This is a genomic window from Leptospira interrogans (assembly GCF_900156205.1).
In the GTDB taxonomy this organism is placed as follows: Bacteria; Spirochaetota; Leptospiria; order Leptospirales; family Leptospiraceae; genus Leptospira; species Leptospira interrogans.
Window position 1 is genome coordinate 26,018 of sequence record NZ_FTNA01000008.1, and the last position, 115,343, is coordinate 141,360.

The 115,343-nt window shown below is 34.6% G+C and carries 92 protein-coding genes and 2 pseudogenes; 38 read left to right on the forward strand and 56 right to left on the reverse strand.

From position 1 onward, the window contains the following. Nucleotides 1-165: 165 nt before the first annotated feature. The 3 genes from BW942_RS08585 to BW942_RS08595 are packed head-to-tail and all read right to left on the reverse strand — an operon-like array spanning nt 166 to nt 2,308. Nucleotides 166-1,437 (reverse strand): adenylate/guanylate cyclase domain-containing protein, encoded by a 1,272-nt coding sequence (locus tag BW942_RS08585; protein WP_001974549.1) that lies wholly within the window; start codon nt 1,435-1,437, stop codon nt 166-168. Between the two features lie 2 nt (nt 1,438-1,439). Continuing rightward, nucleotides 1,440-1,844, reverse strand: a complete 405-nt coding sequence (locus tag BW942_RS08590) for a pyridoxamine 5'-phosphate oxidase family protein (RefSeq protein ID WP_001974506.1) — start codon at nt 1,842-1,844, stop codon at nt 1,440-1,442. Beyond that, on the reverse strand, nt 1,841-2,308 hold the full coding sequence (locus BW942_RS08595) for a hypothetical protein (protein WP_000060053.1): 468 nt from the start codon (nt 2,306-2,308) through the stop codon (nt 1,841-1,843). The genes BW942_RS08590 and BW942_RS08595 overlap by 4 nt, the downstream gene beginning before the upstream one ends. 803 nt (nt 2,309-3,111) lie before the next feature. Here BW942_RS08595 and BW942_RS08605 point away from each other — a divergent pair. Together BW942_RS08605 and BW942_RS08610 are read left to right on the forward strand one after the other, a co-directional pair. After that, nucleotides 3,112-4,047, forward strand: coding sequence for an ornithine carbamoyltransferase (locus tag BW942_RS08605; RefSeq protein ID WP_000004530.1), 936 nt, complete (start codon nt 3,112-3,114; stop codon nt 4,045-4,047). 139 nt (nt 4,048-4,186) lie between these two features. Continuing rightward, a complete protein-coding gene (locus BW942_RS08610) occupies nt 4,187-5,179 on the forward strand; it encodes an HpcH/HpaI aldolase/citrate lyase family protein (protein WP_000041092.1) in 993 nt (330 codons plus the stop codon). A gap of 999 nt (nt 5,180-6,178) precedes the next feature. On the opposite strand, the gene BW942_RS08615 is transcribed toward BW942_RS08610, so the two are convergent. The 3 genes from BW942_RS08615 to BW942_RS08625 all read right to left on the reverse strand — a co-directional run bounded on the left by BW942_RS08615 (nt 6,179) and on the right by BW942_RS08625 (nt 7,846). Beyond that, nucleotides 6,179-6,499 carry a type II toxin-antitoxin system PemK/MazF family toxin gene (locus tag BW942_RS08615; RefSeq protein WP_000617907.1) on the reverse strand — a complete coding sequence of 107 codons (321 nt, stop codon included), beginning with the start codon at nt 6,497-6,499 and terminating at the stop codon, nt 6,179-6,181. Then, entirely contained in the window at nt 6,486-6,734 is a 249-nt protein-coding gene (locus BW942_RS08620) for a ribbon-helix-helix domain-containing protein (protein ID WP_000844758.1), read from the reverse strand. Before BW942_RS08620 ends, BW942_RS08615 begins: the two co-directional genes overlap by 14 nt. An 815-nt stretch (nt 6,735-7,549) precedes the next feature. Then, nucleotides 7,550-7,846, reverse strand: a complete 297-nt coding sequence (locus tag BW942_RS08625; RefSeq protein ID WP_000477061.1) for a helix-turn-helix domain-containing protein — start codon at nt 7,844-7,846, stop codon at nt 7,550-7,552. Nucleotides 7,847-7,999: 153 nt separating this feature from the next. Here BW942_RS08625 and BW942_RS21440 point away from each other — a divergent pair, with 153 nt between their 5' ends. Then, nucleotides 8,000-8,458 (forward strand): hypothetical protein, encoded by a 459-nt coding sequence (locus BW942_RS21440; protein WP_000453263.1) that lies wholly within the window; start codon nt 8,000-8,002, stop codon nt 8,456-8,458. Between the two features lie 641 nt (nt 8,459-9,099). On the opposite strand, the gene BW942_RS08635 is transcribed toward BW942_RS21440, so the two are convergent. The 6 genes from BW942_RS08635 to BW942_RS08660 all read right to left on the reverse strand — a co-directional run bounded on the left by BW942_RS08635 (nt 9,100) and on the right by BW942_RS08660 (nt 17,858). Further along, complete coding sequence (locus BW942_RS08635) at nt 9,100-11,082, reverse strand: HD domain-containing phosphohydrolase (protein ID WP_000802798.1); 1,983 nt, start codon at nt 11,080-11,082, stop codon at nt 9,100-9,102. A 234-nt stretch (nt 11,083-11,316) separates the two neighbouring features. Beyond that, a complete protein-coding gene (gene flgE, locus BW942_RS08640) occupies nt 11,317-12,711 on the reverse strand; it encodes a flagellar hook protein FlgE (RefSeq protein WP_000986372.1) in 1,395 nt (464 codons plus the stop codon). Nucleotides 12,712-12,738: 27 nt separating this feature from the next. Then, nucleotides 12,739-13,533 (reverse strand): flagellar hook capping FlgD N-terminal domain-containing protein, encoded by a 795-nt coding sequence (locus tag BW942_RS08645; protein ID WP_001115367.1) that lies wholly within the window; start codon nt 13,531-13,533, stop codon nt 12,739-12,741. Nucleotides 13,534-13,547: 14 nt separating this feature from the next. Beyond that, on the reverse strand, nt 13,548-15,113 hold the full coding sequence (locus BW942_RS08650) for a flagellar hook-length control protein FliK (RefSeq protein ID WP_001026923.1): 1,566 nt from the start codon (nt 15,111-15,113) through the stop codon (nt 13,548-13,550). A 1,074-nt stretch (nt 15,114-16,187) separates the two neighbouring features. Next, nucleotides 16,188-16,898 carry a hypothetical protein gene (locus BW942_RS08655; RefSeq protein ID WP_000371201.1) on the reverse strand — a complete coding sequence of 237 codons (711 nt, stop codon included), beginning with the start codon at nt 16,896-16,898 and terminating at the stop codon, nt 16,188-16,190. Nucleotides 16,899-17,258: 360 nt separating this feature from the next. Then, entirely contained in the window at nt 17,259-17,858 is a 600-nt protein-coding gene (locus tag BW942_RS08660) for an Ig domain-containing protein (protein WP_000723318.1), read from the reverse strand. A 1,168-nt stretch (nt 17,859-19,026) separates the two neighbouring features. Between BW942_RS08660 and BW942_RS08665 the strand changes: the two genes are divergently transcribed. Beyond that, a complete protein-coding gene (locus BW942_RS08665; protein WP_000698133.1) occupies nt 19,027-20,034 on the forward strand; it encodes an alpha/beta hydrolase in 1,008 nt (335 codons plus the stop codon). A gap of 779 nt (nt 20,035-20,813) precedes the next feature. On the opposite strand, the gene BW942_RS08670 is transcribed toward BW942_RS08665, so the two are convergent. The 4 genes from BW942_RS08670 to BW942_RS08690 form a co-directional block, all read right to left on the reverse strand. Further along, complete coding sequence (locus BW942_RS08670; RefSeq protein ID WP_000051773.1) at nt 20,814-21,335, reverse strand: hypothetical protein; 522 nt, start codon at nt 21,333-21,335, stop codon at nt 20,814-20,816. A gap of 51 nt (nt 21,336-21,386) precedes the next feature. Next, on the reverse strand, nt 21,387-22,523 hold the full coding sequence (locus BW942_RS08675) for a nitrilase-related carbon-nitrogen hydrolase (RefSeq protein ID WP_000465532.1): 1,137 nt from the start codon (nt 22,521-22,523) through the stop codon (nt 21,387-21,389). Between the two features lie 892 nt (nt 22,524-23,415). After that, a complete protein-coding gene (locus BW942_RS08685) occupies nt 23,416-24,282 on the reverse strand; it encodes a leucine-rich repeat domain-containing protein (RefSeq protein ID WP_000576922.1) in 867 nt (288 codons plus the stop codon). Continuing rightward, nucleotides 24,279-24,761, reverse strand: a complete 483-nt coding sequence (locus BW942_RS08690; RefSeq protein WP_001982097.1) for a rhodanese-like domain-containing protein — start codon at nt 24,759-24,761, stop codon at nt 24,279-24,281. The genes BW942_RS08685 and BW942_RS08690 overlap by 4 nt, the downstream gene beginning before the upstream one ends. A gap of 1,532 nt (nt 24,762-26,293) precedes the next feature. Here BW942_RS08690 and BW942_RS08710 point away from each other — a divergent pair. Beyond that, nucleotides 26,294-27,196, forward strand: a complete 903-nt coding sequence (locus tag BW942_RS08710; RefSeq protein ID WP_000875156.1) for an SH3 domain-containing protein — start codon at nt 26,294-26,296, stop codon at nt 27,194-27,196. A gap of 231 nt (nt 27,197-27,427) precedes the next feature. Here BW942_RS08710 and BW942_RS08715 read toward each other — a convergent pair whose 3' ends face one another. Together BW942_RS08715 and BW942_RS08720 are read right to left on the reverse strand one after the other, a co-directional pair. Beyond that, nucleotides 27,428-27,892, reverse strand: coding sequence for an LIC11177 family protein (locus BW942_RS08715; protein ID WP_000068280.1), 465 nt, complete (start codon nt 27,890-27,892; stop codon nt 27,428-27,430). Nucleotides 27,893-28,096: 204 nt separating this feature from the next. Then, nucleotides 28,097-29,164: a rhomboid family intramembrane serine protease gene (locus BW942_RS08720; protein ID WP_002971320.1), complete on the reverse strand. Its 1,068-nt coding sequence runs from the start codon at nt 29,162-29,164 to the stop codon at nt 28,097-28,099. A gap of 56 nt (nt 29,165-29,220) precedes the next feature. Between BW942_RS08720 and mtnA the strand changes: the two genes are divergently transcribed. Continuing rightward, nucleotides 29,221-30,315: an S-methyl-5-thioribose-1-phosphate isomerase gene (gene mtnA, locus BW942_RS08725; protein ID WP_001158185.1), complete on the forward strand. Its 1,095-nt coding sequence runs from the start codon at nt 29,221-29,223 to the stop codon at nt 30,313-30,315. A gap of 940 nt (nt 30,316-31,255) precedes the next feature. After that, entirely contained in the window at nt 31,256-31,396 is a 141-nt protein-coding gene (locus BW942_RS21715; protein ID WP_002085324.1) for a hypothetical protein, read from the forward strand. Nucleotides 31,397-31,477: 81 nt separating this feature from the next. On the opposite strand, the gene BW942_RS08740 is transcribed toward BW942_RS21715, so the two are convergent. From BW942_RS08740 to BW942_RS08750, 3 genes are all read right to left on the reverse strand, one after another. Beyond that, nucleotides 31,478-32,977, reverse strand: a complete 1,500-nt coding sequence (locus tag BW942_RS08740; RefSeq protein WP_000993253.1) for a flagellar assembly protein A — start codon at nt 32,975-32,977, stop codon at nt 31,478-31,480. A 293-nt stretch (nt 32,978-33,270) separates the two neighbouring features. Then, nucleotides 33,271-34,317, reverse strand: coding sequence for an alpha/beta hydrolase family protein (locus tag BW942_RS08745; RefSeq protein WP_001132139.1), 1,047 nt, complete (start codon nt 34,315-34,317; stop codon nt 33,271-33,273). A 99-nt stretch (nt 34,318-34,416) separates the two neighbouring features. Next, nucleotides 34,417-35,685 carry a tetratricopeptide repeat protein gene (locus tag BW942_RS08750; RefSeq protein ID WP_001050103.1) on the reverse strand — a complete coding sequence of 423 codons (1,269 nt, stop codon included), beginning with the start codon at nt 35,683-35,685 and terminating at the stop codon, nt 34,417-34,419. Nucleotides 35,686-36,394: 709 nt separating this feature from the next. On the opposite strand from BW942_RS08750, the gene BW942_RS08755 reads away from it, so the two are divergent. Further along, entirely contained in the window at nt 36,395-36,661 is a 267-nt protein-coding gene (locus BW942_RS08755; RefSeq protein ID WP_000333680.1) for a hypothetical protein, read from the forward strand. Between the two features lie 30 nt (nt 36,662-36,691). After that, nucleotides 36,692-37,345, forward strand: coding sequence for a hypothetical protein (locus tag BW942_RS08760; protein ID WP_001068316.1), 654 nt, complete (start codon nt 36,692-36,694; stop codon nt 37,343-37,345). A gap of 72 nt (nt 37,346-37,417) precedes the next feature. On the opposite strand, the gene BW942_RS08765 is transcribed toward BW942_RS08760, so the two are convergent. Continuing rightward, on the reverse strand, nt 37,418-37,930 hold the full coding sequence (locus tag BW942_RS08765) for a chemotaxis protein CheX (RefSeq protein ID WP_000116541.1): 513 nt from the start codon (nt 37,928-37,930) through the stop codon (nt 37,418-37,420). After that, the gene (locus tag BW942_RS08770; RefSeq protein ID WP_000701809.1) at nt 37,921-39,075 is read right to left on the reverse strand and encodes a hypothetical protein; all 1,155 of its coding nucleotides are present in this window, start codon (nt 39,073-39,075) and stop codon (nt 37,921-37,923) included. Before BW942_RS08770 ends, BW942_RS08765 begins: the two co-directional genes overlap by 10 nt. A 59-nt stretch (nt 39,076-39,134) precedes the next feature. On the opposite strand from BW942_RS08770, the gene BW942_RS08775 reads away from it, so the two are divergent. The 3 genes from BW942_RS08775 to BW942_RS08785 all read left to right on the forward strand — a co-directional run bounded on the left by BW942_RS08775 (nt 39,135) and on the right by BW942_RS08785 (nt 40,672). Further along, nucleotides 39,135-39,878: a class I SAM-dependent DNA methyltransferase gene (locus tag BW942_RS08775; protein WP_000780983.1), complete on the forward strand. Its 744-nt coding sequence runs from the start codon at nt 39,135-39,137 to the stop codon at nt 39,876-39,878. Nucleotides 39,879-39,983: 105 nt separating this feature from the next. Beyond that, nucleotides 39,984-40,292 carry a nucleotidyltransferase domain-containing protein gene (locus BW942_RS08780; protein WP_000362472.1) on the forward strand — a complete coding sequence of 103 codons (309 nt, stop codon included), beginning with the start codon at nt 39,984-39,986 and terminating at the stop codon, nt 40,290-40,292. Between the two features lie 80 nt (nt 40,293-40,372). After that, entirely contained in the window at nt 40,373-40,672 is a 300-nt protein-coding gene (locus BW942_RS08785; protein WP_229309471.1) for a HEPN domain-containing protein, read from the forward strand. A 191-nt stretch (nt 40,673-40,863) separates the two neighbouring features. On the opposite strand, the gene BW942_RS08790 is transcribed toward BW942_RS08785, so the two are convergent. From BW942_RS08790 to BW942_RS08805, 4 genes are all read right to left on the reverse strand, one after another. After that, nucleotides 40,864-41,451 (reverse strand): DUF1963 domain-containing protein, encoded by a 588-nt coding sequence (locus BW942_RS08790; RefSeq protein WP_001084413.1) that lies wholly within the window; start codon nt 41,449-41,451, stop codon nt 40,864-40,866. A 22-nt stretch (nt 41,452-41,473) separates the two neighbouring features. Continuing rightward, nucleotides 41,474-41,980 (reverse strand): hypothetical protein, encoded by a 507-nt coding sequence (locus tag BW942_RS08795; RefSeq protein ID WP_001051299.1) that lies wholly within the window; start codon nt 41,978-41,980, stop codon nt 41,474-41,476. A 352-nt stretch (nt 41,981-42,332) separates the two neighbouring features. Then, the gene (locus tag BW942_RS08800) at nt 42,333-43,145 is read right to left on the reverse strand and encodes a PhzF family phenazine biosynthesis protein (protein ID WP_001086210.1); all 813 of its coding nucleotides are present in this window, start codon (nt 43,143-43,145) and stop codon (nt 42,333-42,335) included. 504 nt (nt 43,146-43,649) lie between these two features. After that, nucleotides 43,650-44,207 (reverse strand): hypothetical protein, encoded by a 558-nt coding sequence (locus BW942_RS08805; RefSeq protein ID WP_000267747.1) that lies wholly within the window; start codon nt 44,205-44,207, stop codon nt 43,650-43,652. A gap of 404 nt (nt 44,208-44,611) precedes the next feature. Between BW942_RS08805 and lpdA the strand changes: the two genes are divergently transcribed. Beyond that, entirely contained in the window at nt 44,612-46,030 is a 1,419-nt protein-coding gene (gene lpdA / locus BW942_RS08810; protein ID WP_001115276.1) for a dihydrolipoyl dehydrogenase, read from the forward strand. On the opposite strand, the gene perRB is transcribed toward lpdA, so the two are convergent. Beyond that, entirely contained in the window at nt 46,027-46,464 is a 438-nt protein-coding gene (gene perRB, locus BW942_RS08815; protein ID WP_000444601.1) for a peroxide-responsive transcriptional repressor PerRB, read from the reverse strand. The two genes, lpdA and perRB, sit on opposite strands and share 4 nt — an antisense overlap. An 824-nt stretch (nt 46,465-47,288) precedes the next feature. Here perRB and BW942_RS08825 point away from each other — a divergent pair. Both BW942_RS08825 and BW942_RS08830 read left to right on the forward strand, forming a co-directional pair. Then, the gene (locus BW942_RS08825) at nt 47,289-47,534 is read left to right on the forward strand and encodes a hypothetical protein (protein ID WP_001247553.1); all 246 of its coding nucleotides are present in this window, start codon (nt 47,289-47,291) and stop codon (nt 47,532-47,534) included. A gap of 282 nt (nt 47,535-47,816) precedes the next feature. Next, nucleotides 47,817-49,274, forward strand: coding sequence for a sodium:proton antiporter (locus tag BW942_RS08830; protein WP_000810537.1), 1,458 nt, complete (start codon nt 47,817-47,819; stop codon nt 49,272-49,274). A 548-nt stretch (nt 49,275-49,822) separates the two neighbouring features. Here BW942_RS08830 and BW942_RS08835 read toward each other — a convergent pair. Next, complete coding sequence (locus BW942_RS08835) at nt 49,823-50,809, reverse strand: hypothetical protein (protein WP_000919338.1); 987 nt, start codon at nt 50,807-50,809, stop codon at nt 49,823-49,825. A gap of 390 nt (nt 50,810-51,199) precedes the next feature. Beyond that, a complete protein-coding gene (locus BW942_RS08840) occupies nt 51,200-51,811 on the reverse strand; it encodes a helix-turn-helix domain-containing protein (protein ID WP_001067493.1) in 612 nt (203 codons plus the stop codon). 593 nt (nt 51,812-52,404) lie between these two features. On the opposite strand from BW942_RS08840, the gene BW942_RS08845 reads away from it, so the two are divergent. Then, a complete protein-coding gene (locus BW942_RS08845) occupies nt 52,405-53,283 on the forward strand; it encodes a pseudouridine synthase family protein (RefSeq protein WP_000716670.1) in 879 nt (292 codons plus the stop codon). A gap of 802 nt (nt 53,284-54,085) precedes the next feature. Here BW942_RS08845 and rsmI read toward each other — a convergent pair. From rsmI to BW942_RS08885, 6 genes are all read right to left on the reverse strand, one after another. After that, the gene (rsmI, locus tag BW942_RS08855; protein WP_000687486.1) at nt 54,086-54,811 is read right to left on the reverse strand and encodes a 16S rRNA (cytidine(1402)-2'-O)-methyltransferase; all 726 of its coding nucleotides are present in this window, start codon (nt 54,809-54,811) and stop codon (nt 54,086-54,088) included. A 608-nt stretch (nt 54,812-55,419) separates the two neighbouring features. Further along, the gene (locus tag BW942_RS08860; RefSeq protein WP_000176746.1) at nt 55,420-56,232 is read right to left on the reverse strand and encodes an HAD family hydrolase; all 813 of its coding nucleotides are present in this window, start codon (nt 56,230-56,232) and stop codon (nt 55,420-55,422) included. Then, nucleotides 56,233-57,021, reverse strand: a complete 789-nt coding sequence (locus BW942_RS08865; RefSeq protein ID WP_000824202.1) for a M23 family metallopeptidase — start codon at nt 57,019-57,021, stop codon at nt 56,233-56,235. A 1,351-nt stretch (nt 57,022-58,372) separates the two neighbouring features. After that, on the reverse strand, nt 58,373-59,011 hold the full coding sequence (gene ruvA / locus BW942_RS08870; RefSeq protein ID WP_000623186.1) for a Holliday junction branch migration protein RuvA: 639 nt from the start codon (nt 59,009-59,011) through the stop codon (nt 58,373-58,375). Between the two features lie 660 nt (nt 59,012-59,671). Beyond that, on the reverse strand, nt 59,672-60,151 hold the full coding sequence (locus tag BW942_RS08880; RefSeq protein WP_000704507.1) for a flavin reductase family protein: 480 nt from the start codon (nt 60,149-60,151) through the stop codon (nt 59,672-59,674). A gap of 274 nt (nt 60,152-60,425) precedes the next feature. Next, nucleotides 60,426-61,379, reverse strand: coding sequence for a helix-turn-helix transcriptional regulator (locus tag BW942_RS08885; RefSeq protein WP_001200930.1), 954 nt, complete (start codon nt 61,377-61,379; stop codon nt 60,426-60,428). Between the two features lie 344 nt (nt 61,380-61,723). Here BW942_RS08885 and BW942_RS08890 point away from each other — a divergent pair. Beyond that, nucleotides 61,724-62,604, forward strand: a pseudogene (locus BW942_RS08890) (SDR family oxidoreductase). A 385-nt stretch (nt 62,605-62,989) separates the two neighbouring features. Continuing rightward, entirely contained in the window at nt 62,990-63,379 is a 390-nt protein-coding gene (locus BW942_RS08895) for a hypothetical protein (RefSeq protein ID WP_000716433.1), read from the forward strand. A 956-nt stretch (nt 63,380-64,335) separates the two neighbouring features. Here the strand turns inward: BW942_RS08895 and yqeK are convergent. The 3 genes from yqeK to BW942_RS08910 form a co-directional block, all read right to left on the reverse strand. Then, complete coding sequence (gene yqeK / locus BW942_RS08900; RefSeq protein ID WP_000174861.1) at nt 64,336-64,926, reverse strand: bis(5'-nucleosyl)-tetraphosphatase (symmetrical) YqeK; 591 nt, start codon at nt 64,924-64,926, stop codon at nt 64,336-64,338. 372 nt (nt 64,927-65,298) lie between these two features. Beyond that, a complete protein-coding gene (gene radA / locus BW942_RS08905) occupies nt 65,299-66,678 on the reverse strand; it encodes a DNA repair protein RadA (RefSeq protein ID WP_000728132.1) in 1,380 nt (459 codons plus the stop codon). Continuing rightward, the gene (locus tag BW942_RS08910; RefSeq protein ID WP_001128627.1) at nt 66,675-67,313 is read right to left on the reverse strand and encodes a ribonuclease D; all 639 of its coding nucleotides are present in this window, start codon (nt 67,311-67,313) and stop codon (nt 66,675-66,677) included. Before BW942_RS08910 ends, radA begins: the two co-directional genes overlap by 4 nt. Nucleotides 67,314-67,429: 116 nt before the next feature. Between BW942_RS08910 and BW942_RS08915 the strand changes: the two genes are divergently transcribed. The 3 genes from BW942_RS08915 to BW942_RS08925 all read left to right on the forward strand — a co-directional run bounded on the left by BW942_RS08915 (nt 67,430) and on the right by BW942_RS08925 (nt 71,747). Then, entirely contained in the window at nt 67,430-69,370 is a 1,941-nt protein-coding gene (locus BW942_RS08915; protein WP_001201672.1) for a glycoside hydrolase family 36 protein, read from the forward strand. Between the two features lie 53 nt (nt 69,371-69,423). Beyond that, entirely contained in the window at nt 69,424-69,909 is a 486-nt protein-coding gene (locus BW942_RS08920; RefSeq protein ID WP_000822429.1) for a putative lipoprotein, read from the forward strand. A 347-nt stretch (nt 69,910-70,256) separates the two neighbouring features. Further along, nucleotides 70,257-71,747 carry a hypothetical protein gene (locus BW942_RS08925; protein WP_000913366.1) on the forward strand — a complete coding sequence of 497 codons (1,491 nt, stop codon included), beginning with the start codon at nt 70,257-70,259 and terminating at the stop codon, nt 71,745-71,747. A gap of 40 nt (nt 71,748-71,787) precedes the next feature. Here BW942_RS08925 and BW942_RS08930 read toward each other — a convergent pair whose 3' ends face one another. The 4 genes from BW942_RS08930 to BW942_RS08945 form a co-directional block, all read right to left on the reverse strand. Further along, the gene (locus BW942_RS08930) at nt 71,788-72,963 is read right to left on the reverse strand and encodes a hypothetical protein (protein WP_000846752.1); all 1,176 of its coding nucleotides are present in this window, start codon (nt 72,961-72,963) and stop codon (nt 71,788-71,790) included. Nucleotides 72,964-73,157: 194 nt separating this feature from the next. Beyond that, nucleotides 73,158-74,267 (reverse strand): SpoIIE family protein phosphatase, encoded by a 1,110-nt coding sequence (locus BW942_RS08935; protein WP_000134482.1) that lies wholly within the window; start codon nt 74,265-74,267, stop codon nt 73,158-73,160. A 1-nt stretch (nt 74,268) separates the two neighbouring features. Then, nucleotides 74,269-75,084: a hypothetical protein gene (locus BW942_RS08940; RefSeq protein WP_000510896.1), complete on the reverse strand. Its 816-nt coding sequence runs from the start codon at nt 75,082-75,084 to the stop codon at nt 74,269-74,271. Nucleotides 75,085-75,086: 2 nt separating this feature from the next. Further along, a complete protein-coding gene (locus BW942_RS08945) occupies nt 75,087-75,995 on the reverse strand; it encodes a histone deacetylase family protein (protein ID WP_000410918.1) in 909 nt (302 codons plus the stop codon). A gap of 102 nt (nt 75,996-76,097) precedes the next feature. On the opposite strand from BW942_RS08945, the gene pyk reads away from it, so the two are divergent. The 8 genes from pyk to BW942_RS08990 all read left to right on the forward strand — a co-directional run bounded on the left by pyk (nt 76,098) and on the right by BW942_RS08990 (nt 85,999). Continuing rightward, nucleotides 76,098-77,525, forward strand: coding sequence for a pyruvate kinase (gene pyk, locus BW942_RS08955; protein ID WP_000698533.1), 1,428 nt, complete (start codon nt 76,098-76,100; stop codon nt 77,523-77,525). A 1,435-nt stretch (nt 77,526-78,960) separates the two neighbouring features. Then, nucleotides 78,961-79,902 carry a sensor domain-containing diguanylate cyclase gene (locus BW942_RS08960; protein ID WP_000872973.1) on the forward strand — a complete coding sequence of 314 codons (942 nt, stop codon included), beginning with the start codon at nt 78,961-78,963 and terminating at the stop codon, nt 79,900-79,902. A gap of 120 nt (nt 79,903-80,022) precedes the next feature. After that, complete coding sequence (locus BW942_RS08965; RefSeq protein ID WP_000455908.1) at nt 80,023-80,970, forward strand: sensor domain-containing diguanylate cyclase; 948 nt, start codon at nt 80,023-80,025, stop codon at nt 80,968-80,970. Between the two features lie 19 nt (nt 80,971-80,989). Then, nucleotides 80,990-81,943, forward strand: a complete 954-nt coding sequence (locus BW942_RS08970; RefSeq protein WP_001008596.1) for a sensor domain-containing diguanylate cyclase — start codon at nt 80,990-80,992, stop codon at nt 81,941-81,943. 23 nt (nt 81,944-81,966) lie between these two features. Beyond that, nucleotides 81,967-82,893, forward strand: a complete 927-nt coding sequence (locus tag BW942_RS08975) for a sensor domain-containing diguanylate cyclase (protein WP_000180853.1) — start codon at nt 81,967-81,969, stop codon at nt 82,891-82,893. 86 nt (nt 82,894-82,979) lie between these two features. Beyond that, nucleotides 82,980-83,921 carry a sensor domain-containing diguanylate cyclase gene (locus BW942_RS08980; RefSeq protein WP_001199109.1) on the forward strand — a complete coding sequence of 314 codons (942 nt, stop codon included), beginning with the start codon at nt 82,980-82,982 and terminating at the stop codon, nt 83,919-83,921. A gap of 88 nt (nt 83,922-84,009) precedes the next feature. Then, nucleotides 84,010-84,930: a sensor domain-containing diguanylate cyclase gene (locus BW942_RS08985; protein WP_000121860.1), complete on the forward strand. Its 921-nt coding sequence runs from the start codon at nt 84,010-84,012 to the stop codon at nt 84,928-84,930. 106 nt (nt 84,931-85,036) lie between these two features. After that, entirely contained in the window at nt 85,037-85,999 is a 963-nt protein-coding gene (locus tag BW942_RS08990) for a sensor domain-containing diguanylate cyclase (RefSeq protein WP_000362658.1), read from the forward strand. A gap of 60 nt (nt 86,000-86,059) precedes the next feature. On the opposite strand, the gene BW942_RS08995 is transcribed toward BW942_RS08990, so the two are convergent. From BW942_RS08995 to BW942_RS09015, 5 genes are all read right to left on the reverse strand, one after another. Further along, nucleotides 86,060-87,310, reverse strand: coding sequence for a chloride channel protein (locus BW942_RS08995; protein WP_001080002.1), 1,251 nt, complete (start codon nt 87,308-87,310; stop codon nt 86,060-86,062). A gap of 10 nt (nt 87,311-87,320) precedes the next feature. Continuing rightward, nucleotides 87,321-88,355, reverse strand: coding sequence for a phosphoribosylformylglycinamidine cyclo-ligase (purM, locus tag BW942_RS09000; protein ID WP_155572119.1), 1,035 nt, complete (start codon nt 88,353-88,355; stop codon nt 87,321-87,323). Between the two features lie 122 nt (nt 88,356-88,477). Continuing rightward, entirely contained in the window at nt 88,478-89,086 is a 609-nt protein-coding gene (lsa19, locus tag BW942_RS09005; RefSeq protein ID WP_000539242.1) for an adhesin Lsa19, read from the reverse strand. Between the two features lie 1,425 nt (nt 89,087-90,511). Beyond that, entirely contained in the window at nt 90,512-91,552 is a 1,041-nt protein-coding gene (locus tag BW942_RS09010) for a putative porin (RefSeq protein ID WP_001217855.1), read from the reverse strand. Then, nucleotides 91,549-91,851, reverse strand: a complete 303-nt coding sequence (locus tag BW942_RS09015; protein ID WP_000779384.1) for a Bor family protein — start codon at nt 91,849-91,851, stop codon at nt 91,549-91,551. The genes BW942_RS09010 and BW942_RS09015 overlap by 4 nt, the downstream gene beginning before the upstream one ends. Nucleotides 91,852-92,473: 622 nt before the next feature. Here BW942_RS09015 and BW942_RS09020 point away from each other — a divergent pair. After that, a complete protein-coding gene (locus tag BW942_RS09020; RefSeq protein ID WP_000120541.1) occupies nt 92,474-93,676 on the forward strand; it encodes a Kelch repeat-containing protein in 1,203 nt (400 codons plus the stop codon). A gap of 499 nt (nt 93,677-94,175) precedes the next feature. Here BW942_RS09020 and BW942_RS09025 read toward each other — a convergent pair whose 3' ends face one another. The 5 genes and pseudogenes from BW942_RS09025 to BW942_RS09045 all read right to left on the reverse strand — a co-directional run bounded on the left by BW942_RS09025 (nt 94,176) and on the right by BW942_RS09045 (nt 98,704). Next, complete coding sequence (locus BW942_RS09025) at nt 94,176-94,592, reverse strand: thiol-disulfide oxidoreductase DCC family protein (protein WP_001190402.1); 417 nt, start codon at nt 94,590-94,592, stop codon at nt 94,176-94,178. A gap of 64 nt (nt 94,593-94,656) precedes the next feature. Next, nucleotides 94,657-96,816: an alpha-glucosidase gene (locus BW942_RS09030; protein WP_000466026.1), complete on the reverse strand. Its 2,160-nt coding sequence runs from the start codon at nt 96,814-96,816 to the stop codon at nt 94,657-94,659. Between the two features lie 96 nt (nt 96,817-96,912). Further along, entirely contained in the window at nt 96,913-97,407 is a 495-nt protein-coding gene (locus BW942_RS09035; RefSeq protein ID WP_002971325.1) for a hypothetical protein, read from the reverse strand. A 198-nt stretch (nt 97,408-97,605) separates the two neighbouring features. Continuing rightward, a complete protein-coding gene (locus BW942_RS09040; protein ID WP_001983600.1) occupies nt 97,606-98,454 on the reverse strand; it encodes a sulfurtransferase in 849 nt (282 codons plus the stop codon). 54 nt (nt 98,455-98,508) lie between these two features. Beyond that, a pseudogene (locus BW942_RS09045) lies at nt 98,509-98,704 on the reverse strand (hypothetical protein). Here BW942_RS09045 and BW942_RS09050 point away from each other — a divergent pair. The 4 genes from BW942_RS09050 to BW942_RS09065 are packed head-to-tail and all read left to right on the forward strand — an operon-like array spanning nt 98,678 to nt 103,273. Then, complete coding sequence (locus BW942_RS09050) at nt 98,678-99,541, forward strand: LIC11113 family protein (RefSeq protein WP_000588742.1); 864 nt, start codon at nt 98,678-98,680, stop codon at nt 99,539-99,541. The pseudogene BW942_RS09045 and the gene BW942_RS09050 overlap by 27 nt on opposite strands. Beyond that, a complete protein-coding gene (locus BW942_RS09055) occupies nt 99,534-100,988 on the forward strand; it encodes a S1C family serine protease (protein ID WP_000039575.1) in 1,455 nt (484 codons plus the stop codon). Before BW942_RS09050 ends, BW942_RS09055 begins: the two co-directional genes overlap by 8 nt. After that, entirely contained in the window at nt 100,985-102,322 is a 1,338-nt protein-coding gene (locus tag BW942_RS09060; RefSeq protein WP_000675215.1) for a PDZ domain-containing protein, read from the forward strand. Before BW942_RS09055 ends, BW942_RS09060 begins: the two co-directional genes overlap by 4 nt. A 36-nt stretch (nt 102,323-102,358) precedes the next feature. Then, nucleotides 102,359-103,273, forward strand: a complete 915-nt coding sequence (locus BW942_RS09065) for an ATP-binding response regulator (RefSeq protein WP_000188441.1) — start codon at nt 102,359-102,361, stop codon at nt 103,271-103,273. On the opposite strand, the gene BW942_RS09070 is transcribed toward BW942_RS09065, so the two are convergent. From BW942_RS09070 to BW942_RS09080, 3 genes are read right to left on the reverse strand one after another with little or no spacing between them, the layout of a single operon-like run. Further along, nucleotides 103,253-104,965, reverse strand: a complete 1,713-nt coding sequence (locus BW942_RS09070; protein WP_000777601.1) for a hypothetical protein — start codon at nt 104,963-104,965, stop codon at nt 103,253-103,255. The genes BW942_RS09065 and BW942_RS09070 overlap by 21 nt on opposite strands. Then, nucleotides 104,962-106,248 (reverse strand): oligosaccharide flippase family protein, encoded by a 1,287-nt coding sequence (locus tag BW942_RS09075; protein ID WP_000282548.1) that lies wholly within the window; start codon nt 106,246-106,248, stop codon nt 104,962-104,964. The genes BW942_RS09070 and BW942_RS09075 overlap by 4 nt, the downstream gene beginning before the upstream one ends. A 1-nt stretch (nt 106,249) precedes the next feature. After that, nucleotides 106,250-107,215 (reverse strand): phosphatase PAP2 family protein, encoded by a 966-nt coding sequence (locus BW942_RS09080; protein ID WP_000031032.1) that lies wholly within the window; start codon nt 107,213-107,215, stop codon nt 106,250-106,252. A gap of 236 nt (nt 107,216-107,451) precedes the next feature. Here BW942_RS09080 and BW942_RS09090 point away from each other — a divergent pair, with 236 nt between their 5' ends. The 4 genes from BW942_RS09090 (at nt 107,452) to BW942_RS09105 (ending at nt 114,744) form a co-directional block, all read left to right on the forward strand. Continuing rightward, on the forward strand, nt 107,452-108,249 hold the full coding sequence (locus BW942_RS09090; RefSeq protein ID WP_000431423.1) for a lysophospholipid acyltransferase family protein: 798 nt from the start codon (nt 107,452-107,454) through the stop codon (nt 108,247-108,249). Nucleotides 108,250-108,285: 36 nt separating this feature from the next. After that, nucleotides 108,286-111,663, forward strand: coding sequence for a methylmalonyl-CoA mutase family protein (locus tag BW942_RS09095; protein WP_000449876.1), 3,378 nt, complete (start codon nt 108,286-108,288; stop codon nt 111,661-111,663). 280 nt (nt 111,664-111,943) lie between these two features. Then, nucleotides 111,944-112,615 carry a M24 family metallopeptidase gene (locus BW942_RS09100; RefSeq protein ID WP_000998215.1) on the forward strand — a complete coding sequence of 224 codons (672 nt, stop codon included), beginning with the start codon at nt 111,944-111,946 and terminating at the stop codon, nt 112,613-112,615. A gap of 995 nt (nt 112,616-113,610) precedes the next feature. Further along, nucleotides 113,611-114,744, forward strand: a complete 1,134-nt coding sequence (locus tag BW942_RS09105) for an alpha/beta fold hydrolase (protein WP_000818093.1) — start codon at nt 113,611-113,613, stop codon at nt 114,742-114,744. Nucleotides 114,745-115,343: the final 599 nt, after the last annotated feature.

A 115,343-nucleotide genomic window follows, 5' to 3' on the forward strand; every position in this document is an offset into this window, starting at 1 on the left:
TTACTAAACGCCGAACCTATCTTACTTAAAAAACGAATCCATTCTAAAAAAAGGTGATTTCTATTTATAAATTTATTTTCACCCAATCATTTACTTTTAAAAATCGGACCGTCTTTTAAGTTCAAAATTCCTCTTCTAAGTTCAGCTTATAAAAGTCGTTCGAAGTTATACTGAATTTTCGATCTTATAGACTTTAATAGGTTGAGATTTTCCTTTTACGGTAACTTCATCTAAAAAAGAATGTGTAAAACGGCTTGGATCTCTCAAAGAAGCAATCGTAACCTCACTCACAATGATCGAACATTTGAATTGTTTTGTAAGACCCTCAATTCTAGATGCAAGATTCACACTATCCCCGATCACTGTACCTTCCATACGATTTTCGTGACCTATAATTCCGAGCATCAAATGACCCGTATGAATTCCTATACCAATATCAATTGGATCTTGATTTTCTTTCTGTCTAAGTTCATTGAATTGTTGAAGCGCTTTCATCATTGCTAAAGCCGCTTCTACTGCGTTTTCTGCGCGAGCGGGAAAAATAGCCATAATCGCATCCCCAATAAACTTATCAATAAAACCGTTATGTTCTTTAATTACAGGAGCAATCATTCCCAAATAGTTATTGATAAACTGAAAGTTTTCACTCGGGGTCATCTTTTCGGAAATTGTAGTAAAACCGCGGATATCCGAAAACATCACAGTCATCAAACCTTCTGTTTGATCAGCCAATTGGGTCTCTAAAATCGATTTTTTACTCAGAAGAGAAAGAAGTTCCTTAGGTACAAATCGACTGTAAGCTTCCGACAATTGTTGTTGTGTGTAATACGCTGCTGCGTTTTCAATGGCTACCGCAATCTGATTCCCGACTACGCTTAAAATTACTTCGTCTAAAAGTTTAAAAGCATTCATCTCTGCACTTTCCACTGCAAAAACTCCGAGTAACTTGTCTTTGACAAGCAGTGGAATTGCGATTTGACTTTTTGCATCTTTCAAACCGGGAAGTTCTATTTGTTTTTCTTCTCTTCCCATGGATTGACCGATCTGTCCCGCATAACGCATCTGAGTCGTAATTCCGACCATACGCATGATTTTTTTTCTTTTAGCGACCACACCGATCACACCTTGGCCGAATTCAACCTTGGCTCCCACACCACCTTGTTCGTATCCACGGCTCGCCTTTACACTCAAAGTCTCCGTGCCTTCTTCCAGCATCAGAATCATAGCGTGTTTGAAGCCAAAAACTTCATCCATCACCTCCATGATTCGTTCAAAGATTTGCTCCAAATCAAGAGTATTGAGAATCTCCGCCGAAATGGACTGAATGATCTCTACTTCTCTTGTTTTTCGATGAAGTTTCTGATTGAGTTCCTCGATTCCTTTCTGGTTCTCTACGAATTGTTTTTTAAAATCCTCAACATCTTGATTATCGGACACGATTAAGACTCCTTAGCTTCCGTAAATTTCCGAACGGAACGTATTTCGAAAATATCTGCCGCTTTGAGTTTAAATACGTCACTCATACCGGACATAGACGCAATCGCTTCTAACTGCATTTCCATTGCATCGAAAAGTTCCCCTTCGGTTTCCGTTCTCTTATAATAAATGTCAATCAGCCAAGGTTCTAGATTTTCTGGATTTAAAACTTGGATAATCGCGTATTTATTTTCCGTAACATTCTTATGCGTTTTACCAAAAAATTGATTCGATATTGCCAAATGATCCGAATCTACTTGATACACTTGACTTACGATTGTGGCATTCGGAATTCCTTCTTTGGAACAAGTTACCATGATACTTGGAACAATACCTTGTAAACAAGGTTGTAATTCTTCTGGAATCATTTCAATTTTTCTCCTGCTTTAATTCCGGGTGATTGATCGAAAAGTTCTGATAGTTCAAACTTAACGGCAACCGACGGACGAATGATATACTTATTCCAACCTTCTCCCGCTTTGGGGCCGAAAAAAAGAGCGCTATTTTCCGCTCCCGATTCCCGAACACTTTTCATCAATTCGTAATCCGCTTCCGTACAATCCTTAATTTCCTGAACAAGTCCTTTATATTGACGCGTTTTAAAGTTCGCCATATGAGCGACTGTTACTGCAATGAGCTTATTATCGTTTATATCCTTTAAACAAGGCTCGAAGATTACCTTCGGAACCATTACCGTCATAAATTTTTGATCTTCACTGATCCGAACCCCAAATGCACGTGCAAAATGAGGTTTTAATTCAGCGTCTCTTGTAGCAATACTGATCGATAAGGGTCCAACCAGATCACCCATTTCTTCTTGGGTCAAACTCATACTTTCTAAGCCTCCGATAAAAAAACAAATTTAGATTTCGTTTCAATGGTTCTAAAAAGATGGAAGTGAAATTTTTTAAAATCGTACAAACGATCAACAAAAAACCGATTCGAATTTTGAATTACAAATTTTCGATATACTCACTCGTTTTTAGGGCCAAACAAATCCATCCTGAACTTGAAAATAGATTCGTAAATTAGGATAAAATCGAATTCGCTTTTTTTTAGCAAAATTTTATTCTTAAAAAGAATCCATTGGAAATTTCTTTTTATGATATTTGAATCCAATCGACTTACCTCACTCTAATTTTACAAGAAAAACTATTTTAGAAAATCCATTTCCGTTTGAATCAGAACCTAAAAATAGAAATTCAAAGAATCCATTTTATGATCCAAGGATTGGTTATTTTCGAACGCAAATTCAATTTTCAAACCAAGATATTTATTTTTAGAAGAAACATTTCTATTTATAATTTCTAAAAAATACATTTACTTGAACTTATATTTTCACTTTCTTTTCAACACCACAATCCGCTTAGAGTAAAAACATCTGAAATGACCCAAGTTCCTATAAAGTGTCACTTACCCAAACACAAAACACCTTTATAAAATAAAAAAGTCTTAATCCTTCAAAAAATAGGATTTAAACGATTAGAATTCAAAAGAGAATTTTTAGGGAAGCCTACTCTATGAACCTTTACCCATTGTAATAACCCTAAAAATGGAGTATGTTAAGTCCTATATTTTTCATTCCTTTTTCATTTACGAAACAACTTCCATTCTGTTTTCTGTACATTAAATCCTATGTCCGAAAGTAACGTAAAACATCTGATTTCCTGGGAAGATTGGTCGGATTCAGAAATCCTAGATTTACTAGACTTTGCAATCCACGTAAAAAAAAATCGAGTGAACTACGCAGGCCATATGAGCGGACGATCCTTGGCCATGTTATTTCAAAAAACTTCTACAAGAACCAGAGTTTCTTTTGAAGTGGCTATGACAGAAATGGGAGGTCACGGAATTTATCTAGATTGGATGGCGTCTAATTTTCAGCTTTCTGATATAGATTTAGAAGCAAGATACCTTTCTAGAAACGTTTCGGTAATTATGGCTCGTCTCAAAAAACACGAGGATCTTTTAACTATGAGAAACGGTTCTCAGGTACCATTGATCAACGGCTGTGATAACATGTTTCATCCTTGCCAGTCTCTCGCAGACATTATGACGATCGCACTTGATAAACCGGAAATTCCACTGAATCAAATTCAACTGACTTATATAGGAGTTCATAACAACGTAGTCAATTCTCTCATCGGAATTACTTCGGCACTTGGAATCCGCCTTACACTAGTTACACCCATTGCAGAAAAAGAAAATATTCATTCTCAAACCGTAGAAAGAGCCAAAGCCAAAGGAACTCTTTCTTGGGAAGAAAATCTAAAAAAAGCGATTCAAAACGCAGACTACGTCTACACGGACACTTGGTTGGATATGGAATTTTTTAATGATCCTTCCTATGCAGATAAAAAGAAACAAAGAATGGAACTTATGATGCCTTACCAGATCAATTCCTCTCTATTAGAAAAAACAAACGCAAAAGTTATGCATGATATGCCGATTCACGCGGGTTACGAAATTACAAGAGAAGTTGTACTCGGCCCTAGATCCATCATTTTTCAGCAGGCAGAAAATCGTTTAGACGCTCAGAAAGCAGTCATTCTAAAACTACTCGAAGCTTGACCTACTGAAAATCGATTTACATAGTCCCGCATTTCCGAAATCTGTATTTAGTTAAATACTTTTCAACTTCACTTACAGGCTCACCGTTTTCAATCCGAGCGATGTGAGGTTGGAACAAATCAGAATTAAAGGTACTTCCATGTCTAAATTGACTCATCCAAGAGAAGCGCTCTTCGAAGGAGAAAAGCCCTTCCCGATCATTCCTGCCTGTGAACACTTTGCAGGTTCCGAAAAGTTAATTACAAAAGCGCTCGAACTTCAAAATAAATTGGGCGGTCTTTTTGATATCACAATGGACTGTGAAGACGGTGCACAAACCGGAAAAGAAAAAGAACACGCGGAATTAATCGTCCGACTCCAAAACAGTGAACTCAACAAACATAAAATGAGTGGGGTAAGAATCCACGATTATACAAACTCTTTCTGGAAACAAGACGTAGATATCATCGTTCCTGGTGCAGGAGAAAAAATCGCATATATCACAATTCCAAAACCTACCCGTGCGGCTCAGGTAGAAGAAATGATCACCTATATTCAAAAAGCAGTTCAAAAAGCAGGAATCAAAAGAGAAATTCCGATTCACGTTTTGATCGAAACCAACGGAGCACTTCAAGAAGTGGAAAAAATCGCAGCCCTTCCTTGGTTGCAAGTTCTGGATTTCGGTTTGATGGACTTTATCTCAGGACATCATGGAGCCATTCCGGCTTCTTGTATGAAAAGCCCCGGACAATTTGAACACGAACTTTTAAGAAGAGGAAAAGCTAACTTAGTAGCTGCTGCTCTTGCAAACGGGGTGATTCCTGCTCACAACGTAACTTTAGATCTTAAAAATCAATACCAAACGTATAAAGACGCAAAACGCGCTCATGACGATTTTGGTTTTTTGAGAATGTGGTCTATTTATCCGACTCAAATTCAAGCGATCTTGGATGCAATGGCTCCAGATTATAGCGAAGTTCAAACTGCTGCAGAAATTCTAATTCAGGCGCAAAACGCAGAATGGGGACCAATTCAATACGCGGGAGATCTTCACGATCGTGCGACTTATAGATACTTTTGGGAAATTTTGCAAAAAGCTAAATTGACTGGAATTTCTATTCCCGAAGAAGCAAATAAAAGATTTTTTAGCTAATTCTAATTTTAGAATTTCCTAAATTACAAAAGCCGCAATTACTTGCGGCTTTTTTTATGAAACGAGTTTTAGATAGAAAAATTGAATCCAATACATTAAATTTTTATAAAATATTTTCTTTATAGATTCATCGCTACTCATCCTATAAAATTAAGTTTCTAAATGTTTACCACAAAGTTCGTTTTACGTAAATTCGATAGAATCCAATACAAAAACGATTGAAGCATAGATGCTCTTTCAAATTCAGCGTATCACTCCCTGAATGCCGATCTTTAGAGAAGTATTTTCGCTGAGTTTTTTGTGTCATTCAAAGCAACTCAAGCGCTTCACTTCTATGGACGCTCGACAGATCGTGTTCTATAATCAATTGAAACTAAAGACGAAATACTGTATTAACTTGAATTCGGTGTAAGAAATCCGTTTTATCCTAAGTCAATTTTTTCGTAAAAAATAAATTGTGGGAACTACTAGGAAATACAAAAAGAATCATCGTCCAATCAGATTTTTGCACAAAACCGCTGTTTTGCGGCCATCATCAAAATTTAAATTCCATTTTAACGTAAGTGTGGTGTAAAAAAAAAATTCTTAAAAGTATGAGTTCCTACAATTTTAGAATTGGTTCGTAAAATCGTGATTTGTAATAGTTCCTACATCATTTTACAAACAAACCTAAGTTTTTGTGTAGTTCCCATATTTGAATACAACAGATTCAATTGTTATATAAACTTCTACTTTATAAATTGTGGGAGTTCCCACATTTAAAGAATCAGTCTGCAAAGTTCAGATTTCAATTCTTTTCAGAATCATGGACTCCTCTACGCGAACCCACATAAAACTATGCAAAAGAATTAGTACGAGGTTTGGGAGAACCTTTGCACGAGCGGTCTCAGAACTGAAATGACAAAGCAAATGTATCGGAGTGAGGATTGCATTAGTAATCCTGAATGAATCAAAAAATCGTAATTAGGTGAAATATACTCAATCTAAGCCTGTAACCAACTAAAGCCCAATTTCAACTTTACCTAATTTATTTGATTTAAGTTTACCCGCTTTGTTAAGAAATCTTTCTTTATCTAAAGTCACAATTTGAGAGACATTTATGACCGAGTCCTTTGATAAACTCGAATCTTTTTTACTAATGAAAACATTACCTGGTGCTTCAGATAGATTTAAATTCGATGTAATTGCAATCGAAACTATTGTATTAATATTACTTTGATTAAAAGAGTCATCTTGAATTATAAGAACTGGACGTTTAAATCCAGGCTCACTTCCAAATGGAATTCCCAAGTCTACCCACCAAATTTCACCACGAATCATTTTTTAAACTCTTACGAAGCGATTCTACGGATAAGTCAGTAATATTATTTCTAGTTTCTTTGGATTTATTACTGTAGATTTTATTTAATTTCTCAGTTACAGATTCTTTACTATGAGATTGGATAAATTCTTCTAATGCTTTTGCAAATAACTGGCTTCGAGGAATCCCAAGTTTTTTAGCTATTTTCTCGGCAGCCCTAAATAACTCATCAGGAATTGAAATCGCCGTCTTCATAATGTTGGTATAACCATAGTCATACCAATGTCAACTTTAAAATAAACTGATTTTTGTTTCGAGATATGCTGCCTATGAACATTTATATTAAAGTTGTTGAAAAATTAATTCTCCATCTGTTTCCGTTAAATTGAAATAGACAATTAAAGCAATTTTGCTGATCTACATTATGCGATTTTTCAACAACTCTATTAATTACATTTTCCACTAAGAACTTGAAACACCGACTTGCAGAGCAACCATAGCGATGCATTGAATTTAAGGAGGTACTTGCTGGTTACTTGGAACGGCCTTTCCTTTAGGAAGTGAGATTGAGATTCACAAAAATGTGGGATATTACTAAGAAAATTTAACGAGACTAGAACAGTTAAATAGAATTCAATTTTAATGATTCATATCAAAAAATGTGAGAACTACTACTAAACTGAGTAGGAGAGACATGATTCAAACACTCTAGAAAAAATGAAAATTGTAGGGATTCACACGTTTTTTAAAATTCTTTAAAAAGATTTTAAGAAAACATACTTTTATTGATCATTGAATGTGAGTTTAAAATAAAAACTGAATATTTCTAAAAGATGAGTTATCGCAAATAAAAGTTTTTGAACAGGTTTTCTACGACTCGAACATACTACGATTCACTTGTTTCAAAAATTAGAATGTAGGATCTACTTCGAAAAAGCGAATAACTTTAGATTGGACACAATTTTTAAAAACTCTTTCATCTTTACAAAATCAATCATCCATTTTTGGAACTATTTTCATACGTACACAAGTATACCTTAAAGTAGTTCCTACATATTGAAAAGCCAAAGTTACTTTTTCTTACGTCTGCTACTGGCCGCTTTAATCGTTTTAGATTTTTTCTCAAAACCGTCATGTTTGTCATCAAATTGAAAATAAAACTCGAGAGATTTACCTAAGATTTTGAAAATTCTCCAGAATTCAACAACATCTAATCTGCGTTCGCCCGATTCAATTTTGGAAATATAAGATTGAGGTTCACCCAAGCGATTGGCAACTTCAAGTTGAGTAAGATGGGCGTCTTTTCTGGCAGCGATTAAATTTTTACAAAAAATTTTCGCTTCGCGTGAATGAAGTGATTTAAACAAAACGAAGAAATTCTACATTCTGGAATAGAATATACCAAAATGGGATATTTTCAGGCTGAACGTATCAATAATCATAGAACTTGTGAATTCTAACTCTCTTTAAAACTTTGAATATTATAAATTGAAAAAGTTCTGTGTTTGGAATCTTATAGAATGGAGGTCAAGTCGCTAAAACGAAAAGCAGTTTGTAATTTGGTCTTTTCAGAAATGTACAAAAATAAAACCTACTTTTCAAATTACGGATCTAAATTTCTTCGAACAGAACCAGAAAAAAGAAACAATTTAACACCTAACAATAAAAATGCGATTTATCATTTACTTAAATTCAAAATAACAGAACAACTTTTTACGAATTATTACTTAAATCTTAACTATTACATAAAGCAATATTTCTCAATCGGGGTTTATTTTAAAATTTATGTTACTCTACTGATTTCTACAAAATCGAGAATCTTAAATTTTTATTACAAAACCTTGTTCCAAAACAAAATATTCGGTACTCTTTTATATAGTTCTGGGCAATATACAAGAATCCATAGAATACAAAAGGTTTTACACCTATCGAACCTTAGACGTGTAACTATTACTACAGCTCAATACTTGCAGGTTTAGATTTTTGTTCAGCAATTAGAATACAATTCGAATTTTTAAATAGATATTCACGTATACTTTTGAATCTCAAAAAAATATAAACTAGATTGTAAACGTAAAGTTTTAACATAGAACATGCGTTAGTTGACATGAAATTCAACTTACAAATTGAACTTCTATGATAGATTGACATATAAAATCAAAAACTATGGCTAGAATCAGCTCTTTAAAATCCTACATAAATGAATTTTACATCTAACGAGTTACAAATTTACTACTCTTACGCATAAAAATAATACTACGTTGAATTTATTTAAAAACTTAGAATGTAGGATCTTCTTCAAAAAACTAACCATTCCGGGTCAGACGCAATTTTTAAATATTTCTACATCTTCGGTAAAATCGACCGTTAACTTTTAGCGCTATTTTTATACATACGAGTAGTAAACCTAAGAATCTTACTTATAAAAGTGAGTTCAAAATTTATTAGAGTTGTTGAAAAATTTCATATTGAAGATTAGAAAAATTGCTTCAATCGCCCGTTTCAATACAACGAAAACCAATGGAGAACTTATATTATTAAAGTTTAAATTATCGAAAAATTTATTTGTTAGTAGAATCGTCTAAAATCGTGGATTGCAACAAAACAGAGAAAAATACACCTAACGAAGGTAACCAGAGTAATACAATTTATCGTAAACCTTTCCTTCAATAAAAATTTTGAGAAGATCTTGATCTACGTGATTTTCCCTTGCTTCCATTTGTAAAATATCTAGAGCTCTTTCTATAGGAACGGCTCTTTTATAGGGACGATCTTTATCCGTAAGTGCATCAAATATATCGGAGATCGCCATAATTTTAGATTGAATTGGAATAGAATCAGCTGTAAGTCCTCTAGGATAACCGGTCCCATCCAATTTTTCATGATGCGCATGTGCAATGGAAGGAACCATTTTTAGATCTCCAGTCCAAGGAATTTTACTTAAAAACTGAAACGTATGTTCCACATGAGATTCAATTTCTTTTCTTTCAGCAAAATCCAAAGATCCTTTTTTGATCGTCAAAAAACCAAATTCGTAAGGAGAAATCAAAGACAACTTTTCTCCACCTGTAGTAGAATAATTTACTTTTGCAATTTCTTCCAATTTTTGAAAATTAGATTCTTCTAATATAGAAGGCTCATTGGAATCGACAACGATCTGAAACATTTGATCTAACTTTTGATATTCTACCTTAAGTTCAAATTCCAGAGAAGTCTCATAATCGGCAAAACCTACCGCCCCGTGTTTTTTTAAATAATCCGTCTTTTTCTGAAGAATTCTAGATTCTATGTCTTTTTTAATATATTCAAATCTCCAACGGATCAACTCAAGTTCATAGTCTTCCAGCTTTTTGGATTTGACCAAAACCTTTTCTCGAACCCCCACTTTTCCAAAATCATGAAGCAATGAAGCATAACGTATTTCTTTGATCTGTTCTTTCGAAAACTTGGTATTTTTATATTTACCTTCTCTGATCAAATCCACCGTTTCAGCCAAACCAACCGTAAGTACGGCTACACGAAATGAATGCCCACTTGTTGTTGGATCTCTGGATTCGATCGCATTTACGGACGCAGTCACAAAACCTTCGAAAAGAGCTTCGATCTCCTGTAAAAGATGATTATTTTGAATCGCAACCGCAGCCTGTCCCGCCACACCCATCACAAGTTGAGCAGAATAATCGTCAAAAGGAAATACGTCATTCCCTCTCATTTGTTCAAGAGTCAGTTTTTGATTAAAGTTTCTCTTCTTATTAATAAGTTGAATGACACCTACAACTTCGTTTCTATGATTTTTCATAGGAACAACGAGCATGGACTTAGTATGATAATTAGAAAGAACATCGAAATTTCTGTTGAATTTATATTCCGAATCTTCCGGTAAATTGTAAACGTCTGGAATATTTAAAATTTTTCCGGTTGCTGCAACATAACCCGCAACACTGGATTTATTAATCGGAAGTAAAAATTCTTCCGTATCAATATCCATAGAAGAAATTTTAAACCTAAGATTACGAACCAAACCTAGTTCATCTTTTTCAACGAGATATAAAGAACCCGAATCGGCGATCGCAATTTCCCTAGCGCTAAAAATAATTTCTCGAAGAAGTTTATTGATGTCTTTTTCATCGGCAAGGCTAATCCCTACTCTAGTCAGTTTAGAAATTTCATACTTAGTAGTATTCACCTTGTGTTGAAGATCAAACTGATCTGTAATCATTTGAAGTTGGGTGAACGCATTCAAAAAGGTTTTGTTAAAAACCATATCTGAAGAAGATTCCGGTAAAACTGAAAAAATTAATTCCTCTTCGATTTTTAAATCTTCCGAATGAACGTAATCTAAATTTTCGTTTAAAATAAAACGACTTAAGATCAGAGGATTTCTTTGAAATTGTTGATGAATTTCTTTTTGAGTTTTTTTGAGATCGGAAACGGTTAAATAAAAAATAACATTCAAAAACCCACTAGAATTTCGAAATAGCTCAGACTGAAAAAATTCCTTAAAATCTAAAAATTCAATTTCTAAACGACTAATAATTGGACCTAACCTTTTAACGATCGAATCTAGGTCGGTGACAATGTATTTAGGGAATTTCGGTTTCATTGATCAGGAATCAATGAAACCGTACAGGAAATATATGGGAAAGATAATTTTTTTCCTAACTTTGCAAAAAGGAAACGAAATCTATAACTTGAAATGAAAAAAGTTAAAATTCCTCTCCGACTTAAAGCATATCACAAAACTTTTCTTGAATTTACTAAAACGAGTATATCGCTTAAGGAAATTCTGAATCAGTTATTATGTCAGCCAGTCGAAGAGTAAATCATTTAAAAAAGTTTAACGTTTGAGTCCCAAAACCTCTTGAATCATCTGATCGGAAGTAGTAATCGTTCTAGAGTTAGCTTGAAAACCTCTCTGAGTCACGATCATATCCGTAAACTGATCGGAAAGATCCACATTGGACATCTCTAAAAGTCCTGCGTTGATTTTACCTCTTCCTTGGACTCCCGCCTCACCGATGTTAGGTTCTCCCGAGTTCATGGAATACGAAAACATTGTATCACCCGCTTTATCTAAACCGGCGGGATTATTAAAAACCGCAGTCGCAACTCTAGCAAGAGGCTGACGCACTCCGTTCGAAAACACACCCGTAATCGTTCCAGAATTATCGATCGAAAAAGATTCTAGATAACCCATCGTATAACCGTCTTGTTTGACAGCTTTTGTAGTAAAGTCAGAGGAGAATTGAGTGATTCCGTTTACCATTCCTGCTTCTCCTAAGTTAAGATCAAAATTTTGAATCGCAGGATTTCCAGGAATCCGAAAAGAAACTTTTGCGTTCAACTTACCGCTGTTCATCGAATCCACACCGTCAGAAACGTATACTAGTTTTCCATCCGGAGTAAAACCAAATTCTAATTCAGTGTTACCTGGAAGTTGAGTGTTTTGTCCGCCGGTTCCAGAAACATCAACGGAAAGTTGAGTTGAATCCGTCATACTCAATCTAGCCTTCCAAGTGTTATCACGAACCTTGTAAAATTCCATTTTAAATTCTCTTTGAATCCCTTGATCGTCAAATGTATTAATCGTGGTAACATGTCCCCTTCTCATCTTAGGATCTGGATCGTTAATCATCGCAGTGATTTCTTCTTGGGTTGCGTCAGGCGGAACCGCCGGAGCAGAAGAATTCAAATTGGATTTAAAATCTATCTGAGAAGTAGCCCTTGCAGGTTCTTTAGAATATACTGGAATTATAATATCTTCAATCGAAGCTGCCGAATTGATGTATTTATTTCCTTTATCATCCAGTCTAGAGTTCCAACCTTGAACCTTAAGACCATTAGCAGGGTTTACGTAGTAACCGTTTTTATCGAGGTTAAAAGCACCGGCTCTCGTATAAAATTGTTTGTCACCGTCCTTGACGATAAAAAAACCTTCGCCTGAAATCGCAACGTCCGTATTTTTACCAGTGGTTTGAAGGGAACCTTGAGTCATGATTTTATCAATCGCAGCGATCAAAGAACCCAAACCAACTTGTTGAGGATTCACACCTCCAATATTCTCTTTAGGCTCGGAAGCGCCTCTGAGCTCCTGAGAAATCATATCCTGAAACGTAACCCGTTCGGTTTTAAAACCGTGAGTGTTTACGTTGGAGATGTTGTTTCCAATGACATCCATTCGGACCTGGTGGTTCTTAAGTCCGGATACACCGGAATAGAGTGACCTCATCATAAAGTTGTTACCTCGATTATACTTTGTTTATTCGTATGAATTGCTTTTATCTTTACCCGGAAACTTCCAGTCGGAAATCTTCTTTTCGGAAGTTGTTTTTTCTTGTAATTCCGGAGTTTGTTCAGTACCAGGAACTTCGACTTCCTTCTGATTCTTGATTGAGGATTCCATAGACTTTTGTTTAGTCGTCATCTCATGAGCGTTAGACGAAATATCAAAAGGTGCTTCTTGAGGATAAACGTTAGTTCCAATCTCAGAAGAATGAGCGGGAGTTCGAGCCGGAACAGATTGTTGAGACTGACTTTGATTATAGGCGGCTTCTTGTTCTTTTAAAACAACAGGATCGCTGATAAGAGAAATTTGTTCCACGTCGATGGACCTTCCATTGACTCGAACAAAAGTTTTACCTTCTCCATCAAAGAAAAGTGCTCCTGCGATTCCGGCGATGTTTTCACCGTTCACAAAATCAGGACCGGAAACAAGTTTTCCAACGAGAGAAAAACTCTGACGATTTCCCATCTTTTGAATTCCGTTAGAAATGTTATTCATTTGTTCAAGGGAAGAGAACTGCGCCATCTGAGCGATAAAGTCCTGATCTTTAACGGGGTTCGTTGGATCTTGGGAAGAAAGCTGAGTAATGAGTAACTTAAGAAAATCGTCTTTGCCGAGAGACTTAACCGTAGAACGGATTTCGATTCCTTTGAGACCGTTTTTTTCTTCCTTCTCCAAATTTTCCATGTGGTTCCGGATATTAAAACTTCTGTCTCCTTCTAGGTAACGATTTATGTTTGCTTGTTGGCTAATGCCCGTAGTTTCTGGCATGATTTCCTCCGATCCTATACTTTCAGATCGAGCAATTTCTCGGATTTCCCATCGGTTTTTTTGGGAAAATCATTAGGCTCGGAAAAATTTTCTTCGAAAGAAAGTTCATCTTCTTCATAAAAAGAATGTTTGAAATCGGAGTTCCAATCTTCTCCAAACGCAGCTTGGAAAGAATGAGAATCTTTACCGTTTTTATCCGAGTCCGCGTTAAAAGAGAAACCATCTTCTCTTTCCTTAACTTCAATCACAAGAGATTCAAGTTCAAGACCGTTCGCTTTAAGATCCTGCTTTAAATTAGCAAGTTCGGCAACTAACTGTTGTTTAACGGTATCCGATTCTACCAAAAGCTTTCCGCGAACAACGTCTTTATCCGTAGAAATCGCAAGTGACATTTGACCTAGGTCTTTTGGATTCATGCGAATGCTTGCTTCAGTTCTTCCGTTTTCAAGAATTTGCACTCGAGCAGAACGAATCAAATTTTGAAAGTTCTGTTGAATGTCTTTTTTGGAAAGTACATTGGATTCTTTAGAAGGAAGAAATTCCTTACTAAAAGTTCCACTTTCTCGTGAACCATTTGCGGCAGTAGTTCCGACCCCTTTCACAAGAGACGAATAAGAATCGGATCGAAAAGATTGTTCTTGTCCCGATTTTCCGAAAGAATTTTCTGTGAATTGATTGAGAACGACTGCTTTAATTTCTTCCTTTGCGGCAGTCTTTAAGTTCGTGTAAGAATCCGTTTTTTTATCGCGGCTGATTTTCCATTTTTCAGAATCAAGAGCCAGTTCTTTAGAAACTTCAACTTTTGCTTCCTCAAAATCTTTATCCTTAAAAGAGTTAGAAAGACCCTTAATATTTTCTTTAGATTCTTTTTTATCTACTTCATTAAAACGGAATGTATCGGAAGAATCTTTTGCTTCGAACGATTCTGATTTTTCATAAATTTCACTTTCTTGTTTTGTAGACCGAGCTTTAATTTCCTTCAAATTTTCAAAAGAAACCAAAGATCCTTTTTCTGTATCGAGTAGGTTTTCTAATTCTTCTTTTAAAGAAACTTCGCTTAACAATTTTGTAGATTCTTCCACTTCATTTGTAAAAAAGTTTTCGATCAATTCACTTGTAGAAATCGATTCTGGGGCATTAAGAGTTTCAGTTGAATTTGTCTTTATGATTTCAGATTGTAATTCGTCTAAAATTACGGATTCAATTTCAGGATCTACGGACTCGTTAGTTTTTGTTTCCGACACCAGGAACCAAGGCAAAATATTTGCATTAGGCGCTTCTTGAGTTGTTTCAAAGTTTTCTTCTTTTGAAATTTCTTCTTCTATAGAATTTATAGAACGACGCTTTTTTTCTTCTATGATTTCAGGATCTTCCTCTTCGGGTTGTGGAAGTTCCGCTTTGGAAGACGTATTTTGAATTTCGGCCAGAGTTTCCTCTAAACCTTTTTGTGCAGATCCTTGTAAAAACTTCATCAGTTCAACAAAAGAATTTTTACCTGCTACCTCTCCCATTTTTGGAAGACTCCGCATGGATTGTTGTGGTTTAAATTCTGAAACGGATAAATCACCAGAAATATTCATACTACACTCCGCAGTATTAAAATCGATCTTTCACGGAATTCCTTGACAGTTTTTTAGATAAAGATGGCTTATGATTCGATTTTTTAGTAAAATCCTTTGCTCATACAAGTTCAATGTAAGGAATTTGTTTTTTAAAAATTTGTTTTATAGTAAAAAAATAAAATAAACGACATCTACTTCACCTAACGGTCTTTAACTTTTTTGAGACATAAATTGTATTTGAAAATGACCGATTCTTAGATAAAACCTATCTAAAATCGTTTTTGAAAATCAACGCGAGTTTGGTATAAAAAAACTGGGACGAATCAAGCAAACCAGACCACCCTTTCAGATCCAGTCAATAAATTGCATGAAAGAAACATAATATGATATTTCGTTCTTAGCTTTAATTTAGAACGCGATTCATAGAGAGCGTTGTGTTGAGTTTTCCTTATTTTTGGGTGGGGGGTGGTAAGGTTCGGAAAATTTTTCTCTATCAGAAAAACATACTTTTTGCAAATAAAAAAGACTCATTCTTGTCGGAACACTTGAAAAATGTGCGTTTTTAATTCTTCTCATTCTAAAATCCTATTCACTTGTCGGTAAGGTTATGATAGAAAGCGTTCTGCTTTAGTTCAATTGCTTTCGCATTGGATTATATCCAAATTCACGTTCGTTAATACATCTTTGAATAATTTTAAAAGATGTAATTTTATTGAGTTCGGGGTAAGAAAGAATTTTTTAAAAAATATGAGTTCCTACATTTCAGAATTTGTTTATAAAATCGCGATTTGCTGTAGTTTCCACGTTTTAAAATTTTACCGCAAAATCTTAATTTGTAAGAGTTCCCACAAATTAAGTCACATTACAAATTTTTAAACATTCATTTTTTTTGATTCAAATCTGGGAGTTCCCACATTTTACTTTTTATAGAAAATTAGGTTTTTATAAAACAAATCTCTTAGGCCGAGCTTACGTGGTTTTATAAAAATAAATTTTTCCATCTAACATATGTTAACTCTTAAAAATTTTAAAAACCTATTGATAGAGAGTTTCTCTAAAAAAGTTAACGTATCATTTAGATAGAAAAAATTTTTATCTAAAATAAACCCCTAAAGGCTTCAATTCTGCGGATAAAACAGGAATCGAAGTCGCCCAAGACCCCAAACGAACAAATACGTCTCGTTTTGTAGCCATCGGAAATCCTTCTATATCTTGAAAATGAGTCGTAAAGTGTGCGCCTTTTGCCCAAGATCCCACAATATCGGCGGTGTAGTCGTTACGGATCAGAAGTCCTTCAGAATCAAAACGATAGGATTGTTTTTTACAATGAGTGTGAAGATACGACGGAAACTCTGCCTCAATTTGAAAATCACCGTTCTCGAGTTCAAACTTTCGAACCGAGTATTCTTTTAAAATAAAAGGAATACTTACATACTGAGTAGTCGCATAACCAAAAAAATACGAAACATCCAAAGGATTCCAAAGCCTATACTTTTTTAAACCGCTAAAGCTATCCTTATAATTAGAAAGTCCAAATTCAGAAAGGTTCTCTGATATATTAACAATTCCTACTTTACCATTTTTGAATATTATTTTTTTTCCTGGATTCGGATAATCTAAAAATTCGGTTATAAATTCTTTAGGAAAGATCCTGACTTTGCCGTGTTTGTTAAAAGTTTTGCCAAGTCCTTTCAGAAAAGGAAGCGGGCCGCTTAAACTTTGAAAATAAAATTCCACAAAATCCAGACGATTCCATAATTCCCATCCACCGTAACGATTGACGATTTTTTCAAAAGGATCCATATAAAAAACAAATTTTCATCCTACTCAGAATTATATCATAGATCGCACAGTATATTGTATTGAAACAAAGTTTTGCAATAAAAATTTACAGTACTCAATTTTATAGAGAATAGTAAAATCCATTCTTTACTTTAAAAATACATACTCAACTTTTTTGTTGATCTTTAAATTAAAATTCTTACACAAAATTAAAAAAAGATTTAAAATCCATCTAAGAAGCGATCCATTCCTTTAATATACATAAGATAATCTTTAAATTTTAATATACAAATATTAAATTAAAGCCTAATTTTATTGGATTAAAAGTCAAAATCAAATAACCTATACTTCCACAGGTTATTTGATAAAAAGATCTTAAATTTAGTAACCACACTCACTCGCAGCTTTACAACTGGAGTAGGTAGAATAACAAAAGTTTGAATTGGGACAAGAATATGGAAGCGCTGCATTGTTACAACCTAAAGCAGCCCCAGCAGTATTACAAGTTAGGCTACCTGCTGCAAATACGGTAACAGTTGTAGTCTTTGTAAACGTAATAGGAGTGCTGTTGTTCGCTTTTAATTTTGCAGAGAAAGTAACCGTGGTTGCAGCCGAGATCGCCGTCAGAGCTCCATTGATCGCGCCGGTTGTAGAATTCAAGGTTAAACCTGCAGGCAGATTTGTAACTGAAAGCTCGCTAAAATTACAATTTTTGTTTTTCATCAAAGTTTCATGATTAACACTACCCGCAGAAAATTGAATTGAAAACGGAGATTTAACAGAAGTACCAACTTGCGCATTTATCGTAGACGGAATGTCCATCATCGTAACTCCGCCTGGGCAAGGTGGAGTGGAAACCTCTTGCAGCAATAACAGATCCATAATCGAATTCCCGGTGATACTACCTTCATCCTTTTTTTCATCTTCACAAGAAGCGAAAACAAGGCAGAACAATAGCAAAATTAACATTATCTTTTTCATTCGTTTTATCCTACTTGGTTTTAATTTTTAAAATTTCAATTACGCAATAAAAACGTATGTTTTTAATTCGCGTTTTTCGAAATCAAATAGGACTCACTACTATTGTTTTTTGAGGTTTTATATATTAGAGTTGTTGAAAAATTAATTCGCCATCGATTTCCGTTGTATGGAAACTGTCGATTGAAGTAGTTTTGTTAAACTCCACTATAGAATTTTTCAACAATTCTATTCAATATTTTGCGATATATTACTTAAATTTAAAGTTTCATTCCAAAATCCTTCGAAATATTTTCATTCATATTTTCTTGGGATTTATTTATATCTTATTTTCAATTTGAGACTAAATTTTCTTAACCAAGTAAATTTAAAGTCGTTAGTAATAACAAAATATCTGTATGCACATATCTCAATAATATGTGATTTTTATAAATAAAATCACATTTAAGAAAAAGTTAACATTTTGTGAAAGAATATTTCGAATTCATTTCAAAATGTGTAATTTAAAAGCGAGTTTGATTTTCTTTACCAAATACCGGAAAACTCAAAAATAGAATCAACTAACACGTCTAAAATTCTCAAAATGAAAATTGGTTTTAAAATATTAAAGAGGTCTTAACAATTTGTAGAATATCTTTTTACAATTTAAAAAGATCTTACAGTTCTATTCTCAGAACCTAACTCTGGAAGAATATTAGAGTTGTTTGAAAAATTCCATAGTGAAGATTCGCAAAATTGCTTCAATTCAACAGAAACAAATCAAGAATTAATTTTTCAATAACTCTATTAATTCAATATGCTTTTCGAACAACAAGAGAAACTATAACCGTTTTCGTTCAAGATTCTACTGAACGCATAAAAATAATACTACGCCGAACTTGTTTAAAAACTTAAAATTCTAAAAAATCTAGAATTCCGGGAAGACCAATTTTCGAGAATTTCTACGTCTTTACAAAATTGTTCGTTAATTTTTGCCTCTATTTTTATGCGTTTATAGCAGTAAATATCATTTAACAAGGTCAAAACGAGTCAATAGTGATAAAAATCTCGATTCCTTAACACAGATACAGTTTTAGTCAATACTCTTTGTTTTCAAGCTGCACTTTTTTCTTGCAGCAACGAGATAGATGATTTGAGTTGTTTATCAAAGAGTTATGAGGAAAAATTAAGAATGAAAATACTTAAATGGATTTTGGGAATCATCGGAACATTCGCTCTATTTTTAGTCGTCACCTTTTATGCTGAAACTCCTAAATATGAATACAAATCTGTTCCCTTATATTCAAACTTCGACAGTTATTATCGGGAAAAACTTCAAATCAGTCGATCTAAAAAAGTAAGACCTGGCAACGAAGAAAAATTAGTGAGATATTCTGCGGATAAAACCGATTTCTCAATCCTTTATATCCACGGCTTTGGAGCATCTCGCGCAGAAGGAGAAGAAGTTACAGATCAACTCGCAAAAGATTTCAAAGCAAATCTCTACTATGTTCGTCTTCCCGGTCATGGAACTAATTTAGAAAATCATAGAGATACAACTTTTGAAGAAATTTTACAGGACTCTGAAACGGCTTTTTTAGAATGCGAAAAACTAGGTAAAAAAACGATTCTAATCGGAACTAGTATGGGAGGGTTGATTTCTACATACCTAGCAGCCAAATATCCTGAAAAAGTTCACGCTTTAGTTCTTGTTTCCCCTTTTTACGATTTTACAAATCCATTTAGTGTTATTTATCAATTTTCTTGGGGTAAAGATTTTGCTAATATAGTAATGGGAAAAATTCGTAAATCTACAGAAGAAGAAAAACGAAATCCAGCCAGCGCTTTCTGGTATAGAGATCAATATCTCGCAGCGGTTCAAAATTTATCAGACTTAAGAGAGTTCATCTTGGGAACTGATCCATTTTCCAAAATTTCCTCTCCTACTTTATTGTTCTACTATTATAAAAACGAAAAAAATCAAGATGTGTCCGCTTCCGTCTCATCTATGTTAAACGCATTCAAAAAAGTAAATGAAAACGGAAAGGCAAACCCATTGAACAAAGCGGTAAAAGTAGAATTTGGAAATCACGTATTATTTTCCAAATACATGAAAAGTGATAAAGACCTGATTTTAAAAGAAACAGAAACTTTCATCCAAAATGTATTTTCTTTAAATAAAAATTTATCCCACAATTGATACCTTATCAACTTGTGTATCTGTAAATGTTGTGATAAAGCGTAGAGGAACTCAGTAGAGCGCGTTCTATATTCAGATTTTGTCCCAAATCCTTAACACCAATCCATAGAGAGGTGTTGAGTTACTTCGAACGCCTATAGAAGCGGGACACTGAGTTTCTCGAATAACCCTTAGAAAGTGAGATTGGGTTTCACAAAAATGTGGGAACTACTACGAAAATTTAACGAGATTAGAACTACTCGAAAGTTCGTAAATTACCAAATGCGACTTAATTTGTAGGAACTACTGCATTTTATTAAAAATTTCTAAAGAATTATTGTATAAAATTCTTTGAGATTTTGGGGCAAGCTCTCAATTGAAACTAAAGGCAAAATATTGTATTATGTTTCTTTCATACAATTTATTAACTGAAGCCGAAAGTTCTGTCCGGTAACGCCGATTCGGCCCCGGTTTTCTGATTCTGAATTTACATTATTAAAGTATAAACTATTGGACTGAGTATTTCTTTATTATATAGTTCCGAAATAATAAAATGCAATAGCTCCTACATTTTAAGGTAAGTGAATAAGAGTACCATAAACTTTTAGGCACCTAAAATGTAAAAATTACTATAAAATGATTTTTTGGTAAGATGACGTTCGCCAAACAGTAATTTCATACAAAAACTGAATTTGGACGATCATTTTTTTTGGGGCTTTATAGAAAGCGAATCCCCATAAGGTATTTGTAAGATATATCTTATCTGCCCTCATTACTCAATAAGGGCAGATCGGATTGTTTTATCTTTTCCGTTTTTTAGCAGCCGTTTTTTTCCGAGCTACTTTTTTCTTAGCCTTAGCTTTTGGTTTCATTTTAGCTTTTTTAGCGGAAGATTTTTTCTTAGCCGCTTTCTTTTTTGCAGGGCTCTTTTTCTTAGCAGGGGCTTTTTTCTTGGCCGCTTTTTTAGGTGCTGCTTTTTTCTTAGCAGGAACCGCCACGGCACTCAACGATTTTTCAGCAAAGACCAAAGCGTCCTCAGCCAAGTTAAGCCAGTCTTGTTCAAATTCTGCCGGAATCTGAAGCCAATCTTTCATGGCTTTATTATTACCGGAAGGATCAAAAAGTTTTGCCCCCGGATAACGAGAAATGATCTCGGCGATCTTTTCCGCTCCGAGCTTGAGCACTAAACTTCCTTCGAAAAAAGCGGCAAAAGGTTTTCCTTCTAAGTTTAAAGAAGTTAAACCGAACCACTTTCCGGAAGTAACTTCGTTGTGTTTGGATTGAAAGTTATCAGAAAAGGTTTCAAAAAGAAATAGTGACATGCGCCAAGAAGAATCCTTTTCGGTCAGTTTTCAAGAAATAAATCTTTCTTATCAATCTAACCAGAGATTTACGATACTAGCTCCGTAAATTTTTGGAAAGGTCCGAACCATCGACCGGTGAACTAAAATGATTTCTCCATCGGATCCCAGATCCCAAAGAGATCCCCTTAAAAAAACGTTCATCCCATGAGTAGCTCCAGATTTTAAAATCCTCCCGGCAAGTGCATATTTAAGCCAGGCCTCTCCTTCCGAAATTCTATGTACGTCTTCCAGACGAATATCGGTTGGATTTTTTGAACCGTTATAACCTTTCCAAACCTCGGACATAGCCCCATCCGGAGCCACATAAGAGGGAACGACTACAAAATTCACATTCTGTTTTTTGAATATTTCGTAAACTTCAGGGTACCAAGAATCTGCACAAACTAATACTCCAATTTTACCCATTGGACTTTGGATAATTTTTAGATTTTTGAGAGTAGAAGCTGCCACAAAGGATTTTTCGTCTTCTATTGGATATATTTTTTCGGGAGAGTTTTCGGCTACTCTACCATCTGGTAAAAAAACGTAAGAAACGTTTTTTAAGGCCCCATTTCTTATTTGAATTTTACCTTCTAAAATATAGGGTTCCGGAAGAAGAATCGATCCCGCTACAATGGTTACTCCCCATTTTTTTGCCATACCCGAGAACGTATTCGAGTAAATAGATAACATCTTTTCCGCTTTCATTCTAAAAAGTGCGTCTCTGATTTTATCCTTTCCTTGTGCTTTGAAAAAATTGAAAATAAAACTTACTGGATTACTCAAAATAAGGGTTCGCATCGAATCTTCGAGTTTGTCCGACTTGACCACAGAAGTTTTTTCTCCTGCGACCACAAGCCAAGTTCCTAAATATTCCGGAAATACTACGATCGTTTTCGGATTGATATAACCGTTCTTACTTGCTTCTTCGAGATAAGATTGAATTTTTTTCGAAAAATTGATTTCATTCGAATAATCGATAGGATACATCCAGGGTTGAATGCCGAGAAGATTTCCTTTTTTTAGGTTCTTTCCAAAACTCTCTATTCTTTTCAATCTAGAATCCGGAGTCTGTTCCCAAGAGGAGCGATCCGTATAAGACCAAATTCCGTAAAGTATAAGGATCAAAAAAAGAAAATAGAATAGATAACTTCTTTTAAAAAACATCTGGCTTAACCTTATAAAATCTTAGTTCACTCCAACAATTTAACATGAGTTTGACGAATAAAAAATTTCTGTAGACGGCATTCAACTTAGAACTCCTACATTTTCAAGTTTTTACTGTAAAACCAAGACTGGTGGGAGTTCCCACATTTAAAGAATCAGTCTGTTCAGATTTCAATTCTTTCCAGAATCATTAGCTCTTTACGCCAAGCTCACTGCATATTATTTTTTTTAATACAATTTATTAACCGGAGCTGAACGCGCAATCCGCAGCACCGAATTCGCTCATCTTACGCTGAAGTTATATTATTGAAGTATAAACTAATGTAAGTTCTTCGCAAGAGATTCAATTCGTTTTATAAAAACCTGATTTTTCCATAAAAATAAATTGGAGAACTCACAAAACTTTAACAACATTAGAGCTACTCGAAAGCTCACAAATTACCAAATGCGACCTTAATGATAGAAACTACTACATTTTATTAAAAATTTCTAAAGAATCATTACATAAAATTCTTCGAGGTTTTGGGATAAGCTCTATGTAATTTTTAAGTAAGACAACGTAGATTTAACGAAAATAGAATAAGTAATATCTTCTACAAACATCAATTGTTATAACATAAGAATCCAGATTTTTAAGCGAGGATGTACCTCATTATTTGAATCAGAAAACACAATCTATCCAATATTTTTATTCGTTAAAAAAATTAAGGGTTTTATTAATTCGTATTAATGTATTAGAATTGTTGAAAAATTAATTCTCCATCTGTTTCTATTTTATGGAAACCGGCAATTGAAGCAGTTTTGTTAATCGCCACTATGGAATTTTTCAACAACTCTATTTTTTTACTCTGTAAATGTTGCTCTGCCCAATACAAAATTCGAAAAGCCAAATTTAAAAAGAAATGTTGCACTTAGGCAAAAGACGTTGGATTCTTTCTTTTTCTTCCGAAGGAAATTGATTCCCTTTTAAGCTAAGTCTTGCCAGTTGTTTTAAGGCTGCGATTTGTTTTGGTAACATCGTAAGTTGGTTTTCTTCTAAATATAATTCTTTTAGATTTTTTAAATTTCCTATTTCAGGGAGTAGCGATATAAGTTGATTTCTGCCTAAAACTAAATTACGTAAATTTTTCAAATTGCCTATCTCTTTGGGAAGTGTTGTAAACTGATTATCATATAAATAAATTTCTAATAAACTTTCCAAGTTTTTGATTTCTTGCGGGAGTTTTGTGAGTTCATTTGTACTTAAATGTATACGCTGTAGTTTTCTTAAGTTCCCGATTTCTTGCGGTAATATTTTGAGTTGATTTCTGCTTAAATATAATTCTTTTAAGTTTTTTAAATTTCCTATTTCTTTAGGAAGTGTTTGAAGTTTATTCCATTCTATCGACAGTTCTTTTAGTTTTTTTAAATTCCCTATTTCTTTAGGAATTGTTTCAAGTCTGTTTCCATTTAAAGACAATACCTGTAAGTTTTTTAAATTTCCTATTTCAGGAGGCAGAGTTGTAATTTCGTTCGCGCTTAAATATAATTCTTTTAAATTTTGTAAGTTTCCAATTTCCTTTGGAAGTGTTTTCAGTGGATTTTCTTCGTTATCTCTGTAATTTAAAACCAACACATCTTTAGGATTTTTGAATGCTTCTTCTAGATCGGTATATTCTCCCTGCTTCAATGGACGTTTACAAAAAAAACTCAATAAAACAAAAACGATATATACAATCTTTTGCAAATTTCTACCATTTTTCGAATCATTAAAAATCATTGAACTTCTGTTCCCTCAAAAGTAAACTTTGTAGAATCAACACTCAACAAAGGACCTAATTCATAAATGTTTTTATATCCATAAGCTTTCAAAGAAATGAATGTGGACAAGTTAAGAGAAGCTGCGGGTGCTTTAGAAGCAAACGCTTCCGGACTTCCCGTAAAATTATTATTACAGTATATTAGGATTTTAGAATTTATCTTTGGAATTACTTTTGCGAGAGATCCCTTTGTAAATTCTGTAAATGGAAGACTGACTGCACCTTTAATATGTCTTAGCTTGTAACGAGACTCGCTGCGAGCATCTAAAAGAACTACTTCCTTATCTTGAATCATATTTAAAAATTCTTCTTCCGTGAGGCGTTTTGCCTCTCTTTCTTCTGCAGAAGAATTAACTATATTTTGAAATTTTTTGTAATCGATTAACCGGTTCGGAATCGGGTTTCGTTTTGTCTTTACAAAGTCACTTTCCTTCGCCATTATAGTTACACAGAAACAGAAATTCAATAATAACAAACAAAATATTTTCATGAGAACCTTTTTCTTGCAGAGTATTGGCAGTTAAAATCTATTTAAATTTTTTAATCGTCAATAGTTTTTTCATGAATACAAATAAAGACTATCATAACGTTCCTACTACTAAATTATTATCCGGACAATGGTACCAAAATAAACGGGCGATTTTTACAAAGATATAGAAGTCCTCACAAAATTGCGTCGAATCCAAAATTGTTGTTTTTTTTGAAAAAGATTTTGCATTCTAATTTTTGAAATAAACTTATTACAGTATTCTTTTCATACGTTCGAATAGTATATGTCCCAATTTGTTGGTTTTTCTGAAAAAATTCATACCCTAATTTTCCGCTTAACCAGTGTTTTATCATACTCAGTTTGATTGGATAGAAGCATTTTCAAAATATGTAATAAATACGTTTTAAATACCCTCTCTCAATTCTCAGACGTCATTTGCCATTTCCGGATTCACTCTTCGTCAAAATTTTTAGAACTTCTTTTTAATTTTTTTTATGTTCTATAATATATTTTTAATTTTTATAGAAATTACTTAAAATCAAAGTTCTTATCGTTTTTGTTTGCGAGATCACAGAGTTTCAAAATGAAAAATAAAAATAAGCTTTTGCGAATTATATCCATTTGTGTATATTAACGCGTATTAGGTGTGAGTAAGAATTTTCTAAAAGTAGTAGCTCCTACAATTTTAGAATTGGTTTGCAAAGTTGTGATTTGTAGCAGTTCTTACGTCATTTTACAGATAAACCTAAATTTTGTGGTAGTTCCCACATTTAAAGAATCGATCTGTAAAGTTCAGATTTCAACTTTTTTCAGAATCATGAGTTTCTTACACCGAACACACGTTATATTACAATGATTCAATTGATTCAAAACTAAATATTACGTCTCTTTAGATAATCAATAATAGTATATTTTTATTATATTATTGACCCTTAAAATCCGATTATTCTATAATAAAACGCTTTTGCGAACCTGTTTCTCCCGATTTTACACGGGACTTTCGCACCCAAACGTATACGCTTCGTTTGGCGATTGAATGGTTTCGCTTAGTGTTTATCTGCATGGCACATACAGGTTCGCAATTATTATATGTATAGAAAAAGCAATGAGTCTTTTTTCCCATACATTTTTGCGAGTCTTTAAAGCCGCTGTTTCTTCCTTTGTTCGCAAAGGAAACGGGAAGTAGAACTCACAACCTAAGAAATATTTTTTATGTCCGATTCGTAAAACCAGTTTGATTTTTTTAATTGTAAACTACTTATGAGATTGAATATTCTAAATTTTAAATGAAGGTATGAAATTTCTCACAAATCCACTTAACATTTCTACGGTTTACTACTTTTTCACTTCTATAATTTTTTGTATAAGTTTTACATTCCATTAAAAAAAATGAGTCTTTATAAAACGTTATTTAAATATAAATAACCACTGTTTATCGTTAGACGACACTTAAATATAAGAAAACTCTTAATATAAAACCTATGAAATATATTCTTTCATCCATTGGATTCGTATTATTTTTGATTGGAAATAATTTAATTTCTGCAGAAATAGAATCTTGTTTTACTTCTTATCCAGAAGTGGTAGTAAGAGATTCTCCTAACACATCCGGAAAAAAAGTTCGTATTATTAAACAATCCATTCCTTTAAAAATTTTAGAAAGAACTTCTACTTTAGAAGAAATTAAAATAAGAAATCGTAAAGTTCAAAGCAATTGGGTAAAAATATCCGACGGATGGATCTTCGGCGGTTTAATACAATGTATACCCAAGATATTTTTTGCTCATCCAATTTCCTATCACGAAGAAGAATTACCATTTTCTCCATCGGATTCAACCAATTGGATTGCAATTTACTTACAACAAGAAAGTTATCTTAGAAAACAAATCTCAATCGATCTAAAAAGGGAACACGACACAGTAGTAGACCAAAATGAAAATATTAAAACAGGTTATAAGGTAAATGTAATAAATAATCCAATCGTGCTTATCAAAGGAATTACTTTCAAAAAAGGTAATTTCCCAGCTATTACTAAAAAAGTTCCGTTAGAATTAGAATTTGGCAAATCCTATCATTTTAACTTTGAAAAGGACAATTACAGGATTACTTCTAAAGGTAAACCGGTCCAATCCTCCGGAATAAACGGCTATCAATTAATCCTTCACAAAAACAACGAAGAGATGATCATTGATTCACGCGTTTACAGAACCGAAAAACCTATTTTAGTTTTTGCAGGAGATATTGACGGAGACGGGGAGTTAGATTTTATTTTTGACTTAAAAGATCATTATAACGTTTCCAACGAACATTTATATATTTCATCCGAAAAAATAAACGACTTTTTTATAGTTCCGGTTGCTGCCAATTGGAATACAGGGTGTTAGATGTCAAATACATAGAAAACAAAATGGTAAAAACTAAATTTTCTAAAAATATCAATCTAAGAATATTATAATTCTCTAAAATATCGATCTATGATCGTTTTCCAAAGGAGAACAGAAACACTTGCGGTTTACCGTCTTCAACCTTTTAACATAAGAAAGTTTTTTACAGAAAATTAGACTACAAAATGATTCTCTCTTTATTTAACTAATGTGAGTTTGGTGTAAAAATTTTTATTTCGAAAATTTTTCCAGTAGTTTTGTAATTAATTCGTTTAAACTCTTTTCGACGTGATCCCAGGATTTTTTATTCATAGGCTCTAAAGGCATTTTTTTATCGAGTTGTTTGTATCGATCAAAACTATCTCTTGCATATTCTAGATATTTTTTAGGATCGATTCCTAATTTTTCCAACGGACCCTCGTTTTTAATATAAATAGAGGCCAATTTTTCAACGTATTCGTCCTGTAAAAAATAGTATCGAATGTCTAGTTTAACGTCTTCTATGGCTTTATAAATTTTAGAAGTTTGAGGTTCTTTTTTTTCTGTTGAAGATTTTTCGGGAACATTTTCAGAAACAGAAGTCTGAGGTTTTTCATTACTCTGAGATTGTCCAGAAGAAGAATTCCTCTTCAACATCTTTTCCAATTTCTCACGTTTTAAAATATCGAATAAAGCGCTTTTCTTATTTTGAGCCACAATTACACCCTAGCTTTAAATTCATCTTTCAATTTTCTTATCGGAAGGTATAAGTATACCCACGATTACTATTATTTTATAAGACGAATTTTCAGGGAAAAAACCATTTTTCATCCCAATCTAAAAAAAGATTCACATTTCTTAAGTGTACATTTATAACCAAGGATCATTGAAATAGAAAAGTTAGAACTTAGAAATGGTAAGTTAAGGGGTTTTTTCTGAACTCGTTTTCAATTTTCTTAAAGCACAATTAGGAAGCCAATCACAACGAAGACAAAAAGGATCTTCAGGTTGAAAAGTAGGAGGAGGACATAAATTTACATTCGTTTGTTGTAATGGAATCAATATATCTTCCTGATCGGAATAAGAAATTTTTTTAGAAAGTTCGTCTAACAATTTCAGATTTTTTTGAGCCTGAAAATCTAAATCTTCGTTCAAAGAACGTGTAGGTTTAGTATTCTCCGAATCTTTGTTTTTAGGAAAGATCTTTCCGAAATTATTTTTTAAAATCAAAGGAGCCACTAGAGTCGCGCCGATCGCTCCCCCTAAATGACAGGAATTACTAACTACAAAAGGAGAATGGAAATAATAAACTGCAACGAAATCAGCCACAAAACCGCCGCCCACAAAGATCCAAGCCGCATAACGCGCTTTCATTCTAAAAAAAACAAGAAATACCTCCGTTTCAGGAAATAAAATTCCGAATAAAACGAGTATCCCTGTCACTCCGCCGATAGCTCCTAACGTTGTAGTCTGAAAAAGATCCATAGGATAATGAATTCCTAATATTTCATTTAGAACTGGCGCGAGTAAAACAGTAATTCCTCCGGTTAAAATTGCAGTAAGATATACAACCGTAAACTTCCACGCCGAAACATATCTACAGATCAAACCGCCGAACATCACAAATACATACATATTAAAAAATAGATGTATAAACGGAATTCCATATGCTTCGTGTAAAAATCCGTATGAAAAAACCTGCCAATAGTGTCCGTGAAATACTCTAAAAGGAGTTAACGCAAAATAATATTCTATAATTCCGGTCCCACCGGCAAAAAGCTGAAGGATATAAACGAGAACGTTTACAATTAAAATTAAATTAATCGGATGAAAAATGGAATAACCGAAAAGAGATATTCCGTTTCGGTATTTTCTTTTTGCCATATTGGATAGAATACGAATTGTGGTCAGAGAGTCAAGCAAGGCTAATCCGGGGCAAATTTGCCCCGGGTTTCCACATTCTCCGGGAGAAGGAGAATGATTTTTCAATCACATTCTTTAAATCGAAAAATCGTGTCTCAACCTTTAGAGTCGGAAAGAAAAAAATGCAGGAATCAGGACTAAAACCAATTCTTTGGAAAAACAAAGAACTTATACTTTTAGATCAAAGAGTTCTTCCGGGGACTACTTCATACATCACGGCAAAAACCTTAGAAGATTGTATCTTTGCGATTCGAGAAATGGTCGTTAGGGGAGCCCCTGCAATTGCAATCACAGGAGCTTTTGGCATCACTCTGTATTGGAATAGTCTTGTTTCAAAACCGTCTTTTTCCGAACTCAAGTTAAAACTTTCAGAACTTTTAGAATCCAGACCTACCGCAGTCAATCTAAGACTCGCCATTGAGGAATTTTCTTCCCGTTTTCCAGAATCTAATTATTCTTCCTTTAGTTTGGAAGAGATACAAAAAGGTGCAGAAGAATTGGCGCTATTTATGCTCAGTGAAGATTTAGAAAACAATCTGACACTTTCTAAATACGCCCTTTCTCTTTTTCCAAAACAACCCTCTTCTTTGAACATAATCACCCATTGTAATACGGGAGCCCTGGCTACTGCAGGACACGGAACCGCGTTAGGTGTTATACGATCTCTTAGAGACGCGGGACACTCTCTTACCGTTTTTGCAGACGAAACCAGACCTTACTTACAAGGAGCTCGCCTAACTGCTTGGGAATTACAAGAAGAAAAAATTCAATCTTTTTTGATCACGGACAATATGGCCGGTTGGGTAATGTCTTCTAGAAAGATAGACGCCGTTATTGTAGGCGCGGATAGAATCGCTTCTAACGGAGATACTGCCAATAAAATCGGAACCTATCCTTTAGCAATTGTAGCCAAACACCATGGGGTTCCTTTTTACGTAGCTGCTACCGCCAAAAGTATGGATTTTAGAATTCCAAATGGTAGTTATATTCCGATTGAAATGAGAAAGGAAGAAGAAATCACTTCATTCGGTTTTTTAAAAGACTCTGATGGAAAACCACTTTTAAAAGAAGGTGTGATCGCACCCAAAGGAATGAAAGCTCTCAATCCATCCTTTGACGTAACCCCAGCTTCTCTCATTACTGGTATCATCACAGAAAAAGGAATTGTTTCTCCAGTTACGGAAGAAAATCTAAAGAAGATTTTTCAATCAATCTGAGTTTTGTATTTACTCTTTTATAAAAATCCAGCAAATCGAACTTATGTTCCTCTGTAAAATTTCAGAATTTTACTGCAACAAAAGACAATTTGATTTTTTATATTATAATATTTTACTTTTTTAAAACAACCAAACGTATAATCTTGTTACAAAAATAATCAACAACAATGATTTTTTTTGATCGAAAAGCTTAACTCAAATCTTCTCAGAATACATTCAAAAACTCTAAAATTCAAAAACGGTAAACCAATATTACTTTTAGAAAGTCGCCATACTTGATATTCTCTGTTCCCAATTCTTTAATCGGCTTGGATGATAATTCTTTTGATTTTAGAAAGGTTTATCCAATAAATAACGTGAACTCGATTTAAGAATATTTTATAAAAATCTGATTTTTCCATAAAAATGGATGTAGGAACTTTTACTTTTAGAATTTGTTCCTAAAATCGTAATTTGCGGGAGTTCCCACATTTCAGGAATCAAGATCACAACTTTTTTAGAAAAGTTACTTACGCTGAACTCACACTAACTAAATGTTTTAGATAGTCGTTCCTGAAAAAATGGAAAAACTCAAATTTTGAGGCTAAAAAAAGGAGATCTAAAGGATTTCAAAAAATTTGAGCTTTCTCTCAATTTAATTTTCACCGTGTTTTCTATAATTTTTTGATACTTTCCGGTGATTTTGTTTCTTACTATTTGTTCTTGGATGGCGTTTTGTTTATGTTATACGACATTTGAAGCCTTTTTACGTCCCCTTTACTATTTTGGAGAAGTTTCATTTAAAAATCTAATTCTTTCCGATATTTGTGGGGTTGGTTATGGCTCTCAAACTCAGCGTCTCACTCTCCACGGATCGTTCGACAGATCGCGTTAACTCAGCAAAACGCTTTCCTATGGGTCCGCGTTTGGAACTCAGCAGAACGCTCTCTACGGATCGCGTTTGGAACTCAGCAGAACGCTTTCCTATGGGTCGCGTTCTAGATTAAAACTTAAGGCGAAGTATCATATTACGTTTCTTTCATACAATTTATTAACTGAAGCCGAAAACGCAGCCGGATTCATCCAAGCCTTCTTACTCTGAATTTACGTTATTGAAGTGTAAACAATTTGTATTTTATAATTCTGAGTAGTTGATCTTAAGTTTTATTCAATTAGAAGAAAATTATTTCGTTTGAAGAGCGACCATAATCGCTTTTTCCTGACCTGGTTCAAATACCATCATAAAAGAAGACTGAAACTTAGTGATCTTTTCTATCTGCCGTCTATAATGAATTACGGCTCCAGGATACGCTCCTTTTTGAACCGCAAGTCTTACGGCACCCGGGTTAAAACGAGAACTTTTCAGACTGTCTTGTTTGAATTTTAGCATATTCAAAATCTTTAATTTTTTGTTATAATCTTCAAAAACAACTTTAAAAGCGATCTTTTTATCTTCGGGGAGATTTCCTCTGAAACGTTGAACCATGTGTTTGATCTGTTGGATCTTAGGGAGAATTTTTTCCATTTCTTTTTCTCCCATTTGAATCTTTCTACTGATTTCTTGAAAAGAACGGTCGTTCTTAAAATGAAATCCCAATTCCACAGTAACATCCAATTCCGCACTGGAACCTAAAGAAACGACCGAAATACCTTCGTTGGTTCTGATTTTACTCGAAACCAGGTTACCATTCTGTCCGTTCAAAATGATAGAACCTAAGGTATCAATCGTAGAATTTAAAATCGCACCTTCTACGATTATATCCCCTTCCGTTTCCAAGTAAGAGTTTTCTATAAACTTAGTCTGAATTCGTCCAGTAACCAAAATGATTTCAGTACCCGAACCCTTGATTCCTCCGTGAACAATTAGATCCTGTCCTACCTTGATCTGATTACTTTCTAAATTTCCATAAACTACAAGCGAACCAGTACATTCAACAACGGAACCAGGCTCTACATCACCCCGAACGATTACGTTTCCATCAAATTGAATGTTTCCTGTAGAAAGTCCTACATTTCCAGCGATCTGCAACTCAGGAGATACGGTGATAGACACTTCCGTAGCAAAGATAACTCCGTTACTCGAAGCAAAATACTCCTGAAGATTTTTACCTTCTTCTATAACGTTTCTTTCTTCGATATGATTCCCAACTACAAGTTTCGGTTTTTTAATCGAAGGTGCCGGAATGATATTTCCAAATACGTCAAAACCTGGAATTCCAGGGATCCCTTCAAATTTAGTAGCAAGTTTTTCACCTACTTTCACATTAATATAACGATCTATATTTCTAAAATCGGCCCTACCATCTTCCAGCAACTTGACTCGCTTAGACATTGGATGATAAAAACGAACCCAGCCGTTTTCTCCGGGAACAGGAGCCACACCCTTTGCAACCTCCATTTTAATCGGAGTAAAATCCCCCTTTTGCGCCGCTCTCTCTAATAAATTTAAAATTTTTCGAATCTCATCCGTTAAAACCCGATCCCTATGAATTCCCCAATCTTGGATAACACCCCAAAGTTTATCTTTGGATAAGATCGTCCCTTTTAGATTATAAGGTCTGACGGTAATCGTTGCGGAAAGTTGATCCGTGGATACTACAATCGTAATCGCGGATTCAATAGAAACAGGAGAAATTTGAGATTCTGGTGTAGGCGTATTCATAGGCTCTTCGTTCGCATTCATTGTATGTCAATCTTTCAGTCATAAAACTAAGTCTCTTATTTCTCGAGAAATCGGAAACCCAAATGTAATATATATTGTTCCGTTGAAATGAAACTTATTTTTTACTTATATACCTGTCCCAAAACTGAAATTTTATACTAAAAAAAGAAACCCACTTAAGAAACAACAAACTTCATTTCTGTTTTATACTTAAAATTTTATCACTTTTCCAAGAGAAAACGGACTGAAAAAAAAGAAGAATCCAAAATTGGAATTAACTAAGCTAAGACGAAAAACGATCTAAAAATCCACATTCAAAAGAGAAGATTTACTGAATTTAAATACTCTCCCCAAAACTTAGCCATAGGTAAAATTTCGTTTAGACCCGAATAAAACGGTCTGTGATCCCCATGCGTAAGTAGACTCGTTTCTAAAAAAGAAACCTTTTGATTTCCATTTTTCAAAAGTAAGTTTCTAAGATCTTTGGATTCTTGGGGAGAAATCACTGGATCATCGTCTCCGTGAAGTAAAAAACAAGGTCTGTAAAAATGATCCGTAAAAAATGCTGGAGAAGTTTCTTTTGCAAACGTTTCCGGAACAATAGATTTAATTTCAAGCGCCAATTGATTTCTAAAATCAGAACTTTCTAAAAACCTTTTTAAGAAATTCTTATCTTCTTCATTCAAATTTAAAAACACTTTAGGACCTTGAACCGAATCTTCTTTTCTAGAAAGCCCATTGTCCAAAGCAGATTCTAAAAAATATTTTTTTAAACCTTCTGGCTCAGAACGAATCAGATGAATATAGTTATACATCATCACGTTCACGGCATAACTTTCGATTTCATAATTTTTTAATACGAAAGGTAATGTTTTTACGAAATCAGAATAACTTCCGATCAAAAGCGCTGAGTTTAAAACTTTTTGGCATTCAGAATCCGCCAAAGCGACAAATCCCATTCCAGCAGAAAAACTTGCGGAAATATAAGAGACCGGACATTTTTCTAAAGCGTGAATTTTAAGAAACGAAGCTCTTATATTGGAAATCGTTTCGGAACGAATCAAAAGATTTTTTACTTCTGTAAGTTCTGGAAGATAAACCCTAAATCCTCGATTGGCTAAATTATTTCCCAAAGCTAAAATTCGAACATCGTCGATTCCTTTAAAACTCATTCCGTGTTGTAGATAAATCACTGGTTTTTTAGAGTTTCCTGGATTTTCCAAAACCTTTGTTCTCAAAGAAACGGAACCAGATAAATCCAAACTAATTTCGGTTATGTGTGCTTGTTTTGGAATTTTTAATCCGGAATAATCGATCAAAAATGGGAATCCGCGAATGGCGCTGAAAAAGTTCATCGGCATTGCAGATTTTAATCTTTGGTAAAAATCTCTACAAATTTTTTCATCCAATGTTTTTTTAATTGGAATCAATACGAATCGTTTTCAGGGATCCTCAATTTTTTAATTGTTAAGATCATTATACACTTCGACTTGTTCTCTCTTGTGTAAGATATCTTTGATTCTTAGATTCCAAAATTTTTCTCTATCCGGATTTGCAACCGCGGCCTTCCGAAACCAATCGATCGCCTCTTCTAAATAACCGTTGTTTAGATAATAGTAAGCTATGTTTGCAAACGCGCCCTCGGATCGATTTCCGGATTGGGCCAAGGCGAGTTTCCAAACCTCTAACGCTTCCGGTTTTATTAAAAAGATTTCGTGGTTCTCATCGTCTCCTCTTCCAAAATACTGGAAGCCTTCCTCCAATAATTTCTGCACATTCGGATCAGAATCGTTTCGGATCAAATTCAGTTTCGTCTTCTTCCATTGTGGAAAGATTTTTCTTGTATGAGAAAGACCTACGTTCTTCAAAGCCATTTTTCCCGCTCGGATTGGATCGGGACAGGCACGTTGCCCGAAATCATTATATCCTCTTTCGGTTTCAGAAATTTCAAACGATCTTATCTTCTGGTTTTTAAAATCAACTAAATACGTTTTAATTTCCACTTGAACTTCCATCAGCCCGGTCTCCTCTTGATCTTCCTTCTCTCTAGGATAGACGGGTCTACTTAAAAGACGTTCCTCGAACTTCATGATTTCTTTATAAGAAATTTTTTCTAATTTACATTCTCCGAATTTCAGACGCGCTTCGGAAATAAATACGAAGTCTTCATTGAATAATTTTCTAAATCGAGGTATATCATTTCGAATTTCCTCAATCGAAGTATGTTCTAAAATTTTAGAAGTAGAGATTGAATTGAGATATTGAAACGAATAAAGAAAGTCAAAATTGAAATACACGGATGAAAAAAAACTTTTAGCCAATTCTCTTTCGATCGATTCTTTCGGATGAGAAGGGATTACGATGGGTCGAATATAAAACGGAATTACGTGCGGAACATGCTGTAAAAGACCTCTCAAATCCTTACCGTCGTTTGAAAATATTGGAAAATAAAGTACAGGCTGAACTTTCAAAGGTTGTAAAAGTCCGAAAAAAATAAAAGGAAGAGCTACGATCGTAGCAGCGGCATAGGCAAGTCCGAAGGCTAATCCAAATTGAACTCCCATATAAACACTAATCGCTCCATCTCCAGCCAAACCAATGCCAACTCCGGTAATATTAGTGCTCTCGTAATAATCTTTTACCCATTTATTGACAAGTGTTCCCGTAAACGTAGCACAGTGTAATTGACAAAGAAGAAGAAAGAATATAAAAATCCTTTTTAGGTTCATTGTGTCTACTCAAATCTTGAGAGTGAAGCTCTCTCTTTTTTCATATAACTCTTGAAAACGATAGAAACTATCTCCGGAATAGCCCGTCACGTTACAAACCTTTGAGATGTTCTCCAAAGTCGCTGCTAACGTCAAGGCTCATCTTGTTTTTGACTTTGATTGCGTTTTTTCGGTAGGAGTAAAAATAAACATAGTAAAGTATGTAAGAAAAGGAATCCCGAAACTAAAAGCATATACAATCCTCTTGAGCTGATACGTAAAGCCAACCGATAACTACCATTCCCACTAGACCGATGTTTAACCAAAAACTGAGATGCGAATCTTGCGCTTCTCAAATTTTAACATATAAAAAAAGCCAAGCGAACGATACGAACGCTCCCCCAAATATGAGTATTATTACTATTACTTCCATAGTAGAACACGAAATGCGAATGAATTCTCAAAGCAATTAAATTGCTGATAACAACGAACACCTAATGTCGCAGATCCCATATGATCCCAAAAGCAACAAGAATTCGGAAATCTGATCTTTATCCTTTTTTTATATTCTAAATTGGATTCTTTCCACTTTTTTAGGGAATACTTCTTGCACTTCAAATCGGAACGATGGTTTCTGCAATCGGAATATTCGCGCATTCAATCAAAGCGTTGATCGATCCTCGGGCCACTATATTCTGGTGCGTTGGAACGTTTGCTATCACCGTTATCTTTGTGTTTTTATCTTTTATATCTTCATTGTTTTTCGAGTTTCAGATTTGAAACTAAAACGGCCAAAGACAACCGGGGAGATTCAACCTCATCCGCTCAAAGTCTTTTATCATCATTCGTATCAGACCACGTTGCAGAGAATTCAACTTGCGGAAAATTGGAAATTGCTGAACATAGAACGGAAGTAGATAAAAAGAGCCACTTAGTATTCCAAGTTTTTGTGATCGGGAAATCCGCTTGTTGCCCGCAAATCATATTGAAAAGTTAATTGTTTTTAAATTTATATAGGGGAAATTGAATGAATCCCATAAGCATCGGGCTACTTTATTTTTTTGGAAGCATTGCAATTGGCATCTTCTTAGGCTGGATAATCGGAAATTATTTCAAATTCGAAGTCGGTCTTATGTTAGGTGTGTTCACTCCGGGGTTAACATCAACGTTTGTAGCGATCCAATTATTTTTTATCGAATATCAAGCAAGATTACAACCCGGTCCCAATCGGTTCATCGGCGAAGCCGACGATTTTGTTTTTGAACTACTCAACGCCAGTCTTGTGTTTATGCTGATTGCGGTATTTTTAATTTCGTTTATGATAATTTTCCTTCACAATTCCTATACGTATTATCTCCAAAAACGAAACCAGAATTACAAAAAAAACTTAGAGCCAGAGCCAGAAAAAGTTCCTGAAAACTTTTTAGCGTTTTTAATAAACTTTATCTTTAATATTGCAACGTTCGGAGGAATACCGATTGTAACGTGCTGTGCGTATTTTTGGACAAAAGATCTATTCTTTAGTTTCCAAATCGGCTTAGGAACTACTGCGATTGGAATTTTGGGTCATGCTATCAAAGCACTCTTCCAAAGGGACTTATCATGGAGCTTCTACGCATTTTTATTATGTTTTAATTTCGCCGCTTGGATTTTCGCCCTTGAGTTCTTCGAGTTCATGTAAGATTTCATCGCAGGTAAACATTTCCAAGAAGCAAATCCGAAAATCTTTTGATCAAAACAACTTAACAAATCCCTAAAATTTCTTCATGAGTAAAATTAAATATACTCTTCCTAAGTATTGTTTTGCTTTTAAGTCTTTTAAGAAATAGATCAGTATATATTGTCTATAAGTTTCTAAATCCACCGGTATCAATTTATGATTGAGCATCTCCGGCGGCAAAAGATCAGTTTTAAATCTTCCTAGTTTTATTTCTGTAATTAATAAACCACAAATTTGATTGGCAAACTCCATCAAAATAGAAGGCGCGTCCGCTCTTACAGTAGGATCTATGTGAAAAGATTTAGCCACCATAGGAAGCAGCTTTAATTTTGTATAACCATCCATCGCGAGAAATAGTTTTCCTTCTATTTCTCCTTTAAATTCTACCATTGTACAATTTTCGTAACAGAGTCCCTCGTTTTTGGAAGGACCAAACGCTTCCCTTATCGCGGTTACGTTCAAAGTTTTATCCAGATATTCTGGAAAGATCTGAGAAATCGTAAGAATGAATTTTTCGTCGAGTAACGGATCTATACTCACAGACAAATATACCGGTTCGGACCTTCTTCTATGGAAAGTCCAAGCGCCTTTCTTGCGTTAGACGACCATTCTTCTCTACTTTCCTCTAAAATGGAAACTCCCAAATTGAGATCCACCAGATGATTTTCTTTTTGTAAGGATTCAACGAGTTCGTTTAGATTTTTACTAAAAAAATCCCATTCTTCCGGAGAAACAAAAAAAGCCAATCTATCTTTTCGAATCCTATAAAAACGTACCTGTTTATGTAATAATTTGGATGTCCATAAAGAAATCCATTTTAAAACGTAAGGATACGGTGAATCAGTTTGAATACTTGCAAGAATTAGAATATTCTCATCTACACGAACTTTATCTAATTCGAACGCGTGTAAATTTCCGAAACCAGTTTCCGGATCAGAAGACTCAAATTGTATAGAAACTTGTTCCTCGTATTCCTCCTTCCAGGATTGAAACTCTCTTGATTCTAATTGACTCCATTCGTTTTGAGATATTTGGAGATAACCAAAAGGTTGAGCGGTCCCCAATGGAATCATTATGGAACGATCCGAAAAAGAGATTCTTCCTTCCGCGATTTCTTCTATACTTTTTTTAGTTAAAATATTTTCTTCTGGAGATTCAGGAATATGAAAAACTTTTCCTTTTCTAGAAGCCAAAAGAAAAGATACTTCTCCGCTTAAAAAATAAATTTCCGCTCCGTTTAGTTTAGATCCAAGTTTTTCCAAAAATTTCTGATGAGCGCGGATCAACTCAGGATGAGTCGGCACTTCCCGTTTCCAAATTTTATCGATCCGAGTTTGGTTAGTCCTTAGAATTTCAGAATTTATATTTTTTTCTGTTTTTGTTTCGTTTTTTAAATCAGAACTTTCGGCTTTTATTTTTTCTAAACCAACTTCTAAATCTGAAATTGTATCGTGAGCATTTACTATTTCCATCGCCGAATCTGTTTTCTTTTCGTTTTGTTCGCTTAAAGAACGACCGGAAGTTTTTTGTGAACTTTCCTTAAGAACAAGACCAAACAAAAGTAAAAGAGAAATCGAAATTCCACCGAAAACCAACGTATCTCCGGTAAATAGATTTTTATTGATGTTTGTATGTACATCAAAAGTACAACTAAAAAAAATGAAAATGATTCCTAAATATTGGATTTTCATAAGCAGACTGCCGTTAATATATTTAACGGGTAAATTCCCAGACCTCTGAATTAATTTTTATGAAGTTATACAATGAACTAGCAGAATTCTACTTCGATATCGAAAAACCATCTCGTAAGATTGATTCGGAAGCCAGATTTTTAGATCGTATTTTTAGAAAACACAGGATCATGTCCATTTTAGATATGGGTTGCGGTACCGGAGAACATGTACGCTATTTTCAATCTTTAGGTTACAGACCGAAAGGCATCGATTCTTCCTCTAAAATGATCGAAGTCGCTAAAAAAAGATATTCTCATTGTAAGTTTGACGTTTCTCCCATGCAATCCTATCAATCCGGAGCCCTTCTGGATTGTGTAGTAAGTTTATTTGGCTCGTTTAACTATCTTTTGACGAACGAAGAAATAGATGCTACTCTCAAACTTATAGAACAAAATCTAAAACCAGCAGGTTTAGCAATTCTTGAAGTTTGGAATGCAGAACCTCTTAGAGCAATCAAAAGAAAACCGATTTCTCCCGTGGCTCAAATTAAATCCCAAAACGCTACGATTCAGAGAAACAGAGGCTTTCGTCTGGTTAGAGCAGATACCTCTACCATGGTGGAAGTCAATTACATCTATCAAATCAATACTAAGGAAGTAAGAGATAAACACGTTATGCGTGTTTTCTATCTTCCCGAAATCGAGAAAATGATTCTAAGACATAAATTTGAAATTATGCATGTTTATTCCGGTTTTAACGAATCTAAATTCAAAAACTCTGCGGGTAGAATGATTCTCGTTTTGAAAAAAAAGAGTTCTTAGTTTTAGATAAATTTATTTTTCTTTTATCTTTCAGCAACAGATTCTCTTAAAAACGATTTTTAACATCTACTTGATTTTTTAAATTAGTTGTGCGATTCTTGGTTCATGGATCTAGATTTAGAAAATTTAAAAGAGCAAATCGTCGCTCTTGTACACCCTCGAAAAATAATTCTTTTTGGGTCTAGAGCCAATGGTACCGCGAATGACCAGAGCGACTACGATATCTTGATCCTGATGCAGAATGGAACGAATAAGAGAGCAATTGCTCAATTCTTGTATCAAAACATAGAAAATGTTGACAAACCTTACGACTTCATTGTAGCTACAGAAGAAACAATCGAAAAATATTCTAATTTTCCTCATCTCGTCTATTTTTATGCCCTTAAAGATGGAATAGAACTCTATGCTTCATAACGATCCGAGCTCTCCAATTTGTTTGGTTAACCCACGCAAAAAGCGACCTACTATTATCTAAATTTTATGATTCTAAAGAAATACTTCTCAATCAATTGTGTTATCAAGCACAACAATCTGTAGAAAAATCGATAAAGGCGATTTTAATTCAATCTAAAGTGAACTTTAAATTTACTCATAATATCAAAAATCTTATTGCGTCATTACCACAAGAAATTGAAAAACCTAATTTTTTCAAAGACTTACCAATACTCACCGATTATGCAGTTTCAACTCGTTACCCGGGAGATTACGAAGAAATTCTTTTGAGTGAATATAAAACTGCAATTTTTCTAGCACAGCAAACTTTCGATTGGGCCGAGGCAATTCTTAAAAAATAATTCTAATCTTGACTATTACAGTTTACTCTATGCGCGAGATCTTGCAGGATCATTTTCTTGTCTTTTTGTACATTGTAATAGCCTTCCATCGAAAAAACAAGGTTTATGTACGTGATCAACATCGCAAACCCAAACATCAAGAGAATATGAGACGGGATTTTGTATGATTGCTATTTCGTGCAAGGTTGGGACTAATGCTGACTTGTTACAAAAATATTAGTAAAATTTAAAGATATTAGATCGGTTGAATCAATAAAAAAATGAATAAACTCTTCCACTTCACCTTGGAGTTCTTCGATCTCATTGCTATTAAACTGTAATAACGAAACCCTTCCATCCTTGCTATAATCGGCTCCGGCTTTCAATATGCTTCCGCCAATTCTGGATCTTCCCATTACTTCGTAATAGTTCTCATCGTCTTCAGGTAACTCCTCAAACTCTTTAAAAGAAATAGCCCTTTCGGTTAATGGGTATGTAATTCCGACATCAAGATCAAGATGTTGGCAATCTGATGGAATTAAAGATTTTGTATCTTTTGAAAAAAGAACAACACCATACTCGGTTGTATCATCAAGTTGACAAAAAAAATATAAAATTCCTTCCGATGTTATTTCATTATCAAATTCACCGAGATTCAATTGGCATAGGAAAGGAATGTCATAACCGTTTTCACTTTTAGGATAAGATAAGCTTTCAGGTAAATCGGGGTTTCCTCCAAATTTTGATTGCCCCAATTTTAGTTCGCCTATCAGGTCAAAATTCAGGCCAATTGAATTCATTTTTTTATTTTCCTAATTGAGTTTAGAATTCATTAATATTATAAGGAACTACAAATTTTATACAATTTGGACTTAAAGCTTCTATTTTTTCTTTAGCAGTTTTGTTGAAATATACCATAGTACTCCTGGCCGCTTGGAAACATATTACTTCCTTTTGTAAAGGGAATTTCAATTGTTCAGAGCATTTAAAAAGCCAAAAATTCAAATTTCTTTTGGTGGACTTATGATTTAAAATAACAGGTAACGCTTTAAAATCTTTAAACCCAAGTTCTTCAAGAACAACCATTATTGGTTCAGACATGAGAAGGCAACCGTCACTAATGGAATCCATTGCAATAGGGTCGGAGTTTTTAGGACTTTCTTTATTTGTCATTTCTATCTCAAGGATCTCGCGCTCTATTCTACCTTTTAATTCTATATTTTCACTCAATTCTCCCGCAATCCTTCGGAGAATACCTAGATCCTTTTCTTTAATATATAGATGATCAAGACCACTCAGTATAGTTACTCCAAAATATTCTTTTGCCATCGTTCCTTCCTTTGGCTCTAAGGCCACTTGTGATATAGCTTATAATTCATTTGAAAAGTCAATTTTTTAACAATAAAAGTAACGAGAAACAACAATCTTCGACAAAGATCGTAACGACTTCACCTTTGTCAATTGTGATCTCTAACGAGATTCGATTTTAGCTTTTTTCCATCTTGAATCCGTCCTCGATAGAAAAAATCTTAAAATGCATAGTATTATTTTGGCTCTACATTCTGAGATATTTCTTTTTTAATTTTCTTTAAATTAAATAGGACTCACAAAACCTAATAACAAATGAGATCTCTGTCTATTATAAATTTATGATATGAAAAACTCTCTTAAAAGTTCTAAACTATTTATCATTCTTTCTCTCTAACAAAACTTTTCCGCCTAACATAATTTTTCCATTTGCATTTAAATAGGATTCTAAATAGCATTGATCACCTTTTATCCCTTGTTTAACAGCTATGCGATTATATTTATCTCGATAATAATACATTAAGGAAATAACGGCTGAACCCGTTGCCCGATCTTCTAATTTCCCTGAAAGAGGATTAAATGACCTTGCTTCTAGCAAAAGCCCGTCTTTACCAAAAGAATCTTTTTTGTAAATATATATTCCATTAACATTAAATTCTTTTGATAAATTTATTATTTCATTTTCGTTAGGATGTAGTCTATCATATTCAATTTGTTTAGCCACTTCAGCAAATAATTTTTTATTCCCATTATCAATCACTGAAATATTTTTCCATTCCGAGATTGTATTTTTAAAAATTCTATCCAAATAATGAGAAATGTCTGGGCGAGGGTCCTTTTTGATTTCAGAATTAAATTCCATATAGTACATTAAATGATCCTTATGTACCTTGTAAGCGTGTCCCTGAATGTGTAATATTGAGGAATGATTATTATCCATTAAAAAGGCTGATGCTGCCAATACTCCATGTCCACAAAAATTCATCTTTCGTTGGCTATTGTAAAATGATACATTAAATACATCATTATCGTTTTGAATATACAATAAGACTGGAAGATTATTCATTTTAGCCATTTTAATAAGTTCGGAGTCATTCGGTATTGTAAATCCGATTAATACACCAGCAATGTTACCCTTTTCATATACATCATTAAATACTGCATATTTAGTTAATTTACTATTCATTCAAATTTAAATTCCTCGAAAAAATTTTCATTACTCATAACTACAAAAATTGCATCCTATAATCCGGGATTGTTGACCGTTTTTAAAGGAGGTTGTATATTCTAACTTTTGAAACAAGTTCATAGTAATATTCTTTTCATGCGTTTGAATAGTAACAATAAAAGTCTAAATATATCTTATACAAGATATGAAATTTTTGGCTACTTATTAAGAACTTTTTCAATTTTATGAATAGAACTTACGAGCTACTTGAATTTTTTAAATTCATTCCTTTTTCAAATTGGATTGCCGATCGTTTTATAACTTTTGTTTAGAGTTTTTAATGACCTACGTTAAATAATTGAAACTGATCGCCCATCGTTTTGGCGGAGTGATTTAATCATTTTTTTATCAGGTCTCATGTTTTTTAAGTCGGGTTGGAGCGAGAATTGGAAAAAGTAAGTTAGACGACATTTCATAGAAAATATCGTAATGAAATAAGAAAAACAGCCCGCGTTTATTATCTCATTGCAACAATATATCCAACACGTATCGCAGAAAAAGCCCACCGACGTTGAAGTCTCCGAGCGACTTTAAACCGTCCGAGTGCGAAAAAGAGTAGATCGCGGGTTCGCCGCAGCTATTTTTTTCTGTAGGATGATACAACCACCAATACGTCGCCGTCATTGCCGGGCTGAAAATATCGTTTTTTTTGTCGACCAGCCAACTTTTAAGTGGGCTTTCGTCCATGTTGCGATCCGGATCGTTCAGATATTCGCCGTGAAAGCCTGGATTAACACCTAGTAGCAACTCCATACTTCCATCCGTGGCGACAAAACTAAGATCACAATGTTTGACGACGGCGTTCTTGAAACTCTGCGGCCAAATTTCGTCGCAGAGCTGGGTTGGATATTCTTCTCGCGCGAGTAATTTCGTTCCGTACGGGAATTGGAGGACAAGTTCGCCGAAGTCCTCATCTATTAAAACTTTCTGCGTTTGCCGAAACAAATCTTCGAGAAGAACTTCGGCACCAGGCGTATCCGCAATGATCCATAAGTGCAACCCGATGGTCTTTTGCCACAACGAGCGGTTTTAAAGATTCAATATAGTTGCCCATAAACCAGTATTGAAAGTATGACAGAATCTCTTAAGGATAGCTCGAAATGTAGCAGGTTTAAGAATCGTCTTCTAAACTTGTAAACGCTTTCCATTGGATTGAATTCAGTTCCCTTTATTATATTTTCGTTTGAACTCTGCAAATTCCCAGATCGAAGATTTCACACGTATTTCCATTTTTTCTGGATCTGTCGGAACGAATGAAAGAGAAATACAATCATTTGGTATCAATATACTTTTCCAAACCAAATTTTATAGATCGATTCCGAAAATGTGGAATCTTCTATCATTGTTAAAAAGTTATTCTTAAAAAATTCTTGCGTAAGTTCGATAAAACCCTATTTCATGAGTTCCGGAGAATTTATAAATTTATGCCAGAATCTTACGATCTCACTGTTATTGGTGCGGGACCAGGCGGTTATGTAGCCGCAATTCGAGCCGCTCAATTGGGAATGAATGTTTGTATAATCGAAAAAGACAAACCAGGTGGAATTTGTTTGAACTGGGGTTGTATTCCTACCAAAGCTCTTTTAGAATCGGCCCACCTTTTAGAAAAACTTCATTCCGCCAAAGAATATGGAATTAATCTTTCGGATCCAAAGCCTGATTTCGCAGCGATTATACGACGTTCTAGAAACGTAGCAGAAGGTATGGCTTCCGGTGTGGAATTTCTTTTAAACAAAAATAAAATCACCCGCAAAAAAGGAACTGCAGTATTCAAAGATCCGAATACGATTTGGCTTCCAGATTCTTCCAAAGAAGAAATTACATCTAAATATTTTATTCTCGCAACTGGAGCGAGGGCAAGAGAACTTCCTGATTTACCCTTTGACAGCCACACGGTTCTTTCCTCAAAAACTGCTATGATTCAGGACAAAATTCCAGAATCTCTTTTGATCGTTGGGGCGGGTGCCATCGGAGTAGAGTTCGCTGACTTTTATTCTACGATGGGTACCAAAGTAACGTTAGTCGAAATGATGGATCAAATTCTTCCTGTTGAAGATAAGGAAATTTCAACGTTCCTTGAAAAGTCCTTTGTCAAAAGAGGAATTAGAGTTCTTACCGGAGTTGGAGTTTCCGATCCCAAAATTGTAAACGGCAAAGTAAAAGTTCTTCTCAAAGGTAAAAATCTTCCCGAAGCAGTAGAATCTTTCGAAGCAGAAAAGATTTTGGTTTCCATTGGCCTTGTTCCTAACACGGATTCCATGCACTTGGAGGAAATAGGAATTTTTCTTCAAAAAGGTTTTGTAAAAACGGACACTAAATATAAAACTAGCGTTCCTCATATCTACGCAATTGGAGATTGTAACGGCGCTCCTCTTCTTGCACACGTTGCTTCTATGGAAGGAATAAAAGCCGTGGAGGCAATTTCAATCCACGCGGGAAACCCACATCATCTCAGTTATATTCCGATTGACTACAACGCAATTCCTGGTTGTACATATTGTCATCCGGAAGTCGCCTCCATAGGATTTACCGAAAAAAAAGCAACTGACATGGGTTATACGATCAGCGTGGGTAAATTTCCATTTGTTGCCAGCGGGAGAGCCAAAGCCATGGGAGATACCGGAGGTTTTACAAAAGTAATCGTAGATAAAACTTCGGGTGAAATTTTAGGAGCCCATCTCATTGGACCTGGTGTTACGGAACTTTTACCAGCGGTCTCTCTGGGAATCACTCAAGAACTGACTGCAAAAGAAATTGCATCTACGATCTTTGCTCACCCAACACTTTCAGAAACCGTAATGGAGTCTTTTGGGGCAGCGCTTGGTGAAGCGATCAATCTTTAAGTTTCTGAAACCAGATTTCCGGTAAGTAATATATCGGTTTTGTTAACCAGAAATTCAGGTGGGAGTTTAGAACTGAGAGAAAGTAAAGATGGATCTATATCGTGAAACTTTCCACTTTTCTCATCAAAAAAATGATAGTGATCTATGATATTGCTGTCATAAACCGATTTTCCCAAACAGGAAAATTTAAATTCCCTCAATAATCCAGCTGAAACTAATATGTTTAAAGTATTATAAACAGTCGCTAAACTCATTTTAAACGAACGACTATCTACCCACTCTTTGACTACTTCCGCAGTCGGATGATCCGCTTCACAGAGTACATACTGACAGATTGATATTCTCTGAATTGTGGGTTGTATAGAAACCGATTTTAATCTCCGCTCTATTTCCACCGGAGTAAGGCAAACTTTTTTAGCAAATAACGATTCCATTTTTTAGAATCCCATTTACGGGAGACCTCTAACTTATAAGACATTGGCAAATGTTATTTTTGCACAATTTTATTTGGAACTTGTTCCAAAACTTACCAATCAATTCTTTTTGAATTCTCTATAAAACGTGGTAGTTCCTACATTTTACGTCCCATTGTGGATATTAGATTTTGTATCTACACCGGCGTATCTGACAAAGAAGTATAAAAATGATACTATGAGTTTGTTTTAATGACCTAACCCTCGAATTTAGAACCACTTAGAATGTAGAAACTCCTTCGAAAAACAATCATCCAGGAATAGACGAGTTCATATAAAATTGTGATTTGTAATAGTTCCTACATCATTTTACAGACAAACCTAAGTTTTGTGTGAGTTCCCACACTTGAAATACAACAGATTCAATTGTTATAAACTTTTATTTTTTAAATTGCAGTAGTTCCTACATTTTAGGAATCAATCTATAAGATTTAGATCAATGATCATAGATTCCTCCACAAACTCACACTAAGATTAAGTACCATAAGTTTTTATTACAAAACACTGTTTGAATACAAAATATGGGATACTCTCTATATAACTGAGTAGTTTTAGATTTTCAAAATTTATCTCTAAAATCTAAAATTTGTGTGAGTTCCCACATTTTATTTTTTCACAAAAACATACTACTCAGACGTATGAAAATAATACCAAAAAGTTAACGATTCATTTTACCAAAGATATGGAAATTTTGAAAAAATTATATTGAACCTTGGTTTGTTAAATTTTCATAGTAGATCCCACATTTTAAGTTTTGGAACAAGTTCAGCATAAGCATTATCTTTATGCGTCCGAAAAGTAAATCACAGTTCTTTGAAATCGGCCAAAGTTGGTTTCAGAATTCCTCGAGCCAATTACAATCGTATTTGATTTCTAAAAAATGTGGGAACTACCACTTTTTTTATCACGAAAGATTCCAAGAAACGGGAAAGAATATTACTCAGAACCATATTAAAATAACCAATATTTTGCACGGAAACAGTGTTTTTACGATAGAAATTAACGGCACTCAGTTTTATAAAGATCAGTAAAACATGAGAAAAAATTTCCCATAGAAAACCATTCTCAGAAATCATTCTGCATAAAGTGGGAAGTATTACACGAACCTGAACAAAACGTGCATTTTTAGAAATTCCTACGCCTAACCTCTAAAAACGACTTTGTATTTCGAAACTTTTTATTTTTTGAAAAATTCTCAAACGTAAAATTCTAATCCTAAAATTAAGTAAAAAAAATAAACAGAAAGTCTTTTTACTTTTACTCTTTTTTCCAAATTCATAATATGTCTAAAAATTCTTCAGATGATACAAACTATGAAACAAAAAATTACATCCGTCTTTCTGGCGATTCTACTTACCCTACCCGCTTCAATGCTTTTAGCAGATGAACCAGTGGGAAATCCACAAAGTACGGTCCAAGATTCTTCTCATACACAAGAAGCTAACTCGGGCCACCATGAAGTCGAAGGAGAAGATCTTCCCTACTGGACCGTAATTCCTTTTGCACTTATACTTTTAAGTATTGCATTGTTACCGATCGTTTCGCACACCACATCTCATTGGTGGGAAAGTAATACCAATAAACTGATCCTATCACTTATATTAGGTGCAATTTCTTTTGTCATTTTAGTATTACACGGTTGGTTTGGTAAAATCGTTCATACATTAGTGTTCGAATACGTTCCATTTATCATTTTATTAGGCTCTCTATTTTACATCTCCGGAGGAATCCGTTTGAAAGGTGATATAGAAGCAACCCCCTTAAACAATACTATATTTTTGATTATTGGAACCTTTCTGGCTTCGTTTATTGGAACTACGGGAGCCTCCATGCTTTTGATTCGTCCGATTTTAAAAACGAATTCGGAAAGAAAACACGTAGTACACACGGTAGTCTTTTTTATCTTTTTAGTTTCTAATATAGGTGGTTCCTTAACTCCTCTCGGCGACCCTCCACTGTTCTTAGGTTATCTAATCGGAGTTCCGTTCACTTGGACGTTTAAACTATTACCTGAATTAATAGTCGCTGGAATCCTTCTTTTGATTCTTTATTTTATCTGGGATTCGATCGCTTATAAAAAAGAAACCGCAAAGGATCTTAAAAAAGATCATACTCATAAAGAAAAAATCAGTCTAGAAGGTCAGGTCAATTTCATCTGGTTACTAGGAGTCGTTTTGTCTGTAGCCTATTTAAATCAAAACTACATTCCAGCAATTCATGAAAATCCTTATATAGCGTTCATTAGAGAAGCGGTATTGATCGGTTTGATTTTCGTATCTAAGTTCACTACCAAAGGACATGTGAGAGAACACAACAAATTCACACTTCATCCAATCCAAGAAGTTGCTTATCTGTTTATAGGAATTTTTATCACTATGATTCCCGCACTGATTCTATTAGAACATCATGGAAAAGAATTGGGAATTACCGAAACCTGGCAATTTTTCTGGGTAACCGGTTTATTCTCGGGGGTATTAGACAACGCACCTACTTATCTGACATTTTTGTCTTTGGCAAAAGGTACTCTGGGATTGAACAATGTCGCTCAAATTCTTGCAGATCCACACGCAGAAAGTATTCTAAAAGCAATTTCGGTTGGAGCGGTATTTATGGGCGCTCTTACATATATCGGAAACGCACCTAACTTTATGGTAAAATCAGTTGCGGAAGAAAATAAAATCAAGATGCCTAGTTTCGGTGGATATGTGCTTTATTCTTTTGGAATATTAGTACCTACCTTTTTGCTCCTTACATTTATTTTCTTTCGTTAAGAAAAAACTTTCCGGCCCTTTTCTATTCGAAAAGGGCTTTCTTAAATTATAACAATCCTACATTTAGAGGACAAACAAACTTGCTTCATTCTTTTTAGACAAAAAGCAATTTTATAGATCCCTACAAAATTGAGTAATATAAATTTTTATTGTAAAACTCTGTTTCAACGCAAAATACTGGTGTTCTATTATGAGTTTATCCCCAAAATTTTACACGATCATTCTTTAGAAAATTTTAATAAAATATAATAGTTCCTACAAATTAGGTTCATTGGCAATTTACAAACTTTCGAATAGCTTGAATCTCGTTCAATTTTTGTAGTAGTTCCCACATTTTAAATCAATCTGTAAAACTCAGAGATTCCAACTTTTTTCAGAATGATAGATCCTTACGCCGAATTTAAATTAATATAAAGCTAAATTTTCCGTAGAAACGCTAAATGTGGGAACTCACACAAATCAAATTTTTACAGATCAACAAAAACGTAGGAACTCTCTATAAAAAAAATCAGTTATTTAAAAGTTATTTCTTTAAATTGAATTCACGACTACTTAGAATCGTCCGGAGGAAAAAAAATCACGGAATCGATTTGTTTTCCTTTATCAGAATCAATATAATTTACTTCTATCTTTCTTTCCGAAGCCGGTTTATACATCATTAAAGCGGAGATCAAATCGTAGACAGTTAAAGAATAATCGATTGCAGTAACAATCGCTTGGAAAACCAAAAACCTAGACTTATGAACCGGTTTTACTTCTCTTTCTTTTCCGGCAATCATCCATTTGTAAATTCGAGTAGAACGATTGATGTTTTTTAAAAATTCCAGATCGATCTTTCCTTCCGGAAGAACCGCTTCTGTTTGACGAAACACAACCTTAATCGGAATTTTTTTCTCAATAGATTCCTTCAAAGCTCCGGACAATTGTAAATCGAATGTATCATCGTCTAAGTATTCAATTTCATTGCAGTTTGCAAAAACGGTATTACAAATATCTCCGTATTTACGATGAACGAAATAGATAAGAAAGATATTTAACGTCTCGGGATGGTATAAAACTTTAGCGTGATAATCGGAAGTTTTTCTATAATAGATTTTTTTATAAATCCTTTTAAATACATCCCAACTAACAAGACCAATATCTTTGAGAAAAGGAGGATCAGGAAGTTGGAAGGAACGAACAGCAATATGTAATTTTTCAATCGCAACCTTACCATCTCGTTTTGAAATTTCTTCCAAAATGGTTCGAATATCATCCAAATCTTCCGAGTCAAACTTTCTAGGAAAATCGGAAGTATCGATCAGAATCTTTCCGGCGTTCTCCGACATAAGATCTAAAACCTTAGATCGAACACCTTCGGAAAGAAGCCCTTCCAATTTAAAAGAAATACAATCGTTTGGATGACAGGAAATTTGTTCCGTATAATTCGATTCAGACGGAATACTTTCCGAGAATAAAAATGAAAATGGAATTAAAATTAAAACAAAAAAGAAACTTAAAAAAAACAAAGTAATTGGATAAAAACGTTTTAGCATTTTTTAGATCCCAAGGAGAATATCGTAAAATTTAAATTTGTAATATTCTCACATTCACTAGAATAATACTTAAAAGCACATCATTCATCTTTAAAATCAGATATAAAATTGTATTTTATTTTTATTGACAATAAACTTTTAAGAATCTCTATAAAATTTCAATACAACGATCTATTATTAAATTTCCTGCATAAAATCGCCATTTGACGAACTATATCCTTAAATAAAAAATTCATTTTATAAAAGTTCCCTTTTATAAAACAGATTTCTAAACTTACGCCAATAAAAGAAAAAAGAATGGAAAAAAATTTTACTAAAGATAAAGACATATTCTAAAATTTGAAACAAAGAATTTTACTCAATCAAAACTATTTAAGAGATTAATAATTTTTAATTGATTTCATCCCTATAATCCATAACCAAATACATTAGAGTTTCTTGATCTGTTGGATTGGAATATTCATGAGGAATATCGGCTCTGAAAAAAACGGAATCTCTAGGTTCCAACTCTACAACTTTTTCACCAACCCTAAGACGAAGTTTACCGGAAACAACAACAATGTTTTCAGTAGTGCCTGATGAGTGGGAATCTGCGACTTCGATTCCTCCCGGTTTTAAAATGAGTTCATAAAACTCTGTTTTTCGATTTCCGTTATAAGGAAAAAGAGCTCGGCTGGAAAAAACTTTAGAGCTAGAAAACAAAACCTTAGTGTTTTCCGCCTTCATAACAATTACACCTTCCGTACCTTTTTCTTTGAGTAATTCGCTAAAAGGCACATTGAGTCCATTCGCAATTTTCCAAAGAACGGAAATGGTCGGAACACTTTTCCCTTGTTCAATTTGAGAAAGCATCGCCCTGCTGACTCCACATCTAGAAGCCAGTTTGTCCAAAGAGAACCCTTTAGTATGGCGAATGAGTTTTAAATTTTCTTTGACGACTTCAGTAATATGTTCGGAGGAAGACTCTTTCCCCTCTTCTAATTCTTCCATAGCTGGGTTCATTTGCTCTTTTTTATCTAATATAGCAGAAATTTGTCAATCCAAAACTACCACTTGAAAAAATAGACGAAAAGCTAATTCCAAAACTTAAAACCCACTTAGATTTAATGATCAAAACTGGAAAATTTGAGAATGTACAAGATAAGACGTAATGTGTAAAACACAACATTTTATTAGAAATTTCTAAACTCAGAACTATATAATAAAGAACTCAATCCAATCATTTACATATCAATCCTTTGAATACTCTGTAAGAAAGATTAGGTGAATCCGGCGTTATCGAACCGCACTTTCAGTTCCGATCAACAGATTGAGAAACGCAATTTTTGGAGACTTCCGTATTTTTATAAAATCGACGGTTAATTTCAGGTGCCATTTTCATACATCTGAGTAGTAAGATAAACTAAAAATGCACTATTCTCACTTTACACTCCAATATAAAAAAATTAGAATGAACCGATATGAAAGTTTTAGACAAATCCGAACCAATTCCATGATTTCTATTTTAGAAAAAAGTAAAAAACAAAAGCGATTCACACACGGAAATCTATTTTCAAAAATCAAAATTTTCTTTGAGATTCAAAAAAAACATATATATGAAAAAACATTCTAATATTAGAATATTCTATGAAAGTGAATCTTTTCTTTTTGCGGAAAAACCTCCCGGTATTCCAGTTCATGCAACCAAGGATTCAAAACGAGAGAACTTTACTGATCAGCTCCAAAAACAACTTTCTCTTGAATATCTTAGAACCGTAAACAGATTGGATTTAGATACGAGTGGTCTCGTATTTTTTTGTAAAAACCCAGATAAAAATAAAGAAGCGGATCAAATTCTAAAAAATTCATTAAAAATTTATCTTTGTGTAACTTCAGGAACAATCTTGGAAAAACATTTTACAGAAACATGTTACATCAAAGACGGAAATAAAAAAGTTCACAAAGTTTTTTCGGGCGGAGATAAGGCAGTCACAGAATTTTTGACTCTGAAACAAAATTCTAAAGAAAACTACTCAGTTTTACTCGCCAAACTTCATACTGGTAGAAGACATCAAATTCGTTTTCATTTAAGCGAAAAAGGGTATCCGATTTTAGGAGATCGTGTTTACGGAAAAAACAACGAATCGAAATTATTGTTACAACCCGAGATCGAAACGGAAAATACAATCCTATCTAGTAATTTAGATTCACCTAACAAAAAAAATGTGAAAGGATCAGAATTCATTTCATCCATTCAAACAAAAAATAAAAGTTTAGAAAAACAAATTTCTTTAGAAAAAAACTCAAATAAATTTCGTATAAAAATTAAAAAACAAAGTTTGCCAGCAAAACGTACACTATTACACGCAATGGGTTTTGCATTTCAAATGGAGGAAGGTAAAGAAGAAAAAATCTTTTGTCCTCCCCCATCCGACTTTCAAAATTTTTTGGATGGTGTCATTTTAGATTTTTCCATTTTTTCTAAATTCTATTAAGAGTTTGTCCCAAAACCGTCCAATGTAGGAACTACTACAAAAATTGAACGACATTAGAACTAATCGAAAGTTCACAAATTACCAAATGCGATTTAATTTGTAGGAACTACTGCATTTTATTAAAAATTTCTAAAGAACCATTGTGTAAAATTTTTTGAGGTTTTGGGGCAAACTCTAAAATAAAACTACAAACGATTATGCGACTATAACCAACACTTAGAATAATCATTCTACTATGATGGATTTAGAAATAAAATACATTAATTTTCTGTGTTTTAATAAAGGGCTACAATATCTATCCTTGTATTTGTGTTCGTATTATAATTCCTTAGCGTTCGATAGCCCACTGAACTTTTGAATACATTCAAATATTATAAAATTATTTTAAATATAAAATATCAAACTGGATTTTTAAAAAGAAGAAACAAAAATTGTTATTATTTACCACTCACATTCAAATATAGAACACTTTAATTCAATTGTTTTAATGATTAAAATATTCTAATATATATATAAAATGTATTACTACTCGAACGCATGAAAATGGTATCAAGTTATTAACGGCCTAATTTACGAAAAAATAGTGATATTTAAAAAAAATAACGCAAATTCGGAATTTACGGCATTTTAAAGCAAGACCAAAACATTCAAATTTTTAAAACAATCTAACACAAGTATTCTATTCATGCGTCCAAGTAGTAAAATATAGGTTTCAAAGTATTTTATTAGAGTGTGTTATTTTAGAAAACTCGGTTGCTTATCATTGGTATCATTTTTATACGTCCGAGTAGTAAAATATGCTTTAATTTTTTTTCTTTTTAAAAATCGATCTCACTTTTCTTTGAGAAAGAACTATCACAGGGTTTCCTTTAGGAAGAGTATCTAAAATTTTTAAAAGATTTGCCAGTTTACCACGAAACTGAAATTCGGAATCCAAAGTTAAATCTAAACAGAAAAAAACTTCCCTATCATCCTTGGTTTTTTTAAAAACCCAATCTAAATCACGAAGCACCGATTTATATCGATAAGGAGTCTCGTAAAAAACAATCGTATGTCCCGGTTTTAGATAATAAATCAGTTCTTTTTTCCGCTCGGCAGAATCTCTAGAAAAAAAACCGCAAAAAGTAAACGGAGAAATTTTAAAACCAGAGATACTCAAAGCAGCTCCAAACGCAATAGGGCCAGGGGCGCTACGTACATTTCCACCTCTTCTCAAAACTTCTTGCACAAGTTCCCTTCCAGGATCTTCAATTCCGGGAGTTCCTGCATCAGAAACTAAAACGGTCAAACCAGAATTGATCACCACTTCCCCAAGATTTCTAATTTCTTCGGGAGTAGTATGTTCATTACAAAGAAAAAATTGTTTAGAGACCAAAATCGACTTAAGCAATTTGGAAGTAATTTGAGATTCTTCCCCTATAAGTATATCAGAATGTTCTAATAATTCTCTAGCCCTTGCCGTCAAATCACCAGGATTTCCTAAAGAGACAGAAACTAAAACGAGGGTTTTTTGAAATTCGATTTTCATACTTTACAAACTCTTTTAAATTTCGAATTTTACACTAATTCAATTTTATTGATTAACTATATAACAAAATAGTGAATATCTTGTATCCAAACGAGTTTTTACCATAAAATTCGTAATATTCTATTTTATATTTTGAATAAGACAAAGTATTTTTAAAATTGTTTTTATTCATTAGAGTTGTTGAAAAATTAATTCTCCCATCGGTTTTCTCTTTTATGAAAACGGGTTAATTGGAATAGTTCTGATAATCTGAACTATGGAATTTTTCAAAAACTCTAATAATAGATAGAAAATTCTTCAATAACTCCATTATATTCAATTCTAAAAGAGATTATCGAAAACATAAAAACTACTTTCAAAATCATATTGAATCACTTAAAAGTTGATACTACTTTTCTCAGAAATATTTTTTTTAATTTCTACTTCATACCTACTATAATACATATCAGTAATCTATATAAAATAAATGTTTAATTTAATGATAACCACATAACAAAGATTTTATGGAGAATTGATTGGACGATCCTTATTTTTAGATTTGATAGAATAATTCTATAGCTAAAATTTTTACGTTCTATCTAAGTTTATAAACTCAAGATCAAAAGAGATCATACAAAAACTTGATCCAATACTTTCCAATTTTTGACTGGTTGAATTTTTACAGACAAAGGAGGTATTACATTTTTTCCTCTATCTAAAAAAATTCCTACCTTGGTTGCAGAACTCAGTAAATCAAAATCATTGATAGAATCTCCAAAAGCAAGATCCGAGTAACCACCCGTTGCAACTTTTAATCTTTTTACTTTTCCAATTCCATACGTAAAAGGTTCTAAAATTTCCGAAGAATGAACTTCTTCTTTGATAGACAACTGCATTCCTAAAACCCTTTCACTCGGAATTCCGAAAAGATGAGAAACGGATTGTATAATTTCCTCAGGAGAAGCGGTCACAATCCAAATTTCCCATTCGTTTTCAATTAGATGATCCAAGAGTTCTTTCATCGGTTGGTAAATTTTGACGGAATATCTACTGGAATTGATAGCGTGTTGGTTCCAGATCTTCTTAGAAATTTCTTTCAATACTTTGGGAGAATGTCCCGAAAAAATCCAAGAACTCCATCGATAGGACGCTTCCAGACCAAATTTAGATTGAATGGTTTCGTATTGGGCAAGAACAATAGAACGAAATAAATCCGGGTTTTGATATCTAGAGGAAAGCGCTTTATCACCATTCTCTCCTAAAAGGAGAGAAATGTCTCCTTTGTAGGCTGGAACTCCTTCTAAAAGAAAGGACTCCATCACCGCTTCTCCAAAATCGTTTCTTATAAGAGTATTATCAAAATCGAATGCGGCCGTCCCTGGCCGCAACTGCATTAGAATATCATAAAGTTCAGGATTCCAAAAATCCCGCGTGAGGGTCACTTATTCTTCAATCGTCTCCCGGGCAATCGCCACGCGAGCCTCGGAAGAAGATTGAAAGACTGGAAGATAATGTTCTGGATTTAACACTACGTTTTGATAACGAACTTCAAAATGTAAGTGAGGTCCCGTAGTATGACCCGTATTTCCAGAAAGTGCGATGATCTGCCCCTTTTTTACTTTATCCCCTTCTTTTACATAAAGAACAGAATTATGTGCGTAGAGCGTATTAATTCCGTTGATTCCAGGATGAGAAAGTAGAATCTTATTTCCATAACCACCGTCTTTTTTAGATTCCAAAACCACTCCGTCCGCAGCGGCAATAACGATGGACCCTGTTGGACAGGCTATATCTACTCCGGAATGCATTGCGTTCCATCTTCTTCCTAATCGAGAGGTTACAAACGAATGTTTAAAACTGATCGGCCAAATAAATTCCCTCTGATCGGATCTAAATATTTCGCGTCCTTTATCTTCCAGTAAAAGACTTCTAATAAAGTTTTCATTATAAGGAAAAAATACAGGCTCAGTGAGCGGAATTCTTGTGTTGTCCGGAATTCCATTGATCCTTTTGATTTCGTGTTCGGTCGTTCCGAAATTATGAATCAAATCCCCTATCGATTCTTTGACTCGGTTGGGAACGATCCAAATCCCTTCTTGACCTCTATAGGTTTGAAGGTATTGATTATCCAATTTAATTTCTTCGAGATTTGTATTGGCAAAGGATCTAATGCTGAAGAACAGCCCCATCACAAGGAATCCCGCCAGTATATAACCGGTTTTTCTTTTCATTTCGTTTCTTCCAAAATATGTCGCCAAAGAAAACCTCAGGAAACCCGAGACCTAAATGGAACTTCGGCAACGGAAAACAACTTCTGAAGTCAGTCTTCTGATTTTAGAATTCCATTCAAGGATTTTTCCTGACAAATTTTGATATAAAAATCAAAGATATTCAATATTTTAAGATATAAATCTTTTATTTTTATTTAAAATTATGCCTTATTACTCTTTTTTAAAGAATTTTAACCTTTTTTATATTATTGAGAATTAACTCTCATTTAAGAGTGGCTGTAAATATTTAAGTGAACGCAGTTAAGAAAAAATTTATCTGCAAAAGTCTTAACTTGTAAGAGTTCCCACAATTTTAGAATTTATCTGTAAAAGTCTTAACTTGTAAGAGTTCCCACAATTTTAGAATTAAAATAAACTAGTCATTTAAAAAACCAAAACCTAAATCGTTAACCATTAGAATTATTGAAAAATGAATCTTCCCTCTTGTTTCTGTTTCATGACATGGTCGATTAAAGAAGTTTTGAGAATCATCACTATGAAATTTTTCAACAACTCTATTATAAAGATCTGAATCGAATATCCACGAGAAAAACGAATCTTAAAAAAAATGACAAACTACGGCAAAAAGTCTGAGTACTACAAACACAAAAATGTGCTTTCAAATTTAGAAAATAATGTTCGATAAGAGCTATAAAAGATAAACACTACGGCAAGACTTTTTCCAAACAAAGAGTTGTTCCAAAGAAATTTTTTCAAAATCAATTTTACCTCGTATTATTATCTAAATATAAAAACTACTACAGTTTCTTTATTTGATAATCGGAAACAAATCAAATTACGGAATATAAACCTACCAATTTAACTTGTGAAAAACACTTTTCTCAAGGAATATGCAATTTTTTGATAGAAAAGCAAACGATTTATCTTTATAAAAATAACGAAGAAATATTCACAATAACCGAATTTTAAAAGAAAAATAAACTACAGCATGCCCCAAAATTTAACTATATTTTATCAAAAAGATCAAACTGTATAACTCAACGTATCGTTTTTTATTTACTACTAAATTTATCTTAACAATATTTAATCTTTGCTTAAAGTTAAGATTATTATAATATATTTTTGAAATGGCTTTTAACAACTATAGAAAATGAATACTGAATATATTGTGTTCAAAAGGACTTTTTCCAATAAAAATTAACAGTATTTTTTACACGATTGTAGCGAACAACACTCGATAAATTCCTATATACCTTTTTTAAAAGATTTCCATTCGATACAAAAAAGAAATTTTGATTAAATTAATACTTTAATATATACTTTTTTTCTAATCAAATAAAAACTAAAACTCTCAAAGACTTTTTAAAATTTCACGGATGATTTCTCCAGGGTCATTTGACGAAAAAATTTTTAAAACCTTATCCACCTCTTTAGAGGCTGTTTTTTCTTCAAATCCTAATTGAACTAAACCAAGGATCACTGTTTCTCTCTTCTTGGAAAATGCCATTTCTTCTGGGGACTGAAGCAAAGAAGTTAAAATTACCGAAGACTCTTTCGAAGAGCCGGACAAGAATAATTCCAGTTTTTTAAGATTTTGTTTTACCTCAAAAAAAATTTTTTCCGAAGTTTTACCTTTAACCTTTGGAATTTTTTCCAGTTCTTTGACTTCTCCAGATTGAACGATCCGATACAAATCTTCCGCCGAAAAAAAGGATAAAATTTTGAGTGCGGTCAATTCTCCTATTCCTTGAAGACCTTTCATAACTTTGAAAAACTCTTTGTCTTGTTCTGTCAAAAAACCAAATAATTTTTGTCCTCTTTCATTTATAGAGTGAAAAATTTGTAATTGAACTTCCTTCAATAAAGGAAGATTTTTTAATTCTAAATAGGTTTTAAAAGAAATCGTCACTTCATAAGTGATTCCACCGGTTTCTATATGTACAAATCCTACTTCTAATTTTCTGAGAATTCCTTTTAAACCTGAGATCATAAATCCACTTAGCGCTCCATATCAATAGAGTAAAGATAAATTTTTAATCTACGAACATTCGATTGTATCGAATAAGTTCAAATAAAACAAATCTCTTAACGGCAAGATAAAATGGCGATCTACATATATTTTACTGTTCTATAAAATATCGTAAAATCGAAACGAATAACCGTTTTAAAAACAGAATTTTGAAAACACCACTCAGAGCTATATAACAAAGTATTCAATCAATCGTTTATACTTCAATCCTGTGAATTCAGAATAAAAAAAATAGTGGCGAATCCGGCGTCGCCGGACCGCACTTTCAGCTCCAGTCAATAAAGTATATGAAAGAAACTGAATATAATATTTAACCCTAAGTTGCAATATAGAACGCGATCCGTAGAACAACTCATGGAGAGTGAGATGTTGATTGACTTCGAGCGCCAACAGAAGCGACACGCTGAGTTTAGAGAGCATTCTACTAAACGCTCTACGCTTCAATCGCTTTCGCATTGGATTCTACCGAACTCACGTTAATCGATACTTTATCAAAACATCTATGAGTATTCAACTTTACAGGAATCGGTAATATATAAATTCTAAACACAAAAAAGAAATACGTAGCAAAAACCAGCCAACTAAAAATATAATTTTAAAATAAAAGTATATTCAAAAATTCTAAATTGAATAATAATTACGTCTGTAATACAATAAGGGTCGGAGTCCGTCATCCGATCCTGCAGAAATCACTTTTCCAATCACAATAGAATGATCCCCACCGTCTACAAATCGATCCACTTCACATTCAATGTAAGAAAGAATTCCAGGTAAAATAGGAACGTTTAAATCGCCGGTTTTACAACCAAGCTCCTCCATGAGAGAATGTTTATCCGTTTTACCTGATGCAAATTGATTGGAAATAGAATCCTGCCCCTGGGCTAAAATGTTCACTACAAATTTACCTGAGTCATAAATAGGATCATGACTCGTTATATTCTTTTGAAGACAAAATAGAATCAAAGGAGGATCTAAAGAAAGAGAACTAAAACTACTAACGGTAAGACCGCTGTGTTTTCCAAGATGAGAATAAGTAATAACTGTGACACCTGATGGGAAATGAGAAAGTGCATTTTTAAAAACTTCGTCGGTAATTTTCATGAGGTCTATCTTAAAATGGAAAGACGATCTGTCAATCGATCGAAATCTTAAAAAGATACAAAGAAACGTATAATTTATGACCAGAAAATTTCTAATTTTTGTCCAGAGAATCTAAATTCATTGATCCAAAAAACAAAATTTACTTTAAGAAAATTGAAATCAAATATGAGCAATTTTAAAAAATTATTGGGGACAAATCGACATATAGTTTTTATTTTTATAAGCATGTGTAAAACAAAAGAAACGAAAGAAAAATAAATTTTTAACAACTCTATTACAAGTTTTTAGAATAAGAATCTAAAATTTTTCTTACAGAAATCAAGATAGACTCTCGCAATTCCTCCGGCTCCCATAAAACCACAGAATCTCCTAAACCTAAAATATGATGTAACGCCCATTCTCTAGTTTCAAGATCCGCTATTACTTCTATCCAATCCTTATTTATTTTTGAATATTTTAATATTCTTATGTACAATATATTTTTTAAAAAATCAATTTTTGAAACATGAATCTTAAAACGTACCGGATAAGACGGTATTTTAGATAAAAAATTTTGTGTGCTATCTTTCCAATATTTTTCTAAATCGAATCTCTTTGGTCTTTCAAAAGAATCTCCTAACTTGGCCTCTACAATTCTTGAAACTCGAAAAGTCCTAAACTCTTTTTCATATTTTGCTACCAAATACCAAATTTTTCCTTTTGCTACAAGTCCCAAAGGGGAAACGTTTCTTTTTTTAGATTCTTCATCCGTTTTGTATCTCAAAACAATTTTCTTTCCTTGCCAGACCGCTTCTTGTATAAGAGATAAAAAAGGAAGCTCCTCTTCTGAGCAACTCCAACCGGCACCATCTACATATATTCTTTGTCGAACCATCTCTGCTTCCTTCTGATAAGCGGGAGGAAGTGAAGCCATAAATTTCATAAGGGCCGAATCTAAATCTTTTTTTCTTCCGAGATCGGATGCAATTCGAGTAGAACTTGTGAGAATCATTGAAAAAATCTCTTCCTTCTTCATTCCGGTAAGATTGGTTCTATAACCTTCCGATAATTCCCAACCTCCTTTAGATCCTCGCTCCGCATACACAGGTATTCCAGAAGCGCTCAAGGCTTCCATGTCTCTGTGAATTGTTCTTTCAGAGACTTCTAATTTTTTTGCCAGGTCTCTGGATGAAATCCTACCTTTTGCTTGTAGTTGTAAAAGTATGGAAAGAAGCCTATCTGCGCGCATGTTTCAAGCTTATCATTCAATATAAGACAAAATATGTCATATATAATTTTTAATTTCAATACAAATCTTTTTGATTATGATAAGACTGATTTTTATTTTATGTAACGTGAGTTCGCGTAAGAAAACGTGAAAGAATTTTCTAAAAGTATAAGTTTCTACAATTTTAAAATTAGTTCATAAAATCGTGATTTGCAGTAGTTCCTACATTTTAGAAATCGAGATCACAACTTTTTTAGAAAAATGAACTATGGATTCTTTATGTAGAACTCACGTTATTTAAGTTTAGAGAGAATTTCGAAAATATATGACATCTTTTGTCAAATTTTTTGGATTAAAATTTTATTATGAATCAAAAAAACTTAGAAGGTAAAGTAGCATTAGTTACAGGTGCTACGAGAGGAGCCGGACGAGGAATTGCTTTGGCCCTAGGAGAAGCGGGAGTCACCGTTTATGTTACCGGTAGAAGTATCAAAGATAAACATCCTAAAATAAATCGTAAAGAAACCATAGAAGAAACTGCAGAACGGATTAACAAATTAGGAGGTAAGGCAATCTGGGCGCAAGTAGACCATACAAATCCGAAAGAAGTTAAATCTCTGTTTGAAAGGATAGATCAAGAACAAGGAAAACTGAATATTTTAGTCAACGATATATGGGGAGGTGATCCCTTTATCGAATGGTCTTGTAAATTTTGGGAACATTCTTTGGAAAACGGTCTTAAAGTTCAAAAGAATTGTTTAAATTCTCATTTGATTACAAATTATTTTGCAACTCCATTGATGATTCGCAACCACTCCGGTCTAATTTTGGAAATCACCGACGGAACGGATTATCGTTACAGAGGAAGCGTATATTATACTTTAGTTAAATGTTCCATTATTAATCTTGCAAGTTCTTTATCAGAAGAATTAAAACCTTACGGTGTTACTGTAATTTCATTAACTCCAGGATTTTTAAGATCCGAAGCAATGTTAGATTATTTCGGAGTTTTGGAAGAAAATTGGAAAGACGCAATTTTAAAAGATCCTCATTTTATCGCCTCGGAAACCACTGCCTATATAGGTCGTGCAGTCATATCTTTAGCGGAAGATCCAAATGTTTTCCTAAAAACCGGAAGTGCTACAAGTACTTGGAGACTTTCTGAAGAATATAATTTTACGGATTTAGACGGAGTAAACCACATTGGAGACAATACTTCCGAGAAAAATTTGGAGAAGATTTATAAAGACATGAAACAATTCTTTCAATCTAACAAGTTAGAAATTTAATGAAAATTCTAAATACGATTTGGGAAGTTTTGTTTTTGATCTTTTCAAGATTTTTTTATTCGAAAGAAATTTCAACCTAATCATGACTGAAACAAAAATATATAATATAGGTTGCATTCTTACATGTCGGCTCGTAAGCTGCTTTAAAATTTTATTATGTGATTACAGGCCAAACCTTATAAAATTGAGTATCGTGAACTTTTATTGCAAAATACTCGGGTATCCTGCCTGATATATGGTTTTGAGTAAAAATCTAGGTCTGTTGATTTTTTTCAAATTGATTTATCTAGGGCTTTTCTTAAATAGACGAAATTAAAATTTTACACATCATTTAGGGATATTATGAAAAAACATTTAGTTCGTATCTTTAGTTACGGTTTTTTAGTCTGGTTGATTCCTTTTGTCGTCGCAATTCCATTTCATTCCAGAGACGGAAAATTACTAACCGATTTATTTTTATTCAAAACGGTAATGATTCTTGTCGGAAATTTCACAGGTTGTGTTTTGTTAGCCTCTCTTGTTTTGAAAATTCCAGGGAAAAAATTTAGGATTCTCTTCGCTACAGGATTCATCTGGCTTACAATCAACTGGGGTTTAGATTTTCTGATTTTACTTCCTATGTCTAAAATGAACGTGGAGGATTATTTTATTCAAATAGGACTTCGTTACCTCACTATGATTTTTATTTCTTTTACGGTGGGTTGGGTCATGGATCGCTCAACTAACAATTAAAAGACGATCTTTCTAAAACCGGAACCTCATTTTCAAGTTCTATTACAAGCGTCCCAAAATCGAATTGTATTTTTTAGAAAGATCAAATTACAAAAATCTGTCCTGCAAAACGGCGCTTGAGTTTCCTAGAAACTCCGTAAAATTATTTTTTGAAACAGGTTCTTATTAAAAATAGAGGGCCTGAGTTTCTTCGAAAGTTTTATTTATTTTTTGAGAACTTCTATAAAATTTTAAAAAAGATCCTACACAATTGAATTGTATTACTTTGAATTTTAGACATTAGAATTGCTGAAAAATTAATTTTCTTCTGTTTTTTTTAATTAAATAAGTATAACCAATTTGATTTTACGATTTTGAAATGTGGGAACTCTTACAAAATTGAACAAGATTAGAATTGTTTGAAAGTTTGCAAATTACAAAATGCGACCTAATTTGTAGGAACTGCTGCATAATATTAAAAATTTCTAAAAAATGATTGCGTAAAATTCTTTGAAGTTTTAGGACAAGCTCTGATTTTAATGGAAAATTTTATTCTGTTACTCATAACTATAAAATACCCAATATAATAATTTAAAGTTCAATAATGAACTTGTTCAAAGAAATATAATTTAGGATAATGTTACAAAGTAGAAATGCAACTATTCCTTTTAATCTTTTGAGTTAGAAGTTTTCGGTATACCAGAACCCTAAACGATCCGCACATAAAATTAAACTATAGAGCAGACTAATTATTTAGAATTTTATAAAATTTAAATATTAGAGTTATTGAAAATTCGTAATGGCAATTAATAAAACCGCTTCAATCAACCATTTCATAAAACAGAAACAAGATAAAGAATAGAGTTGTTGAAAAATTCTATAGTGGAGTTTAACAAAACTGCTTTAATTGCCCGTTTCCATAAAATAGAAACAGATGGAGAATTAATTTTTCAACAACTCTATTTTGATTTTTTATATCAAAAACATTTTGAGACAGCAAGATTATATGTAAAAATAGTTCGAGGATGAATTGATTTTCCGGAAGATATTAAATCTTCTATTGTATTTTTGGCCTTACACAAAACACCTTGATATAAATTCTTTTTGGCCTGTTCTCTCCAATCTTGGTAATGCGGATTTTTTTCTGCGTATTCCGATCCTAAAAAATCAGCTGCATATAGGATTAAATCTAAAGACCCAGGGGTTTCCGATCCTAAGGTATGATTTCTTACTGCGGATAATACTTTTTCGTTTTGTAAATTATATTGCGATTTGAGATAAATCGCCGCAGAGTATGCGTGCCATGCAGCAGAAGGAAGTTGTTCTAATTCATCCTGCCCTGATTCTAAGAACAAAGTTTTATGAAATTCTGAAGTTTTTTGTTTTGTTATATCGTGTACAATCCCGGCAAGATAAGCAAATTCCGCTTCTTCTTTACAATGAATGATTGCAAGTTCTTTTGCAATTTCTGCGACTCGTATCGAATGTTCCCAACGAGTTTTTGTAATCTCAGTAGGAACGATCTTTTTAAATTTCTGAATTTGAATTTCTATTTCTTGCAAAGTCATTAAATTTGATCTGATTGAATTATAACTTTTGAAATCGTTTTAAAATGTCCAGAGACTTACAGTGTATAAAAACAATAGTAACGTAATTTGTAAAAACTACTTCAGAAATATAAATCTATACTTTACTCTCAAATAAACATTTGCGATAAAAATTTATGGGTCCCAGTTTTATATCCCAAGGTCAATTTTCATAAAATCAAAACTACTGTACAATAATACAAACACCATATTAGTAAACTAGAGTTATTTAAAAATTCTATAATTCAATTAACAAAATTGTTTCCATCGACCATTTCCATAAAATAGAAACAGATAGAGAATTAATTTTTCAACATTTATATTATATAAAAAATAATATTCAAAAAATATAATTTAACTGGCACCCGGAAAAAGAGAACGAAGGTCATTCAATGAACGAATTCCTTTAACTTGTATATCTAAGTTTTGATCCAATTCACTTAAATTTCCCTCAGGCAAAATTACCTTCTTCATACCAACCCCAGCCAACTCCTTAACCCTAAGATTAGCCTGACCAATACTACGTACTTCTCCCGAAAGTCCAACCTCACCTAAAACACAAGTTCCTTTTGGAAGAGGTTGATCCAGATAACTGGATATAATCGAAGCACAAATCGCAAGATCCAAAGCAGGTTCATCCGCACTCAAACCTCCAGCGAGATTACTAAATAGATCACATTCTCCTAATTTGATTTTAATATACTTTTCGATTACAGCGGCCAGTAAGATCACACGACGAGTGTCCGGACCTTCCGCCATTCTCCTCGCTTGGGCAAAACCGGTTTTACTAACCAAAGCCTGCACTTCCACAGTAAGTGCCCTGCTACCTTCCAACACCGCGCTGATCACAGAACCGCTTCTTTCTTCCGCTCCCGCACTTACAAAAACACGATTTCGATCCCCTACTTCTCTTAAACCACCAGAAAACATTTCAAAAATTGCAAGATCACCAACTGCACCAAAACGATTTTTCACTGCTCTAAGCAAACGATAATAATTGAGTCTATCTCCTTCGAAATAAAGAACCGTATCCACGAGATGTTCTAGAACTTTGGGTCCAGCGATCGTTCCTTCTTTGGTAATATGTCCGGTCATTAAAATCGGAATTCCAGATCGTTTTGCAGTTTCCAATAAAACTTGAGTACATTCTCTCAGTTGTGTAACAGTCCCCGCTTGATTAGGAAGTGCTTCTCTTGCAATCGTCTGAATCGAATCTACAAAAACGACGGCGGGTTTTTCTCCTTCAATCATCGAAGAAATATTTTCAGCAATCGTTTCCGATGTAACAAAAAGATTAGAAGCACGAAGCCCCATCCTTTCAGCACGCATTCGAATCTGAGAAGGTGATTCTTCTCCAGAAATATAGAGAACATTTTTATTCGCCTGTGTCAGATAACGTGAAACTTCTAAAATCAAAGTGGACTTACCTACACCTGGTTCTCCACCGATCAAAGTCAGAGAACCGGGAACAAGTCCCCCTCCCAAAACGAGATCCAATTCTTTCAGACCAGTTCCCATCCTTTTCAGAGATTCTTCTTCTACTCTGTCTAAAGGAATCGGTTCCTTATACGATTTGTTTTTTTGAGAGCTTCCGTTAGAAGAAGAGAAACGTTCACCACCAATCTCTTCTACAATCGAATTCCAACTCCCACAGGATTCACATTTACCAGCCCAGCGGGTATAATCCTGACCGCAGGACTGACAGATAAAAGTTCGACTGAGTTTCTTTTTCAATGTTCAAAAAGAGTAGGCATTTCAAGCCAATCAATCTGATTAAAAACAGGAAGACAACGAAAAGCTTCCCTTGCCAAGGAATCTCTACCTTCTCTTACTAAAATTTCAGTAAGTTTTTGTTCGAGAGAAATCAGATACTTTACATCTCCGCTCGCATACTCTATTTGATCTTTTGTAAGTATCTTTTTTCCCCAATCCGAAGACTGATTCTTTTTATCAATCACCTCGTCATAAAATTCTTTGATGAGGTCCTTAAGACCGTGTTTATCCGTATAAGTACGAGCAAGTTTACTAGCAATCTTTGTACAAAATACATTCTGCAAATTGATTCCCAATCGATAACGTAGAAAAAGAGAATCCATTCTCGCAAAATGAAAAATTTTTACGATCTCAGGATTCTCAAATAAAGACTTAAGTAACGGAGCTTCTTTTTGATCTGGAAGAATCTGAACCAAACTTACGTTATTCGAAGAATCGCAAATTTGCACTACACAAAGTCTGTCTCTTCTAGGATTGAGTCCCATCATTTCGCAATCGACCGCTAAACGATCGTCCAATTTATATTCTTCAAATCTTTGCTCTGAAAGATCTCCAGGAAAAAGCTCTGGTTTTATAGTTGAAGGTTTTAGAGGCATAATTTCATAATAATTCGTGCCACACGGTTTTCGGGAATCAAAAATACAAAGTGGAAATTCTCTTATTATAGAAAAGTTTCCATTCGAAAAAAAGAAAAAATGAGCAATAGAGATTTATGAGAGCCATTCTAAACTACAAAGTCTATGAGAATTCCTTTACATCCACGTTTGAAATATCTGGTAAAGAAACCAAAACCTACAGCGATTGTCGCAATTTTTCACTTTCTCTTGGGCATAAAAAAACAGGAAAGAATGAAACGTTTAAACCTCATCTAGAATGGATCGGAGAACAAAGACCCAAGGCTGGAACAGAATTACTTACCTTGGAAATCGAACTTCCTCCACACCAACTGAACGAACCTAAAATATTTCAACACGGTTATCAATCCTGGAGTCTTTCCGGAGTTTATCCACTTTCAGAAATAGACGAATCTCCAAAGCTAGATTTTCTAAGATATTGTCAGGAGAATTTTTACACCAATCACGCCGGTATAAATGGGGACTGGCACAGCGAAGGAATGGTCCTTCTGATTTCTTCTTCAAAAGAACCAAATTACTTTGCAGGCGCAATCGGTCCAGGTGAACAAGGAGTAAAATTTAGAGTCATTTCTCTTTCCAGAAAAGAGGAATTGGAAAATTCTAAAAAGAAACCTTGGATTTCCAACTCTGGAATTTCTTTAATCTATGATTTTTATCGTTATGAAGATTTCAGAGGAAATAAAATCTCTCTGACTCCAATAGGAATTTCCCGTTTTACGATCGAACCAGAATCATACTTAAAAAAGTATTTTAGTGAATTAGGAAAAGCTCATAAAGTAAAACTTTCTACCACTCCAGTTCCCACGGGGTGGTGTTCCTGGTATCAATACTATACTAAAATATCCGAAAAGATTATTCTGAAAAATCTTTCTCTTATAAAGGAGAAAAAACTTCCGATCCAATTCTTTCAGATAGACGACGGTTATCAAAAAGAAATTGGAGACTGGCTCACTACAAATGATAAATTTCCAGGTGGAATGAGACTATTAGCCGAAGAAATCCGAAGAGAAAAACTAACTCCTGGAATTTGGCTCGCTCCTTTTTTAGTTCGAAAAAAATCCGAATTTTTCCAAAAATACCCAGAAGCGGTTTTAAAAGATAGGGACGGAAAACCTACCCCTGCGCTTTGGAATCCTCTTTGGGGAATGGACCACACGTATTGTATAGACGTCACTCACCCTACTTCTAGAGATTTTTTAGAGAATATTTTTAAAACAATCGTAAAAGAATTTGGTTATTCCTATCTCAAGCTGGACTTTCTATATGCAGCCTTACTTTCGGGCTGGACTTACGACCGAGGAGTTTCACCTCACAAACGTTATACGGATGTAATTAAATTTATCCGTAAAATAGTAGGAAAAGAAGTATTTTTACTAGGATGTGGGGCTCCTATCTATCCTTCGATCGGACTTTTTGACGCGATGCGGATTAGTTGCGACGTGGCTCCTTTTTGGGGAAGGGAAAAAGTTAGGATTTTATCCAAAGACAAACACGCTCTTTGTACGGAAAGGGCTTTGATCAATGACATCAATCGTTCTTCGATGCATAGAAATTTATGGATTAACGATCCGGATTGTCTTTTAGTTCGGGAAAGTAAAAATAAAATGACCACCGCACAAACTCAATTGATGGCAAGTATCATGGCAATAAGCGGAGGAATGCTTTTTATCAGTGACGACCTTTCTTTGATCGGAGAAGAAAGGCTTACCTTTTTAAAAAGAATTTTAGAACTAGGAGCCAAATGTAAAAACAAAACTCCAATTCCAGTAGGAATTTCTTCCGGACTTTTTCCACCAGCACTTTACAACCCCGCCGGTTTTTTAGGAATCTGGAACCCAAGCGAAGTAGAAAGTACAATCGAAATCAAAACTACTTTCGTTTCCAAACTCAAACAATTTACAGATTACTGGACCGGACAAGTTCCGGAATCTCTAGAATACTCTGTAAAAACAGGAATCCTAAAACTAAAACTTCCTGCATTCGGTTCCGTGGTATTACAAACCGCAAAAGTTGTTTGACTGAACCGAGCTATAAAATAGGATTCCAACCGAAAAATAAGGAGACCCGTTTGATGAAACGTATTCAAAAACTACTGATCGCTTTAACCCTAGGGCTGACGATCCTATCTCTCAATGATTGCTTCATTTCTGATTCCGTCTCTAAGGCGGTTGATTCTCTCAGTAAATCTTCGGATTCTTTGGAAAGTCTTTCCAAATCGATCAAATCTCTTTCTACTTCGGTGAGTTCTATTTTTTCTTCTTCTTCAGATGACGATGAAAAAAAAGAAAAGGCGTATCTCAAAGACGTTAGAGATCTGACTGCTATGCACGTAGAAAACGGATTTCAAGAAATCGAATTTAAAAATGATCTTACAACTCTGGCACTTCACAACGGACTCACAAACTGGAAGTCGTTACGCGTAACGTATGTAGGAATTGGAAGCGGACTTAAAAAAGCGGGAGTAAACGAAGATAAATTTCAAACCTTTCTCTCCGAAATTGGAACTTCCAATCCAGAAATTGTAGAATCCATCCGTAAAGGATTTCATCAATTCTGAGATTTTTTTTCATTCCTTTCTGGATAGCCCTGTTATTTTCCACAGGGCTATATTCCACTCCTACAACCGTTGATTTCATTTATGTAGATTCGAACATTGGACAATCCAGCGGAGGACATACCGGAATTAGAGTAGGGAATAAAGTATATCACTATCAATTTTTTCCAGACGACATTTTTCATCTAGTTCGAGAATCCTATGACGATTTCGCTTTCGATTACAATATCATATCAAACAGAACTAGCATTCTTACTAGACTCAAACTAAACCCAAAAGAAGTTTCCACATTAGAATCCGGACTCAATCGTCTTTATATAGTTCAATTTAGACATTTGCAAAATCTGGAGATGTTAAAAAAGGAAACCAAATTCTTAGAAGAATTAAATTCTCCTGAGAAAAAAATAGGACTGAGAGCCACCGCCTACTTTACTTCCAAAGATAAATCAGTTCTCTCTAAAGATTTAAAATCACAACTTACAATCTCGTTAGGTGAAAATTTTCTAAAAGACCTAGAACAAAACCTGAAGGACAAAATGCTCTCGCCTAACAACCTACTCGTAAAAATGGAATTTTCTCCTCTTCCCGAAAAAATGCACAGAGAAATTTTTCCTTTTTTTAAACCAGGATCTTATTTAAAAATCCGAGACATCCTAGAAGGTATTTTATTTTGTCAAATTCTAAGAGAAGAATGGGGATTAAATCAAGAATTAAAAATATTAAATATACAAGAATCCTTAAGTACCAAGGAAAAAGAACTTTTAGAAAACTTCAGAGAACAACAAATAAAAGGACTAATACAAACCTTATCCGATAAAGATCCAGGTTGGGCTTATAGCGCACTTGTAATCTTAGCTAGATTACACACAATCGAAGAAAGTATCCAAACAGGATCTCCAGTTTTTTTATCCAGCTTTCCTGACAATTCTCCCATCGTTTACAAAGAAGATTCACAAGACGCGCAAACACTTCAACATTTTTCCGAAGAAACCTGGGCCATAGTTTCACTTGCTCGAAAAAAAATATCCACCTTAAACGAACTTACCGAAAAAGAATATCAAATCTGGGAAGATGCATCCAACCGAGCCTTTGAATTTCAAGAAGGGATTCAAACTTCGATTCCAATAAGAGTGACATCTGAAAAATTACTTCCTCAAAGAGAAAACAAATTTCTGATTCCTATGTATTTACCAGAAAGCTCAATACTTAAAGAATACCTAATATTTGCCAGACAAAGAGAAAAAGAATATCATACACGTCTAAAGAAACTTTATCCTTTTCGAATACTCTTCGAAAACTGTACGACTGAAATTTTAAAAAACGCTCAAAATTCTTTTGACCAAAAAGAAATCAATTTCCCCGGAAAAAAGATAGAACTTAATTTTTCGCTCTCCTTTATTCCTTTTTACGCCTCTTATTCCGTTTCCAACAACTGGAATAATGAGGGAGAAAAAATCTTACTCTCTTATCGAAGAAAAAAATTGGTAGAACTACTCAAACAAAATCCGAATTTAAAAACTCGTATTTTAGAATCGTTTACGTTTTCTTCTTCCATCTACAAACCGAATAAAGAAGATCATTTTTTTCCACTTTTTACAGACGACGTTTTTTGGGGCAGGCCTTTGTACGGAACCGTAAATTTAGCGGCTGGGTTTGGCACGAGTTTGATAGGGATTTTCACACTACCTTTCGACCAAGGAGAAAAACTTCAAAAAGGATTTCAATCCTTATTCTTTAGTCTTCCAGAATTAGTTTTTTTTAATATTCGAAAAGGAACATTTCCTTCCGTTTCCATAAAAGAGATCCCCGAAGAACTTTTTCAGTTTCAAGACGAGGATTAAAGACAGAAGACTTTATCCTTGTTTAAAATACCGATTATAATCACTCTTGATCCGCCTCCTGCAACCAGTCTTCAACGTTTGTCTTCTCTTGAGCTCTTTTCAAAAACACATTGTCAGAACCTGCACCTAGTGTTCTCTGAGTAGCCGAAACGCTTTCAAACATCCAGATCATTCTATTTTGCGACTCGGGCATACTTGTTTGAGATTCAAGTCTTGCGATTGCTTCTAAAAAAATCTCTATAACAATCATATCTTGAACTTTCTCTTTCTTTTCCTGCAATATGTGCTTTGCATTTTTATAGTCAAGATCAGCCAAAAGTGCGGCAATGTATCCTAACTGATCATAACATTCACAATTTCTTAGAAATTCAAGAGCCTCAGAACCATTTCTTTCCAAATACCACTTTGCATATCTAGTCTGAAAAACGAATTTATTTTCCAGATAGTTTTTACCGATCGTTGCGATAGATTTGTCGAAAATTTTACTTTCGATTTTTCTTGAAAATGCAGTCAGGTAAATCGCAAGATAACCAGAAACTTGATACATACTATATTTTCTTTTCCTTTCAGTCGCAAATCTGTATGCACTCAACACTAAATCGCAAAATTCTTCCCGATCTTCCTGATTTAGGGAAAGAATTCCCTGGGAAATCACCAAGTAAATATCACTATTAAGGTTATCTCCAAGGTAATCGTATTTTCTATTTTTTAAGGCATATTTTCGTGAGTATTCGAACGAGTTTAATAAAAAATCTCGAATCCGTTCTCTATATTTTTCAATCGCATATAATTTCAAAAAACAGAATATAGGAGTCGCAATGACTGGATAATCGGTTTCAGTTTCTAAAACTTTCTTGGACTCTTCCCAAAGTATCAAAAAAGACTCATCATCGGCTAATCTTGCGAGGATAATATATAAATTATCTTTTATGATGGTAAATCCGAGAGCAAACTTCCTAATTTCTTCCCTTAGAAACGAATCATTTTCTTTTTCTAAAATTTCGAAAGTTTTATTTAAATATTTATCATATAGAGCATTGATAAAAGATTTATAATCATCCCAATTCGGATCGTATTTTTTACTGATTACACTCTGATATAATGAACCATCGTAATCATAGGCTTTTATTTTTTTGAGTATAGCCAACAAATCTTCACCTGTTTTTCCTTCTAAACGTTCTAATTCAAAAAGAATTTCGTCTTTAAAAGTTTTCATTCATCAGCCTCCGTAAGTTACTTTTTAAGCGAGGTAAAAATCAAACCAGACATTTGGCACTTTCAAACATCTACCAAATAATCATGAACTTATTTATTATATTTCTTTTATGTTCAATTTAAAATTGGCAGAATCTATTGGCACAAGAACGATCCAATCTAAAATGTTCAAAAACAATCGATTATTGATTTTTTTTAATGAATCTCTAAAAGAATATAAGAAGAATCATCTCTATATTCTTTAGAAGGAATTGAAGTGCGAACAAAATCATCCAAAGCCTTTTTCATGGGTTTGATAGGATTCTCTTCTGACTTATGGATACGATCTAACTCTGAAATCAAAGGATGATTGAGATTGTTTATAATCCCGTCCGAAAAAAGAAAGATAACGTCCTTATCTTCTAAAAGAACTTCATGACTCGGAAAATCTAAGTCCTCTAAAATTCCCAACAACTGGCCCGATTTTTCTTTTAAAAAAGAAAATCCATCTTTATGAAAATGTACAGGAAACGGATGTCCTCCTCTCGTATACACCAACTTCTTATCGTTCGGAAAAAGAATCACACAAGCAGCTGTCATACTATGAGTTCCGATATTCAGACAAAGTTCTTGATTCATTCTGTGTAGAATATCACTCGGATTATTGGAATTTTTAAATTCTTCTCTAGCAATCGTAGTCATCAAAAGAGCAATGAGTCCAGAAGTAACTCCGTGATCTTCCACGTCTCCTAAAAGTACGAGTACCGATTTTTCCTTTTTTAGGATCACATTAAAGTCTCCGCTCACAAAGGAAACCGGAGTAATATCCGCTTCTACTTTATACGGGCTTAAATCCGGGATAGAAAAAATTTTTCCTTGAACCCTGGAAGCGAGACGAAGATCCCTCATGATCACTTCTTCTCGTATATCTTTTTCCTTTAGAATAACATAATAATCGTATGCTTTTTGAATTGCGATTTGAACCGTCTGAATCGAAAAAGGTTTCAGTAAAAAATCGCTCGCTTTGTGGGTAAGAGAAGTGACTACGTTATTAATGTCCCTTTCACCGGTCATCATGATCACTTGGGTTTTAGATTCCAAATTTTTAAAATAGGGAAGAATTTCAAGACCACTCGTACCAGGCATGTGAATATCTAGAAAAACAATCGGGTTCAATTCTTTTTCGAAGTATTGTTTTCCTTGTTCTACGGAATCGAAAAAAACGCTTTGATACCCTAACTTACTTAGAATGAGTTCTAAAGTTTCACCGACGTCTCTATCGTCGTCCAAAATGATGATCTCTGGTTTTAGGGAAAATTCCGTCATATTATATTTTCCTGATATACCTTGTTTCGGAAACGATCTTTTTCACTTTTTTATCATATTCTTCGTCAAAAAGAGTTGCGTCCAGATAAGAATTGATACAGGAAACCATTTCTCCATATTTCCAAATGTAAATATTTCCCGTGGAAACCTCATAAATTTTTTCTTTGTGAATCTGATCGCTCAGTTCTCTCAAATTAGTCCTATTAAAAGATTGTAGAATCGCTCTAAATCTTCCCTCTTTTTCTGGGTCCACAAATTGAAAAGACTTATGAAATAAAACCGCATCATGAAAGTATTCCGGAATATTAAAGGCTCCGTATGCTCCTAATTTGGCCGCGAGAATTTTAATAAATGAAGTGATTTCATTCATCAGAGAAAGTCCGGGATACTCTTGTCCCTGATAGAGTTTTTTTTTGGCCTTCATGTTCTTCATTTTTAAATTCTGAGTCAGGAGCCAGTCAATATAAACGAGCTTATAAGAATGATCCAGCTTTTTAAACTGAAAGTCAGAAAATTTTAAACGCATATGAACCAAAATTCCACCAGACAGATCCTTGATATAAATTCGATTATCCATATCAGAAATTCCATCCAAAGAAATTTCGTAATCCTGATAACCCCTCACTTTTAAAATCCGAAAAATACCGGCGCTTTCAATCATCTCTTGTACTTCTTCTTGGGAAAAACGATTAAAAAGCCTATTTTCGATTCCGAGAGAAGTATGAAACTCTCTGGAAATGTCAATCATTCCCAATTCTTGGCCATCCCAAAAACCTGGGTTTCCTTTTTTCTTATCAGAGTCGGAAAAGATACCCATACTCAGTCGGCCGCAAATATTTTAATCGTATTATAATGGATCGTTACCGTATCGTAAAAATCTTTTGCATATCCTCCAGCAGGAAGAATAACAACCCGAGTGTCGTTCAACGAATACGCAAAGTCTCTTACGATCTGATCCCTTTTTCTCAAACCCTGAAACGTAAGTTTCAAATCACCAAGAGAATCTCCTTCAAACGGATCGGCTCCCGCGATATAAAAAATCAAATCCGGTTTAAAATCAGATTCAATTTTACGTAAGGATTTTTCCAAAAGCTCAAGATATTCTTTATCACCGATTCCTTCTTCTAAAGAAATATCTAAATCGGATTTTTCTTTTTTTGGATATAAATTCTCCTGATGCATGGAAAATGTAAATACGTCTGGGTCATTTTGAAATATGAATGAATTACCATTGCCTTGGTGAAGATCCAAATCGATAAAAAGAATTTTTTTATCTGGATATTCTTTCTGATACAACTTACTCGCAATCGCCGCATCATTCAAATAGCAAAATCCTTCCGCCCGATCCGGCATACTATGATGAAACCCCCCACCTATGTGATAAACAAACTTGTATTTTTGAGTCAGTTCCATAGAGAGAATAGTACCTCCTACGGCTAAAACAAAACTATGAACGATTTGTTTTGTAAGAGGAAGTTCGGAATACTGAGTTCTTTCAGTGATGTTGAGAGAGAAAAAATCATCTAAGAATTCTTGAGTATGAACCAAAGATAAGTCTTTAGTTTTAGCTAGGTCCGGTTTATAGATATAAAGATTAGAAAGTTTAGAATCTCGTTTTACAAGATCATAAACCATTTGGTATTTCCTTGCCGGAAATACGTGAGGCCCCAGATCTAGGTTATAATCCGGGTGATAAACTAAACCGATACGTTCTAAGTGCTTCTCCAAGAAGAGGACGCCTATTTTTGGTTCATTCTATTTTCCGGTTTCCGTTCGTAAAGAGGAAATATTCGCTGGAAGAACAAGTATATTTCTTTACAATTGCCTTGCATGAAAATTCTAAACAGAAAAAAAACCAAAATCGTCTGCACTATAGGTCCGGCTTCTTCTTCCGAAGAAACCATACTTTCTATTCTCAAAGCGGGAATGGATATAGCTCGGATGAATTTTTCACACGGCACACATGATTCTCATAAAAGAGTCTACGACACGTTACGCAAGTGCGAACAAATTTTCGGATTTCCTTTAGGGATCATGGCAGACCTACAAGGCCCTAAAATTCGAACCGGAAAATTAAAACTCAACTCCATTCTACTTCATAAAAATCAGGAGATTGAAATCGTCCCAGATTCTGATATTTTGGGAGATGAACACAAAATCGGTTGTACATATCCAAATCTAATTAGAGATATACAAGAAGAAGACAAGATTCTAATTGATGACGGTAAGTTAATTTTAAAAGTTATTTCTAAAAAATCGAACTCCGCCATTTTAAAAGTAATCGTAGGTGGAATCTTATGGAGCAACAAAGGAATCAATCTTCCAGGAACTCCTATCTCTGCTCCTGCACTTTCCGAAAAAGACATAGAAGATCTTAAGTTCGCACTCTCTCTAGGTGTAGATTACGCGGCTCTTAGTTTTGTTCGTACTGGGGCAGACTTAGAATTAGCAAGGTCTTATTTAGAAGGTACATATACAGGGCTGATCGCAAAGATAGAAAGACCGGAAGCAATTGGAAACATAGAAGAAATCATAGAACGAGCAGATGGCATCATGATTGCAAGAGGAGATTTAGGAGTAGAAATTGATACGGAAAAGGTTCCCATTCTACAAAAAGAACTTATCTATAAACTCAATCAAGCGGGTAAACCGGTCATTACTGCAACCCAAATGCTGGAATCTATGATTGAAAACCCAAGACCAACACGTGCAGAGGCGAGCGACGTAGCAAATGCGGTTATGGACGGAACGGATGCAGTTATGCTTTCTGCAGAATCGGCTAACGGCCATTATCCGGTCGAATCCGTTGAAATCATGTCTAAAATCATTCAAGAAACTGAAACCATTGATCATATCTATGAGATTCACTGGAACATTAAAAAAACTTTCTTAGAATCAGAAAGAACTGCACTGGGAAATGCCGCAAGGGAGATTGCCCACGGAATCCACGCAAAGGCAATCGTCAATTTTACGAGAAGCGGTTATTCCGCATTGATTACCTCCGAAATGAGACCCAAGGTTCCGATCTACTCTTTTACTCCGTTTGCAACCACCGCCAGAAAGATGAAACTCTATCGAGGTGTGGTGCCATTTGTAATGCCTTTCTTTACAAGATTGGAAGATATGATTGCTTATATGAATCAAAAACTCAAAGAAGATGAATTTCTTTTTCCAGGAGATAAGGTGGTAATTCTTTCCGGAGCCCCAGGAACCACAGTCAGAAGTGTAGACTTTTTACAGGTTTATAAAATACATTGAGATTTTTTAAGTAGAACCTAAAAATATGGAAGCTAACACAAGTTTGGAAATTGACTTTCGTAGATCCATCATCTTACACACTGTTAGTTTGCAATTAAAACGATAAGTCTCTCTTGAACGTGAATTGTCATGATTCATTTTTTGAAAAAGTTGGGATCTAAACTTTGCAAATCGATTTCTAAATTGTGAGAACTACAGCAAATCACGATTTTACGAACAAATTCTAAAATTGCAGAAACTTATACTTTATAGAAAATTTTTTCTCGTTTTTTTACGACGAGCTCACGTTAAGTTATATTAGAGTTTTTGAAAAATGAATTCTCTATCTTGTTTCTGTTTGATGAAATAGTCAATTGAAGCAGTTTTGCTAATAGCCGCTATGGAATGTCTCAACAACTCTAATATAAAAACCACAAAAACAAATTCACGTTCAACAAACAAATAGAAATAACTTAGAATCTATCTCAAAATACTTTATCTTTACTTAACTCGGAAGCATGAAAATAATACCATTCTTAAGCCGGTTTCAAATCTAAAAATGTGGATCTCACACAACAAAGCCAAAGATTTCAAGTTATATATAATCTTTTGAGAATTTCTGAGTCTTTATAAAATCACCCATTCATTTTCTGATACTATTTTCATATCTCCGAAAATAAAATACCAAATTTTAAGATATTTTTGAGATGACTTCTAGTTATTTTAGAGTTTTATAATTTCATCTGGAATCGTTTAAGGATTGTTATCCGGTCAACTATACAAGTTATCTCTAAAATTTTTCTACTCAGAACTAACTATATAAAGAAACGCCTAACATTTTTTATTCAAACAAACTTTACAATAAAAATTCAGGATACGCAATTTTATATGGACCAGAAAATGAAAGTTAGACTCTTATTTTTTAAAGATAAAATATTAAATCCGCCTAAATCTAGTTAAACGGGTACAATAAAAATGTTAAAAAAAACAAAAGTTCGACATAAGAAGCTCATTTTATAAAAATTCCTTTTTTATTATTTTGAGACCAGGAAGATACAAGTAGTTATCAAATCAACATATCTTAATTCATATTATCAATTGGTGCATTTTACTAAAGATTAAATAGGAAAGATTTTGTATAGGCGCCCAACAATCTTCCGTTTTTATAATTTTAATTTTCTCAAGATAAACATTCTATAATTTGAATACAATTTATTATATAATGTTCATCTTTCGATTTCGTTTTTTTACTTTGCAGTTATGATTTTTAGTTATAAAATTACGTCTATTAGACTACTTTTATAAGAGGCAAAACAAAAACACCTGTGGAGTCAAAGAGAATCACTCTTCATTCATACAAAAACTTTTTACAAAATATTTCAAATCGAATTCTTATGACTAAACAAAACCTCTTCTTTAATTACCCTATTCATTTCTTTTGTATTCGAGGAATCGTATGAAATACGAAGAAATGAAATACGATATCGAAAAATTTTTTGATTATTCTTTAGATATGCTTTGTATAGCAAGATTAGATGGATATATATTCAGAATCAATCCATCTTTCCAAAAAGCGTTTGGTTGGAAAAGTGAAGATCTACTCGCCTTCGGTTCTTATACATTCCTACATCCAGATGACGTAGAACCAACTTATCAAGTTGTAGAAAAATTAAAAAAAGGTACACCTATCGTATCTTTTCAAAATCGTTATCGTTGTACCAATGGAGAATACAAAAACTTTTCTTGGACGGCTTTTCCCGATCTACGTTCTGAATTGATTTACGCTATCGCAAGAGATATTACCGAAATCGTGGAATCTAACCGTAAGCTCAACCAACTCGCAGCAGAACTCAAAGACGCAAATGATAAATTATTTGAACAGGCTAGTACAGACCCTCTCACAAAGTTAAAAAATAGGAGAACATTTAACGAAGAATTAAAGGATCTAATCGTTCACACGAACAAAAAAAGAGGATTTTTATCTTTATTGATGATCGATGTAGACCATTTCAAAACATACAACGATCAATTTGGTCATCCGGCTGGAGATCAGGTTTTAATCCGCTTAGCTTCCGTTTTGACTTATGCCCTACGAGTCAGTGATTTATTGGCTCGATTCGGTGGAGAAGAATTTGTAGTCGCATTACCCGAAACCGGAGAATACAAAGCAATTGAAGTAGCTGATCGATTGGTAGTTACAATCCAAAAGGAAACTTGGGAAAACCGACCGATCACAATCAGCGTAGGAATTGCAACCTTAGACTTCAGCCTTCCAGTTTCTACTTTTCGTGATACAGATTTTTCCACAAGGATTGTAGAAGAAGCTGACCGTGCTCTCTATCGTTCCAAAGCCAATGGTAGAAACCAAGCGACTCATTGTTCCCAGATTTTGCTGTGATCCAAATTTTAAATAAACAAATTAGGCCCATTTTGAAGAGCTCCATTTTCAGGTTCAAAATGGCAAAACTGATTCGTTGTAAAAGAAACTTTAATTTTATAAATAACCGGAGAAAATAATTTGGAATATAAAAACGAATACAATCTTGAAAAATTCTACAACTATTCTTTGGATTTATTCTCCATTCAAAGAATGGACGGGACCGTCATTTCCGTAAATCCATCCTTTGAAAGAATTTTAGGTTGGAAAGAAGAAGAACTACTAGGTAAAAACCCTTTTCATCTTTTACATCCCGAGGATCAAGAAACGATTGTACAAGAATTCCAAAAATTAGACGGAGGGATTCCTAGATACTCCATTAAAAATCGTTGTAGATGTGCAGACGGAACGTACAAACATTTTGCTTGGACTGGTTTTCCAGATATAGAATCTGGTTTGGTTTATATAACAGGCAGAGATATTACCGAAACAATCGAATCCAACCGTAAGATCAGTCAATTGGCAACTGAACTTAAAGACGCCAATGATAAACTGTTCGAACAAGCATCTACCGATTCGTTGACAAAACTAAAAAATAGAAGAGCCTTCAATGAAGCATTAAATCATTTAGTTCATTTCTCTCAAAAACAAAAAAGTCCTCTTTCACTGTTGATGATCGATGCAGACCATTTTAAAGACTACAACGATACGTTTGGGCATCTTGAAGGAGATAAAATTTTAATCATTTTAGCGGATCTTTTGACAAAAGCACTTCGAAAAGGTGACGTACTCGCTAGATACGGAGGAGAAGAATTTATCGTAGCTCTTCCGCTGACCTCCGAAGACGAGACAATTGACATTTCGGAAAGACTCCTTCAAACCGTGAGAGAATTTAATTGGGAAAAAAGAATTATCACAGTCAGTGTTGGTGCAGCTACATACGACTTTAATTCAAATTCCAAGAACATAAATTTAGAATATTCTATAAATCTAATTGAGCAAGCAGATAAGGCTCTCTATTGCTCCAAAGTGAACGGCAGAAATAGAATCACACATTTTTCAAAAAAATACTCCTTACAACAAAATTAAAATACGGAACTAGAAAATTATGAATTTTGAAAACGAATACGACCTCGAAAAACTTGTAAATAACTCTTTGGATTTACTTACAATCGTAGACCTAAGCGGAAACGTTCTACTCGTAAATCCTGCTTTTGAACGGACCTTAGGTTGGAAAAAAGAAGACCTAGTCGGTAAGGATCCGTTTCATCTTCTTCATCCAGAAGATAAGGAAAGTACTTATAAGGAATTTGAAAAATTAAATCAAGGTCTACTTACTTTATCCTTTCAAAATCGATATATTTGTGCAGACGGACAGTATAGATATTTTTCTTGGACCGCTTCCCCTGACTTGGTGTCTGGTTTAGTCTACGTTACAGGAAGAGACATCACCGATGTGATCGAATCCAACCGTAAGATCAGTCAATTGGCAGTAAAACTCAAAGAAACAAATGATAGATTATTTGAACAAGCATCTACCGATCCATTGACAAAACTAAAAAACAGAAGAATGTTCAACGAGGAATTGAACAACCTCATACATGCTTGTGATAAAGAATCACATCCTCTTTCTTTGTTGATGATTGACGCAGATCACTTTAAAGATTATAACGACAAATTCGGACATATTGCCGGAGACAAGGTTCTGGTGGAATTAGCATCCATTTTGACAAAAACGTTTCGAAAAAAAGACGTTTTAGCTCGTTATGGAGGTGAAGAATTTATCGCAGCTCTTCCCAATACTTCTGAACCAGAAGCGAATCAAATTGCAGAAAGACTCGTCCAAACCGTGAGAGAATTTAGTTGGGAAAAAAGATCTGTTACAATCAGTGTAGGGATTACTACATATAACTTTAATCCGACTTCGAAAAGTATAAATTCAGAATACCTTCTAAATCTAATTGAACAAGCAGACAAGGCTCTTTATTGTTCCAAAGTAAGCGGTAGGGATAGAATCACACATTTTTCATGGGTCCAAAATAAAAAGAGCGGATCTATTTAAAATCAATATTATGGAATTGTAAAATGACGAATTTTGAAAAAGAATACGATCTTGAAAAACTTGTAAACAACTCTTTGGATTTACTATCGATTCAGAGATTGGACGGGACTGTATTACAAGTAAACCCCGCCTTTGAACGTCTTCTGGGTTGGAGAGAGGAAGAACTGATTGGTAGAAATCCATTTCATTTACTCCACCCCGAAGATAGAGAAAGTACCTTTCAAGAGTTTAAAAAATTAAACCAAGGTTTACCTGTTTTTGCCTTTCAAAATCGTTTTCTTTGTTCCGACGGAACTTATAAATATTTTTCTTGGACCGCCTCTCCAGATCTATCAGCAGGCTTGATTTATGTAACCGGAAGGGATATCAGCGATCTAATCGAATCCAATCGTAAAATCAGCCTGTTAGCGGCGGAACTTAAAGACGCAAACGATAAGTTATTTGAACAGGCTTGTACCGATCCATTGACAAAATTGAAAAATAGAAGAGCCTTTAACGAAGAACTAAATTCTCTAATCCAACTGTCTCAAAAACAACTTAGCCCTCTTTCCTTGTTGATGATCGATGTGGATTTTTTCAAAGACTATAACGACAAATTTGGACATCCGGCCGGAGATAAAGTTCTGGCTATATTGGCGTCTCTTTTAGCAAAAACTCTTAGAAAAGATGACGTGACCGCACGCTACGGCGGAGAAGAATTTATCGTAGCATTACCAAACACATCCGAAAAAGAAGCGATCGAAATCGCAGAAAGATTGGTTAAAGTAATTGAAGAATCGAGATGGGAAAAAAGATCCGTTACGATCAGCGTAGGAATCACCACTTCTCAAATAAATCCATCAAATAATGCTGACCATTCGATAGACATTATAGAAGAAGCGGATCGCGCGTTATACCACTCAAAGGTCAACGGAAGAAACAGAGTTACCCATAGTTCCCAAATATCTTGAAACGGTTTATGAGCACTTTTGAATGTAATTCAATTTTTCCAAAATATTTTTATCTTTCTATTTTTTTTAAATGAATTGGCTAACAAATGCAGTACGATTATGAAAAATTTTTTCACAACTCTTTGGACATACTTGTTATTGCCAGAATGGACAATGGTCACGTAATCCACGTAAATCCTTCCTTTGAAAGGATTTTTGGTTGGTCGGAAAAACGTCTGTTAGGGTTAGGTTCTTACGAGTTTCTTCATCCGGAAGATCTTCCTTCTACGCAAGAAATAGCCGCCAAACTTGCTACTGGCGCTCCGATCGTATCTTTTGAAAATCGTTATCGTTCGATTGACGGAAATTACAGAACCTTATCTTGGACTGCAGTACCGGAATATAAAAGTGGTATGGTTTACGCAATTGCAAGAGACATTACGGAAGCAATCGAATCCAACCGTAAAATCAGCGAACTCGCTACGGAACTCAAAGAAGCAAATAATATGTTACTAGAACAAGCGAGCACAGACCCTTTGACTAAATTAAAAAATAGAAGGGCATTCAACGCAGAACTCAATCATTTACTTCAAATTGCTCAAAAACAGTCAAATCCTATCTCTTTATTGATGATAGACGCGGACCATTTCAAAGATTACAATGATAAATTCGGACATCCGGCGGGAGATCAGGTTTTGATTGACCTAGCTTTTCTCTTAACTCATACCCTACGCCAACACGATGTGATCGCAAGATATGGAGGAGAAGAATTCATAGTCGCCATGCCCGATACTTCGGAAGTAGCTTCCTTGCAAATCGCGGAAAGATTGATTCACGTCGTAGGAGAATTCAACTGGGAAAAACGTCCAGTGACGATCAGCATAGGTGCAGCAACCCTCCCCGGCGAAAAACAAAAAACTTCTCTTGAAGAAAACCGTCATTTTATAAATCTCATCGAATCCGCAGACAAAGCCTTGTATCATTCTAAGATAAACGGAAGAAATCAAGTAAACCATAGTTCCAGGATCCTTCCTTGTAAAGAAGCGTAATCCTATAGAAAAAACCTACGCGTCTGTTAATCGGCGAACCTATAATAAGAACGACTTTACTTATAAATCTTTTTTGGAAAAACGTCACATGAGTTATCAAAACGAATACAACCTCGAAAAATTCTACAACTATTCTTTGGATTTGTTTTCGATCCAACGGCTGGATGGCACTGTGATCTCCGTCAATCCCTCATTTGAAAGAATTCTAGGATGGAAAGAAGAAGAACTTTTAGGACGCGATCCATTTCACTTGTTACATCCGGAGGATTTAGGAAGCGCCAAAGAATTTGAAGAACTAGACGGAGGAGTTCCGAGATCCTCAATTCAAAACCGAATCCGATGTGCAGATGGAACGTATAAACATTTCGCTTGGACCGGATATCCGGATCTTGAAGCGGGCCTAGTCTACGTAACCGGACGAGACATTACAGAAACCATCGAAGCAAATCGGCAAATCAGTCAGCTTGCAACTGAATTGAAGGAAGCTAACGACTTATTGTTCGAACAAGCAACAACCGATCCTTTGACCAAGTTGAAAAATCGCAGAGCATTTACGAATGACCTTCATAGTCTTCTCAGATTTATGCAACAAGAGAAAAGTTTTCTTTCACTTCTTATGATAGACGTGGATCATTTTAAGACTTACAACGATCAATTTGGTCATCTCGCCGGAGATAAAGTATTGGTCTGTCTTGCTAAAGTTCTTGAGAATACCTTGCGATCAAACGACTTATTGGGGCGTTTCGGAGGAGAAGAATTTGTAGCCGCCTTACCAAATACTTGCGAAAAAAAATCGATAGAAATTGGGGAAAGATTGGTTAACGCAGTCCGAGAATTCAATTGGGAATATCGTTCCATTACGATCAGTGTAGGAATCTCTACTTCAGACTTTGAAAAAAAACAGTTAGACGTTGATTCCACTAATTTGATCGAAAAGGCGGATAAAGCGCTTTATCAATCTAAAGTTAACGGAAGAAATAAGGCTACTCATAGTTCTCAAATATATTAATTTATTTGAATACGATATTATTTTCCGTTTTTTTAAACACCAGTGAACGTAGGATTCCAAAAAGAACAATTCTTTTTACGTTAATTCAATTCTAGGAAAATTAAGAATGGATCTCGAAAACGAATATAATCATGAAAAATTTTTCAACTACTCCTTAGATTTACATGCCATTCAAAAAATGGACGGCATCATTTTACAAATTAATCAATCTTTTCAGCGTATCATGGGCTGGACCAACGAAGATCTAAAAGGACGCACTCATTTTCATTTATTACACCCAGAAGATGTAGAATCCAGCCTAAAAGAATTTGAACAATTAAATGAAGGAGTATCACATCTATCGATTCAAAATCGATGTCGATGTGCTGATGGAACTTATAAATATTTTTCATGGACCGCCTTTCCGGATCTCGAATCAGATCGGATCTACGTGACCGGAAGAGATATTACTGACATCATCGAGTCGAATCAAAAAATCAGTAAACTTGCTTCCGATCTGGAAGAAGCAAATAATAAATTATTAGAACAAGCATCTACGGATCCTCTTACAAAACTCAAAAACAGAAGATCCTTCAACGAAGAAATAAATCATCTCATTCGTTTGGGACAACACCAGGAGAAATCGATCTCGCTTATGATGATCGATGTGGATCATTTTAAAGACTACAACGACAAATTCGGTCATCCAGCAGGAGATCGTATTTTAATTCGATTGGCCGAAGTTTTTACAGAAACACTTCGGTCATGCGACCTTGTGGCGCGTTTCGGAGGAGAAGAATTCGTAGTTGCGTTATCCGACACGAATGAAGAAAAAGCAGTCGAAGTCGCGGAACGTTTGATGGCCAACGTTAAAAAGAAATCTTGGGAAAATTCTCCGATTACGATCAGCGTTGGCATAACAACCCTAAATTTCAACGGTCCCGTTCCAATATATCATACCGATCTTTCTACAGGAATCATAGAAGACGCAGATCGCGCACTCTATCGTTCTAAAGCAAACGGCAGAAATCAAGCAACACACAGTTCACAACTTAAGACAGAAAATCAAACGTCCGTTCGCAAAAATTGAATTTCAGTTCTTACAAAACAACGTTTATAGAAACTATTGAATTTTTAAAGGGTTCTAGTTTTATTTTCCTTGAGTGGAAATAAATGGTTCTTTAGGAGATAAGAAATATCCACTCAAACTTGCAATCAACACGGGAGTAAAACGATAAAGCCCAGTCAGTTCAGATAATAAAATTGTAGTAGAGATTGGTGTTTTGGTCACGGAAGAATTTACAGCCGCCATTAAACAGATCATCAAAAAAGATTCATTCTCACTCGGAAAAAAGCCGAACAAAAGTTTTCCTACACAGGCCCCTAAAAAAAACAGAGGTATAATCACTCCTCCTCTCCAACCGCTCGCCACAGTGGTGCTAATTGCAAAGGTTTTCCAGAAAATCAAAACAACCAAAAAGGTTGGAGTAAATCTTCCCTCTACAATTCGATTCAATTGATCATGCCCAAAAAAACGAGTAAGCGGAAGTTGCCATGCGATCAGTCCTAACACAAGTCCACCTAACAAAGTTTTCCAATAAATTTGTCCCGGAATTTTTGAATAAAACCAACGATTGACTAAGAATAATCCATGAAACATCCAGCCTAGTCCTGCTCCAACTCCTCCCAACAATATTGCATATAAGAAATCTTGAATGTCTCCTGGAACATACTGAGGAAACTGCCAAGTAGGTTGTAAACCTGCGTGAGTCATCCAAAGAAAAACAAAAAATGCAGAAGTACTGGATAAGAATGCTGGAAGTAGAGCCTTATAATATTCCACGACGTGTCTATGCTGTAATACCTCAAGTGCAAATAACGCTCCTCCCAATGGAGATCCAAATAAGGATGTAAAACCAGCGGCCATTCCCGCGATCGTCATAGATCTGTATTCTTCTCCCGTAAGCCCTAATTTCTCTGCAAACCAATTTCCAAAGGAACCGGTTATCTGCACCAACGGCGCCTCGGGCCCTGCACTTCCTCCTGCGGAAATACTCAAAATAGAAGAAAGAGCCATAGAAGGATTTTGATTCGTTTCTAATTTTCCACCTCGAAATCGTATATTATCAATTACTAATGAAATCTCTCCCGGTTCACCTAAAAAATGGATGACCAATCCTATGAACAACCCAGCTACTGCCATGTATGGAACGGTTAAAATTTCCGGAATTGTTGAACTTAAATGTATTAGATATTCCAAAAACATCCAAAACACCGCCGAGAAAAGTCCTCCGACAATTCCTAAGATTACGTAAAAAAACGTAAGTCTAGAAAGCATAAAAGGGTTCTTTCTGGAAAGTATAAGTACGGGGGATCGAAGCAACTCGGAAATCCTATTCATAAAAGTAACATTAGACGAACTGGACTTCTTCCTTATTTCCGGATACGATCTCTCCTATTTCGTGAACGACTTCGCCAGAACTTTCCATGATTTTTTTTGCAAGTTCTGCGTTCTCTTCGGAAACGATCACCATATATCCGATTCCCATATTAAAAGTAGCAAATAATTCTAACTCTTCTATTTTATGATCTTTTTTAATTTTTTCGAAAAAATATCCGGAAGGAATCTTTTCTTTAAAAAATTTCGACTGAGTTCCTTGTGGAAGAATTCTAGGTATATTCTCCTGATACCCTCCCCCTGTAATATGAACCATCCCTTTAACGGAAACCTGTTGCAAAAGTTTTAATATACTAGATACATAAATTCGTGTAGGTTTGAGCGCATAATCTTTTAAAAATTTCACCTGCTGGGGATCGGTAGGCAGATATTTTCCTTCTTTTAAAAGTAGTTTACGAATGAGAGAAAAGCCGTTGCTATGCGGTCCACTGGATTCGAGTCCTAAAATTTTATCTCCAGATCGAATTGTAGAACCGTCTATCATTGAATCTTTTTCAACCGCCCCGACTACAAAACCGGCGAGATCAAATTCATCCTCTTTCATCGTTCCTGGATGTTCGGCGGTTTCTCCTCCTAATAAAGACGCATTAGACATTTTGCATCCTTGTACAATTCCGGATACGATCTGATCCATCTTTTCAGGATCTAATTTTCCACAGGCGATATAATCTAAAAAGAAAAACGGTTCTCCTCCGCAGACAAGTATGTCGTTCACACACATCGCCACTAGATCAATTCCTATTGTGTTGTAAATTTTTAGAAGTCGAGCGAGTTCTATTTTTGTTCCTACCCCATCCGTTCCGGACAATAAAATCGGGTGTTTGTATTTTTTAAGAACGCTTACATCATAAGCTCCTGCAAAACCGCCCAGACCACCGATTACCCTCGGCCCGTGAGTAGATTCTACGTTACGTTTGATTTTTTGTATGAACTCTCTTCCTTTTTCGGTATCCACTCCGGCGTTTTTATATGTAATCTTTTCTTCCATTCCTATAAGTCCCGATTCTTTTTTAGAATAGATTGAAAAAATCGATATTCCCTGCACACAAAAAAAACCGGACTCACTTGGAAATCCGGCACTTAAGGACGAAGATTCGGGAATTCAGGAAATCATTTCATTTGGTCAATCTGCTCCATCGCTGCTAATTCTTCTTTGGCTGCAACTCTTACTTTTAAGTCCCTATCACCCGGTTTGAGATCCAAGGCCTGACCTGCTTCAATTAAAACTTTTGCATTGTCAGATTTGCGAGTAATTTCAACGGCTCCTTCTCGAACCGCAAAAGTTCCTGTCTCGTCTTTACCGTTCACTCTTCCCCAAAACTGGGTTCCTCGAACAGCTGCAACTACAGTAGGAGTATGCACAATAAGGCTCTGTCCTTTTGCAAGATTACCCGCCTTGATCAATACGTTTCCTTCGGAAACTTGGAACGAAGCACTCTCAGAATTAAGAGCTGCTATGGTTGCAGTACTTCCTCCTAATAGACGAAAACTCCCTAATTTAGAAGTGAGATCTAGTACAGCCTCCGACTCGGTTTTTACAGATTGTTTTTCAGTTACGTTTGTATAAGTAGAAAGCTCTTTACCCGTTTCTATGACGGAAGCTTTTCCTCTGAGAAAAGTGACTACTGCATCTGAACTTTCGGCGGTCTTAGGTTTACAAACGTTGAAAAAGACTAAAACCAAAAACACAATTAATAATCGAATCATAGTAACTCCCATTGGATATTCTATGGATAAGTTTTCGTATTATACTCTAATTTGAAAAAAACGGTCTATATTTTTATGATAATCTTCAGAAATTTATTTCCAAAAATTTTCTTTTCACTTTGGAAATTTATTTCCAAGAATAAGCGCTTTTAAAATTAGGAAAAAAATTTCCAAAATGAAAGAACCATATTTCTATAAAAATAGAATATATAATACTCAATTTATACACAATCATCATCATAAACTTGGAAACAAATCTCTGTTTCGGATGTAAGATCATAATACTCTATTCTATATGGTTTAGAAAATCGCAAAGAGTCATAATTCAGACACAAAACTTTTATAATAAAAATTAATTTTCGATATGATTATATTATAAAATTATAATTTTTAAATAGTAAGCTACTCAGAAATTAATTTAACGTGAGTTTGGCGTAAGAAAACTGGTAAGTTTTTTCTAAAAGTAGATGTATAAAGACAATTATGCCTCATTTTATAGTTTCTAAAGACTAAAATATAGGAGTTCCCACATTCATTTTTATTTTTTTTGCTATATATCAAAAGCTTTTAAGAAATGGCTTCCTTACACTGAACATCAATTACTACTCAGACGTATAAAAACAACACTACTTCAGAACTTGTTTTAAAAGCTAGAATATGGGATCTAATACAAAAACATCTAAACCTTTGAAAATTTCATTGTAAAACTAAAACTTGTAGTAGCTCCCACAATTTTCAAGATCCACCTGTAAAATAGTGTTTTGTGGTAGTTCCCACAAAATTACTACTCGGACGCATAAAATAGTACCAAGTTATTAACGGCCTAATTTACGAAAAATTAGTGGTACTTAAAAAATAACGCAAATTCGGGATTTACGGCATTTTAAAGCAAGACCAAAATATTCAAATTTTTGAAACAATCTAACATTCATGCGTCCGATTAGTAAGTCTCTTTAGAATTTGTCCTAAATCCTAAACACCAACCTGCAAAGCGACCATAGAAGCGATGCATTGAGTTTAGGAAAGTGTTTGCTGAGTTTCCAGCGACTTACAGAGCGATAGTTCAGGAAGTGAAATTGAGTTTCACAAAAATGTGGGAACTACTACAGAAGATTTAATGGCATTTAGAACTGCTGGAAAGTTGCCAAATGCGACCTAATCTGTAGGAACTACTGCATTTTATTAAAAATTTTTAAAGAATGATCGAGTAAAATTCTTTGAGGTTTTAAGAAGCTCTTATTGATCTCTATAAAATTGAGTACCGTTAATTTTATCACAAAACACTGATTCCATGCAAAATATTAGGTATCTTATTATATAGTTATGAGTAATTAGTTTATTGAATTTCAAAAGGTTTTTCGAAGTAGTAGTTACTACATTCTAAAAACATAAAATTACTTTTAGATTTAAAAAACCTTTTTAATTTTAAAGTAGAATTTAAAAAAGAAGAACAGAAACTCCAAGCGATACTTGGTTTTGAACGGAATAAAGCCAATACTGTTGATTAAAAGATATAAGGTCAGCATACCAAGATTCAGGTCCAAATCCCGCTTTAACATGCGATTTACCTTCAAATTCTCTAAAAGATTCCGTCCAATTCAAATTTAAAATTAAATTTTCTGAAAGTTTATAGTTAAATTTGATCGTATGAGTCCATCCTTTCCCGTAAGCAGATTCTAAAAAAGTAAGAGCTCGATACCGATGAAAGTCCCTGGATTTGATCTCCGAGGAAACAAAACTGAATGAAACTTCTAAACCCCATCTTTGAAAATTAGTTTGAGTACCTATACCGTATTTGATTTCGTTTATAGAATTCGAATAAGAAATACTTTCTCCGTTTAGATAACCCAAATAAATCTTTCCAGAATTCAATTGTGAACCGGAAGATCCGTTCACAATAAATTTTAAATATTCGTAAGAATAGCCTCCGATTACAAAAAGACCAAAACCTTTGACGTTCGGATTGGGAGAACCTCCACTGGGAAAATATCTTACGTCAAACCCAGCAATCGAATCATTTGCTTTTAAAGAAGAATCAAAATCGGACCAATTACTAGCCCCAGAAAACCGAGTAAGTTGATTCTTCCCCCAAATCGGATCGTAACCGTAAATTGGACCGTAGTGTGCAAATCGATTCGAATAAAACGAAGGCGTGAACATATAAAAATCTTCGTCTCTAAAATTTCCTGAGTTTCGATAACCAAAGGTAGAATTTCCTTGGAGTTGAAATTCCCAATTCTTTTTGATATAAATCGCAGAAATACCTAACAGTGGATATTCCCTCGCATAAGTCAGTCTTGAACCACTGCCATAACTACGATCATTGGAAGAAGGAATCAGATTACCTCCACCAGTTTCAAAAATAAACCTACCTTGATTATATTGAACGTTAGGCGCGATTATCCATCCAGAATCACTCGCAAACAGTACTGAGATGGGAAAAAAAAGTAAGAGTAAAAATTTGAAGAATATTCTCATTCCAACTCACAATAAACGTTCGTGAGTTTAGGAGAATACAATGTATAAGTAAGTACAATTACCAACAATGAAAGGGGGGTATATTTAGTTTCTACATAGGAAACTTCTTTTCCCTTACAAGCATCCTTGAGATTTAGGTCTTCGGATTGTGCCAAACCCCAAATAAAAAAATGTCTGTAAACGCTATAAGTAGGAACTCTCCCAGGTTTTTCCACTTCCTGCTTCCAGTAAAACTTTTCCGTTTGACAACCTGTGGAAATAAAAATCGCAAAAAATAATATGAGTGAGGTTAGTTTCATTCTTTTTTCCTAAATAAGGAGAAGATTCCTTCTAGATTATTTTTCCATTTCCACAGGTCAAGATAGTACCGAGTTCGGTAACGTTATTGATCCTTTAGAATTTATTTAAAACCTCAAAGGAATTTTTTTATACTTCTATATAAAGTGTAGCAACACTCACAAATTACACTGTTGATAGTTTATAAACTTTTTATACTAAAATTTTACACTCTCCAAAGACAAATTCACATTTAGATTCAAAGTTCTAAAACTCTTTGATACTACGTCTACTGATCTCTCTTCTCATAAATGTTGTTATAAAGTGTCAATTAACGTAAATTTGATAGAATTCTATGCGAAAGCGATTTAGGCGTAGAGAAACTCAGCAGATCGCGTTTCTAAATTGTAACTTAAGACGAAATACCGTCTTATGTTTCTTTCATACAATTTATTGACTAGAGCTGAAAGTGTGGTCCGACAACGCCGGATTCGCCCAGATTTTTTTTACTCTGAATTTCTCACTATTGAAATGTAAACGATTGAATATTTTATTATTTAATTTCAAACAATGATAAAACCGTATCAAGAATTCGGTTTGTAAATTCTGATTGTGTTGTTTTTTTATAAGACAAACCTTGTTTCTATGTCTTACAAAGCAAGAAATCAATGGCTTTACTTTGGAATCCTAGATTTTATTTTATTTCTTTTTATTTCTGGCTGTTTATTGCATCATACAGACGACAAAATCTCTAAAGCCCCTTTAGGTTTACTTGCAATTCTTTTCAATAACTCGAATCCGTATTTAAACTCAGCAGAGTTATATGATCCGGCCACTCAAAGCTTTTCATTCGTTAAGAATTCTCTAAATTTTCCGAGGTATCATCACACTTCTTCTATTTTACAAGACGGACGAGTGGTAATCACAGGTGGTTACTACCCTTATTTTGAATCGTATTTACTGGATCAGATCGAAATCTACGATCCGAATTTGGATACGTTTCAGAACTCAACCCAAAACTTACTGATGCCTAGAAATTTACACACCGCTACTCTATTACAAGACGGAACGATTTTAATTACAGGAGGCCGATGTCTTTCAGATTCTCCGGCTACAAACAAAACGGAAATTTTTGATCCACAAACCCAGACTTCGACTTGGGCAGGAAATTTAAATATTGCAAGATGTAGGCATCAATCCGTTTTATTATCTGACGGAAAAGTATTGGTCGTTGGAGGAGTCGATCCAATTTCTGGAAACGGAATTCTTCCCGTAGAAGTTTACGATCCTGTTAGTAAAACTTTTTCTTTAAAAGGAAATCTACTTCAACCTAGATATAATTTTTCAGTCCTTACTCCCAATATAGGAAATCCTATTTTGATCGGAGGAGTAAATTATTCTTCAGCTACAAATTCTTATTCTACTCTTTCCCAAACCGAAAGATTCAACGAGGTTACAGGTCTTTTATCTGTGGGTCCCTCTTTAAGAAAACCGCTTCGATCTTTTACGGCTAATTTATTACAAGATGGAAAGATTCTAATTACTGGAGGTTCCAACGAAGACGGAACTTCCGATTCTATTCAGATTTTAGATACTACGTTTACGGAGATTAGTCCTAAAATGTCAGTAAGCAGACAATTTCATACTGGCACAGTTTTAAATAATGGAAACGTTTTGATTGCAGGTGGTAGAACTTCCAACGTTGTTCATTTGGAAGCGGAGGTTTTTGATCCAAATTCAAATTCGTTGTCTTCTACTGGAAGTTTGCTTCAGCAACGATACGATGCCACATCTCATCCATTACAAAACGGTAAAGTTCTTATTTTAGGAGGGCGATCCTCGTACTAATTTTTTATTTTTATGAATTCATTCTAGAAAATTCCGCGTAGGGCTTTTCAAAGTCTAACTGTAAAATCCCAAATCCGTGGGAGTTCCCACAATTTCAAAGTCTAACTGTAAAATCCCAAATCCGTGGGAGTTCCCACAATTTCAAAGTCTAACTGTAAAATCCCAAATCCGTGGGAGTTCCCACAATTTCAAAGTCTAACTGTAAAATCCCAAATCCGTGGGAGTTCCCACAATTTCAAAGTCTAACTGTAAAATCCCAAATCCGTGGGAGTTCCCACAATTCAAAGTTTTACCGTAAAATCCCAAATCCGTGGGAGTTCCCACAATTTCAAAGTTTTACCGTAAAATCCCAAATTCGTGGGAGTTCCCACAGTTCAAAGTCTAACTGTAAAATCAGATTTAAGAAAACAAATCTCTAAATCAAATTCACGTTAACTAAGAATTAGCAAAACTGCCAAAACGATTTTACAAATCAAAAATGAGTTTCGGGGTAATTCTTTCAGTCATCTAAAAATCTATGTTTTAAACTTGGATCCGGTATCCTACATATTTCTAATCTTCCAAACCAACGATAACGATTTCTTGCAATCCAATCATAAATATAATCACGAATACAACCCGGCACCCATTTAAATAAAGGAAAAATATTCCAAGGAAAACAAAGATGAGCGCTGATCTTTAAAATCGCATTCGACTTTTGATAAAGGATTCCATCTTCTAGAAATAAAACCGAAGAAGGAGAATCGTTCAAACCTACTTTTTTTCCAAGAATTCTTTCCGCAGCCATAGACTGTAGACTCGCAAATTTTAAATTCCCTTTTCGATTTCGATCCAGAAAAAACAAAACAACAGAATTACAAAGATTGCATATTCCATCAAAAAATACGATTGGATCTTTAAAAACTTCAGATTGCATTCTATTTTATAGACCACCTCAGTGTGCCTAACCATTCAAAAATAAATAAGAAAAATTATAAGATTTATTTTTTAAATTTATAAAGGGCATTTTTTAATTTAGAATACCAGATTCCGTTTTTTTTCAAAAAAATTGCAGGAGCGCCTAACGGAGCTTCCACTTTTACTTCGTTTTTTCCAGTAAAAATTTTCTCGGTCCAAACGTGTTCCCATTCTCCTTCTGGTAGATAACCAGACACGAAAATTTCCCCTTCCTCCAAAACTGGAAAAACTAAAAGGTCTTCACCTAAAAGAAATTCTCTTTTGAGATCGTGAGTTTTTCGATCCATCGAATAATGTAAGTAAAGTGGTCTTACAACAGGAAGTCCTGTCTTAAAAGCTTCCTTTATAAGAAATTTGAGATACTCTTTTAATGCGAAGTGCATCTTTCCATATCTGGCAAATTCTTGGATCGTTTCTTCATCCGAATAAGATTGATGATTTTTTTCGGGACGGTTTCCTTCGTGAGTTCGAAACACTGAACTAAATACATTCAATTCCGCCCAACGTAAAAATAATTCTTTGGACCTATGATAATTTCGGATCGGATTATTGATCGTAGTATATCCACCTATATCACTATGATTGATTGAAATTCCACTCAATCCCCCAGAAAGAAGTGCGGTCACAGCAGATACAATTCCGTCGTGTTCTCCCCAACTGACCATCTGATCCCCTTCCCAAAAAAGGGTGGAATGTTTCATCGAACCACTATACCCAGATCTCGTAAAGAATACGATCTTACCTTCTTTTCCAACATTTCGAATCGCTTCTCTATTGATCCGAGCCCATTCGACCGGATACACGTTATGATAAACATCTGCAGAAATTCCGGAATACAAACTTGCGTCTAAAGGAAGCCATTCTCCAAAATCAGCCATCCATCCGGAAAGCCCGACTCCGATTAGATTTTTTTGAATGATTTTTTGAATCCATTTCACCGCTTCCGGGTGAGTCAAATCTAAAAGAACCGCAGGAAAACCTACGGTTTCAATTACGTAATTATTTCCGTTTTTATCTTTTATTAAATATCCTTTTTGTACAGCTTCTTCGTAGAGCGGTCCTTCTGTTGCTAAAAAAGGATTCAAATATCCTAATACATGAATTCCTTGTTTGTTTAAATCGGAACAAAAATTTTTAAATTCCGGATAAAACTTTTCGTCCGCGATCCATCTCCACCACAACTGAGACCCGAAACTAGTTTTTCTTCTTCCAACCCAATCTTGAATCCAAAGCGCCGTAATCGGGTTTCCTTCTTTTCTGGCGGCCTCGATTTGTTTTAGAACTTTTTCTTTTCCACCTTGTATTCCCAACCAAGTTCCATAGGCCCAGTCCGGAAGTTCCGGTGTCCTTCCAGTTTTTTCAGTAAACTTTTGCACAAGTTTGATTGGAGAAGAATCTTTCCAAATGATTCCTTGAAGACCATTTTCTCTAAACTCTACTAAAATTTCCTCCGAATTAGAAAAATCAAATTTTGAATAAGATGAATTTTCAAAATAAACGGATCTGTTTTTGGAAGTCAGAAAAAATGGAATCGGAGCGTAAGTAGTATATTCGTTTCCACCCGCATCCGCAAGAAGGTTAGCCCCTGTAGTGATCGGTTGATCCCCCCTTCCAACTCCTTGTTCTTCCGTAAATAAAAAAGGTGTTTTACCTTTTAGATTAAAATGACTGAACTGTTCCCCAAGCCCAAAAATATTTTCGGTTTCATCCGAAACCATTCTAAAGTAAGAACGATTTAAAGAAACGTCTTCGATCTTTATCTTAAATCGAATTGATATTTCGTCTAACGGTATAAAAACGATTTCATACTTGCTTCTACAACCTTTTCCTTCTAAAATTCCTGAAATTTTAAAATCGTTCAAGGAAGAAATCATAGTTTCAATACTCTGAAAATCACATCGAAATATAATTTTATCTTTAATATGAAAAGAAGCGAATTTATATTTCACTTCCTGTTCTCCCTTTGCCGCGGATAAAAAAGGTTTCACCATAGAAAGTTCTAAAAAAGTTCCCGCAACGGAACGTATTTCTAAAACGTTTTCTTTTTGGATTGCTTGAAAGTTTTTACCGAAGGAAAATTGTTTTTTAGAAGGAAGATCTATTTTTGTGTAATCTGCAAAAGGTCCGGAACAAGATAAAAAACTCGAAAAAATAAACGCCAAAATCACACGTTGAAAAAACATTCAATTTTCCTTATAAACCGATAAGATATTTTTAAATGAATTCCGTTTTTTAGTTTGTTCAAACTAAAATTCTAAAACGATCAGAAAAATCCCAGTTCAAATCGATTCGGTAGATAAAAGTAAGAATGGATTTAACAAATTTCGCATCGAATTTCCTCTTTTTCGAACGCTCACATATGTTTCCGTAAAATTCGCTCTCGGCCAGTTCTCATTGGTGTCGAAATTATGCATCATCAGAAGCATCTTCGGTTCTGCTTTTCTGACCAATCCTATTAGATTTTTTTTAGGATGTTTTATAATTTCAAATTCGTCAACAAAAGGTTTTTCCGGATCCACATTTGTAAAATACGTCAACGCAATTACATATCTTTGGTCTATAATTATTTCATAATATGCTGGTAGTCCATGTTCCCAAAAATCGTCCACATAGATCGCAACTTTACAATACGTAATTCCGGTTTCTAATTCCCCTATTTTAGTTTTTCCTTGATAAGGATTTTCAGGCCAATTCAAATAAATGAAACAAAGTAAAATCGCCTGTATCACATTCAATATGAGTAACCATATATAATTTTTCTTGAAAAAGAACATTTTTAGATCCTCAAAAGATTCAGAAAACTTAAAATGTAAGAATTCGTTCGTTTTTTAACGTCTAAAATTCGCAAACAGACTTTTTAAATCCGCCGACATAACCGGAGTTTGTTTTTACTTCCGTACAATTTTCGCCGTAAACGGTCTCTTAAAAACAAACTTTACGTTTATAGTATATTCAAAATTTTGAATTAGAATTTATTTACGATCAGCTCCGCCTACTCTAGGCGCCGCGCCGCCGGCCCCGGTTTGTCCGTAAACCGAAACCGCCTGTTTAGGAAGACTGGATTTTCTCCATTCGAACCAAGAACCCTGGTATGTATGAACGTCCAGATAACCTACTTCACGTAACATCAAAGCCAAAAGAGAAGACCTTGCTCCGTTATAATCGTAAATGATAGTGGTTCTTTCGGGCATAAACGGAAAGGATCTGAGTTTTTTATTAAACTGAGTTTTTTCGATTAGATTCCCTTGGCCGTCGTATAAAATTCTCCAATCCCAAAGAAACGCTCCCGGTAAACGACCGCATAATGAACCTGGTTCGGGAGCCGTAAGTCTAGGAAGTTTTCCTTCGTATTCTTCTTGAGTTCTTGTATCAAAAATCTGAAGTCGTGTTAAATTTTTTTCTAAGAATGCTTTGTCTACGATTCCTTCTAACTTTCTAGGTTTATCCCCCGGACCTAGTTCCATTTCTCTGGAACCTTTTTCCTGAGCGACTCCAGAAACCGGCCAACGATTTCCATATAAAAATGCGTTTTGAAAACCGGCCGCTCTCAAGAGATAAACCATTCTAGAAGCAAACATTCCCATTCCTTCATCAAAAGCGATGACTCTAGTCGCTCCTTCTTTCTCTATGAGTTTTAGAATTTCTTCTAAAGGCCCGGTCATCTTTTTCTGAGATTCAGGATCCGAAGCAAAAGCCTTTTTAATAAAAGGAAAACTGTAAGCTCCTTTCAAAGTGGCTTCCTGATACCCAGAAGCCGAGCGGCAATCGATCAAAAAATCCTTATCGTTGAATTCAGTTTTTATAAAGTTCCAGCTGGACAAACAAACCACCCTATCGCTTCGAGACGATTCTCTATTTGAATTTAACCATTATTTTCAGCCCGAAAATTCCGATGTACTTTTTTTTTAAAAAACATCTTAAATTTGGGACATAAGTTTTTATAAAAATGAAAGACCCAATTCTACCAAAGAAGTAATTCGGAATCCATTTTCTTTGTTCAATAGGATTCAACATCCAGGGGGAAGAAATCCGATATTCTAAACAATGATAAAAGAATTCAGGAAAAACCATTCTTTCCCTCGAATTTTTCCGAAGGAATATTCCCGGAAAATACGAGTGTGGGTTTTCTTTCTTTTATTTTTGATTTCCGGTAACACACAACCAGAGGAAACAAACCAATTTCCAGAAATTCTTAGATCCTTTGTTCAAGAATTTCAAAAACATCCTTCCGAATCCACGGTTCAATCTTTTCGAACCAAATACCCTTCTTTTAAAACTGGAAACTGTAATTTTGAAGAATCGGAACGTTTTGAAAAAGTAGTCTATCTTTCCTACAAATGTAAGGAAAAACAATGGCCTGGTTTTATCTATTTAGGCGGAGGTTCTGAATTTTGGAAAGATCCTGCCGCAGAAATTTCCTTCGGAGAAATTTTAAAAATTGGTAAGAAGGTTTTTCTAGAAGTAAAACCTTTCCACGAAGACGGATTTGAAAAAAAATCATTCGGAAAAAATCGCATTTCGTCAAAAACTCATTCCTATCCAAAAGAATATAAGGACAATCACGGACTTCAGTATTTCCTAAGTATTGCAAAACATCCTGCAAAGAGAAATCTAAGTAGCGGAAAAGAAATCTTTTTCGATTCTACTTGTCCTTTGATTTTCTTAAAAAAGGATTCTGATTTTTATTGGGAGAAAGTGATCTATTATTCTTTTCAAGCAAGTTGTATCCCTTCTTCCCCTTATTCTTATATCCGAATCCGTTCTGATTTTTTAGGGAAAATTAGACTGGATGATAAAGACACGGATCAGATTCAAGAAGGCTCTAAATATCTAGGCAAATTAAAAATTCAATCCATAGAAGCGGATAAAATCCTCTGGCATCAGGAAGCGGAAATCTACAATGAGTAAAAAAGTATTTTTAAATATTCTAATTTTATTATCTATCTTTCAACTCTCCGCACAAAACGGCAATACCGCGGATCTAAAAGTTCTACTGGACGGTGTGGTCATCATCCGAAGTGATACTTTTTCAGAAAAAGAAGATCAAGATAACTATTCCGAAAAATCAATTTTACGGGACGCTGGTACCGGTATGATCATTTCCGGAAATAGGATTCTTACAAACGCACACGTTGTTTCCAATTCCAGTTATCTCAAAGTAAAACATTTCAATTCTAGTAAATTTTATAAGGCGGAAGTTCAATACCTAGGGTTTGACTGTGATCTTGCAATTCTCAAAGTGGAAGAAGATGAGTTTTTTAGCGGTGTAGAACCTCTGGAAATTTCGGAAGTTTCCCCCGCCCTTGGAAGTAATCTTTTGATTTTAGGTTATCCCGGAGGAGACGAGAACATTACATTAGAAAATGGGAATGTTTCTAGAGTGGAAAGAGTTCGTTATTCCTTTAGCGGTTTAGATTATAGAAAAGCGATCCGTGTCAATGCAAACATCATTCCGGGTTATTCCGGCGGACCAGCCATTCAAAACGGTAGAGTGGTGGGAATTACATTTCAAGTCAGTCAGTCTCAAGGAAACGTAGCCTACTTGATTCCTCCAGAAATTATCAATCACTTCTTAAAAGATGTTGAAGACGGAACCTATCACGGTTTTCCGTTTCCCGGTTTTAGTTTTCAAAATGGTCATTCTTCTTCTTTAAAATCCTATCTTAAAATTCCAGAAGGTCTAAACGGTATTTTGATCAATACGATTTATCCTGATTCTTCTTTTTCAGATCTTTTACAACCGGAAGATTTTGTTTATAAAATTGATAATTCTTATTTAGACGGAGACGGCGGAATTATGGATGAAATAGGAGGTTTTATAGGAGACCTGATCGAAGAAAAATTTATCGGTGACCATATTAAACTTTTCTTTTATAGAAATGGAAAAAACTACAAAGTAGAAGGAACCCTCAAACGCGTTCCTACGTTGGATATTTATAGACAACAAAATAAAAGTTCCAGTTTTTTATCGGGTGGTTTTTTGTTTCAGCCGGTCAATCGAGCACTCGCTGGGGGAGATTCCAAACGTTTGGAAAGCTCTCTTAGGTATCATTACAGTTATTATATTCAAGATGAGTTATATCGTTTTACGGACAGAGACATTTTACTTTCGGGTATTTATCCAGATCCGCTTAACTCTAAATATGCGAGTTATCGTTATAAAATTTTAGAATCTATCAACGATCGTACTCCTTCTGATTTGGAAGATTTTAAATCCTTATGGAAAAAATTTTACGGCGGTACGATCAGTTTAAAATTCAGAGGTGTAAACCTTCCTATCATTTTAGATCAAGATACGATCGATAAAATCAATATTCGTATTAAAAAACGCTTCGACGTGGAGGCGGACGAATGAAATTTTATTTTTTCAAAATCTTCGTTTTAGTCCTATGTAGTTTGACAATTTCGGTTCCTTTAAAAGCAGAAACGATTCTGGTTCACTTTAGAAAATTCTCTCATCAAAATCCTTGGCAAAAAGGTTCACACTATGAAAGAAAAGTTCCGGCAATTGTAGCCGATCAGGATTTTTTACTCGCACTACTTCTTCCCGGAGAATTTCCTCTTTTTTCAGAAACTAATCCAGAAACAAAACCGGGAACCCGCCTGTATTTGTTCAAACACGATCCACAAACAGGGCTGGCTCTTTTTTCTCATAAAGGTAAATTTTCCACTAAAAGAAAATCCCATTTTGGAGACTCTAATCATTCCACTTGCTCCAAGTTTTTTCCAAAACAGGAATGGGGAAGTCCGGATCTTTCCAATTCAATTTTAAGAATGAGCAAAAGACCCGGACCGGAAGGAAACACTAGAAATTTTCTATATTCAAAAAATATAATTTGCGGCTATACCGACGGACGTTGGAACATTCCCGCAGAATATCTTTATTTATTTCTTCGTTCTTCTTCCAATAATCCCATCGTCCATCCAGGATTTTCTTTTGATGACTCTCTTACAATTCCGGAAAAGAAATTCTACTTTCCAGATTCTTCTTATGGTGTAGTGGTTTCTGAAGTTTTTCCGGGAGTTGGACCAGCACACAATCTATTTCCAGGTGATGCGATCTATGCCATCAACGGCGAAATTTTCACTCATCCTCCAAACAGACAGGAAGTATTTTCTAAAATCCTCATGAACCATCATCGTCTGGCGCTTCCGGGAACCAATGTAACCCTCTCCGTTTTCAGAACGGGTAAAAGAAAAGAAATTACGTATTCTTTAAAAAGTTACACAGAGGATTCTTTTTTTATTCCTTCTGATTCGGGAGCCTTATCTCCTCCGTATTTAATCAGTGGTGGACTTTTTTTTACGGAATTAACAGGCGCTTATTTAAAAGAATCCGGAGATCGATATAGGGAAAATTCGGATAAAAAACTTCTTTATCTTTATGAGTCCTTTAACAAAAAAGTTCATCCTGAAAAAAATCGCCTCGTATTTATCAGTAGAGTGTTTCCAGATTCAGCAAACAAAGGATTTCACGATTTCCAAGATCAAATTTTAGAATCTGTAAATGATCAAACGGTTCGATCTCTTTCCGATCTCAAAGAAATTCTAAATGGAAACCAAAAAGAATCGATTGTATTTCGATTTTCTGGAAATCGTATCGCTGTGTTTTCCAAAGAACAACTTCAAAGTCTGAACCAGAAAATTCTCGTAAATTATAACTTGGATAAATTAGACAATTTACATTGATAATATCTTGACGGATCTATTCCGGAAATGTAATGTTTGACTCCTATGCGAATTCTTTTTTTAGACGATGAAGAAATGATCCGAGATTTGTTCCGAGAAATTTTTGGAACCATACACGATCTCACTTTAATCGGAAGTGCCGAAGAAGCTTTAGAAGTCTGTAAAGACAAAAGTTTCGACCTAATTATAACCGATGTACGTCTTCCTAAAATGAGTGGAATCGATTTTATTTCCAGACTAAGAGATAAAGAAATCAACACTCCATTTATCGTAATTACCGGAAATCAGGATATAGAAATTTCCATCCGGGCGCTTCGGTTAGGTGCAGTGGATTTTTTTATCAAACCATTTAGAATGGACGCAATCCGTCATTCTCTTCAGAAATTCGAAAGCCTATTCATTTCCAGTCAAGAACTCATCAGTAAAAATCATTTTCAATTGACTCATTCCAAACAAAATTTTGCGATCAAACCCAGTCTCAAAAACCTGAATCAATACGTGAATTTGGTCATGCGTTCTATTTCTTTAACTCCTGGGATTCATACGGACGATATACTTTCCATTAAACTCGCCTTATACGAGTTACTCGGAAACGCGATCGAACACGGTTTTGCCGGAATCAGTTACGAACACAAGGCAAGTCTTCTTTCCTCCGATGTGGACTACGTTGATCACGTGGATAAAATCTGCGCTGATATAAACGAATGTGTTCTACTCGAAATTGGTTTTGAAGACCAAAAAGTTTACGTCTCTCTTAAAGACCGAGGAGCTGGTTTTGATCCTTCTAAGGTTCCGGACCCGGTCACAGATCCTAACGCGAGTTATCTTTCGGGTAGAGGAATTTTTTTAGCAAGAATGAACGTAGACGAACTCGTTTACAACGATATTGGCAACGAGGTAAGCTTTAGTAAAACCTTAAAAAGGGCTAATTCAAAAGTGAACGCCAGCTGAAAGATAAATCCTGGAATATTCCCGTTTTGGTTCGTCTACTTTCCATTCTTCGAAAAATAGCTTTTTCTCTTTCTGTGGATCTACATAAGCATAGGATAAGCTCATTAGAATATAAGAATGTTCTGATTGATACCCGCCAGTCAAAACTCCTTCCCATCCTCGTCCAATTGCAGAAGAAGTAGTTACGATCATTCCTTGAGCAGTCCACTTATGATCCCAGTTTTTTTTTATTCCTAATTCTAGTAGTTTGATTCCTTTGTTTTCAAAATTTGGTCTTGTTACAACCCCATCTTCTTGAAATATATTTCCTTCTTGTATCAACAGACTTTCCATCAATAAAAAAGATGTTTTTCCTCCATATCCTCTTGGATCAGTTCTTATCCCGGAATAACCGTTTGACTTTCGATCGATCTTCAGCTCCTCGTCTTTGGAAGTATAAAATCCTCCCAAAAAATACTCCGCTTCCGGTCTTTCCCATACTATTTTAGATCCGATAAAACTTCCTTTTGTGGTCTGAGTGGTATCGTTACTTTGAAACGGATCGAGCCCATATTCCCTCGACCCAATCACTTTGATCGCATCCAAATCTATTCTAAAACCCCAAAATTTAGAGGAAGACAATTCAAATCCATAATATTGATAAGCTCCATAGGGTCTATATGGTTCTTCTTTTCTGTATAGATCTCCCCTGACCGCATCCTGTCTAGATTCTTTATACAAATAGTAGAATATTCTAAAATTCTGAATCCAAGGTTTTTCCAGTATTTGAATACTTCCGCCAGAAATCCTTTGAGGTGATTCGCTTCTATCTCGTTCTGTATATAAGGCAGTATTCTGCATTTGTGCCCCCATCATAGAAGCGCTTACACCGTATTTTTTCAAATGAATTTGAAATTCTCCGTAATTTAAAAACCCTACGAACATAAATCCATTTCTATCTAATCTTTGATACCCTCTTCCCATTTCGGTTCCAATTCGTAAATTCGGTGATTCCATCCCTGCTATCCATAAAAGCTCTCCGTCCGCGCCTTTGGTTATAGTTTTGTTTCCGCTTACGTTTTCTTCATATTGTAAATAAGGAGATATTAGAATTTTATTATATATTTGCTCACCTTTGTATTTCCATCCTACTTCGGGGCTAAAGATTCCTCTGGAAAAACTTCGGTCAGATTTTTCTCCCCAAACCCCTCCTTTTTGTCTTAAACCTCTATAAATCAAAGCTCCATTTCCATAAAATCCAGTAGTTTGTTTTTTATAGCCTACACTTTCTTTTTCTTTGAATTCGTTTTTACCGGCTTCGTTTGTATTTATTTCTTCACGAGTTTTTGTTAAATTTTCATCTTTATCCGGTTCGATTTCGTCATATCTTCCTTTTCCTGTTAGATCTCTTTTTCCGTCCTTTAGCAATAATAGATCATCCAATCTATATCCAGAATAGGATTCAGACGCAACTGCTTTAGAAATTAGGAATATACAAATTATAGAAAATACATAAGGGTTTAATTTTTTTGATTCGCGTAACTTAAATTCTTTGGATCTGTTTTTGCGAGCTGAAAGGAAAATTAATGAATTTTTTAGATGATTTTTTTTTATTCTCAGATCGATTAAAAACTTACCGATCAAAACCAAAAGTCTAGTCCGCGTAACAAAACCTTCCGCACATTTTTTTTGCGTATTTAAACTCAGTTTCATCTTCTAAAAAATGCAAGAAAATACCCGGTTAACATCAACCAAGAGACAATCTGTCCCAAGAAATAGGAAGAAGCCGCTCCGGTTGGACCATATTCTGGTATTAGTAAATTTGCTAATACTACCCCACATATAAGTCTTAATAACGCCAAAAACGCGAGCATCCTCGGTTGACCTAACGCAAATAAGGCGATTCCTAATGGAGAAAATACCAACTGCAGCATATAATTTGGATATAAGATCTGAAACACTCCAATCGAATCCGCGTATTTTCCTCGGAATAATAAATTTAATATCCATTCCGCCAAAAAAAATCCGGGCGACAATAATACAGCCATCCCAACGGACAACATTACAGACTTCCATAAAAACTTTGGAAACTCATCCGAATCCACTAACCTAGATAGTTTTGGATATATGAGTGAATTGATCACAGAGAATAAGATCACAAATCCGCTGAACAGTTGTAAGGCGGTTCCGTATACGGCGGCGGATTCCTGAGAATAATACCATTTCAAAAAAAATATTTCCATCCTATCCGAAATCATCGCAAAGATGGACGCCAAAAACGCGTATCCGTTAAACGAAGTCAGAGTATAAGTCATCTCTCTAATTCCGTTTTTTTCTCCGCTCCAATTGAGTTGTTTTCTTGGAAATACAAAAAAGAACAGTATCAATACGAATATGGGTGAAATAGTAAAAATAGCTAGTATATCTAAATGTCCTAAAGCCCGTTCCGTAAAACGATCGGCGCTATACAATACCACAAATCGGATTAAATTAGGTAGAGGGTTCCAAAAAGATAAAGATATATAATTTCCAAAACAGATAAAGATACTTTCAAAAAAAGAATTAAAGGAAAGTATAAAACTTCCTAACACAAGAAGCGATACTACAAGTGTACTTTCCTTTAACAGTATGGAGGCGATCAAACTGATTAAAGTTAATGCGACTAATGCACCCAACTTGATCAGTAAAGAAGAGGACAATAAGTCACCTATCTTTTGTTTGTCTGTTGTTACTGGCGCTAGAAATTTTACGAGCGCGGTCGGAAGTCCGAACTCTGCAATTGCCAGTAATACTGGTATAAATCCAGCGTAGTATTGAAAAAGTCCGTTCTCACTTTTTGTGAGTATATTTACGGAATATACCATAAACACTAAATTGAGCAATGAAGAGACGGCTTTGGATATGCTTACAAATAGGGAAGATTTAAACATTCCGGACTGACGGAATTGAAGCCATAGATCCGAAACTTTTTGTATCTTCCCAGAAAGATTGTACATTTTATTTTTTGAATCTGCCTTTCCTCTTCACCATAATATTTACAGAGAAAAAAGCGATATAACTACTAACGATCCCGTACCTGAGGTATCTTGCAACCGGATTTTCCGGTAAGTATTTTTGGATCCATATTCCTGGCAGTACATATAACAAAAGTACTCCTAAAATCAATATAACCGCTCTTTGAATCCCTTCCTGGATTGAGTCTGCCTTTCCCCATTCCAAAGAATTCATTTTAGAAAAAAGTATCCCAATCAAAAATCCTCCTAATGCCCCACTTGCAGATATTATGTTTTCATACGATTTTATTTTTTCATACGAGTCTATGTTTGTATGAAGTAACACAGAAGGTAAAGTCATCACTACAATCATTAAAGCCATCGTTTTTGTTTTAGAAAAAGTTTGTCCTTCTAAAGGTGTAGTAGATTCCAACTCTGGAAAAATTCGAAAAATAATTTCTATCAAAACGAGTCCCAAAAGTCCGAAAATAAATCCCCCTAAAACGTCTCCCGCAAAATGTACTCCTGCATACATTCTCGCAAAAGGCATAAATACTATGACTAAAACGGAAATAAAACGAACCGTTTTACTCTTTAAGTGAAGTAAAAGTAATCCCCAGATCACTACTGTAGTTTGTACATGGCCAGATGGAAATCCGTAGGAAAATTCCACGAGTTTTCCAGGACCGTTCCAAGGGAGAGTAGGTCTCGGACTTTCAAACACGATCTTCAAGAAAGCGTTTAGGATCGCCGTAGTGAGTAAACCTATCCCAAGTCGGATTCCAAGTTTACGATCTACATAAACATAAACGATGGAAAGAAGAGCCATAAAAAAAAACGTCTCTCCTAGATAATGAAATACCAACGCAAATACACTCCAGATCGGATCGAATACACTACCTCGCAGAGATCGCAAAAAGGTTTCTCCAAACCAAAAAGAATCTTGAAACCAATTTATATCTTTACTCATTTTTACTTTCTCCTAATTTTTAAATGGATAGAGAGATAAACAAACAGTTAAAACCTTTATTTTTTTGTAAAATGTAAGATATACAATTTACTCCGATCTTTCTACACTTGCAGTCTTTGGTGTGTATTAGTTTTATAACATTCTAAAAATCCAACTTGATGAATTCGATTCCTTTCCGTAGAATGATTTCTAAATCCTATATTGATTGAACACACGTTCGAAAAGCAGAACCTCGCATGGAAAACCAATCTGACCCTCTTGACAGCCTATTCTTAATTCCCAGAGAACCGGTAAAACAATTTCTTAAAACACTTCTTCACCTAGTATATTCGGTGGAAGTTTCCGGAATCGAAAACATTCCCGAAACCGGCGGAGCTGTTTTGATTTCTAATCACACGGACAATCTAGATGTGATCATACAAGGAACCTCCGTTTTAAGAAAAGTGATTTATCTAGGAAAATACGAATTGTTTCATCCTCAAGAAACCGTTTTAGAAATCTTAAATAGCCCATCCTCTCCTTTGAATTCTTTCCCTCTGAGTTTGATCAGACAATCCCTAGTGTCCGCTCTAAACACTTTAGGAGATCTCCAAGGCAAACAACTCATGCACTGGGGAGGCCATCCCATTTTAAGAGCGCATAACGTTAAAGATGCGAAGTCAGCTGCAGCCTATTATGAAGACCTTGAAAATTATATGGTGGAACTGATCCAAAAAGGAGAACTCATTTCGGTGTATCCCCAAGGAACACGAACCGAAACCGTTCTTCCCGGTTCTTTCAAAGCGCTTTCTGCTAAACTAGCAATCAGAGCTGGAGTTCCAATCATTCCAAGCGGAATTAAAGGGGCCTGGAGAATGTTAAAACCAGAAGCATTTATTTCTGGGAAAGCATTTGGAGCCAAAATTACGTATAACATTGGTAAGCCGATCTATCCACACGAGTTTCCCAAAGAACCTCTTAAAAAAGCTGCAAAAATTGTTACGGAAGAATTAGAAAATCGAGTTAGGAAACTGATAGAAGCCCCGGAAAATTAAAATTGTTTTTTTGAATATTAGAATAGTAGAATTTATATGGAAACTCAAATTTACACTCCTAAACACAAGGTTCGTTTTATTACGGCGGCTTCTCTTTTTGACGGTCATGACGCTTCCATCAACATCATGAGAAGAATTTTACAGTCTTCTGGGGTAGAAGTAATTCACTTAGGTCATAACCGTTCGGTCAGGGAAATTGTAGAATGTGCAATTCAAGAAGACGCACAAGGAATTGCCATCACTAGTTACCAAGGCGGTCACGTAGAATATTTCAAATACATGATAGACTTGCTCAAAGAAAAAGGGGCGGGTCATATCAAAGTATTTGGAGGTGGTGGTGGAACCATTCTACCTTCTGAAATCAAAGAACTGGAATCGTATGGAGTTACAAGAATTTATTCCCCTGATGACGGCAGAGAGTTAGGACTTCAAGGAATGATCAACGACCTCATACGTAGATCGGATTTTATTCCACCGATTACGTTTAATGGCACCTTACATTCTTCTTTAAAAGATAAAAATCCTTTAGCAATCGCTCAAATGATCACCCTCGTAGAAAATACTTTCGAAAGAGAAGATCTCGAAAAATCAACGTTAAACGAAAAATTAAATTTTCCTCCAGGAACAAAATCAGTTCCAGTTTTAGGAATTACTGGAACCGGTGGTGCGGGTAAATCCTCTCTGACTGATGAATTAGTACGTAGATTTTTAATCGATTTTCCAAACAAAACGATCGCAATCCTTTCAGTAGATCCTTCTAAAAGAAAAACGGGAGGTGCTCTTTTAGGAGATAGAATTAGAATGAATTCTATCTCACACGACAGGGTTTATATGCGTTCTTTTGCAACCAGAGAAGCGAATATTGCGCTTAACAAAAATGTTAAACGAAGTATTGAAGTTTTAAAAAGTGCGGGTTTTGATCTGATCATCGTAGAAACTGCTGGAATCGGCCAGAGCGATTCTGAAATTACGGAAGTCGCGGATGTGGCTTTGTATGTGATGACTCCAGAATACGGCGCGGCGACTCAATTAGAAAAAATTGATATGATAGACTACGCCGATCTAATCGCGATCAATAAATTCGACAAACGGGGCGCCTTAGACGCACTTAGGGACGTTAAAAAACAATTCCAAAGATCCAGACAACTATTTGATCAAAACATAGATTTAATGCCAGTGTTCGGAACCATAGCGTCCCAGTTTAATGATCCAGGAACTAATCTTCTTTACGGAAATGTAATACGATTTCTTTCCAATAAACTAAATCTTGATTGGAGTTCTTCTTATGAAAAAGAAGAAGGAGCAAGTGAAAAAATATTTATTATTCCACCAGATCGAGTTCGTTATCTTGCGGAAATTCGAGAAGAATGTGGTCGTTACGACCAGTTTACAAAAAACGAGTCTGACAAAGCCAGAAAACTATTTCAACTTTCTGGAGCAATCGAAGTATTAAAATCTTCTGGACAAGACATAAGTATTTTAAAATTAGAATATTCTAAAATTGAAAACTCACTTTCTCTCGAAACCAAAAAGATACTTTCCAGCTGGGAAGAAAAACTGAAAAACTACCAAGGAGAAAATTTTACTTATAAGGTCCGCGACAAAGAAATCAAAGTCTCCAATACCACAGTTTCACTTAGTAATCTAAAAATTCCGAAAGTCGCGGTTCCTAAATTCAAAGACTGGGGAGAAATCGTTCGTTGGTCTTTTCAGGAAAATTTTCCAGGAGAATTCCCGTTTACATCCGGAGTTTTTCCTTTTAAAAGAACCGGAGAAGATCCAACTCGTATGTTCGCGGGAGAAGGTGGTCCCGAAAGAACCAACGCACGTTTTCACTACGTAAGTTTAGGAATGCCCGCACAACGTTTATCCACTGCATTCGACTCAGTCACGTTATACGGAGAAGATCCAGGAGAAAGACCGGACATATACGGTAAAATAGGAAATTCTGGGGTCAGCATCGCCACATTAGACGACGCCAAAAAACTTTATTCTGGTTTTGATTTATGCAATCCTACAACTTCCGTTTCTATGACGATCAACGGTCCTGCTCCAATGGTGCTTGCGTTTTTTATGAATACTGCAATTGATCAAGCCTGCGAAAAACATATTTTAGCTTCTGGTATTGAAAAGTCAGTTCGTCAAAGAATAGAATCTATCTACAAAGAAAAAAAATTTCCGATTCCTAAATACAATACACAAATTCCAGAAGGAAACGACGGCCTCGGACTTATGCTTTTAGGAGTTACAGGAGACGAGGTTTTAGAAAAAGAAGTTTATGAAAAAATAAAACAGGAAACTCTAAAGTTGGTTCGAGGAACCGTTCAAGCGGATATTCTCAAAGAAGACCAAGCTCAAAACACTTGTATCTTTTCTACTGAATTTGCACTCAAAATGATGGGAGACATTCAGGAATTTTTTATCAAGAACCAGGTTCGTAACTTTTATTCCGTTTCTATTTCGGGTTATCATATTGCGGAAGCGGGAGCCAATCCGATTACTCAAGTGGCTTTCACTTTGGCGAACGGTTTGACTTACGTAGAATATTTTTTAAGCAGAGGAATGAAGATAGACGACTTCGCTCCCAATCTTTCTTTCTTCTTTTCGAACGGAATCGATCCTGAATACGCCGTCATCGGTAGAGTCGCGAGAAGGATCTGGGCAAAGGCGATGAAGTATAAATATGGAGCTAACGACCGTTCGGCGATGCTCAAATATCATATACAAACTTCGGGTAGATCCTTACACGCTCAAGAAATCGCTTTTAATGATATTAGAACCACTCTTCAGGCTCTTTATGCTATCTACGATAATTGCAATTCTTTGCATACAAACGCATACGACGAAGCGATCACTACTCCTACGGAAGAATCGGTTCGTCGTGCTATGGCGATCCAGCTCATCATTAACCGAGAATTAGGTCTTTCTAAAAACGAAAATCCTAGTCAAGGTTCTTTTATCATAGAAGAACTGACCGATCTTGTAGAACAGGCGATTTTAGAAGAATTCCATAAAATTTCAGAAAGGGGTGGAGTTTTAGGCGCCATGGAGATGATGTATCAGAGAAATAAAATACAAGAAGAATCTTTATATTACGAATCTCTAAAACACAATGGAGAATTTCCAGTGATAGGAGTAAATACTTTCCTGAGCAAAGAAGGTTCTCCTACCATCGTTCCACAAGAAGTAATCCGTTCTACGGACGAGGAAAAACAGGCACAAATCAGCGCCCTGAGAGAATTTCACAAACGGAATGAAAAGGATATAGAAAATCGTTTGAGAAAACTAAAATCTGTTAGCCTTTCCAACGGAAATATATTTCAAGAACTGATGGAAACTTCTAAAAAAGTTTCTTTAGGTCAAATGACTCATGCACTTTATGAGGTAGGTGGACAATACCGCAGAAGTATGTAAGAAAAACTTTTGTTTTTACTGATCGATGATTCTTTATAGAACTCCATAGTTATTTAAATCCTAGTTGGAAAGATAAGTAATACAAATAATTATTTCTATTCGAAATCCTCTTCTAGTTCCAATTTGGTTTCTCAGACGTTATAAATAGAGTTGTTGAAAAATAAATTCTCCATCTTGTTTCTGTTTCATGAAATGGTCACCATGTTAATCGTCGCTATGAAACTTTTCAAAAACTCTAATATATAAAGATAGTTTACCTACTTTTATATTAACAAAAAATATGAATGATAAAATTAAATATTTAAAAGAAGCACAAGAAAAAGCTGAAGTTTTATTCTCTTTGATCGATGAAAAACAATTAATCAAAGCAAATAAAACCGAGAAACAATTAAGTGAGGAAATTTATCAACTTGCAAAGGAATTCCTTGGAATTTCTAAATTCTGGCACAAAAAAATTGTTAGAGCCGGTATAAATTCTGTACTTCCCTATGATTTTAATCCTAAAAATTCATTCATCCAAGAAGATGACATCGTCTGGGTAGATTTTGGGCCGATATTTAACTCCTATGAAGCTGACTTAGGAAGAACTTATGTTTTAGGAAACGATCCAGAAAAAGTAAAAATTAAAGAAGCGACTGAAATTACCTGGCACGAGACTAGAGATTATTATATTTCCAAAGAAAAAATTTCAGGAAAAGAATTATTTGAATTTGTAACAGAAAAAGCTTTAGAAAATGGATTTCTTTTTGGAAATGATATAGCTGGTCATTTAATCGATCAGTTTTCTCATAATAAGCTTCATAAGAAAACTCCATTGAATTATATATGTTCCGATAATTATACCGATTTGAAAAACCAATATGAAGGTAAGGATCGTTTTTGGGTTCTTGAAATTCATTTTATCAATAAAGAAAAGACGTATGGAAGTTTTTTTGAACAATTATTGATATAAGCAATCTCGCATAATACTATTATATTACTTTGAAATCTACTCTCACTAGTTACGTTAAGTCAGAACGTAGCATAACAAATGCAACTCAAAAGAAATGGGTAATTTCTTTAAGTATCTGTTTCGAATATATTTTAGATCAAATTACTCGTTTCTATAAAATTGAGTACCGTTAATTTTATCACAAAACACTGATTCTATGCAAAATATTAGGTACTTTACTATATAATTATAAGTAGTAGAAAAACCAGTAATCCATTTAACGTAAATTAATACGAAAATGATCGATGCTCTGATCAAGTTATCGGTATTTTATAAAAATTGAATTTGATTTTGGCATTTCACAATAACTTGACCAGAGTTAAAGAGTCCAGTCCGGTTGCCTGTGGCAAGCCGAATTCACCCTGACTTTCTTACGTCGAACTTACGTTACCGATAATTTAAAGTTTGAATAAATTTGTTTTCTTATCTATAACTTTATAAAAATAGAATATTTAAAATCAATAATCCAATTTTTCATTTCTATAATCCATTCTATAATAACTTAAAATTCTTCTAAAATCTATTTGTTAACAAAATAGAAGATCTTGGGATAAATCTTAATCGATACCTAAAACTTTTTAAAGTTAATACTCTAAAAATCAAAATTTACTATTATATACATTATAAATTTATAATTTATATTCCGAATTAGAATATTTTTAGCTCTAAAGAATCTTTTTTTACTCCTTAGAAACCTAACAACCGTTATTTTAACTTAAAAAAATCGCATTATTATTTATGACGATTAATCGCAAAACAACGATTTCGCGCAGAAATTTGATTTTAAGATCGTTATTTCTTTTGAAATAAAATATTTCTAGGATTAAATTTGACTTCTAGTTATTTTTTTATTGACAAACTCAGCGTTATAAACTCGTATTTGTCTTCCTAGTTTCAAATATGTTTTATAAATAGAGTATAGTTTCTTTCTCTCAAATTAGATCTGGAGAAAATTCATGAAGAGAGAATGGAACCAATCTTCGGTCCGTTTTATGATTCGAAGAATCGGGATAACGTTTGGTGTTGCGATTGTTTTGTTCGTCACACAATCAATCAGTGCTGCTTATGAAAGAACGGTTTTGACCTATGAAGTTATAGGCCGTAACTTTTATAAAAATAATGAAACCACGAATTATCGACTAAACGTTATTAAATATAGTTTAGTACAAATCAGCCCTAACCCAAATCTTAAAAATGTAATTTGCATTCACGGATTCGGGGACAACAGCACAATCTACGAACCACTCGCTAAAGAATTAATTAACAAAGGAAAAGCGCGTAACGTTTATATTCTGGATTTACCAGGACATGGAAATAGCACAGTAACTCAAGGTAGTGCATCTCTTCCTAAATACGCAAGCGACTTAACACTTACACACTATTCTGACGCTCTTCGAGCCTTGTTATCTCAGATGACGGTGACCGAAGGTAAAAAAATCCATACGATCGTAGGACATAGTTTAGGTGGAATTGTCATTCAACTTGTCCAAAACCAACTTGTCACTAGAGGTTGGGGAGGAAATCTTCTGGCTAGCTTTGGAATTGAAAATACAATTTTAATTGCAAGTGATATTCCTTCTCCTTTGCCTTGGTATCCTGGAGATACGGATATGAACGATCCTAATTCTGCAAAAAGTCTAGTATGGAATTTTAAAGTTCAAAAAATTGTAGATTCAAGTCCGCTTTATCCATATTTAATATTTGGATATTTCGTAGAAAGTCCAAACGACTTTTTTATTGGTACTAAATATTCGGTCAATGGCGTGCCTGTTTCAGGAGCTCCTACTGCAAGTGAAATTCCACTGATGAATAACTTAGAACCTTATCCCGCCGGAGCAAACGTAGTTGGTTTGGATCCTTCTGGAGAAACCACTGAGTCTAGGCCCCGTTTGAGTGTTACACAAAATATTTGGAATGGGTTCAATCTTAAGGTTGTCTGGTTAGATAAGGATCCTTTTTTCAGCCAATCGGAACTACAAGGATTAGCACAATATCTAAAAGCCGGTTTAGATGTGATTACAATCTCAGATGCAGAAGCGGTACATGGAACACCTTATTCCAAACCTAGTTTGTTAGTTCCTTTATTTTAGAATTGAATCTAATTACAATCAAGTTGTTTGCTTTAAAACCGCGTTTTATACAGACGCGGTTTTGACTTTTATAAGATACTTTAATTTTAAGAATTAAAATATTTTATAAAAAAAGTATATTCTAAATATTGAATTTTTTGAACTATCTTTGATATTTACATATTGTTATTCAAAACGATAAGTTTTTTCAAAAGTCATAAAAAGTTATATGTTATAATTTTCTAATAAATTACGAAAGCTCCACAGATCACGTTTTGATATAAAAACTTCCCAGTAGTTATATATCAAATTTTCTCAATGTTTAAGTTTTAAGCAGGTTCTATATAAGAGTTTGTCCCCAAACCTCAAAGAATTTTACGCAATAATTTTTTAGAAATTTCTAATAAAATACAGTAGTTCCTACAAATTAGGTTGCATTTAGCAATTTGCAAACTTTTAAACAGCTCTAATGTCGTTAAATTTTTGTAGTAGGTCCCAACATTTTTGTTAAACTCAACCTCACGGGTCGATGGAAACTCAGCGTCTCGCTTCTTGAATGCCAATCCTTAAAAAGGCATTCGTTGTTCCGGGGTCTCGCGTTTGAACTCAGCAAACACCTC

What these genes read in the sequence shown, in the direction of transcription:
- BW942_RS08590 (WP_001974506.1), bottom strand. Translation starts at nt 1,844, where the DNA reads ATGATTCCAGAAGAATTACAACCTTGTTTACAAGGTATTGTTCCAAGT.
- BW942_RS08595 (WP_000060053.1), bottom strand. Translation starts at nt 2,308, where the DNA reads ATGAGTTTGACCCAAGAAGAAATGGGTGATCTGGTTGGACCCTTATCG.
- BW942_RS08605 (WP_000004530.1), top strand. Translation starts at nt 3,112, where the DNA reads ATGTCCGAAAGTAACGTAAAACATCTGATTTCCTGGGAAGATTGGTCG.
- BW942_RS08610 (WP_000041092.1), top strand. Translation starts at nt 4,187, where the DNA reads ATGTCTAAATTGACTCATCCAAGAGAAGCGCTCTTCGAAGGAGAAAAG.
- BW942_RS08615 (WP_000617907.1), bottom strand. Translation starts at nt 6,499, where the DNA reads ATGATTCGTGGTGAAATTTGGTGGGTAGACTTGGGAATTCCATTTGGA.
- BW942_RS08620 (WP_000844758.1), bottom strand. Translation starts at nt 6,734, where the DNA reads ATGAAGACGGCGATTTCAATTCCTGATGAGTTATTTAGGGCTGCCGAG.
- BW942_RS21440 (WP_000453263.1), top strand. Translation starts at nt 8,000, where the DNA reads ATGGAGGTCAAGTCGCTAAAACGAAAAGCAGTTTGTAATTTGGTCTTT.
- BW942_RS08635 (WP_000802798.1), bottom strand. Translation starts at nt 11,082, where the DNA reads ATGAAACCGAAATTCCCTAAATACATTGTCACCGACCTAGATTCGATC.
- flgE (WP_000986372.1), bottom strand. Translation starts at nt 12,711, where the DNA reads ATGATGAGGTCACTCTATTCCGGTGTATCCGGACTTAAGAACCACCAG.
- BW942_RS08645 (WP_001115367.1), bottom strand. Translation starts at nt 13,533, where the DNA reads ATGCCAGAAACTACGGGCATTAGCCAACAAGCAAACATAAATCGTTAC.
- BW942_RS08650 (WP_001026923.1), bottom strand. Translation starts at nt 15,113, where the DNA reads ATGAATATTTCTGGTGATTTATCCGTTTCAGAATTTAAACCACAACAA.
- BW942_RS08655 (WP_000371201.1), bottom strand. Translation starts at nt 16,898, where the DNA reads ATGGATCCTTTTGAAAAAATCGTCAATCGTTACGGTGGATGGGAATTA.
- BW942_RS08660 (WP_000723318.1), bottom strand. Translation starts at nt 17,858, where the DNA reads ATGAAAAAGATAATGTTAATTTTGCTATTGTTCTGCCTTGTTTTCGCT.
- BW942_RS08665 (WP_000698133.1), top strand. Translation starts at nt 19,027, where the DNA reads ATGAAAATACTTAAATGGATTTTGGGAATCATCGGAACATTCGCTCTA.
- BW942_RS08670 (WP_000051773.1), bottom strand. Translation starts at nt 21,335, where the DNA reads ATGTCACTATTTCTTTTTGAAACCTTTTCTGATAACTTTCAATCCAAA.
- BW942_RS08675 (WP_000465532.1), bottom strand. Translation starts at nt 22,523, where the DNA reads ATGTTTTTTAAAAGAAGTTATCTATTCTATTTTCTTTTTTTGATCCTT.
- BW942_RS08685 (WP_000576922.1), bottom strand. Translation starts at nt 24,282, where the DNA reads ATGATTTTTAATGATTCGAAAAATGGTAGAAATTTGCAAAAGATTGTA.
- BW942_RS08690 (WP_001982097.1), bottom strand. Translation starts at nt 24,761, where the DNA reads ATGGCGAAGGAAAGTGACTTTGTAAAGACAAAACGAAACCCGATTCCG.
- BW942_RS08710 (WP_000875156.1), top strand. Translation starts at nt 26,294, where the DNA reads ATGAAATATATTCTTTCATCCATTGGATTCGTATTATTTTTGATTGGA.
- mtnA (WP_001158185.1), top strand. Translation starts at nt 29,221, where the DNA reads ATGCAGGAATCAGGACTAAAACCAATTCTTTGGAAAAACAAAGAACTT.
- BW942_RS08740 (WP_000993253.1), bottom strand. Translation starts at nt 32,977, where the DNA reads ATGAATGCGAACGAAGAGCCTATGAATACGCCTACACCAGAATCTCAA.
- BW942_RS08745 (WP_001132139.1), bottom strand. Translation starts at nt 34,317, where the DNA reads ATGCCGATGAACTTTTTCAGCGCCATTCGCGGATTCCCATTTTTGATC.
- BW942_RS08750 (WP_001050103.1), bottom strand. Translation starts at nt 35,685, where the DNA reads ATGAACCTAAAAAGGATTTTTATATTCTTTCTTCTTCTTTGTCAATTA.
- BW942_RS08760 (WP_001068316.1), top strand. Translation starts at nt 36,692, where the DNA reads ATGAATCCCATAAGCATCGGGCTACTTTATTTTTTTGGAAGCATTGCA.
- BW942_RS08770 (WP_000701809.1), bottom strand. Translation starts at nt 39,075, where the DNA reads ATGAAAATCCAATATTTAGGAATCATTTTCATTTTTTTTAGTTGTACT.
- BW942_RS08775 (WP_000780983.1), top strand. Translation starts at nt 39,135, where the DNA reads ATGAAGTTATACAATGAACTAGCAGAATTCTACTTCGATATCGAAAAA.
- BW942_RS08780 (WP_000362472.1), top strand. Translation starts at nt 39,984, where the DNA reads ATGGATCTAGATTTAGAAAATTTAAAAGAGCAAATCGTCGCTCTTGTA.
- BW942_RS08790 (WP_001084413.1), bottom strand. Translation starts at nt 41,451, where the DNA reads ATGAATTCAATTGGCCTGAATTTTGACCTGATAGGCGAACTAAAATTG.
- BW942_RS08795 (WP_001051299.1), bottom strand. Translation starts at nt 41,980, where the DNA reads ATGGCAAAAGAATATTTTGGAGTAACTATACTGAGTGGTCTTGATCAT.
- BW942_RS08800 (WP_001086210.1), bottom strand. Translation starts at nt 43,145, where the DNA reads ATGAATAGTAAATTAACTAAATATGCAGTATTTAATGATGTATATGAA.
- lpdA (WP_001115276.1), top strand. Translation starts at nt 44,612, where the DNA reads ATGCCAGAATCTTACGATCTCACTGTTATTGGTGCGGGACCAGGCGGT.
- perRB (WP_000444601.1), bottom strand. Translation starts at nt 46,464, where the DNA reads ATGGAATCGTTATTTGCTAAAAAAGTTTGCCTTACTCCGGTGGAAATA.
- BW942_RS08825 (WP_001247553.1), top strand. Translation starts at nt 47,289, where the DNA reads ATGCGTCCGAAAAGTAAATCACAGTTCTTTGAAATCGGCCAAAGTTGG.
- BW942_RS08830 (WP_000810537.1), top strand. Translation starts at nt 47,817, where the DNA reads ATGAAACAAAAAATTACATCCGTCTTTCTGGCGATTCTACTTACCCTA.
- BW942_RS08835 (WP_000919338.1), bottom strand. Translation starts at nt 50,809, where the DNA reads ATGCTAAAACGTTTTTATCCAATTACTTTGTTTTTTTTAAGTTTCTTT.
- BW942_RS08840 (WP_001067493.1), bottom strand. Translation starts at nt 51,811, where the DNA reads ATGAACCCAGCTATGGAAGAATTAGAAGAGGGGAAAGAGTCTTCCTCC.
- BW942_RS08845 (WP_000716670.1), top strand. Translation starts at nt 52,405, where the DNA reads ATGAAAAAACATTCTAATATTAGAATATTCTATGAAAGTGAATCTTTT.
- rsmI (WP_000687486.1), bottom strand. Translation starts at nt 54,811, where the DNA reads ATGAAAATCGAATTTCAAAAAACCCTCGTTTTAGTTTCTGTCTCTTTA.
- BW942_RS08865 (WP_000824202.1), bottom strand. Translation starts at nt 57,021, where the DNA reads ATGAAAAGAAAAACCGGTTATATACTGGCGGGATTCCTTGTGATGGGG.
- ruvA (WP_000623186.1), bottom strand. Translation starts at nt 59,011, where the DNA reads ATGATCTCAGGTTTAAAAGGAATTCTCAGAAAATTAGAAGTAGGATTT.
- BW942_RS08880 (WP_000704507.1), bottom strand. Translation starts at nt 60,151, where the DNA reads ATGAAAATTACCGACGAAGTTTTTAAAAATGCACTTTCTCATTTCCCA.
- BW942_RS08885 (WP_001200930.1), bottom strand. Translation starts at nt 61,379, where the DNA reads ATGCGCGCAGATAGGCTTCTTTCCATACTTTTACAACTACAAGCAAAA.
- BW942_RS08895 (WP_000716433.1), top strand. Translation starts at nt 62,990, where the DNA reads ATGAAAAAACATTTAGTTCGTATCTTTAGTTACGGTTTTTTAGTCTGG.
- yqeK (WP_000174861.1), bottom strand. Translation starts at nt 64,926, where the DNA reads ATGACTTTGCAAGAAATAGAAATTCAAATTCAGAAATTTAAAAAGATC.
- BW942_RS08910 (WP_001128627.1), bottom strand. Translation starts at nt 67,313, where the DNA reads ATGCCTCTAAAACCTTCAACTATAAAACCAGAGCTTTTTCCTGGAGAT.
- BW942_RS08915 (WP_001201672.1), top strand. Translation starts at nt 67,430, where the DNA reads ATGAGAGCCATTCTAAACTACAAAGTCTATGAGAATTCCTTTACATCC.
- BW942_RS08920 (WP_000822429.1), top strand. Translation starts at nt 69,424, where the DNA reads ATGAAACGTATTCAAAAACTACTGATCGCTTTAACCCTAGGGCTGACG.
- BW942_RS08925 (WP_000913366.1), top strand. Translation starts at nt 70,257, where the DNA reads ATGTTAAAAAAGGAAACCAAATTCTTAGAAGAATTAAATTCTCCTGAG.
- BW942_RS08930 (WP_000846752.1), bottom strand. Translation starts at nt 72,963, where the DNA reads ATGAAAACTTTTAAAGACGAAATTCTTTTTGAATTAGAACGTTTAGAA.
- BW942_RS08935 (WP_000134482.1), bottom strand. Translation starts at nt 74,267, where the DNA reads ATGACGGAATTTTCCCTAAAACCAGAGATCATCATTTTGGACGACGAT.
- BW942_RS08940 (WP_000510896.1), bottom strand. Translation starts at nt 75,084, where the DNA reads ATGGGTATCTTTTCCGACTCTGATAAGAAAAAAGGAAACCCAGGTTTT.
- pyk (WP_000698533.1), top strand. Translation starts at nt 76,098, where the DNA reads ATGAAAATTCTAAACAGAAAAAAAACCAAAATCGTCTGCACTATAGGT.
- BW942_RS08960 (WP_000872973.1), top strand. Translation starts at nt 78,961, where the DNA reads ATGAAATACGAAGAAATGAAATACGATATCGAAAAATTTTTTGATTAT.
- BW942_RS08970 (WP_001008596.1), top strand. Translation starts at nt 80,990, where the DNA reads ATGAATTTTGAAAACGAATACGACCTCGAAAAACTTGTAAATAACTCT.
- BW942_RS08975 (WP_000180853.1), top strand. Translation starts at nt 81,967, where the DNA reads ATGACGAATTTTGAAAAAGAATACGATCTTGAAAAACTTGTAAACAAC.
- BW942_RS08980 (WP_001199109.1), top strand. Translation starts at nt 82,980, where the DNA reads ATGCAGTACGATTATGAAAAATTTTTTCACAACTCTTTGGACATACTT.
- BW942_RS08985 (WP_000121860.1), top strand. Translation starts at nt 84,010, where the DNA reads ATGAGTTATCAAAACGAATACAACCTCGAAAAATTCTACAACTATTCT.
- BW942_RS08990 (WP_000362658.1), top strand. Translation starts at nt 85,037, where the DNA reads ATGGATCTCGAAAACGAATATAATCATGAAAAATTTTTCAACTACTCC.
- BW942_RS08995 (WP_001080002.1), bottom strand. Translation starts at nt 87,310, where the DNA reads ATGAATAGGATTTCCGAGTTGCTTCGATCCCCCGTACTTATACTTTCC.
- purM (WP_155572119.1), bottom strand. Translation starts at nt 88,355, where the DNA reads ATGGAAGAAAAGATTACATATAAAAACGCCGGAGTGGATACCGAAAAA.
- lsa19 (WP_000539242.1), bottom strand. Translation starts at nt 89,086, where the DNA reads ATGGGAGTTACTATGATTCGATTATTAATTGTGTTTTTGGTTTTAGTC.
- BW942_RS09010 (WP_001217855.1), bottom strand. Translation starts at nt 91,552, where the DNA reads ATGAGAATATTCTTCAAATTTTTACTCTTACTTTTTTTTCCCATCTCA.
- BW942_RS09015 (WP_000779384.1), bottom strand. Translation starts at nt 91,851, where the DNA reads ATGAAACTAACCTCACTCATATTATTTTTTGCGATTTTTATTTCCACA.
- BW942_RS09020 (WP_000120541.1), top strand. Translation starts at nt 92,474, where the DNA reads ATGTCTTACAAAGCAAGAAATCAATGGCTTTACTTTGGAATCCTAGAT.
- BW942_RS09025 (WP_001190402.1), bottom strand. Translation starts at nt 94,592, where the DNA reads ATGCAATCTGAAGTTTTTAAAGATCCAATCGTATTTTTTGATGGAATA.
- BW942_RS09030 (WP_000466026.1), bottom strand. Translation starts at nt 96,816, where the DNA reads ATGTTTTTTCAACGTGTGATTTTGGCGTTTATTTTTTCGAGTTTTTTA.
- BW942_RS09035 (WP_002971325.1), bottom strand. Translation starts at nt 97,407, where the DNA reads ATGTTCTTTTTCAAGAAAAATTATATATGGTTACTCATATTGAATGTG.
- BW942_RS09050 (WP_000588742.1), top strand. Translation starts at nt 98,678, where the DNA reads ATGATAAAAGAATTCAGGAAAAACCATTCTTTCCCTCGAATTTTTCCG.
- BW942_RS09055 (WP_000039575.1), top strand. Translation starts at nt 99,534, where the DNA reads ATGAGTAAAAAAGTATTTTTAAATATTCTAATTTTATTATCTATCTTT.
- BW942_RS09060 (WP_000675215.1), top strand. Translation starts at nt 100,985, where the DNA reads ATGAAATTTTATTTTTTCAAAATCTTCGTTTTAGTCCTATGTAGTTTG.
- BW942_RS09070 (WP_000777601.1), bottom strand. Translation starts at nt 104,965, where the DNA reads ATGAAACTGAGTTTAAATACGCAAAAAAAATGTGCGGAAGGTTTTGTT.
- BW942_RS09075 (WP_000282548.1), bottom strand. Translation starts at nt 106,248, where the DNA reads ATGTACAATCTTTCTGGGAAGATACAAAAAGTTTCGGATCTATGGCTT.
- BW942_RS09080 (WP_000031032.1), bottom strand. Translation starts at nt 107,215, where the DNA reads ATGAGTAAAGATATAAATTGGTTTCAAGATTCTTTTTGGTTTGGAGAA.
- BW942_RS09090 (WP_000431423.1), top strand. Translation starts at nt 107,452, where the DNA reads ATGGAAAACCAATCTGACCCTCTTGACAGCCTATTCTTAATTCCCAGA.
- BW942_RS09095 (WP_000449876.1), top strand. Translation starts at nt 108,286, where the DNA reads ATGGAAACTCAAATTTACACTCCTAAACACAAGGTTCGTTTTATTACG.
- BW942_RS09100 (WP_000998215.1), top strand. Translation starts at nt 111,944, where the DNA reads ATGAATGATAAAATTAAATATTTAAAAGAAGCACAAGAAAAAGCTGAA.
- BW942_RS09105 (WP_000818093.1), top strand. Translation starts at nt 113,611, where the DNA reads ATGAAGAGAGAATGGAACCAATCTTCGGTCCGTTTTATGATTCGAAGA.